Source organism: Pseudomonas extremorientalis, assembly GCF_001870465.1.
Taxonomy (GTDB): Bacteria; Pseudomonadota; Gammaproteobacteria; order Pseudomonadales; family Pseudomonadaceae; genus Aquipseudomonas; species Aquipseudomonas extremorientalis.
The window spans coordinates 339,120-450,939 of sequence record NZ_MDGK01000017.1; the positions used below are offsets into that span (position 1 = coordinate 339,120).

Below are 111,820 nucleotides of genomic sequence, written 5' to 3' on the forward strand. Positions count from 1 at the left end.
CCTTCGCCGTCGCTTTTGGTGTCGTAGATGTTGAAGTCCAGTGCGAAGGACTGATCGTTGCTCAGCGCGTGGGTCCAGTTAAGGTTGCTGTACCACTTGCGGAAGTAATCTTCGGTTTTTGCGTAGTACAGGCTGCCAGTGACCTCTGGGGTGAAAGAGTAGACGGCACCGGCAAAGTCGGTTTTCGTCAGGCCCAGGCTGTCACGGAAGGTCTGGTTCTGTGCGACGCTGGAGGTGAAGTGACCTCCTTCCAGTTTCAGGCCCTTGATCTCGTTGCTGGTGATCGAGATGCCCTGTGGCAGCTCAGGCAGCAAACGGCTGTCGTCGGAGGCGAATACTGGGGCTGTGGTGTACTGATCACCCACTTTCAGCACAGTATCGGAGATACGGAATTTAACCGCGCCGCCGCCTTTGGAGTAATCGTCTTGCGAGCGACCGTCTGCACCGGTGGGGAACAGACCGGTACCGGCGCGACCCTTTCCGCTGTCGAGCTTGACGCCCAGCAGGCCGATCACGTCAACACCAACACCGATGGTGCCTTGGGTGAAGCCCGATTGGTACAGGGCGTTGAAGCCCAGGCCAGTCTCTTCGGCACGACTTTTGTTCTTGCCGTTGACTTGCTCGTAGCCACGCAGTGGTTCGTTGCGGAAGTCGCGGCTGAAGTACAGAGCGCGAGTATTGATGCTGAAAGTGCTGTCTTCAACAAAGCCCTTGGAATCGTCCTGGGCGGACGCCATTGCGAACTGCGAGGTGCCTGCTGAAACAGCCAGGGCGATCATGCTCCACTTCATCACGCGCATCGTGATTTGCTCCTTTGGTTTTAGGAAGAGTACTGCCGTCCCACCTGTATTTTTATCTGGGCGGCTCTTTCTTTTATGTGTCGGCGCAAAGTTATATCACGCAGACCCTATTGACGATACTTACCCATCTATCCTTTCAGCTTCTTTACGAGGCTGTCGTAAATTGCTAGCTCCATGTCGCAAATCCACAGTCCTGTTGTAACCGGACTGACAACTTCAATACTGTTTCCAAACCCTTTTCAAAGTTTGAACGCTTCCTTGATACGCATTGAAACGCTGCTGTTCTTTATCGCGAAACACCTGCTTCCAATCGGGTGTCGTTGCCGACGATGCCGGTGTCAATGCAACAAGCGTGCACAAAGCGGTAACCGAATGTCATTTTTTCGTGAAAACCGTTCCGCTCCTGTAAAAACCGCATAAGTACGGGCTTTTTACACCGTTTGGTTTGGGCTTGACGCGGCTGTGTTACCCCTGTTCGGTGGTACATAAAACCTGTGCGCGGGAAAAACGTTACCGGTTCACCCTCATGAGTGGGTAATTGGCGGATCCCTTTGAGGCACAAGTGGGTCATTTTGGTGCGTCCCGGTGAGGCCCGGTTTAGCGTAGCTCAAATATTCGACCGCCTCGAAAGAGTGCATGTTTTTTCATCACTGGCGCCGGCGCTTTCCTGCATTCGCCGTGAAGCCGTGCGCATTCGAAGGTATGCTGGGCGCCTGAACCTGACTTGCCGAACGGAGTGCCCGCGGTGTTCGCCCTAGATCAACGCCTGCAACAAGACACACTGGTCATCGGGGACTTCCCGCTGTGCCGCCTGCTGCTGTCCAATGACTCAAACTACCCGTGGTTCATCCTGGTGCCACGCATCAACGCTATCAGCGAAGTGTTTCAACTGGATGTCGCCGACCAGCAGCGTTTGTGGCAAGAGACGACTGCCCTGGCCCAGTTGCTGAATGAAGGCTTGGCCGCCGACAAGATGAACATCGGCGCCCTGGGCAATGTGGTCAGCCAATTGCACGTGCATGTGATCGTGCGCAAGCGCGACGATGCTGCCTGGCCGGCGCCGGTATGGGGCAAGCATCCGGCGCAGCCTTACACCGATGAGCAAGTCGCTGCCATCCGCGCCCGTCTGCGCGAGCTGTTGCCTGCCGACTTCATTTTCAACCAGGGCTGAATCATGGACCTGCAAGACCGCGTCACCGACCTGGAAAGCCGCCTGGCCTTCCAGGACGACACCATCGAGACCCTCAATGACATCCTCGTCACGCAGCAGCGTGCTGTAGAGCGCCTGCAATTGCAGATGACTGCGCTGCTCAAGCGCCAGGAAGAAATGGGCGGCCAATTCGAAACCTCCGAAGAAGAAGCGCCGCCGCCTCACTATTGATAGCCACGCATAAAAAAACCGCGACCCAGCCAGGCTGGATCGCGGTTTTTTTGCTGCGAGCGCAGGTATCAGCGGCGCGGCAGTGCAGCGATCACGTCTTCGGCCTGCAGGCCTTTGTCGCGATTCATCACGGAGAACTCCACGCGCTGGCCTTCCACCAGGACGCGATGGCCTTCGCCGCGAATGGCCCGGAAGTGGACGAAGATATCGTCGCCCGAATCACGGGAAATAAAGCCGAAGCCTTTGGATGTGTTGAACCACTTGACGGTACCGGTATCCCGATTGGTCATGTCGTAGGTTTGCGACGAGGCCGCAGGGGACGAACGGTAGAAGCTGATGGCCAGGTGAAGAACGATGGCGACCACAGCGATCACCAGGCTGAGCAGGATGGCCGGGTGACCGCCGACTTCAGGCATGGGTGCCAGGAGGGTGAGGGTTTGTACGACAACGGTCAGTACCAGCAGCGCGCTGACCAGGTTTTGCAGTTGATGTCGCGGGCCTTTGTTCCAGTAAGGGATCACCGGTGCCAGCGTCAGGTTAAGAAGGCCGAACATGGCCAGGTACAGAGCGTCGTGTTGTTCCAGATACGGCAGGCTTTCAGGCTGCAGGCTCGGGATAAAGGACAGCAGCAAAGCTGCAACGCCCGTTAGCAGGTGGACGATTTTCAACATTTTGATTAACTCACGTTAAGACGGATCACAAGGAAGAGCTGACTGGCACGGTTCGCTTCTGAACAATGGGAGGCGTTGGGCACGTGCGCGGGGTATCAGCCTATGTCGCTGCCGCAGAAAGTAACGGCGACGACACGCTGTCTATTTAACAGCAAAGGCTGTGCCTACTCAAATCAAGCATTTCGAGGTATTGCAAGGGCGATGGCATTTCTGCAGCAAACGCTTGTCCTAGACACGTGCAGGTTTTTCAAACGGCCAGCAGAGAAATTTCCTACCTGCCTCAAAGGCTTGGGCTGCCCCGGTCGGCAGGGCGCACCGGGGCGAATTGCCGCGCCGGGCTGCGCATCACCGGCACTCTTGCTAGAGTGGTCCTGCACCTGATCAATGAATGCTTGTCAATTGAAGGGGATAAACATGGCAATCGATATCGGTATCAGTGAAGAAGATCGTAAATCCATCGTCGACGGGCTTTCGCGACTGCTTTCCGATACCTATGTTCTGTATCTGAAAACCCACAACTTCCATTGGAACGTCACGGGCCCCATGTTCCGCACGCTGCACTTGATGTTCGAAGAGCAGTACAACGAACTGGCCCTGGCCGTGGACTCCATTGCCGAGCGTATCCGTGCCCTGGGGTTTGCTGCGCCGGGCGCCTACTCCATCTATGCCCGTCTTTCTTCCATCAAGGAAGAAGAGGGCGTGCCCAGTGCCGAAGAGATGATCAAGCAGTTGGTGGCTGGCCAGGAAGCGGTCACCCGCACCGCGCGCGGTATCTTCCCGCTGCTCGACAAGGTCAGCGATGAGCCGACGGCCGACCTGCTGACCCAGCGTATGCAGGTGCATGAGAAAACCGCGTGGATGCTGCGTTCCCTGCTTGAAAATCAGTAAACGCTGACCTTGAGTGGCGCCGCCCTGGCGCCGCTCGCTTGTTTCCGCGCATTTCCTGGCGTTGTCCTACGCCGATCAACTCCGCGTCTTCTGGCTGCCTGCCTCTCCCTGCTGTTTTATAGGGTGATTGCCCAATGGGATCACCCATGGGCGGTTGTTTGGCAATGGAGTGTCAGGTGTATGTCACGCGGAGTGGGTAATGGAGTGATGGAAACCGGTGGTTTCCATAGGATAAAGATCGACCCTTTTGCAAAAGGGTTCGATATGGGGCTGGCCAAGCCGCTGTCCCGGTCGGTGAGGCTCAATGGGTTTTCCACTTGCCTGCGACTGGAGCAGATCTATTGGAATATCCTCACGGAAATCGCCAGGATCAATGCCTGTTCAGTCAGTGCGTTGCTGTCTTATGTCGATCGGGAAGTACACTTGCGTTATGGCGGTGTGAAGAACTTCAGTGGGTTGGTCAGGGTGGTGTGCGTGGTTCATGTCCTCAAAGGGCGTTTTGACCCTGCGTGCTCACCAGGATAGCCACCGGGCTTCGGGGCCGGCCCTCCATCATGGCGGGCAGGGCCCTGGGCAGAATGCCGGCTGCGCTGCCTCGATTTACCAGATATAATCCCGCGCTTTGCTACGCATGCTGCGGACCCGTAGGGCAGGCGTGGCGCAGTAACGAAATCGCCGAGACATCGCCATGCCCATGTACGACTACCAATGTGCTTCCTGCGGTCATCAGTTGGAAGCCATTCAGAAGATCAGCGCAGCGCCGTTGGTCGATTGCCCAGCCTGCCAGGCGCCGGAGCTCAAGAAGATGTTGTCCATGCCGGGCTTCCGCTTGAGCGGCAACGGCTGGTACGAGACCGACTTCAAGACCGGCTCGAAGAAGAACCTGGCCGGCGGCGACAAAGCAGACTGAGTTGAACTCTACGCGCAGGCTCCTGCATTATCCGTCCCCTGCTTTAATGTACGGTGACGAGGCAGGCCTCCACCGAATTTCGAATTACGAGAAGTGAAACCACTACCATGATGCGCAGCCACTATTGCGGCCAACTGAACGAGACCCTGGAAGGTCAGGAAATCACCCTTTGCGGATGGGTTCACCGTCGCCGCGACCACGGCGGGGTGATCTTCCTCGATATCCGTGATCGTGATGGTCTGGCCCAGGTGGTGTTCGACCCGGATCGCGCCGAAAGCTTCGCCGCCGCCGACCGCGTGCGCAGCGAATACGTCGTGAAGATCACCGGCAAGGTTCGCCTGCGTCCGGCGGGTGCCGTGAACAAGAACATGGCGTCCGGCGGCATCGAAGTGCTGGGCTATGAGCTGGAAGTACTGAACGAGTCGGAAACCCCGCCGTTCCCACTCAACGAATACTCTGACGTGGGCGAAGAAACCCGCCTGCGCTATCGCTTCCTCGACCTGCGTCGTCCGGAAATGGCCGAGAAGCTGCGCCTGCGTTCGCGCATGACCACCAGCATCCGTCGTTTCCTCGACGAAAACGGCTTCCTCGACGTCGAAACCCCGATCCTGACCCGGGCCACCCCGGAAGGCGCGCGCGACTACCTGGTGCCTAGCCGTACCCACGCCGGTTCGTTCTTCGCCCTGCCGCAATCGCCTCAGCTGTTCAAGCAACTGCTGATGGTCGCGGGCTTCGACCGCTACTACCAGATCGCCAAGTGCTTCCGCGACGAAGACCTGCGCGCTGACCGCCAGCCTGAATTCACCCAGATCGACATCGAGACCAGCTTCCTCGATGAAAAAGAGATCATGGGCCTGACCGAACAGATGATCCGCAACCTGTTCAAGGAAGTGCTGGGGCTGGAATTCGGCGACTTCCCGCACATGACCTTCGAAGAAGCCATGCGCCGCTACGGTTCCGACAAGCCAGACCTGCGTAACCCGCTGGAACTGGTGGACGTGGCCGACCAACTCAAAGAAGTCGACTTCAAGGTGTTCAGCGGTCCGGCCAACGACCCTAAATGCCGCATCGCCGCCCTGCGCGTGCCTGGCGGCGCGAGCATGCCGCGCAAGCAGATCGACGACTACACCAAGTTCGTTGGCATCTACGGTGCCAAGGGCCTGGCGTATATCAAGGTCAACGAGCGCGCCAATGGCGTTGACGGCCTGCAATCGCCGATCGTGAAGAACATTCCGCTGGACAACCTGAACGCGATCCTCGATCGCGTCGGCGCAGTCGACGGCGACATCGTGTTCTTCGGCGCCGACAAGGCCAAGATCGTCAGCGAAGCCCTGGGCGCGCTGCGCATCAAGCTGGGTCACGACTTGAACCTGCTGACCTGCGAATGGGCCCCGATGTGGGTCGTTGACTTCCCGATGTTCGAAGAAAACGACGACGGTAGCTTCAGCGCCTTGCACCACCCGTTCACCGCGCCGAAATGCTCGCCGGCCGAACTGGAAGCCAACCCGGCTGGCGCGCTGTCCCGCGCGTATGACATGGTATTGAACGGTACCGAGCTGGGTGGCGGTTCGATCCGTATCCACCGCAAGGAGATGCAGCAAGCGGTGTTCCGCCTGTTGGGCATCAACGAAGCGGAACAGGAAGAGAAGTTCGGCTTCCTGCTCGACGCCCTGAAATACGGTGCGCCGCCCCATGGTGGCCTGGCGTTCGGCCTGGACCGCCTGGTGATGCTGATGACCGGCGCCCAGTCGATCCGTGAAGTGATCGCCTTCCCGAAAACCCAGAGCGCTGCGGACGTCATGACCCAGGCGCCAGGTGTGGTGGATGCCAAGGCATTGCGCGAGCTGCACATCCGTCTGCGCGAGACGCCGAAGGCTGAGTAAGGCTGCTGCGTGAAAGCGCACTGAGGTTTACGCAGTCAAAAAAGGCGCATCTTCGGATGCGCCTTTGCGTTACAAGGGTTGCATTCCGCCTGGGGCGGAATTGATAAGGTTTCTAGAGAATTTTTGGAGTTGTGTTATGGCTGGCCATTCCAAGTGGGCGAACATCAAGCACCGCAAAGAGCGTCAGGATGCCAAGAAAGGCAAGATTTTCACTAAATGGATCCGCGAGCTGACCGTTGCGGCCCGCCAGGGTGGGGGTGATCCAGGCTCCAACCCGCGTCTGCGCTTGGCGCTGGACAAGGCCCTTGGCGCGAACATGAGTCGCGACATCATCGACCGCGCCGTGGCCCGCGGTGCCGGCGCTGCCGATACCGACGACATGGTCGAGCTGAGCTACGAAGGCTATGGCCCGGGTGGCGTGGCCGTGATGGTCGAGTGCATGACCGACAACCGCAACCGTACTGCCGCCGCTGTGCGTCATGCATTCAGCAAATGTGGTGGCAACCTCGGCACTGACGGTTCGGTGGCCTACCTGTTCGAGCGCAAGGGGCAGATTACCTTCGCGCCGGGCACCGATGAAGATGCGCTGATGGAAGCGGCGATGGAGGCGGATGCCGACGATGTGGTGACCAACGAAGACGGTTCCATCGACGTGTTCACTTCGTTCGCCAGCTTCTATGCGGTGCGCAATGCCCTGGAAGCGGCCGGTTTCAAAGGTACCGACGCGGAAATCGTGATGCTGCCGACCACCAGCGCCGAGCTGGACCTGGACGGTGCGCAGAAAGTGCTGAAGATGCTGGATATGCTCGAAGACCTGGATGATGTGCAGAACGTGTATTCCAACGCCGACATCCCTGAGTCTGTAGCCGAACAGCTAGGCTGAAGGACGATGTAGATCAAAAAGTGGGAGGGGGCTTGCCCCCGATGACAGTGTGTCAGTTACGTATAAATCGACTGATTCACCGCTATCGGGGGCAAGCCCCCTCCCACATAGGGTCTTCTCTGTGTCAAAAAATGTGTTTACCCAACCCGCAGGCGTTATGACTTTAATCCTAGGTATCGACCCCGGTTCGCGCATCACCGGTTTTGGCGTGGTGCAACAGACCCCGCGTGGCTGCGTGTACGTGGCTTCGGGCTGCATCCGCACCGGCGCGGGCGAGTTGGCCGAGCGCCTGCAGATCGTTTATCGCGGCGTGCGTGAGGTGATCCAGACCTACGGGCCGGTGACCATGGGTATCGAAAAGGTGTTCATGGCAAAGAATGCCGACTCCGCGTTGAAGCTTGGCCAGGCCCGTGGCGCCGCCATCGTTGCCGGCGCCGAGGAGGGCATGGAAATCGCCGAGTACACCGCCACCCAGGTCAAACAGGCCGTGGTCGGCACCGGCGCGGCGAACAAAGAGCAGGTGCAGATGATGGTCATGCACATGCTCAAGCTCACTTCAAAACCGCAGATCGACGCCTCGGACGCCCTGGCTATTGCCATTTGCCATGCGCACACTCGCTCAAGTTTACTGCCTCACGGCCTGGGCACGGCACGCAGTCGTGGCGGGCGCCTGCGTCTCTGATAGCATCAGCGCAATCGTTATTTCCGGTCGGGCCTTGCTCTGACCCTAGCTTTAAGGATCTGAACCGTGATTGGACGCTTGCGCGGCACTCTGGCTGAGAAACAGCCGCCGCACCTGATTCTGGATGTAAATGGGTTGGGGTATGAGCTGGAAGTGCCCATGACCACCTTGTATCGCCTCCCGTCGGTCGGTGAGCCGATTACGCTGCATACTCACTTGGTGGTGCGTGAAGATGCGCAATTGCTCTATGGTTTCATTGGCAAGCGTGACCGTGACTTCTTCCGTGAACTCATCCGCCTGAATGGCGTAGGGCCGAAACTGGCCCTTGCGTTGATGTCGAGCCTGGAAGTGGATGAGCTGGTGCGTGCCGTTTCGGCCCAGGACACCTCGGCGCTGACCAAGGTGCCAGGCGTCGGCAAGAAGACCGCCGAGCGCCTGCTGGTGGAACTCAAGGACCGCTTCAAGGCCTGGGAGGTCGTACCGAGCATGTTCGCCCTTGTACCGAACCAGCCGGACATGCCGGCCAGCCAGGTGGCGAGCGCCGAGAGCGATGCGGTCAGCGCGCTGATTTCCCTGGGTTACAAACCCCAGGAAGCCAGCAAGGCCGTATCGGCCATCAAGGACAAGAACCTGAGCAGTGAAGACATGATCCGCCGCGCCCTGAAGGGAATGATTTAAGTGATTGAAGCTGATCGTCTGATTGCAGCCACCGGCCCGCGCGACCGTGAAGAGGTCCAGGACCGCGCCATCCGCCCCCTGAGCCTGGCCGAATACATTGGCCAGCCCACCGTGCGCGAGCAGATGGAATTGTTCATCCAGGCTGCGCGTGGGCGCAGTGAGTCCCTGGACCACACGCTGATCTTCGGCCCACCGGGCCTGGGCAAGACCACCCTGGCCAACATCATTGCCCAGGAAATGGGCGTATCGATCAAGTCCACCTCCGGCCCGGTGCTGGAACGTCCGGGTGACCTGGCGGCGTTGCTGACCAACCTTGAACCGCACGATGTGCTGTTTATCGACGAGATCCATCGGTTATCCCCGATCGTCGAAGAAGTGTTGTACCCGGCCATGGAAGACTTCCAGCTCGACATCATGATTGGCGAAGGCCCGGCTGCCCGCTCGATCAAGCTCGACCTGCCGCCGTTCACGCTGGTCGGCGCTACAACCCGCGCAGGGATGCTGACCAACCCACTGCGAGACCGTTTCGGCATTGTTCAACGTCTAGAGTTCTATAGCACGGCTGATCTGGCGACCATTGTCAGCCGTTCGGCGAGCATTCTCGGCTTGCCGCTGGACCCGGAAGGCGCGTTTGAAATCGCCCGTCGGGCCCGCGGCACGCCGCGGATCGCCAACCGCCTGCTGCGACGCGTGCGAGACTTTGCCGAGGTGCGGGCCAAGGGGCACATCACCAAGGCCGTGGCCGACCTGGCCTTGAACCTGCTGGACGTGGATGAGCACGGCTTCGATCACCAGGATCGACGTCTGCTTCTGACCATGATCGAGAAGTTCGACGGTGGCCCGGTGGGCGTCGACAGCCTGGCGGCGGCCATCAGTGAAGAGCGTCACACCATTGAGGATGTGCTGGAACCGTACCTGATCCAGCAGGGCTACATCATGCGCACGCCAAGGGGCAGGGTGGTGACGCGTCACGCCTATCTGCACTTTGGGTTAAACATTCCGTCACGATTGGGCGAGATGCCCGTAGTAGACGAATTCCTCGATGCAGTGGACGATTAAAAACCTATAGCCAGTCGATTTATCCGAGGTTTGTGCTGTCCTAGTGGCTGGCGTCGTCATTCAGTCGTTAGAAATGTTTCAGACAATGAAAAAACAGTTGCCCAGCCGGATTGGCAACCTGAGGAGTAAGCACTAGAGTATGCGCGCGCAAAACGGGGATCAGTCGTTCGCACATCGCTGTCGCGTTTATTACGAGGACACCGATGCCGGCGGCATCGTGTATTACGTCAACTACCTCAAGTTCATGGAGCGGGCTCGAACCGAGCGGCTACGGGAGCTGGGCTTTGCCCAGTCCGAGCTGGCAGGGGAGGACCTGTTATTCGTCGTGCACTCCAGCGAGGCGCGGTATCACGCGCCGGCGCGGCTGGACGACGAATTGTTGGTCAGCGCTGAAGTAATCGAATTGAACCGTGTCAGCCTGCGTTTCAAGCAGCAGGTCAGGCGGGCAACGGATGCAACGCTGCTCTGTGAGGGGCAGTTCCTGGTGGCCTGTGTGCGCACCAATAGCTTGAAACCCCGGGCCATTCCCGAAGCTCTACGTGCGGCCTTTGCCGACGTAAGCGGCGCGGGTAAACAATCAAAGCAGGAGATTTAGCGTGGAACCTACCGTCGTCGACCATTCCTCCATGTGGAGCCTGGTCAGCAATGCCAGTGTTGTGGTTCAACTGGTCATGCTGACCCTGGTAGCCGCATCGGTTACCTCTTGGGTCATGATTTTTCAGCGCAGTAACCTGCTGCGTGCCGGTCGACGTGCCCTGGAGAGCTTTGAAGAGCGCTTCTGGTCGGGTATCGACCTGTCCAAGCTGTACCGCCAGGCCGGCAGCAACCCGGACCCGGACTCGGGCGTCGAGCAGATCTTCCGCGCCGGCTTCAAGGAATTCTCCCGTCTGCGCCAGCAGCCAGGCGTTGACCCGGAAGCGGTGATGGAAGGTGTGGCCCGTGCCATGCGCGTGGCCATTTCCCGCGAAGAAGAAAAGCTTGAGCAAAGCCTGCCGTTCCTCGCCACCGTCGGTTCCGTGAGCCCGTACATCGGTCTGTTCGGTACCGTGTGGGGGATCATGAACTCCTTCCGTGGCCTGGCCCAGGCTCAGCAAGCGACCCTGGCCACCGTGGCACCGGGTATCGCCGAGGCCCTGATCGCCACCGCGATCGGCCTGTTTGCCGCTATCCCCGCAGTAATCGCCTACAACCGCTTCGCTGCCACCAGCGAAACGTTGATCGGTCGTTACTACACCTTCGCCGACGAGTTCCAGGCGATCCTGCACCGTAAAGTGCACACCAGCGAAGAATAAGCAGGTAATTCCCAATGGCTTTAATCGCTCGAGCTCGCAAAAAGCGCAAGCCGGTCGCCGAGATGAACGTAGTGCCTTACATCGACGTGATGCTGGTGCTGCTGGTTATCTTCATGGTGACCGCGCCGATGCTCAACCAGGGCGTGAAGGTTGATTTGCCCAAGGTTTCCAGTGAAGCCTTGCCGCAAGACAACAACACTCAAGTCCTGACCATTTCGATCAAGGCTGACAAGACCTATTACTGGAATCTTGGCAGCGAAGTCGACACGCAGAAGCAGCAAGACAAGGCTCTCACTTTGCCTGCGATGACCGATGCGGTGACCAAGATCATTCGCTCCGGCAACGAAGGCGGCAAGCACACCCAGGTGTTCATCCGTGGCGACAAATCGGTCGACTACGGCTCTGTCATGGGCGCCATGGGCGGGCTGCAGAAGGCCGGCGTGGGTAACGTTGGCTTGATTACCGAGGCGCCCTGATGCAGCAACAGCGAGAGCCGTCCGCCTCGGAAAGCTACTTCTGGCCTAGCGTCTGGGCGATTGCGCTGCATGTCCTGGTGTTTGGCATGCTGTTCGTCAGCTTTGCCATGACCCCGGACCTGCCGCCAGCCAAGCCGATCGTGCAGGCGACCCTGTATCAGCTGAAATCGAAAAGTCAGGCCACCACCCAGACCAATCAGAAGATTGCGGGTGAGGCCCAGAAGTCGGCTGCGCGCCAGACTGAAGTCGAACAGATGGAACAGAAGAAGGTCGAGCAGGAAGCGGTGAAGGCGGCTGCGGAACAAAAGAAAGAAGAGGCGGCTCAAAAGGCCGAGGAATCGAAAAAGGCTGACGAAGCCAAGAAGGCTGACGAGGCGAAAAAGGCTGATGAAGCCAAGAAAGCCGAAAAAGCTGCCGAAGCGAAAAAGGCCGAAGAGAAACAATTGGCTGATATAGCCAAGAAGAAATCTGAAGAAGAAGCCAAGAGGGCTGCCGAAGAAGAGGCCAAGAAAAAGGCCGCTGAAGACGCCAAGAAGAAAATAGTCGAAGACGCGAAGAAAAAAGCCGCCGAAGACGCCAAGAAAAAAGCTGAAGCAGACGAGGCGAAGAAAAAAGTCGCCGACGACGCGAAGAAGAAAGCTGCCGCCGACGCCCAGAAGAAAAAGGCCCAGGAAGCAGCGCGCAAATCCGCCGAAGAGAAGAAGGCCCAGGCCTTGGCAGATTTGCTCTCCGACACGCCGCAGCGTCAGCAAGCCTTGGCCGATGAACGTGGTGATGAAGTCGCGGGCAGTTTCGACGATCTGATTCGGGCACGGGCAGCGGAAGGCTGGACACGTCCACCTTCGGCGCGCAAAGGCATGACAGTAGTGCTGCAGATCGGCATGTTGCCGGACGGTACGGTGACTTCGGTCAGCGTGGCCAAGTCCAGTGGTGACGGTTCGTTCGACAGTTCGGCGGTTGCCGCAGTCAAGAACATTGGCCGGTTGACCGAGATGCAGGGAATGAAACCAAGCGACTTCGCTCCCTATCGTTCATTCAAGATGACATTCACACCTGAGGATCTAGCCTTGTGAGAAACCTTCTTCGAGGAATGCTTGTCGTTATTTGCTGTATGGCAGGGATAGCGGCGGCGGATGAAAAGAACATCCTGGTTACCAGCGGTAGTGATCGGGCCACTCCGATCGCAGTAGTACCGTTCGGCTGGCAGGGCGGCAGCGTGCTGCCGGACGACATGGCCCAGATCGTCAGTGATGACCTGCGCAACTCCGGCTATTACGCACCGATTCCAAAAGGCAACATGATCAGCCAGCCTACCCAGGCCAGCGAAGTCATTTTCCGTGACTGGAAAGCAGTGGGCGCGCAGTACCTGATGGTCGGCAATATCACGCCGGCCGGTGGTCGTCTGCAAATCACCTACGCCTTGTTCAACGTGGCGACCGAGCAGCAGGTCTTGACCGGCAGCGTCTCGGGCACGGCCGAGCAGATCCGCGACATGGCCCACTACATCTCGGACCAGTCGTTCGAAAAACTCACCGGTATCAAGGGGGCTTTCTCGACGCGTCTGCTGTATGTAACGGCTGAGCGTTTCTCCGTAGACAACACTCGTTACACCTTGCAGCGTTCGGACTACGACGGTGCTCGCGCTGTGACCTTGCTGCAATCCCGTGAGCCAATCCTGTCGCCGCGCTTCGCGCCGGACGGCAAGCGTATTGCCTACGTGTCTTTCGAGCAGAAGCGTCCGCGTATCTTCGTCCAGCACATTGATACTGGCCGTCGTGAGCAGATCACCAACTTCGAAGGCCTCAACGGTGCGCCGGCTTGGTCACCGGATGGTTCGCGCCTGGCGTTCGTGCTGTCTAAAGACGGCAACCCGGACATCTACGTGATGAACATGGCTTCACGCCAGATCACTCGCGCAACCAGCGGCCCAGGTATCAATACCGAACCGTTCTGGGGCAAGGATGGTTCGACCATCTACTTCACCTCTGACCGTGGCGGCAAGCCACAGGTCTATAAGGCGAATGTGAATGGTGGTGGTGCAGAGCGCGTTACTTTTATCGGTAACTACAACGCCAACCCTAAGCTTTCGGCTGATGAAAAGACGTTGGTGATGATTCACCGTCAGGATGGTTTCACTAATTTCCGGGTTGCGGCCCAGGATTTGCAGCGCGGAACCGTAAAAATCCTTACAGATACCAACCTTGATGAGTCAGCCACTGTTGCGCCCAACGGCACCATGGTAATCTACGCCACCCGCCAGCAGGGCCGGGGAGTCTTGATGCTCGTGTCCATTAATGGACGCGTAAGGCTCCCGCTTCCTACCGCACAAGGCGAAGTCAGAGAACCATCCTGGTCCCCTTACCTGAACTGACGCGGCGCTACAAAAAGATTTGCTTAACACACTGGGGTTCATTAGGAGTTTCACGATGGAAATGCTGAAGTTTGGTAAGTTTGCTGCTCTGGCTCTGGCTCTGTCCGTAGCCGTTGGTTGCTCGTCTAAAGGCGGCGACAATGCCGGTGAAGGCGCAGCTGTTGATCCAAACGCTGGTTACGGCGCTAACACTGGTGCGGTTGACGGCTCCCTGAGCGAAGAAGCTGCTCTGCGCGCTATCACCACTTTCTACTTCGAATACGACAGTTCGGACCTGAAACCAGAAGCCATGCGCGCTCTGGACGTTCACGCGAAGGACCTGAAAGCTAACGGCGCTCGCGTTGTTCTGGAAGGTAACACTGACGAACGTGGTACTCGTGAGTACAACATGGCACTGGGCGAGCGTCGTGCGAAAGCCGTTCAGCGCTACCTGGTACTGCAAGGTGTTGCTCCAGGCCAACTGGAACTGGTTTCCTACGGTAAAGAGCGTCCAGTTGCTACTGGCCACGACGAGCAGTCCTGGGCTCAAAACCGTCGCGTCGAACTGCGTAAGTAATTCGTCATGCGAACGTGCCGTCGTGCTCTGACTGTATTGGCTCTCAGCCTCGCACCGCTTGCGGTGTGGGCTGCGGTTCCTGTGGAAGATAGCAACTCTGGCTATAACAATAGCGGGAGCAGTTATCCGCCAGCGGGTTATGGCACGAACGGCGCCTATGCGGGGGGAGCGGCTACGTCCGCTCCCTCGGCACAGGGCGAACTGTTCAACCAGCTGCAACGCATGCAGGATCAAATCGCGCAGCAGCAAGGCGCTATTGAGGTACTGCAAAACCAGGTGAACCAGCTCAAGCAAGAAGGCCTGGAGCGTTACAAGGATCTTGATCAACGTATTGGAGCCGGCGTTCAACCTGCCGCAACTCCTGATAATTCTCCTGCCGGTGGCGCGCCTAGCGCTGCTGCCGGTGCAGCAGCAGGGGCGGCTGCCAGCCAAGCCCCTGCCGCGAGCAGCGAACCGGGTGATCCGGCGAAGGAAAAGCTGTATTACGATGCAGCCTTCGACCTGATCAAAGCCAAGGATTTCGACAAGGCCAGCCAGGCCTTTACCGCTTTCCTGCGTAAATACCCGAACAGCCAATACGCGGGCAACGCCCAGTACTGGTTAGGTGAAGTCAACCTGGCAAAGGGTGATCTACAGGGCGCGGGCCAGGCATTTGCCAAGGTCAGCCAGCTGTACCCCAAGCACGCCAAGGTGCCGGACTCGCTGTACAAACTCGCTGACGTAGAACGCCGCCTGGGTCATACCGACAAGGTCAAAGGTATTCTGCAACAGGTGGTGGCCCAGTATCCGGGGACTTCCGCTGCCCAGTTGGCCCAACGGGACTTGCAGCGCTTGTAAGCGATGTTTTACCCGTTTAGAAGAAACCCGCGCCTTGCGCGGGTTTTTTCGTTAGAATCCACGCCCTTTTATGAAACACGCTTTTTGGGGTCTACGCGTTGGCGGGGTCCCTCAAAGTGCCTGACGGAGGCGGACAGCCTGTTTAGCTGTTACGCCCGTGGCGACTATGCAAGACACATTACGTATTACCGAAGTTTTTTACTCGTTGCAGGGTGAAACGCGGACGGCCGGCCTGCCCACAGTATTTGTGCGCCTGACCGGTTGCCCCTTGCGTTGCCAGTACTGCGACAGCGCCTACGCCTTCAGTGGTGGCACGGTGCGCACCCTCGATGACATCCTGGAGCAGGTTGCCGGCTACAAGCCGCGCTACGTTTGTGTGACCGGCGGTGAGCCGCTGGCCCAGCCAAATGCCATCCCATTGCTCAAGCAGCTGTGTGACGCCGGTTACGAGGTCTCCCTGGAAACCAGTGGCGCCTTGGATATCTCTGCAGTTGACCCCCGCGTAAGCCGGGTAGTCGACCTCAAGACCCCCGATTCCAAGGAATCGCATCGCAACCGCTACGAGAACATCGAGCTGTTGACGGCCAACGACCAGGTCAAGTTCGTCATCTGTTCGCGTGACGACTACGAATGGGCGAACTCCAAGCTGATTCAATACGGGCTGGACCGCCGTGCAGGCGAAGTGCTGTTCTCACCAAGCCACCATGACCTGAATGCACGTGACCTCGCCGATTGGGTGGTTGCGGACAATCTGCCGGTGCGCCTGCAATTGCAGTTGCATAAATACCTTTGGAACGACGAGCCAGGACGCTGATATGACTGAACACACCATGGATCAAAAACGCGCGGTAATCCTGCTGTCCGGCGGCCTTGACTCCGCCACGGTGGTTGCCATGGCGCAGGCGCAAGGCTACAGCTGCTACACCATGAGCTTCGACTATGGCCAGCGTCACCGTGCCGAGTTGAACGCTGCGGCCCGCGTCGCCCGCGACATGGGCGTGGTCGAACACAAGGTGATTGGCCTGAACCTCAACGGCATCGGTGGCTCAGCACTGACCGACAGCAGCATCGATGTGCCAGAAACCCCCGGTGAAGGCATCCCGGTGACCTACGTGCCGGCACGTAACACGGTGTTCCTGTCCCTGGCGCTTGGCTGGGCAGAGGTGCTTCACGCTCGCGACATTTTCATCGGCGTCAACGCGGTGGATTATTCAGGTTACCCTGACTGTCGTCCGGAGTTCGTCGAGTCGTTCGAACGCATGGCTAACCTGGCGACAAAGGCCGGCGTAGAAGGGCAGGGCTTCCGTATCCTGGCGCCGCTGCAAAACCTGAGCAAGGCTGACATCGTGAAGGCAGGCGTAGGACTTGGCGTCGATTATTCGCTGACTGTTTCCTGCTACCAGGCAGACGATGACGGCCGTGCTTGTGGGAAATGCGACAGCTGCAGACTGCGTGCAGAAGGCTTCCAAGCCGCCGGAATTACTGACCCAACGCGTTATTTCTGATTTATTTCAAATAAGGTGTTGAATAATCCTTAGAAATCAGTATTATACGCGCCACCACACAGCGGGTCGTTAGCTCAGTTGGTAGAGCAGTTGGCTTTTAACCAATTGGTCGTAGGTTCGAATCCCACACGACCCACCATTTTTGGCGGTTTAGAAAATCCGGAAGGCCCACGCAAGTGTGGATTTCCGGGTTTTTTTTTGCCTGCCTGAAAACCCGACAGCCTCAGGCCAACGAAAAGCCTGGGGCTTTTTTGCATCTGCGCGAGGTTGATGCTATCGCCGAAACCCACGGGTCACAATCGGGTTTCAAGGTCATTACTGGGAACGAAAAAACAGGCAAAGTCTTTGAAATGCATAGAATTGTCCGACAATCCTGCGCATGAAAAACTCTTCATAAACCGGTCGCTCGAACGTTGGTAGCTTCCTCATCGCTGCCCCACAATTCGAGTCCTAATAATGAATAACAAAACTCTTAAAGGCGCCTTGGCGCTCGCCGTTTCCCTTGCCTCAACCCCGTTGTTCGCCGGTGGTTTCGCGCTCAATGAACAAAGCATCAGTTCAATGGGCACGGGCTACGCCGGTCGTTCCTCCTCCGCTGAAGACGCCAGCACGGTGTTCGGCAACCCCGCCGGCATGTCGCGTCTGAAACAGAATGAAGTCAGCCTCGGCGCGACTTACCTCGATGCCAAATCCAACATCAGGGACGCCAGTTCCTCGCAGTTCGGTGCCAACAACCCAGGCACCAATAAGGGCGACATGGTGCCCGGCATTGCCGTGCCGATGGGCTACCTGGTCACGCCCATTGATGAGCACTGGGCGTTCGGCCTGGGTATCTACGCGCCGTTCGGCCTGGTGACCGACTATGAGCATAGCTTCCAGGGCAATGGCTTTGGCAACAAGAGCAAGGTCCAGGTCATCACCGTGCAGCCGACGGTCAGCTATGCCTTCAACGACAAAGTGTCGGTGGGCTTTGGCCCGACCTTCAATCGCATCAGTGGCGAGCTGGATTCCAATGTGCCGCTGGGTGGCGGAGCCGGCGAAAGCGTGAAGGTCAAAGGCGACGACAATGCCACCGGGTTCAATGCCGGTCTCCTGGTGCAGCCTCTTGAAAGCACGCGCATCGGTGTGACCTATCACTCGCAGGTGGTCTACCACCTCAGCGGCAAGACCCATGCGTCCGGTTTGATTTCCGATGCCTTCGACGGTGGGCCGCAAAAGTATGACGCCAGCCTGGATGTGACTACGCCCTCTTCGGTGGATTTCTCGGTAACCCATCAACTCAATGATGACTGGACCTTGTACCTCGGCAGCACCTACACCCGTTGGAGCCAGTTGAAGAAGATCACCATCAACAACGACGGGGTCTCCGACCTCACCGCTCAATTCGGTGGCCTGGGCTCGATCACCGAACAACAGCATTGGCATGACACTTGGTCCCATGCCATTGGTGCGGCCTATCGGGTCAACAAAGAACTCGTACTGCGGACCGGTTTCTCGGTGGACCAGACGCCTACCAACAACTCCGACCGCTCCGTTCGAATTCCTACGGGGGACCGCACTGTTTTCAGCTTGGGTGCTGGCTGGACGCCCGTCGATAACCTGACCTTCGATGTGGCGTATTCCTACCTCAAGGAAGAACCGATCAAGGTGCGGAAGAACCTTTCCCAGGTTGGCCTGACTTACGATGCCAAATATGAAAACAGTGCCAACGGGTTTGGTGGCTCGGTGACTTACCGTTTTTGATAAAAAAACCGGCGGTAAATACGGGAAGCCCCATGTGGGGCTTCCCGTTTTTTTGCCCGACGCAGGCGCACGCGAACACCAGATTAGGCTTTTGAAACCATTCGATATTCTGTAGCCTTGCCGAGCTTCACCTTAACCCGTGCTTGATGAACACAATCACTTCGTCCGGCGGCGCCCGAAGGGCTCCAGAGCCGGTGGTACACTCGACTTTCGCGCAACTGCGCCTGCAGGTCTTGCGAACATGACGCAAATTTCCGAACGCCTTCTGGTTCAAGCCCACCTCGACGCCAAGCAGCCCAAGGCCCTCAGCGCCGATGAAGAGGCGAGCCTGCGCACTGCCATCGCCGCCGAGCTCAAGGCTCAGGATGCGGTGCTGGTTGCCCACTTCTACTGTGACCCGGTGATCCAGGCCCTGGCCGAAGAAACCGGTGGCTGTGTCTCCGACTCCCTGGAAATGGCGCGCTTCGGCGCCGCTCACCCGGCCAAGACCGTGTTGGTCGCCGGTGTGCGTTTCATGGGCGAGACCGCCAAGATCCTCACCCCTGAAAAACGTATCCTCATGCCCACCCTGGAAGCCACCTGCTCCCTGGACCTAGGCTGCCCCGTCGATGAGTTCTCGGCGTTCTGCGACCAGCATCCCGAACGCACCGTGGTGGTGTATGCCAACACCTCGGCGGCGGTCAAAGCCCGGGCGGATTGGGTGGTGACGTCAAGCTGCGCGCTGGAGATCGTCGAAAGCCTGATGGACAACGGCGAGACGATCATCTGGGGGCCGGACAAACACCTGGGCACTTACATCCAGCGCCAGACCGGTGCCGATATGCTGCTGTGGGACGGCGCCTGCATCGTCCACGAAGAATTCAAATCCAAGCAGTTGGAAGACATGAAGGCGCTGTACCCGGATGCGGCCATCCTGGTGCATCCGGAATCGCCGACATCGGTGATCGAGCTGGCGGATGCCGTAGGCTCGACCAGCCAGCTGATTGCCGCGGCCCAACGCCTGCCGAATAAAACCTTTATCGTCGCCACCGACCGCGGCATCTTCTACAAGATGCAGCAACTGTGTCCGGACAAGGTCTTCGTCGAGGCGCCTACCGCCGGCAATGGTGCGGCGTGCCGCAGTTGCGCGCATTGTCCATGGATGGCAATGAACACGCTGGAGCGCACGTTGCAGTGCCTGCGTGAAGGCAGTAACGAGATATTCGTCGAGCCTTCGGTGATCCCGCAGGCTGTGCGTCCGCTCAAGCGCATGTTGGACTTTACCCAGGCCGCGCGCTTGAAGCTGGCGGGTAACGCCTGAGTCGCTACTTTTTCTGTTTGGGGATACGAACCAGCTGGCTGTCGGAATAGATGTCATGCCAGCTGCGTTTGCGTTTATCAAACAGCGACCAGATAAACCCCAGCCCTACGCACAACCACGACGCAATCGACACCACGAAGCGCAGCAACGCCTGCCACAGGCTGATCCGCGAGCCGTCAGCGTTCTGCACGCGTACGCCCCACACCTGCATGCCCAGGGTCTGGCCGGAATGAGTCCAGAACTTGGCGAAGAAGCCGAACAGCACAAATAAAAGGATCGTCGACAGCAACGGGTCGCCATCCAGCGCGCCGGATTCGGTGAGGGTGCGCATCCTGGCTTCACCAACAAACGCGATCCAGATCAGCTTGTAGATAAACGCGGTGACGATCAGCAGTGCGGTGCATAGCAGGAAATCATAGAACATCGCTGCCAGGCGACGGCCCAGGCCAACGGCGGGGAATTCGCCTTGCGGGCTCAGCAGGGGTTTCGACATGGCAGGGCTCTCTTATGAAAAAAAGCCATTTTACGAGCAAATGCACATAAAAAAGCCCCTGATGTCACCATCAGGGGCTTTTTGTCGCAGAAGAACTCAGTGGCTTTCTGCTTGTACTTCGTCAGCCTGCATGCCTTTCTGGCCTTGCACAGCAACGAATGTCACTTTCTGGCCTTCTTTCAGGCTCTTGAAGCCGTTGCCCTGAATAGCGCGGAAATGCACGAACAGATCCGGACCGCTTTCTGGAGTGATAAAACCAAACCCTTTCTCGTCGTTAAACCACTTGACGGTACCGCTCTGACGTTCAGCCATTTTCTTATTTCCTTGACGCTAAAAATTAATGACAGCCCCTTTCGCATGAAAGAGTACTGGGCTGGGTTGCAGGAAAGTAAGAGACGTCGAACGGGTTGTAGCGGACTTCTTCAGCTACTGCCCAGGTCCAGGTTCCAAGCGACCCATGCAAACACAGTGGGCAAACTCTACGCCAACTAATAGAGAAAAAACAAGCCCTGCCAAAAGCCCAGGTTTTGCTGGGGCTCATGACAATTTGTTGAACAGTGTGGAACTGACTTATTCGATAGAGTTGGTCACTTGTTATAGGTTGATCCCTCTATAAAAGACTATCGGAAGTGCACTGTTTTATGGCGGTTGCGTTACAGATTAGTGCACGTTAACGCAACCTCGTTACTTATAGAAACAGTCAATCAGCCACGATAGTAACGTTGTGGCACAAATGGCATTTTACTTACACGAAGTGGCACCTTTTTCCCACGCACCAGCGCGGAGACTTCGGTATCCAGTGCAATAAAAGCGCTGTCCAGGTAACCCATGGCGAGCGGGCCGCCGAGGGTCGGGCCGAAACCGCCGCTGCACACGCTGCCGATCACGGTGCCGTCTGCGTCGACAATTTCCGCGCCTTCACGCACGGGTGTGCGCTCCTGTGGCAGCAGGCCTACACGTTTGCGGCTCACGCCGGTTTGCTGCTGGGTGAAGATCTGGTCGGCGCCAGGGAAGCCACCGGCACGTGCACCGTCGGCACGGCGGGCCTTCGAGATAGCCCACAACAGGCTGGCCTCGATGGGGGTGGTGTCGGTGTTCATGTCGTGGCCGTAGAGGCACAAGCCGGCTTCCAGGCGCAACGAATCGCGGGCACCCAGGCCGATGGCCTGTACTTCGGTCTCGGCCAGCAGGCTGCGCGCCAGGCTTTCGGCATTGGCGGCAGGCACGGAGATTTCGAAGCCGTCTTCACCGGTGTAGCCCGAACGGCTGACATAGCAGTCCACGCCCAGCAGGCGCAGGGCGGCGAATTGCATGAAGGTCATCTTGGTGACTTCCGGTGCCAGGCGCGCCAGCACCTTGACCGCGGCCGGGCCCTGCAGCGCCAGCAACGCACGCTCTTCGAACAGCGGCTCGATGGTGCACCGGTCGCCGATGTGTTGGCGCAGGTGCGCGAGGTCCTGATCCTTGCAGGCGGCATTGACCACCAGGAACAGTTCGTCGTTACCCAGGTTCGCCACCATCAGGTCATCGAGAATGCCGCCCTGCTCATTGGTGAACATCGCGTAGCGCTGCATGCCTACCGGCAGGTCGATGATGTCGACCGGCACCAGGGTTTCCAGGGCCTTGGCAGCGTTGGCGCCGGTGAGGCGGATCTGGCCCATGTGGGACACGTCGAACAAACCGGCTTGATCACGGGTGTGCAGGTGTTCCTTCATCACGCCCAGCGGGTATTGCACCGGCATGTCGTAGCCGGCGAAGGGCACCATGCGTGCGCCCAGTTCGAGGTGCAGGGCGTGCAGAGGGGTTTTCAACAGGGTTTCGGTGGACATATTCAGCTCCTGAAAAACGTGCTGGCGCGCTGTTAGGCGTCAGCACTCGATAATGTTGACCGCCAAACCGCCACGGGCGGTTTCCTTGTATTTGCTTTTCATGTCGGCGCCGGTCTGGCGCATGGTGCGGATCACTTTATCGAGGGACACAAAGTGCTGCCCATCGCCGCGCAAGGCCATGCGCACTGCGTTGATCGCCTTGACCGAGCCCATGGCGTTACGCTCGATGCAGGGCACCTGCACCAGTCCGCCAATCGGGTCGCAGGTCAGGCCGAGGTTGTGTTCCATGCCGATTTCGGCGGCGTTTTCCACCTGGGACACGCTGCCGCCCAACACTTCACACAACGCACCGGCGGCCATGGAACAGGCCACGCCGACCTCGCCCTGGCAGCCGACCTCGGCGCCGGAGATCGAGGCGTTTTCCTTGTACAGAATGCCGATGGCGGCCGCCGTGAGCAGGAAGCGCACTACGCCATCCTCATTCGCGCCGGGAATGAAGCGCATGTAGTAATGCAGCACCGCCGGCACAATCCCGGCCGCACCATTGGTGGGCGCCGTGACCACGCGCCCGCCGTTGGCGTTTTCTTCGTTGACCGCCAGGGCGTAGAGGTTGACCCAATCGAGCACCGACAACGGATCGCGCAACGCCGACTCCGGGTTCTTGCACAACTGGCGATGCAGGGCCGCCGCGCGACGCTTGACCTTCAATCCACCGGGCAGAATCCCTTCGTTGCGGAAACCGGCGTCCACGCAGTCCTGCATCACCTGCCAGATCTTCAGCAGGCCGGCGCGGGTTTCCGCTTCCGGGCGCCAGGCGCTTTCATTGGTCAGCATCACCTGGCTGATGGACAGCCCATAGGTGGTGCAATGGCTCAGCAGGTCCTTGGCGTGCTTGAACGGGAAGGTCAGGGGGGTGGCGTCTTCGACAATCCGGTCGGCACCGGCGGCGTCTTCGTCCACCACAAAACCGCCGCCGACCGAGTAGTACTCGCGGCTGCGGATCTGGATATGGGCGGCGTCGAAGGCACGGAAAATCATGCCGTTGGGATGGTAGGCGAGGGGTTTGCGAATCATCGCCAGGTGTTCTTTCTCGTTGAACGCAATGCGGTGTTCACCGAGCAGGCTCAGGTGGCCGTCCTTGCGCATCTGCGCCAGGCGTGTTGCCACGGTTTCGGTATTCACGGTGTCCGGGTGTTCGCCTTCCAGGCCCAGCACTACGGCTTTGTCGCTGCCGTGGCCTTTGCCGGTGGCGCCCAGCGACCCATAGAGTTCCACCTTGACGCAGGTGGTGGCGCTCAGCAGGTTGTCACGCTTGAGACCCTCGACGAATCGAGCGGCCGCACGCATCGGGCCGACGGTGTGGGAGCTGGAGGGGCCAATGCCAATCTTGAACAGGTCGAACACGCTAAGGGACATGGTTGTTCTCCGGTTTCTTATTATTTTCTGAAAGTTGACTCGATCTAGTGTGGGAGGGGGCTTGCCCCCGATGACAGTGTGTCAGTCAGCTTATCTGTGGCTGATGCACCGCAATCGGGGGCAAGCCCCCTCCCACATTTGTACCCAATGCATCCTTTGGTTATGCGTAGCTCTCGATCGACGGGCACGCACACACCAGATTACGGTCACCAAACACGTTGTCGACACGCCCCACCGGCGGCCAGTACTTGCCTTCGATCAACGATGGCACTGGATACACCGCCTGTTCGCGGGTGTAGGGGTGGGTCCACTCACTTACCAGTTCAGCTGCGGTGTGGGGTGCGTTTTTCAGCGGGTTGTCGTCCTTGTCCAGCGTGCCGTTCTCCACTGCGCGGATTTCTTCGCGGATGGCGATCATGGCGTTGCAGAAACGGTCCAGTTCCTCCTTGGATTCGCTTTCGGTCGGCTCGATCATCAAGGTGCCGGCCACTGGGAACGACATGGTCGGCGCATGGAAGCCGAAGTCGATCAGGCGCTTGGCCACGTCATCCACGCTGATGCCGCTGCTGTCCTTCAGCGGGCGCAGATCCAGGATGCATTCGTGCGCCACCAGGCCGTTGCTGCCGGTGTACAGCACCGGGTAGTGCTCTTCCAGGCGACGGGAAATGTAGTTGGCATTCAGGATTGCCAATTGCGAAGCGCGCTTGAGGCCTGCGCCGCCCATCATGCTGATGTACATCCAGGTGATCGGCAGGATGCTCGCGCTGCCGAACGGCGCGGCGCACACCGCGCCTTCCTTGCGTTCCATGGCCGCGTGGCCGGGCAGGAACGGCGTGAGGTGCGACTTGACGCCAATCGGGCCGACGCCCGGGCCGCCACCGCCGTGGGGGATGCAGAAGGTCTTGTGCAGGTTCAGGTGGGACACGTCGCCGCCGAACTTGCCCGGGGCGCACAGGCCGACCATGGCGTTCATGTTGGCACCATCGATGTACACCTGGCCGCCGTTGTCGTGAATGATGCCGCAGATTTCGCGGATGCCTTCTTCGAACACGCCGTGGGTGGACGGGTAGGTGATCATCAAGGCCGCAAGGTGCTCGCGGTGCTCGATGGCCTTGGCGCGCAGGTCTTCGATGTCGACGTTGCCACGTGCGTCGCACGCGGTGACGACCACGCGCATGCCGGCCATGTTGGCGGTCGCCGGGTTGGTGCCGTGGGCCGATGACGGGATCAGGCAGATGTCGCGACGTTCCTCGCCACGGCTCTGGTGGTAGGCGCGAATGGCCAGGAGGCCGGCGTACTCACCCTGGGAACCGGCGTTCGGTTGCAGCGAGATCGCGTCGTAGCCGGTGGCCGCGCACAGCATGGCTTCCAGCTCGGACGTCAATTGCAGGTAGCCGGCGCTTTGTTCGGCTGGGGCGAATGGGTGCAGGGCACCGAATTCGGCCCAGGTCACCGGGATCATTTCGCTGGCGGCGTTGAGTTTCATGGTGCACGAGCCCAGCGGGATCATGGTGCGGTCCAGCGCCAGGTCCTTGTCGGCCAGTTTGCGCAGGTATCGCATCAGCTCGGTTTCCGAGTGATAGCGGTTGAACACCGGGTGGCTGAGCACAGGCGATTGGCGCAGCAGGGCGGCAGGTAGGGTGCTGTCTACGCTGGCGTTGAAGGCCGGCAGGGACTTGCCGTCGGCGAAGATCGACCACAGGGCTTCGATATCGGCCTGGGTGGTGGTTTCGTCAACCGAAATACCCAGGCGCTCGGCGTCCACCACGCGCAGGTTGATGCTTTGTGCGCGGGCCGTGTCGTGCAGGGCGGCGGTCTTGGCGCCAGTGTTCAGGGTAATGGTATCGAAGAAGTTGGCTTGTTCGACGGTCAGGCCCAGGGCGGTCAAGCCCTTGGCCAGGATCGCCGTCAGCTGGTGCACACGCCGGGCAATCTGGGTCAGGCCCTTGGGGCCGTGGTACACGGCGTACATGCTGGCGATGTTGGCCAGCAGCACCTGGGCGGTGCAGATGTTCGACGTGGCTTTCTCGCGACGGATATGTTGCTCGCGGGTCTGCATGGCCAGGCGCAGGGCCGGCTTGCCGAAACGGTCGACGGACACGCCGACCAGACGGCCCGGCATGTCGCGCTTGAACGCATCCTTGGTGGAGAAGTACGCCGCGTGCGGGCCACCAAAGCCCAGCGGCACGCCGAAGCGTTGCGCGCTGCCGATGGCCACGTCGGCGCCGAACTCACCCGGTGGGGTCAGCAGGGTCAGGGCCAGCAGGTCGGCGGCCACGGCCACCAGGGCATTGGCGGCGTGGAAGCGCTCGGTCAGTTCGCGGTAGTCGAACACGTCGCCGTTGCTGGCCGGGTATTGCAGCAGGGCGCCGAAGAATGGGCTGACGTCGGTCAGTTCACGCTCATCGCCGACGACCACGTCGATGCCCAGCGGTTCGGCGCGGGTGCGCAGCACGTCGAGGGTTTGCGGGTGGCTGTGGATCGAGGCGAAGAAGGCGTTGCTGCTCTTGTTCTTGCTCAGGCGCTTGCAGAAGGTCATGGCTTCGGCGGCGGCGGTGGCTTCGTCGAGCAGGGAGGCGTTGGCGATCGGCAGGCCGGTGAGGTCGCTGATCAGGGTCTGAAAGTTCAGCAGCGCTTCCAGGCGGCCTTGGGAAATTTCGGGCTGGTACGGGGTGTAGGCGGTGTACCAGGCCGGGTTTTCCAGGAGGTTGCGCAGGATCGGCGACGGCGTGTGGCAGTTGTAGTAGCCCTGGCCGATGTAGGTCTTGAACAGTTGGTTCTTGCTGGCGATGGCCTTGATCTTGGCCAGGGCCTCGGCTTCGCTGAGGCCGTCTTCCAGGCCGAGCACGCTGGTGCCCTTGATGCTTTCCGGGATCACGCTGGCGCTCAGGGCTTCCAGGGAGTCAAAGCCCAGGCTGGCGAGCATCTGCTGCTCGTCTTCGTGGCGCGGGCCGATATGGCGGGCGATGAATTCGTTGGCGGTGGTGAGATTAACGGTCATGGCGCGCTCCTCAAGCTTCAGCGTTGGCTTTGATCAGGCGATCGTACGCGTCCTGATCCAACAGTTTAGCGACTGCCCCGGCATCGGCCGGTTTAAAGCGGAAGAACCAACCTTCGCCCATCGGGTCTTCGTTGACCAGTTCCGGGCTGCCGTCAAGCTTGTCGTTCACTTCGAGGACTTCCCCGTCCAGCGGCATGTACACGCCGCTGGCGGCCTTGACCGATTCCACGGTGGACGCTTCGGCGCCCTTGTCGTAGGCCTGCAACTCCGGCAGTTGCACGAAAACCACATCACCCAGCGCGTTCTGCGCAAAAGCGGTGATACCCACGGTGACGCTGCCGTCGGCTTCGGCGCGCAGCCATTCGTGATCTTCAGTGAAACGCAACTCGCTCATGGAAACTCCTCAGGGCCAGATTCGTCTGGTGGACGGGATTGGAATAATGGGGAGTTGCTTAGCAATATCGCGGCCAACGTGATTAAACCGTTGTAAATCAATAGCTTGATAAAATCGGTTATGAGGATATGCATGTTGGCTGTAGCGATTTCGCTACAGTTGGGCCTGTGAAAAAAAGCCTATGTGGATCAAAGCCTTGCATGGCGCGTAAAAAACAGGGTTGTAGCGATATCGTTACGCTGTAGCGCTTTCAGTACAGCGGATGTCGTTCTCAGACCAAAATCTGTAATGCGGTCGACGTTTGGAATGCTGCCAATGTGGGAGGGGGCAAGCCCCCTCCCGCATTTAACCTCTAACGACCCAGCCAGTCAGGGCTTGCCGGTGGGAATGCCGTACTTGCGCAGACGATGGGCAATCGCCGTATGGGAAGTCTGCAAGCGGCTGGCCAGTTGGCGAGTCGAGGGGTAGCTGGTGTAGAGGGTTTCCAGCAGGTTGCGCTCGAAGTCTTCCACTGCCTGTTCCAGGCTGTCGATTTCGCCGTCGCTCTGGCGCGCCACCGAGGTGCCAGCGATGTCGAGGTCGCCGATGTCCACCAGGCTACTTTCGCAGATCGCTGCGGCGCGGAAGATCACGTTCTGCAACTGGCGTACGTTGCCCGGCCAGCGGTTGCCCAGCAGCGCCGGGTAAGTGCCGGGCGCCAGGCGGCAGACCGGGCGCTGGATCTGCGCACAGGCCTGCTGCATGAAATAGCGGGCCAGCAACAGGATGTCCTGGCCGCGTGCGCGCAGGGGCGGTACTTCGACGTTGAGCACGTTGAGGCGGTAGAACAGGTCTTCGCGGAAGGTGCCTTCGCTGACCATCTTCTCCAGGTCGCGGTGGGTGGCGCTGAGGATGCGCACATTGACCTTCACTTCACGGTCGCCACCGACACGCCGGAAGCTGCCGTCATTGAGAAAACGCAGCAGCTTGGCCTGCAAGTACGGCGACATCTCGCCGATCTCATCGAGGAACACCGTGCCCTGGTTGGCCAGTTCCATCAGCCCCGGCTTGCCACCGCGTTGCGCGCCGGTAAAGGCACCGGGCGCATAGCCGAACAGCTCACTCTCGGCGAGGTTTTCCGGCAGCGCCGCGCAGTTCAAGGCCAGGAACGGCGCACTGTGACGTGCACTGATGGCGTGACAGGCACGCGCCACCAATTCCTTACCGGTGCCGGTCTCACCCTGGATCAACAGCGGCGCATCCAACGCCGCTACGCGCTGCGCGCGCGCCTTTAGGGTGCGGATCACCGGCGACTCGCCAAGCAGCGCGTCAAAGCCCTCCGCATGATCATGGTGCAGCGCCGACAGTTGTTCACCGATGCGGTTGGGTTGGTAGAGGGTGAGCAGGGCGCCCGCGTCAGTGATCGGCGTGGCGTCCAGCAACAGGGTCTGACCGTTGACGCTGATCTCGCGCAGCGGCAAGCGAAAGCCCTGTTCCAGCAAGGTGTCCAGCAGCGTAGGGTCGTTGAACAGTTCGCTGATGCTTTCGCCGGCCGGTTCGCGGCCATACAGGGCGATCAGCGCCGGGTTCGCGAGCAGGATCTTGCCCGCGCTGTCCAGCGCCAGCACCGGGTCGGTCATGGCGGCCAGCAGGGCGTCGAGTTGCAGGTGACGGCGTTGGCCGGGGAGGATGTCCACCACGGTCACCGCCTGCACGCCGTGCACGCTGAACAGCGCGTCGCGCAGTTCTTCGAGCACATCGGCGCTGAGGGTCGGCGCGTCGATGTAGACGTTGGGCGGCACCATCTCCACCGCATCCAGGTTGAGATTGCGCCCACCGAGCAGGGCCAGGACTTCCTGGGTAATGCCGACGCGGTCGATGAAGCTGACGTGGATACGCATGGGGCGCTAACGATTCTGGGGAGCTGGAGGCGGCAAGTATGCCTTGCAGATGTTGGAGATCAAAATGTGGGAGGGGGCAAGCCGCCTCCCACCGTTGAAGCTGAGTGACCTTTATTCCAGGTGTTCGGGTTTGATCGGGTCCCCGGCCTTCACATCCAATTGATGCCGCACATCCTCGAACATCAGGTCGTACTGCTTGTGCATCGAGCCGTTCAATACCGCGACCTTCGGCATCCCATACTTCTGCGCGATGTTCATCGCATGCCGCGCAAAGTCGAACGCCTGGTCCTTGGGCAGGAAGAACTCTTCCTTGAGGTCCTTGCCCTGCACCGAGCCATGCAGCTTGAACAGCATGCCCTTGCCCTCCTTTGGGTCCTGGCTGACTTCGTAGTCGATGCACAGGTTGTAGCTGTAGTCCTGGGCATTCAGTGCGTGACGTTCAACGTGCAAGTGACCGGGTTCAAAGGTGGCCATAGGCGTCTCTCCTCTACTTCACAGATAGGTGATGCCAGGTGTTGCCGTGCTGATGCGGGTGCCGGCGCTGCCCTGGACGATGGCTTCGATGTCCGAGAGTGAACCGATGACGGCGGTTTTGCCAGTCTTGCGGGCGAACTCGCAGGCCGCTTGCACCTTGGGGCCCATGGAACCGGCGGCGAAGCCGAGCTTTTCCATTTCGTCGGGATGGGCCTGGCCGATGGCTTTCTGGGTCGGCTTGCCGTAGTCGATGAAGGCCGCGTTGACGTCGGTGGCGATCACCAGCAAATCGGCGTCCAGTTGCGAGGCCAGCAGCGAAGAACACAGGTCCTTGTCGATCACGGCCTCAATCCCGCGCAGCTTGCCGTCTTCGCCATACATCGTCGGGATGCCGCCGCCGCCAGCGCAGATCACGATAGCGCTTTTTTCCAGCAGCCACTTGATCGGGCGGATTTCAAAAATGCGTTTGGGCCGTGGGCTGGCAACAACGCGACGGTACTTGTCACCATCCGGCGCAATGGCCCAGCCTTTTTCGGCGGCGAGTTTCTCCGCTTCGGCCTTGGAATACACCGGGCCGATGGGCTTGGTCGGGTTCTTGAAGGCAGGGTCCTTGGCGTCCACTTCCACTTGGGTGAGCAGGGTGGCGAAGGGCACCTCGAAGTCCAGCAGGTTGCCCAGTTCCTGTTCGATGATGTAGCCGATCATGCCTTCGGTCTCGGCGCCGAGCACGTCCAGCGGGTACGGTGACACCTGGGTGTAGGCCGCCGCTTGCAACGACAGCAGACCGACCTGCGGGCCATTGCCGTGGGCGATCACCAGCTCGTTGCCGGCATGGATCTTGGCGATCTGTTCGGTGGCGATGCGGATATTGGAGCGCTGGTTGTCCGCGGTCATGGGTTCACCACGGCGCAGGAGGGCGTTGCCGCCCAGGGCTACGACGATGCGCATACAAAATGTCCTTCTGAAAGTTCTGATGAAGGAACGCGGTCAATGTGGGAGCTGGCTTGCCTGCGATAGCATCACTGCAGCCTTCTTGAAAGACCGAGGTGCCTGCATCGCGGGCAAGCCCGGCTCCCACGTTTGTCCTCATTGCCAACTAGAGGTTTAGATATCTGCGAGTGCCGACACCAGAATCGCCTTGATGGTATGCATGCGGTTTTCCGCCTGCTCGAACGCGATGTTGGCCGGCGACTCGAACACCTCTTCAGTCACCTCCACGCCATTGGCCAGGTTCGGGTACCGCGCGGCGATGTCCTTGCCCACCTTGGTTTCGCTGTTGTGAAACGCCGGCAGACAGTGCATGAATTTCACCCGTGGGTTGCCCGAGGCTTTCATCATCTTGGCGTTGACCTGGTACGGCAGCAGTTGCTCGATGCGCTCGTCCCACGCTTCCACCGGCTCGCCCATGGAGACCCAGATATCGGTGTGGATGAAGTCCACGCCTTTCACTGCTTCCTTCGGGTCTTCAGTGATGGTGATGCGTGCGCCGCTTTCTTCGGCAAACGCCTGGCATTGCTTGATGAAGTCCGCGTGCGGCCACAGCGCTTTCGGTGCGCCGATGCGCACGTCCATGCCCAGCTTGGCGCCGATCATCAACAGCGAATTGCCCATGTTGTAGCGCGCGTCACCGAGGTAGGCGTAGCTGATGTCATGCAGCGGCTTGTCGCTGTGTTCGCGCATGGTCAGGGTGTCGGCGATCATTTGGGTCGGGTGGAATTCGGCGGTGAGGCCGTTGAACACCGGCACGCCGGCGAACTTGGCCAGCTCTTCGACGATTTCCTGCTCGAAGCCACGGTACTCGATCGCATCAAACATGCGGCCGAGCACGCGGGCGGTGTCTTTCATGCTTTCCTTGTGGCCGATCTGCGACGACACCGGGTCGATGTAGGTGACGTGGGCGCCCTGGTCATGGGCCGCGACTTCGAACGCGCAGCGGGTGCGGGTCGAGGTTTTTTCGAAGATCAGCGCGATGTTCTTGCCCTGCAGGTGCGGACGCTCGGTGCCGGTGTATTTGGCGCGCTTGAGGTCGCGTGAAAGGTCCAGCAGGTAGTGCAGTTCGCGGGTGGTGTGGTGCATCAGCGACAGCAGGCTGCGGTTGCGCATATTGAAAGCCATGATGGAATCTCCTTAATAGTCGATAGGGTCGCGGATGATCGGGCAGGTCATGCAGTGGCCGCCGCCACGCCCGCGGCCGAGTTCACCGGCGCTGATGGTGATGACTTCCACGCCGGCCTTGCGCAGCAGGGTGTTGGTGTAGGTATTGCGGTCGTAACCGATCACCACGCCAGGCTCCACGGCCACCACGTTGTTACCGTCATCCCACTGTTCGCGCTCGGCGGCGAAGCTGTTGCCGCCGGTCTCGACCACGCGCAGTGCCTTGAGGTTGAGGGCTGCGGCCACGGTTTCGAGGAAGTTGGTTTTCTCGCGTTGGATGTCGATGCCGTGCGGCTTGCTCTCATCCGGGCGCAGGGTGAACGGCACGATCTGGTTGACCACTTCGGGGAAGACGGTCACCAGGTCGCGGTCGCAGAAGCTGAACACGGTGTCCAGGTGCATCGCCGCGCGGGATTTCGGCAGGCCGGCGACGATCACGCGCTCCACCGCCTTGTTCTTGAACAGGTTGCGCGCCAGTTGGCCGATGGCCTGGTGGGATGAGCGCTCGCCCATGCCGATCAGTACCACGCCGTTGCCGATCGGCATCACGTCGCCGCCTTCCAGGGTGGAGGCGCCGTGCTCCTGGTCGGGGTCGCCGTACCAGATCTGGAAGTCCGCGTTGGTGAACTCGGGGTGGAATTTATAGATGGCCGAGGCCAGCAGGGTTTCCTGGCGTCGCGCCGGCCAGTACATCGGGTTCAGCGTCACGCCGCCGTAGATCCAGCAGGTGGTATCGCGGGTGAACTGGGTGTTGGGCAGCGGCGGCAGGATGAAGCTCGAATGCCCGAGGAAGTCGCGGAACATCTCGATGGTCTTGCCGCCGAAGCTGCTCGGCAGGTCGTCGGCCGACACGCCGCCAATCAGGTACTCGCTGATTTTGCGCGGCTCCAGGCTGCGCAGCCAGGAGCCGACTTCATCGACCAGGCCGAGGCCAACCGTGTTGGCGGTGATCTTGCGCTCCAGAATCCAGTCCAATGCTTCGGGGATGGCGACGATGTCGGTGAGCAGGTTGTGCATTTCCAGCACATCAATATCCCGCTCGCGCATCTTGGTGACGAAGTCGAAGTGATCGCGCTTGGCCTGGGCCACCCACAGCACGTCATCGAACAGCAGTTCATCGCAGTTGTTGGGGGTCAGCCGCTGGTGGGCCAAACCTGGGGAGCACACCATGACTTTGCGCAGTTTGCCGGCTTCGGAATGTACGCCGTACTTCACTTTTTCCGTGGTCATTACAGATCCTCCAGTCAGAATTACAGAGTCAGGAAGCCGTCGTAGAGGCCATAGGCAGCCACCAAGGCGCCAATGACTACTGCGGCGAAAATCAGCTTCTCGACGTTGGTGAAAATCGGTTTGCCCAGTTCATGCTTGGCCTTGGCGAACAGGATCACGCCGGGGGCATACAGCAGGGCGGAAAGCAGCAGGTATTTGACGCCGCCGGCGTAGAGCAGCCAGACCGCATAGACCAGCGCGATAGCGCCGATGAACAGGTCTTTCTTGCGCTCGGCAATGGCGTTTTCGTAAGTCTCGCCGCGTACCGCCAGCAGCAACGCGTAGGCCGCCGACCACAGGTAGGGCACCAGGATCATCGAGGTGGCGAGGTAGATCAGCGACAGGTAGGTGCTGGCGGAAAACAGCGTGATCACCAGGAATATCTGCACCATGGCGTTGGTCAGCCACAGGGCGTTGGCCGGTACGTGGTTGGCGTTCTCCTTGCGCAGGAACTCCGGCATGGTGTGGTCCTTGGCGGCGGCGAACATGATCTCCGCACACAGCAGCACCCACGACAGCAGTGCCCCCAGCAGCGAGATGATCAAACCGACGCTGATCAGCACCGCGCCCCAGTGGCCTACCACATGCTCCAGCACGGCGGCCATCGACGGGTTCTGCAGCTTGGCCAGTTCCGGCTGGGTCATGATCCCCAGGGACAGCACGTTCACCAGCATCAGGAACAGCAGCACGGTGATAAAGCCGATCACGGTGGCCTTGCCCACGTCGGAGCGTTTTTCCGCACGGGACGAGAAGATGCTCGCGCCTTCGATGCCGATGAACACCCACACGGTGACCAGCATCATGTTGCGCACCTGGTTCATCACACTGCCCAGGTCGGGGTTTTTCACGCCCCAGATGTCGGCGGTGAAGATGTCCAGCTTGAATGCGAACAGCGCGATCAGCACGAACAGCACCAGCGGCACGACCTTGGCGACGGTGGTCACCAGGTTGATGAACGCCGCTTCCTTGATCCCGCGCAGCACCAGGAAATGCACGGCCCACAGCAGCACCGAGGCACCGATCACCGCAGCCGGCGTGTTGCCTTCGCCGAAAATGGGGAAGAAGTAACCCAGGGTGCTGAACAGCAACACGAAGTAACCCACGTTGCCCAGCCACGCACTGATCCAGTAACCCCAGGCGGACGAGAAACCCATGTAATCGCCGAAACCCGCCTTGGCGTAGGCGTACACGCCACCGTCGAGGTCGGGCTTGCGGTTGGCGAGGGTCTGGAACACAAAAGCGAGGGTCAACATGCCGATGGCGGTAATTACCCAACCAATCAATACCGCGCCGACATCGGCACTGGCAGCCATGTTTTGCGGCAGTGAAAAGATCCCGCCGCCAATCATCGAGCCCACGACAAGTGCAACCAGTGCGCCGAGTCGTAGTTTTCCGGGAGATTCAGACATCGCATAACTCCAATGCAGGAGAAGAGAGACCACAGAATAAATCCGTGCGCTAATCAAACAGCTGACTCAGATCACTTCATTGGCACATTCCATTGTGAATTAATGACTTAGGGTAGAAGTTCGTGGGCGATGCAAATCCTCGGGAAAGCTTGGCGCAGAGCCATCTATCCCTTTTTGATTAATCATTTGGCCAAGTCTATGGACGTTTGAAGCTAGTCCGTATTCCTGAATGTGCAAACTTTTTGAACGATGTTTTACGAAGTCTCAGCCCCGGGCGTATTTAAATTCTAAATACGCCTGAACGGGACGACCTGACATGCCATTGTGTTATGAGCTCGTCTGTTTTATCGCCTTCACTAATAACCGCTACACTCGCTGAGTTAATTAGCCGAGTGCACGGTTGTCAGCTCAAGTTGCTGTTCTTTCAGGAGTGTTCATGTCTCAACCGGCCCAGAAACTGCGTCTTGGTGCCCTGATTGCCTTGGTGGTGGGGTCGATGATCGGCGGCGGGATTTTTTCCTTGCCGCAAAACATGGCCGCACGCGCCGAGGTGGGGGCCGTGTTGATCGGCTGGGCGATCACCGCGGTCGGCATGCTGACCCTGGCCTTTGTGTTCCAGACCCTGGCCAATCGCAAGCCCGAACTGGATTCGGGCGTGTATGCCTACGCCAAGGCCGGGTTTGGTGACTACATGGGGTTCTCCTCGGCCTGGGGCTACTGGATCAGCGCGTGGATGGGCAACGTCGGTTACTTCGTGTTGCTATTCAGTACCCTCGGCTACTTTTTCCCGGTGTTCGGCCAGGGCAACACGCCGGTGGCCATCGGCTGCGCATCATTGTTGCTGTGGGCCGTGCATTTCCTGGTGCTGCGCGGGATCAAGGAGGCAGCGTTCATCAACCAGATCACCACGGTGGCGAAGATCGTGCCGTTGCTGATGTTTATCGTGATCGCCGCCGTAGCGTTCAAGGCGGATATCTTCACTCGCGATATCTGGGGCCTGGGCAACCCGAATATGGGCAACGTGGTGGACCAGGTGCGCAACATGATGCTGGTCACCGTGTTTGTGTTTATCGGCATCGAGGGCGCCAGTGTGTACTCGGCGCGGGCCGAGAAACGCTCGGACGTGGGCCGCGCCACGGTGATCGGTTTTCTGGGCGTGCTGGCCCTGCTGGTGCTGGTGAATGTGTTGTCCCTGGGCATCATGAGCCAGCCGGAACTCGCGCAATTGCAAAACCCGTCCCTGGCCGGTGTGCTGGAGCATATCGTCGGCCCCTGGGGTGCGATGGCGATCAGCATCGGCCTGGCGGTGTCACTGCTCGGCGCCTTGTTGTCCTGGGCGCTGCTCTGTGCGGAAATCCTCTACGCCACGGCCCATGACAAGACCATGCCGGCGTTCCTGAAAAAGGAAAACGCCAACCAGGTGCCAGTCAACGCGCTGTGGCTGACCAATGTGATGATCCAGGTGTTCCTGGTGATCACGCTGTTTTCCCACAGCACCTACACCACCCTGATTTACCTGGCCTCGTCGATGATCCTGGTGCCCTACCTGTGGTCGGCGGCGTATGCCGTGTTATTGAGCGGGCGCGGCGAAACCTACGAAGATGCCCACGGCCAGCGCTTGAAGGACTTGCTGGTGGGCCTGATTGCACTCGGCTACGCCGTGTGGCTGCTCTACGCCGGGGGCTTGAAGTACCTGCTGCTGTCGGCGCTGTTGTATGCGCCGGGGGTGATCCTGTTTGCCCTCGCCAAGCGTGAGCAGCGCCAGCCCTTGTTTACCCACATGGAAAAAGGCATTTTCAGCTGTGTGATCACCGGCGCAGGGCTGGCGGCGTATGGGCTGTACAGTGGGGTATTGTCGTTGTGAGGCTGACGTATCAGCCGCCTTATGATTGGGCGGCGATGGTGGGTTTTCTGGCGGCGCGGGCGATTACGGGTATGGAGACCGTAGAGGCCGGCGTTTACCGGCGCAGCATCAGCGTGGGTGGCCGGCATGGCTGGCTCAGCGTCGCGCCGGGCGCGGGTGACTGGTTGGACGTTGCGGTGGATTTTCCGGAGGCGGCGGCGCTGCCCGAGATCGAGCGGCGCGTGCGCAACATGTTTGATCTGGATGCCGAGCCCCAACGGATCAACCCGCAATTGGCCACGGACCCCTTGATGGCGCAGTTGGTCGCGGCCCGTCCCGGCCTGCGTGTGCCGGGCACCTGGGACGGTCTGGAGTTGGCGATTCGTGCAGTGCTGGGCCAGCAGATTACGGTGGTGGCGGCGATTCGCTTGGCGGGCAAGTTGGTGGCGCAGTATGGCCAACTGCTTGAGACGCCGTACGCCGGTATCACCCATGTGTTCCCCGCGCCCGAGGTGCTGGCGGCGGCGGACCTGGCCACCTTGGGCATGCCGAAGGCGCGTGGGCGGACCTTGTCCGGTGTCGCGCAGGCGCTCCTGGATGACCCTGAGGTGTTCGAACCCAAGGCCAGCCTCAAGGAAGGTGTGGCGCGCTTGGTGGCGTTGCCGGGGATTGGCGACTGGACCGCGCAGTACATCACCATGCGCCAGATGCGTGAGGCGGATGCATTTGCGTCGGGGGATATCGGGTTGGTCAATGCGCTGGCGGCGCTGGAAGGAGGGCCGGTGTCGGCGCGACAGTTGCTGGCGCGGGCCGAGGCGTGGCGGCCGTTGCGGGCGTATGCAGCGCAGCATCTCTGGACGTTGTTGCAGCGCTCAGATTGATGGTGCCTGTACTGGCCTCATCGCAGGCAAGCCAGCTCCCACACCTGACCGAGTACATCCTTTGGAATGTGGTCAAAATGTGGGAGGGGGCTTGCCCCCGATGGCGATAGTCGAGTCACCACTGCGCTCGGTGTGAACCCAGTTCCCCAGCCGGCAGATCCCACTGCAACGGCGTGCCGCTGATAGTCACCGGCGGCAACAATCGATGCGCCTGGCCCCAGGCCGTCTGTTCCACTACCAGGCCTTGATCGCTCGGTTGCTCGGCCCGCAACGCCGGCTGCTCCGGCACTTGTCCGGCGTCCACCAGCAACTTCGCCGTACGCGCCAGCGACAACAGCGCCGACCCACCACGGCCGGATTTCAATCGCTCACTGAGTGCCTGAATCGCACTGGCCGCCATCAAATACCCGGTGGCGTGATCCAGCGCCTGCAATGGCAGCGGCACCGGTTTGTCCGCTTGTTTCCAGGCCATGCCCGCGGCGGCAATCCCGCTGCTCATCTGCACCAGGCTGTCGAAACCCCGGCGATTGCGCCACGGGCCGCTCCAGCCGTAGGCGTTGAGGCTCACGTCGATCAGGCCGGGGGCGAGGGTTTGCAAGTCACTGGCGCTGTAGCCCAGTTGTTCCAGGGCGTCGGCACGGTAACCGTGGAACACAATGTCGGCGTCTGTGAGCAGGCGTTCGAAAACCTCGCGGTCTTGGGCGCTTTTCAAGTCCAGGCGGGCGCAGCGTTTGCCCAGGGTCATTTCGGGCACCACGCCGGGTTCGTTCCAGGTCGGCGAGTCGATACGCAATACATCCGCACCCAACCCTGCGAGGAAGCGGCTGGCCACCGGGCCGGCCAGCACGCGGGTCAGGTCCAGCACCTTGAGGCCCGCCAGCGGCCGCGCCACCGAGCCGAGCCAGGGCTTTTTGACGGAGGTTGCAAAGGTCTGGCGCTGCACCAGGGCTTCGGCATTGACGGCCAGGCCCTGAGGGTGGGTTTGCCAGGCTTGCCAGGTACGCATCTGCGCGGCACAACCGCCTTCATCGACAATCGCCTGTTCCAGTTCGGCGGTATTCCAAGTGGCAACTTTGTTGGCCATCGCGATGCGATCAGCCACCTTGCCCAGTACCCGTTCGGCGGCGGCGCGGTGGTGGGGGGCGTTGGTGTGCAGGCGAATCCAGCCATCGGCGCTGGCGTAGTCACCGGCCACCGGGTCCCACAGCGGCGGGGTCTCCCAGCCTACCGGACGAATCGAAGACGAGAACCAGAAGGACGCGAGTCGCCGGTCTACGCTGACGCCGGGAAGGCGCCCGGTCTGTTGCTGGATCAACTGGGCCACGGCCTGGCCGGCCGCACCGATACTGGCAACGGCCAGGTCCGTGACGGCAAAGGCCGAGGGCAGGGCGCCGGCTTCGGTGCTGGTCAGCGGCGTGCGTGGTAGATCGAGTGCGGCTTGGATGGGAGTCAACAGGTCAGTCATCAATGGCCCTCCTTGAGAGAAGGGCCACTATAGAAGATCATCAGGCCGGTGTGGCAATCCCGGGTTCCAGCGGCAGGTCGATACTGGCGATAAAACCGCCTTGGGCGTGATTGGCCAGGAACAGGCTGCCACCATGGCGCTCGGCGGCGCGACGGGCAATCGCCAGGCCCAGGCCGTGACCTTGTGCGGTCTGGCCTGGGGCGCGGTAGAACGGTTCGCCCAATTGGCTCAGGTGTTCGGCGTCAACGCCGGGGCCGTGGTCGCGCACGCTGATCACAATATGCTCGCCGTGAAGGTGGGCGTGCAGCTCGATCGGCTGGCCCGGCGGGTTGAAGCGCTGGGCGTTGCGCAGCAGGTTGTCCACTGCCCGTTCGATCATGGTCGGCCACCCCTTGAGGTGCAGTTCGGGATCGGTGGTGAGCTGCACCACCTGGTCGGGCGCGCTGAGTTGGGCGTCCTTTTGCAGGGTCTTGAGCAACGGGTTGAGGTCGATCTCTTCGGCGCTGGCGTTATCGGCATCGACGCGGGCCAGCACCAGGATCTCGCTGATCAGTGCCTCCAGGCGATCACATTCGCGGGTCAGGCGAGGCCAGAGTTTTTCCCGTTCTTCGGGGCTGGCGCGTTCGGCCAGGGCCAGGGCGATGCGCAGGCGGGCCAGCGGCGAACGCAGTTCATGGGACACGTCGCGCAGCAACTGGCGCTGGCTGCCGATCAGGCTTTGCAGGCGCGCGCCCATGCGGTTGAAGTCGGTGGCCAGCACGCCGAATTCATCGCGTCGGTTGGCCAGCTGCGCCAGGCTGTTTTGCTGGTAGGTGGCTTGCCCCAGGTCATGCACGGCGCCGCGCAGTCGGCTCAAGGGGCGCGTGATGGACAGCGTCACGAACAGGCTGAACAGGGTCAGCACCACCAAGGCGATGACCAATGCGCTCAACGGCCATGTCAGGCTGCTGCGATGCCATTCGTCCAGTTCCGGGTGCGGGATGCGGTAGATCAACAGGTAAGTGTCGCCGGTCTTCTCACTGGTGTATTCAGCGGTCAGGCGGCGCCAGGGCAGGTGGCTGTCCTTGCTATCGTTCTGGCGGGCTTCAAAGGCGGCGGCGCGGCGGGGAAAGGTGCCGCGCACCACCGGCTCGCCGCTTTCGTTGAGCACCTGCACGTCGATGTGGTACTGGCGTTTGCGCTGTTGCAGCAAATCCTGAGCAGCGTCCTCACCCTGGGTTTCGTAGAGTTGGGTCCACTCTTCGGCCAGGTTGTTGAGGCCTGGGTGACGGCTGAGAATCCAGGCATCTTGATTGAGCATATGCCCAAGCAGGATCGACAACCCGGCAACCAAGGCGATGGCCAGCCAGAAACTGGCCAGGATGCGCCAGAACAATGAACGCACAGGAAACCCTCAAGCAGGAAAAGCCCAGTGGCGGGGGCCACTGGGCTGGGAGCGTTAACGCGGGGGCATTATTGCGCTTTTTGCGGCTGTTGCGCTTTCCAGGCCTGGAATTCCTTCCATTCGGCGCGGCGCTGTTCCTGCTGCTTGATGATCTCGTCGAATTTCTTCTGCTGGTCAGGCTTGAGTACGGCGCGGATATCCGCCTGGGTTTTCTGCTTGCCGGCGGCGATTTCGTCCTGCATGGCCTTCTGGTCAGCAGCCGGGAGCTTGTCCAGGTACTTCCTGGTCAGGTCCTTGCGAGCGTGCCACTGGTCGCCCATCAATTTGCGGATCTGCTCGCGCTGTTCCTTGCTCAGGTCCAGTTGGCTGAAGGGCCCGCCTTTGCCACGCGGACCGTGTTCGCCGCCGTGACCCGGGCCACCCATCATATGGCCTTCAGGGCCGCCCATCGGGCCTGGGCCTTCGGGCATTGCCGCCATGGCAACGGTCGGCAGGGCGGCGGCGAACATCAAAGCGATAAGGGTCTTGCGCATGGTGATTCTCCTGTCTCTATTCCGGTGAGTCCGGATGTGAGTAGATTAAGGCGATCAAGGTCAGCGGCGGTCAGGTGTGGGTAAAGCTTGGGTAAAGAGGGTTTTGGGCTGAGTTGACAAAACTGCCGATAGCTATAGGAAAAGAGGGGCTCACTCAATTGCTACAGCATGCCTTAAGGGAGTTGGCGTGTGGTCGCGATGACTGTATAAATGAACAGTTTTTTCGATGGGGTCCTGAATGCTAAATATTTTTAACCTGTCAACTACAATTTGACGGGGTCTATCGACTTGTTCAGACTTCGATCTCATTTCTGACCCCGTCAAACTACCGTTCCAGCCATCTTTAAGGAGGCCGCATGGAGTACCGAACTGCAGACGACGTCCTGCGTGCCCATTGGAATGGTCGGTTGCCGGTGAACCCGATAGCCATTGCCGAGGCAATGGCTATCGAGGTGAAGGCGCTTGCACCTTTTGAACCGGATACCTGGCGACCGAATGAAAGCGGCCATTACTCCTTCCGGGACGGCGCTCCGCTGATTACTTACAACTTCATGGATGCGCCGGTAAGGCAGCGTTTCACCATTGCGCACGAGATTGGTCACCATGTGCACGGAGACCTGGACGCACCTCGAGATACTTCCGAGCAGTTCAGTGCCAAGTCCAGGGACCCGAAAGAGATCGCAGCCAATCGATTTGCCGCTGCTCTGTTGATGCCTGCCGCGCTGGTGAAACATATGGTGCTTGAGCAGCGCGTCACAGACATCGTAAAGCTGGCCAATGCTTTTGGTGTGTCGACGGCAGCAATGGAATTCAGGCTGAAGGCGATTGGGCTTTTATGATGGACACCAGCGACGACCTGGCGGGAGGGGAGGCTGATAATCCTGGCCTGATCAGCGACTATCTGCGCAGAGAGTCCTGGCGCTTCAGGTGGGAGAAGCGACTGACGACCGTCACCGTGGTATTGATCTTGTTGTTTTACGTAGCGCTGTTGGGCTTTGTCTTTTTGGGGAACATTCGCGTCTCGGTAGGCGCCTGGTATTTTTTCAGCGCCGTGCGTCCGCACAGTACGGGTGATATTCCGATCATCGTGGCCCTCTCAACCGTCCCGACCCTGCTGTTGATCGCGCTGCTACGGTATTTCCACCACCGGCCCAAATCTGATCCAGATGATTTGCAGGCACCACTGCCCATCAGTGTCGAAGCGGCGAAAGCGATCATCAAGGCGACGACCGACGCGATGAAAACCCCTTGAACAACAAGCCCAGCCTGCCAGCTGGGCTTTTTGCATCAGCACGGAACCCGCGTGTTTTTACAGGCTGTAGTAGTAACCCCGACTGCGCAACGCCACGATGCGTGGCCGTCCGTCCGGGTGCGGGCCGATTTTTTTGCGCAGGTTGCTCACGTGCATGTCCAGGCTGCGATCGTAAAGGGTCAACTTGCGACCCAGGGCGATCTGCGCCAGTTCCTGTTTGTCCAGCGGCTCGCCGGGCTGGCGCAGCAAGGCTTCCAGCAGGCGGCTTTCGGAGACGGTGAGGGAAAATTCCTGTTCATCGATGCTGACCACGCCGCGCACCGGGCTGAAACACAGGTCGCCCAATTCGAGCTGGGTGGACACGGCGGCCGGGTGGCTGCGGCGCAGCACGGCGCGCAGCCGGGCGGTAAGCTCGCGTGGGTCGCAGGGCTTGGCCAGGTAATCGTCGGCGCCCAGTTCCAGGCCGAGGATGCGGTCCAGCGGTTCGCCGCGTGCCGAGAGCATCAGCACCGGCAGCTCCGGGTGGTCGTTGCGCAATTGCTTGAGCAGTTCCAGGCCGCTGCCGTCGGGCAGCATCACGTCGAGTACCACCGCGGCCGGGGCGCTGTCAGCCAAGGCTTTGCGGGCGCTCAAGCCGTCATGGCAGGCACGCACCTGGAAGCCTTCCTGGCTCAACCAACTGGTCAGCAGCTCGCAGAGCTCCTGGTCATCATCTATCAGTAACAGCTCGCTCATGACTCACTCAATTTAGCCATTGTCGACGGCGACGGTGCCCACCGCTGGCGAAGATCCCGCACAGCAAGGCGATCAGCGCGACGGCCCCACCGGTGACGAACCATTGTTGCTGCTCGGTCAGCCATCGGGTCAAGGCGCCGCCCTGTGTTTCTTTGAGTTGCTGGGCCAGGCGTTGGTTCTCTTGGCGAAGGCGACTCAGTTGGGCGCTTTCGCGGGTAGCCTCTACGTTTTGCAGTTGCTTGCTCAATTCTTCACGCTGGTGTTCGCTTTCTTTCAACCGCTGCTGCAACTCGGTGATCTGGGCGCCGGCACTCAAGGACAGAGGCGTGGAACTGCCGGTGTTCGAGGTTTCTTCAGCGTGGGCCGTAGCCCCGATCATTACCACTGCCAACAGACACAACTGACGTAAGCGCATCGGAACTCCTGATTCCACACGAATATTCAGAATGTTGTCGGCAGGTTACCGAGAATAATGAGCAATTAGGAGCGCGCCGAACCGATTAGGTTCGGCGTGGCCGTTATCAAGGCAGGACTTGCTTGAACGGCTTGATCACGACGTCGGCGTAAACGCCGGCAGCTACATAAGGATCAGCCTTGGCCCAGGCCTGGGCATCGGCCAGGGAGGCAAACTCGGCGACGATCAGGCTACCGGTGAAACCGGCGTCGCCTGGGTCGTTGCTGTCTACAGCAGGGTGTGGACCCGCCAGCACGATACGGCCTTCGGCCTGCAGCTGCTTGAGGCGTTCGACATGGGCCGGGCGCACGCTCAGGCGTTTTTCCAGCGAGTCGGCAACGTCGGTGGCAATGATGGCGTAGAGCATGTCAATCCTCGGTTTTCGGGGTGGTAGGGGCGACGTCATGCAGGTGGCGCGACAGGTAGATACCCTGGCCGACCAGGAACAGCACGGTCATGGCCAGGCTGCCGAAGACCTTGAAGTCGACCCAGTAGTCCTGGAAGGTAAAGGCCACGAACAGGTTGGCGGCGCCGCAGAACAGGAAAAACACGATCCACGCAACGTTCAAGCGTGTCCACACCGGATCCGGCAGGGTCAGCGCGTGTCCCATGATCCGCTTGATCAACAGGCGGTCACCGATGAAGTGGCTGCCGATAAAGACCAGGGCGAACAGCCAGTTCACCACCGGTGCTTTCCATTTGAGGAAGGTTTCGCTGTGGAACGCCAGGGTCAGGCCGCCGAATACCAGGCATGCGACCAGGGTGAGCCATTGGCTTTTTTCCAGCTTGCGCTGGGAGATGAAAATGGCGCCGTAGACGACGATAGAGCTGATGATCAGTACGGCGGTGGCGCTGTAGATGCCCCCGAACGAGAACGCATGACCGGCGATTTCGATGACCCTGGGGTCGAGCTTGGTAACGATGAAAAACAGCAACAGCGGGATGAAGTCGATGAATTGTTTCACAGTAAGAGCCAGAAGCTGGATGTGGCGGCATAATAACAAACATCCTTGGTAGCGAAAGCGCCAGCTGACTTGAGGTTACAGATCCCCGTGAATGTTGATTTGCACTGCCACAGCACGGCCTCCGACGGTGCCCTGGCGCCCGCGGTACTGGTTGCGCGTGCGTTTGAAAAAGGCGTGCGAGTCCTGGCGTTGACCGACCACGACACCCTCGAAGGCCTCGACGAAGCCCGGGAAGCCGCGCATGCCTTGGGCATGCAGTTGGTCAACGGTGTGGAATTGTCCTGCACCTGGGGCGGCGCCACCATTCATGTGCTCGGCTACGGTTTTGATCAAAAAGCCCCGCCTTTGGTTGAAGCCATCGCCCAACTGCACGATGGTCGCTGGCTGCGGTCCGAAGAAATAAGCCGCAAACTCGGCCTCAAAGGTATGTCCGGTGCCCTGGACGGCGCCCGCGCCATCCAGCAGGAACTGGGTGACAGCGGTAACGCACCGGCCCGGCCGCACTTTGCCGACTGGATGGTACGTGAAGGTTTTGTAAAGGACCGCGCCGAAGCGTTCCGCAAATGGCTGGGCGCCGGCAAGTTGGGGGATGTGAAGCAACACTGGCCGACCCTGGAAGACACCGTCGAGACCCTGCGGGCCTCCGGGGCCTGGGTCAGCCTGGCCCATCCCTGGCACTACGATTTCACCCGCAGCAAGCGCCGCAAGCTGATTGCCGACTATATTGGAGCGGGCGGCCACGCAATCGAAGTGGTCAACGGGCATCAACCCGCCGAACAGGTCGGCAGCCTGGCGATTCTTGCCCGCGAATTTGGTCTGCTGGTCAGCGCCGGCAGTGATTTTCATGGCCCAGGCGGCTGGTCCGAGATCGGCGAGTATCGCCCCGTCCCGGAAGATTTGCCGCTCTTGTGGGGGCGATTCAAGCATGACCCCATTATTGCCACCGTCTGAACAGGTAGAACACGTGAGTCAATTCTTCCAGATTCATCCGGAAAACCCCCAGGCGCGCCTGATCAAACAGGCCGTCGAGATCATCCGCGCCGGCGGCGTGGTGATCTACCCCACCGACTCGTCCTACGCCATCGGTTGCCAGATCGGCGACAAGGGTGCGGTCGAGCGGGTAAGACGCCTGCGTCAGTTGGACGACAAGCACAACTTCGCGCTGATCTGCAGCGACCTGTCCCAGTTGGGGCTGTTTGCCAAGGTCGACACCGGCACCTTTCGCCTGCTCAAGGCGCACACGCCGGGGCCCTACACCTTTATTCTCAACGCTACCCGCGAAGTGCCGCGCCTGCTGCTGCACCCCAAGAAACGCACCATCGGCCTGCGGGTGCCAGAGCACCCCATTGCCCTGGCGCTCCTCGAAGAGCTGGGTGAGCCGTTGATGAGCGTGTCGTTGATCATGCCGGGTGAAGACGAGCCGCTGTACGATCCTTACGAAATGCGCCGGCTGTTGGAAAAGCACGTCGACCTGATCATCGACGGCGGCTACGGCGGCAACAAGGCCTCCACCGTGATCAACCTGGCCGACGGCGAACCCGAAGTGATCCGCGTGGGTTGCGGCGATCCGGCTCCGTTCATGGTCGAGGCCTGAATGTCGGCCGTGGAAACCGTCGACAGCCAGGCGGGGGCCCAGCAGGAACTGCCGTTTGCCATGGTGTATGGCCAGGCGGTCATGGAAATGCCCCTGGACCTGTACATTCCGCCGGACGCGCTGGAAGTCTTCCTTGAGGCGTTCGAAGGCCCGCTGGACTTGCTGCTGTACCTGATCCGCAAGCAGAACATCAACATCCTCGACATCCCGGTGGCAGAGATCACCCGCCAGTACATGGGCTATGTGGAGTTGATGCAGTCGGTGCGCCTGGAGCTGGCCGCCGAGTACCTGGTGATGGCTGCCATGCTCGCCGAGATCAAGTCACGCATGCTGTTGCCGCGTTCGGAGACGGTGGAAGCCGAAGAAGACGACCCACGCGCGGAACTGATCCGCCGCCTGCAGGAGTACGAACGCTTCAAGGCCGCCGCCGAAGGCATCGATGGCTTGAGCCGGGTGGGCCGCGACGTGGTGGTGCCCAAGCTGGATGCCCCCGAGGCCCGTGCGCGCAAACTGTTGCCGGACGTGACCCTGGAAGAATTGCTGATGTCCATGGCCGAGGTGCTGCGCCGTGGCGATATGTTTGAAAGTCACCAGGTCAGCCGCGAGGCGCTGTCCACCCGCGAGCGCATGAGCGACGTACTGGAGCGCCTCAAGGGCGGCGGTTTTGTGCCGTTTGTCGAGCTGTTCACCGCCGAAGAAGGGCGCCTGGGAGTGGTGGTGACGTTTATGGCGATCCTCGAACTGGTCAAGGAGTCCTTGGTCGAGCTGGTCCAGAATGAGCCTTTTGCGGCTATCCACGTGCGGGCGCGAGCCGAATAACGAGCTGAATCGATGAATCTGACTGAACCCCGCGAACTGGCACCGCTGCTGGAAGCTTTCCTACTGGCGTCGGGCAAACCGCAATCCCTGGAACGCTTGTTCGAACTCTTTGAAGAAGCCGAACGCCCCGAACCGCCGGTGTTCAAGAAGGCGCTGGAGATTCTGCGCAAGTCCTGCGACGGTCGTGCGTTCGAACTGCGCGAGGTGGCGTCGGGTTATCGCCTGCAGATTCGTGAGAAATTTTCCCCTTGGGTGGGCCGCCTGTGGGAAGAGCGCCCCCAGCGCTACTCGCGGGCGATGCTGGAGACCATGGCGCTGATCGCCTATCGCCAGCCCATCACCCGGGGCGAGATCGAGGACGTGCGGGGCGTGGCGGTCAACAGCCACATCGTCAAGACGCTGCTGGAGCGCGAGTGGATCCGCATCGTCGGTTACCGTGACGTGCCCGGCAAACCGGCGATGTTTGCCACCACCAAGGTGTTCCTCGACCATTTCAACCTGAAAAACCTCGACGACCTGCCGCCGCTGGCCGAATTGCGCGAGATGGAAGCCGAGCCGGTGCTCGACTTCGACGACGCCCCCGTCCCGGCCGGCCTGCAGGAACTGGCCGACGCCACCGCCGAGCCGGAAGAGCCGAAGGACGAAACCAGTTTCCATACCTTGCTGCTGGAACTGGACGACATGGAGCAGGGCATCAAGACCGACTTTGATGACTTGTTGCGTGACGGTGCGACTGAGGCAGAACCCCAGGAAACCGATCCCGAGCCAGAACCCGACCCTGAAGAAGACATCCTCGGCGTCGCTGAAGCCCGCGAAAAACTCCTGGCCGCCGTCGCCGCTCTCGAACAGCCGCCGTTGAGCGAGGAAGAAGACGAAGCCCGGGCCCTGGCCGAAGCCATCGAGGCCGAGCGTCGCCAGTTCGAAGATTGACACGGATCCCACATGGCTCACCGGTCGGCGGAAAAACCGACTGCCGGCCACTAATCGACTAGTCTCTGATGCGCAACGCGCGCCATGCGCGTATGATTCGCGACCCTTTGCCGAGCTATTCGGCCAAAGCCCCGCTTTCAACACTCTTCAGGCCATGCCTGAATCGACCCACCGGGAGGTGCTTAAGATGAACGACAAAGACCAGAACGACAGCCAGGAAATCGGCCCAGCAGGCGAAAAACTGCAAAAGGTGCTGGCGCGTATCGGCGTGGGCTCGCGCCGCGACGTCGAAGCCTGGATCACCCAGAAGCGCATCAAGGTCAACGGCGTCGAGGCTACCCTCGGCCAGCGCGTCGACCTGCACGACGCAATCACCATCGATGGCAAGGTCATCAAGCGTGAAGAGGCCGCCGAATCGGTGCGCCGCGTGATCATGTACAACAAACCCGATGGCGAGATCTGCACCCGTGACGACCCGGAAGGCCGTCCGACCGTGTTCGACAAGATGCCCAAGCCCAAAGAAGGCCGCTGGATCAACATCGGTCGTCTGGACATCAACACCACCGGCTTGCTGATGTTCACCACTGACGGTGAGCTGGCCAACCGCCTGATGCACCCGTCCTACGAGATGGACCGCGAGTACGCCGTGCGTGTACGCGGTGAAGTCGATGACGAGATGATCGAGCGCCTCAAGGCGGGCGTGGTGCTGGAAGACGGCCCGGCCAAGTTCACCGACATCAAGCAGGCACCGGGTGGCGAAGGTTTCAACCACTGGTACCACTGCGTGGTGATGGAAGGCCGTAACCGTGAAGTGCGTCGCCTGTGGGAATCCCAGGGCCTGGTGGTCAGCCGCCTGAAGCGCGTGCGTTTCGGTCCGGTGTTCCTCAACTCCGACCTGCCGATGGGCCGCTGGCGCGAAATGAGCCAGTACGAAGTCGACATCCTCAGCGCCGAAGTCGGCCTGACGCCGGTGGCGATGCCGCAGATGAACGCCAAGAGCAAAGACAAGCTTGAGCGGATGCAGCGTAAATCGTCGCGCCCGGTGGCGCGCACCGAGCGTGTTGCCCGCACCCTGCGACCTGCGTTGAATGCACCGGCGACTGGCGGTCGTATCTCCCGAGAGCCGCAGATCGAAGGTGAGCGCCGCCCAACCGCGCCGTCGCGTCAGGAAGGCGAGCGTGCGCCGCGTGCACCGCGTCCGGCCCCGGCCGGTGGTCGCAGCAACCGAGGTGAAGCGGATCGCCCAGCCGACAACGCCAGCACCAAGCGTCCAGCCAAGCCGGCGGCGAACAAGCGCCCTGGCCCGAAACTGGTCGCGGACGAGCCGTCTGGCAAGCGCCGTGGCGCACCGGCCGGTTCCGGCCAGCGTCCTGGTTTTGGTCGCAAGAAGCCGCAGTGATTTGATCGCCGCATAAAAAACGCCAACCCTCGGGTTGGCGTTTTTTTTTATCTGAATTTGAAATGCATTCAACTGTGGGAGGGGGCTTGCCCCCGATAGCGGTATGGCAGCCACCACATACATCAACTGACCGACTGCCATCGGGGGCAAGCCCCCTCCCACATTCAGATTTTCAGCGTTGGTTAACGCTTTGCTCAGAACGCAAAGGACCCGTCAAACACCGGCTTGTCATCCAGCGCCAACACCCCACTGGCAAAGATCAGATCCAGATGATGGCTGCCTTTCTGCCCACCTCCCAGTCCCAGGTGCAACCCGCAATGGCGCTCCTCGAACCCGGCGTTGCGCGCATACAGGTCCTTCACCCCTTCATTGGTACCAATCCCCAACTCTTCCACACGCCGGTTCGACGGATTGGCATTCAGGTACTTGTTGAAATCATCGGCCAACCCCGGCACTTCACTGGCCACGCTGCAGATGGTCGAGTTCTCGATCCACAGCTCCAGCGGTGACTCCAGCACGCCGTATTTGCGTGCGAACGGGATGGTGCTGAGAAAGGTGCCGACAAACCGCACCTGGCCATTGATCGCTTCGCTGTGGGTGGCGATCTCACCCGGCGCCAGGTCGTGGTTGCCGACGCCGTTGATATTGGTCCACTTCTTGATGCTGCTCATTGGCGCTTCCAGCCGCGAGCCATGTTTGTCGGTAAAGCTCAGCACGTTGGCCTGGGACATGCGCCGAATCAGCGTGGCGTTGAGGTCGGCGATGCGCTGCGGCTCGACGCTGAAGGTGTCGTAGAAATAGTCGCCGTAATCCTTGAACAGCAGGGATTTTTTCCAGTGTTCGGCCATCACGCCCTGCAGGGCACGGATGAAGTCCGGGCCTTCGGCGCGTGGGTTGGGCAGGGTAGAGGAGTCGTAGAGAAACAGGTACAGGTCGCAGGCTTCGATGGCTGTGGCCAGGGTGTCGCTGGCGGCCAGGTCCAGGCGCTGCACCTGGAAGTTGAAACGCGCGGCGCTGCCCTGGGTGATCGCCTGGGCGATGGCGTCGTAGCGCTCGGTATGGCCCAGCAGCACGGTGGGGCGGCTCAGGCCACTGAGGGCCGGATGGTGCGCGAGGTAGTAGAGAAAGTGTTCGACGGCGCGGGCCTTGTCCATGACGTACATCCTTCTGTGCCTTGGGTAAGGGAGCAGGTGCCGTGCACGGCACCTGCCGGGAGCGTGCCGGCTTTTAGAAAGGCCACATCGCGGTGCCAAATGGCACAACGGCGTCAGCTTGCATCATTTCAACGGCCGCCTCATGGGTCGGCGCTTCAAACCAGTCGTCGAGTTGCAGTTCGGTTTCCAGGTCGTTTTCCAGTGCTTGCATGGTGTATCTCCTAGAGGACGGTGTTTGAGAACGGCTTGCCAACGGGCTTCGTGGGCAAGTGGAAAGAACCTAGGAGAGAGTGTTTCAAAATGCAAAATTTTTATTGACACGGTTTCATTTGGATTTTTTGTTCTGTTTTCCCGGTTTGATTTTTTCTTCAGGAAAAACAGACAGCTGGCGCTGCTGAATTACGGGAAATTTCTGACCGCCATTTTTTATTCAGATCACAGCTGTAACGTGAATTTTCCATGCTGTAACGATTAATTTACGCGCAAATCACCACATTGTTGGCCGATTCTTTCCTGTAAGGATTACCTGACAGATCGTCGCACTCGCCTTGAGCAGGCGGCCCCAAGCTGTCGAGCGGTGTACAATGCGCCGCGTTTTACTGTGACCCCCTTGCGTATCCACGCAAAAGGCCAAGACCTCAGGGTTTACCCACCCTGATCACTCCGCCTGGCCACGAGCCGGACGGGTTCGATTTCGTCACAGATAAAAACAAACAGGTGACGCATGACCGTAAGAAAGACGCTGTACTCCTGGTGCCTGCGCTGGGGTTTGAGCGGCGCTGCTTGAGTCGTTGATTCAACGCAGCAACCTGCAGTCAAAATTCTCAAACCTTGCGTGAGACCCTTTTCATGAGTGGACCCCATTCCTCTTCAGGCGAGCTGAAACGCGGCCTGAAAAACCGGCATATCCAGCTGATCGCCCTCGGTGGCGCCATCGGTACCGGCCTGTTCCTCGGCTCGGCCGGGGTGCTCAAATCCGCCGGGCCGTCGATGATCCTGGGTTATGCCATCTGCGGCTTCATTGCCTTCATGATCATGCGCCAGCTTGGCGAAATGATCGTCGAAGAGCCGGTCGCCGGTTCCTTCAGCCACTTTGCCCACAAGTACTGGGGTGGTTTCGCCGGCTTCCTGTCGGGGTGGAACTGCTGGATTTTGTACATCCTGGTGGGCATGTCGGAACTGACCGCCGTCGGCAAATACGTGCACTACTGGTGGCCGGAGATCCCGACCTGGGTCTCGGCCGCGGCGTTCTTCGTGCTGATCAACCTGATCAACCTGGCCAACGTCAAAGTGTTCGGTGAGGCCGAGTTCTGGTTCGCCATCATCAAGGTGGTGGCCATCGTCGGCATGATCGCCCTGGGCAGCTACCTGCTGGTCAGCGGCAGCGGCGGGCCGCAGGCGTCGGTGAGCAACCTGTGGGACCACGGTGGTTTCTTCCCCCACGGCGTCGGCGGATTGGTGATGGCCATGGCGATCATCATGTTCTCCTTTGGCGGCCTGGAAATGCTCGGTTTCACCGCTGCCGAGGCGGATAAGCCACGTACCGTGATCCCGAAGGCGATCAACCAGGTGATCTATCGCATCCTGATCTTCTACATCGGCGCCCTGGTGGTGCTGTTGTCGCTGACGCCGTGGGACAGCCTGCTGGAAACCCTCAACGCTTCCGGTGATGCCTACAGCGGCAGCCCGTTCGTGCAGGTGTTCTCGATGCTGGGCAGCAACACCGCCGCGCATATCCTTAACTTTGTGGTGCTGACGGCGGCGCTGTCGGTATACAACAGCGGCACCTACTGCAACAGCCGCATGTTGCTGGGCATGGCCGAGCAGGGCGATGCGCCCAAGGCATTGGCCAAGATCGACAAGCGCGGCGTGCCGGTGCGTTCCATCCTCGCCTCGGCGGCGATCACCCTGGTGGCGGTGTTGATGAACTACCTGATTCCGCAGCACGCGCTGGAACTGCTGATGTCCCTGGTGGTGGCCACGCTGGTGATCAACTGGGCGATGATCAGCTTCTCCCACTTCAAATTCCGCCAGCACATGAACCGCACCGGCCAGGTGCCGCTGTTCAAGGCGTTGTGGTACCCCTACGGCAACTTCGTTTGCCTGGCGTTCGTGGTGTTCATCCTGGTGATCATGCTGATGATCCCGGGGATCCAGGTGTCGGTGTACGCGATTCCGGTGTGGGTGGCGTTTATGGCGGTGTGTTATGGGATCAAGAACAAACGCAAGGCACGTGCGGCCGTGAGCACAACGGGGGCAGTTCTGGAGTAGGACCTTTCCTCAAACAGCAGACCCGGCGCCGTGCCGGGTTTTTTGTTTGGGTGAGCGGGTTAGAATCGCCCCTGGTTTTTTCGAGCGTGCCCGGAGGTCCCATGCAACACATCGATATCGACGGCGGCGCCTTTCAGCGTGATGAGTTGGAAGACCTGATTGACCAGCACTCCGGCCCCTTGCGCCTCACTGGCGTGGACTTGAGCGGCGCCGATTTGTCGCGCATGACCCTGGATCATTGGGTGTTCGAACGCTGCATCCTGGTCCAGACTTCTTTCTTGGGGGCTCGCCTGGAAGGCACGCTGTGGAAAAGCTGCCGTGCCAGCCTTGCCATTTTCGAAGCGGCCAACCTGCTGGAAGCGCAATTCCACAACTGCGACCTGAACAACACCCGCTGGCAGCGCAGCAAGCTTTCCCAGGCCAGTTTTGAACACTGCAAGTTGACCGGCGCCAACTTCACCCATTGCGCCTCGCTGGGCCTGAGTTTCAGCGAAACGCGGCTGAACAGCGCTTTTCTGTCTGGATTGTCGTTCGCACGCACCGTGCTGAATAACCTGGATTTTTCCGACAGCGATTTGTCTGATGCCGACTTTCGCAAGGCTGAGCTGATCGATTGCAGCCTCGCCCATGCTCGCATCAATGGCGCCAACTTTGCCGACGCCGACCTACGCGGTGCGGATTTGAGCGGGTTTCGCCTCAATGATGCCAAACTGTTCAAAGGCGCCGTGATTTCCAAAGCCCAGGCGTCGATGCTCTTGTCTGAGTTGGGCTTGTCCGTTGCCTAAGGTTTTTGATTGATGCTGGTAATTTCCAACAACGTGCACCTGCCGGATGCCGAGGTCGAGCTGACCGCTATCCGCGCCCAGGGCGCTGGTGGGCAGAACGTCAACAAGGTGTCGAGCGCCGTGCACCTGCGCTTTGATATTCCCGCATCGTCGCTGCCGGACTTCTACAAGGAACGGTTGCTGGCGCTGCGTGACAGTCGCATTACCAGCGAAGGCGTGCTGGTGCTCAAGGCGCAACAATACCGGACCCAGGAGCAGAACCGCGCGGATGCGCTGGAGCGCCTGGTGGAGTTGATCCTCAGCGCTACCAAGGTGGAGAAAAAGCGCCGCCCGACCAAGCCGACCCTGGGCTCGAAAAAGCGTCGCCTCGAATCCAAGACCAAGCGCGGCAGCATCAAGGCTGGGCGTGGCAAGGTCGATTTTTAGTCGCCGCGTGCCTCACGGGCTTTCGGCGCTTGTCGGTACAGGTAAACACTGAGCAGCAAGCCACCCAAGGCGGCGAGGGCGGCGAACAGGAAGATCGACGCAAAGCCAAACCCCGCCGCCACGGCACCGGCGAGCGGGCCGGTGATGCCCAACGACAGGTCGATAAACAGCGAGTAAGCCCCCACCGCCGAGCCTCGGCTGGACGCCGGTACCAAGTTGACGGCTTCGACGCCCAAGGCGGGAAACACCAGGGAGAAGCCAAACCCGCTCAACGCCGCGCCGGCCAGGGCCAGGCTGGCATCCGGGGCGAGCCATAGCAACAGCAGGCCGAGGATCTCCACCGACAGGCAGGCAATCGCCACGCGAAACCCGCCGATCCGGTTGATCAGGTTGCCGAACAGCAGCCGTGCACCGATAAAGCTGGCGCCGAACAGGCTCAATGCCCACACCGCGTTATCCCAGTGCTGGGTGGTGTAGTACAGGGTGATGAAGGTCGCGATGGTGCCAAATCCAATCGAGCCCAGCGCCAGCGCGCAGCCGTGGGGCAATACCCGGCCCAGCACATTCATGAAGGGCAGGCGCACGCCGGCCACGATCGGTGCGGCGACCTTGTTCCAGGCCAACAGCAGGCCGACGATGGCCAGCAGGATGATGCTGACCCCCATGCTCCACAACCCGAAACTCTTCACCAGCACGACGCCCAACGGTGCACCGACCGCCAGTGCGCCGTAGCTGGCGATGCCGTTCCAGGAAATGACCTTGGCGGTGTTCTGCGCGCCGACCCGGCCGATGCCCCAGCCGATGGCGCCCGAGCCCACCAGGCTTTCCGCGCTGCCCAGCACCAGGCGGCCGATCAACAGGCTGCCCAGGCTCAAGGCCGGCAGGCTGGAGAACCACGCAGCGAGCAGCATGAACACGCCGCTCAGGCCGCAGCCGGCCAGGCCGATCAGCACGGCGCGCTTGCTCCCCAGGTTGTCGATGATCTTGCCCGCGTACGGGCGGCTCAGCAGGGTAGCCAGGTATTGCACACTGATCACCAGGCCGGCAATCACCGCGCCGTAGCCCAGTTCACTGTGGACATAGCCCGGCAACACGGCCAGGGGGATGCCGATATTCAGGTAGCCGATGAAGGTGAACAGGACGATGGAAACAACTTGCAGCGTGACCGCCATGGGGCGCTGGGTATCGAGCATGGGAGGGGTCCACTGTCGCAGCAGGTAAAGATAGGTTGCTAATGATACCGGTGGTTTGCTTCGCGCAGGGCGCTAAAACACAAAAACCTCGGATCAAAAAGACCTCAGGCGCGCGCAGGGGCCAGCAGTTGGGTGGTGACCAGGGCGGCCAGCGCGTTTTCCTGGGTGCCGAAACGCTTGAGCAGTACGGCCTGTTTCTCCGCGCTGAGGCGGTTCCACACCTCGACCATCTGCAGGGCTGCGTCGAGTACAGCGGTGTCCGGGTTGTCGGGGAGGGTATCGGTCATGGCGGGGCCTCGATTCATTCAGGCAGTGTGGAAAGCGCTTAACGTTGCGCTTTCCACACGGTCTGGTACGGCGTCAGTCCTGGCTTTTGCTGTCGACTGGTTTGGCTTCTTTTTTGGCCTCAGGCTGTTTATCGCTGGCCTGCTGCGGTGTTGGCTGCTCTGTAGGGTGCAGGCTTGGGAAGGGGAGATTAGGTATCTCGTGCATCGTCGTCGCTCCTCGCAAGGTCTGTTTTTTCAATCGCAGGTGATTCCGCGCTCTCAAAAAGCCTTGGCAGGATACAGCACCGCAAATGACAAAAAGATTTTTATGTCGCCGGATGCAGGAACTTTCATCGTTTAAACGGTCGTTCGCCTAGAACGGCACCTTGCCCAGAATCATGTCGCGGTACATCACAAAGTCCCCCAACAAGCTGTAAAACGGGTGCTGAAAGGTCGCCGGGCGGTTCTTTTCGAAGAAGAAGTGGCCGACCCAGGCAAAGCTGTAGCCGGCAATCGGCAACGCGACCAGCAAGCCCAACGAACCCCGGCCGATGGCATACGCCAGAATGCCGATTACCAGCGTGGTACCGATGAAATGCAGGCGCCGGCAGGTACTGTTGGCGTGCTCGGCCAGGTAGTAGGGGTAGAACTCAGCAAAGCTATTGAATCGCTTGATGTTTTCCACAGTGGCTGGCCCTTTGATTGTTATGCCGCCCAACAGATGTTCGGCGGGGAGCTTATTTGAGTCTAGAGTGATCAGTAGTAACAGCCAGTGACAATAGATGCCACTTTAGTATCCTTGGCTTCCTGGCTGTCGTTTGAGCCTGCTTTATTAAGAAGACGCCATGAGCGAACGAACAACTTCTGCAAGCTGGGCGATGGGGATAGTCAAGGCACTGGAAATGGACGGCCTGGATTGCCGCGCCTTGTTCAGGCAACTGGGCCTGGACTACGCCGCCCTGAATGACCCCGATGCGCGGTTTCCACAGGATTGCATGACCCGCCTGTGGCAGCGCGCGGTGGAGCTGTCGGGCAATCCGGCGATCGGTCTGAACATGGGCAAAGTGGTGCGGCCGGCGTCGTTTCATGTGGCCGGCTATGCGCTGATGTCCAGCAACACCCTCGCCGAGGGTTTTATGCGCCTGGTGCGTTACCAGCGCATCATCGCTGAAAGTGCCGACCTGAGTTTCCGACTGATCCCCGAAGGGTATGCGCTGATTCTGACGGTGCATGGCGATCACCTGCCGCCGACGCGGCAAAGCGCCGAAGCCTCGCTGGCCAGTGCCCTGGCGTTGTGTGGCTGGCTCACCGGCCGCACCCTGCAGCCGCGCAAGGTGGTGCTGCAAGGTGATCAGCCGGCGGACCTTGGCCCGTACAAACAAGCCTTCCACGCACCCCTGGAGTTCAACGCGCCCTACGACGCGTTGATTTTCGAGCGGGCCGACATGGAAGCGCCGCTGCCCACGGCCAACGAGGCCATGGCGCTGTTGCATGATCGATTTGCCGGTGAATACCTGGCGCGTTTCTCGGAAAGCCGCGTGACCCACAAGGCGCGGCAAGTGCTGTGCCGGCTGTTGCCCCAGGGCGAGCCCAAGCGTGAAGTGGTGGCGCAGACGTTGCACCTGTCCCAGCGCACCTTGCAGCGGCGGCTACAAGAGGAGGGCACCAGCTTCCAGACCCTGCTCGACGACACCCGACGCGAACTCGCCGAGCAATACCTGGCACAGCCGAGCATGACCTTGCTGGAAATCGCCTACCTGTTGGGTTTTGCCGACCCGAGCAACTTCTTCCGTGCGTTTCGTCGCTGGTTCGATGCCACGCCCGGCGAATACCGGACGCGGTTGTTGGAAACCTCGGTTGTCAGTGACGCCAAAAAGCCGGAATACACAGAACAAAGACCGTAATGATCTCGAGTCGACCGAGCAGCATGCCCAATGACAGGATCCATTTGGCCGCATCCGGCAGGCTGGCGAAGTTGCCCGCCGGGCCGATGGTTTCCCCCAGGCCCGGGCCGACACCGGACACCGTGCTGGCGGCGCCGGTCAAGGCGGTCATCCAGTCCAGGCCCAGCAGCGACAACGCGAGGGCGATGGCGCAGATGGTGATGGCAAAGAAAAACGAAAACGTCAGGATCGAACGCACGATCTCTTCATCCAGGCGGTGGCCGTTGTACTTTTGCTTGATCACCGCGCGCGGGTGAATCAGCTGGTTCAAGTTGGCCTTGAGCAGGATGTAGGCGACCTGGAAACGGAAGATCTTGATCCCGCCGGCTGTCGAGCCCGAGCAACCACCGATAAACCCCAGGTAGAAGAACAGCATCAGTGAGAAGTTGCCCCACAGGCTGTAGTCCCCCAACGCGAAACCGGTGGTGGTGACCACCGAGGTCACGTTCAACGCCACATGGCGCAGGGCATCGAGCCAATGCAGGTTGGTGGTCCACCAGTACCAGGTACCGAGCACCAACCAGGTCACGATCAGCAAACCGAGCAAGCCTTGTACCTGCTGATCCTTGATCAGTGCCTTGCGGTTGCCGCGCAACGTGGCCACATACAGGGTGAACGGCAGGCTGCCGAGAATCATCACCACCACCGCCACCCAGTGCACCGCCGGTTGTTTCCAATGGGCCAGGGACTCATCCGAGGTGGAGAAGCCGCCGGTGGAAATCGCCGACATTGCGTGGTTGATTGCATCGAACAGGCCCATGCCCGCCCACCAGAACGCCAGGCTGCCAAGGATGGTGATACCCACGTAGGCCGCCACGATCAGCCGCGCCACCATGTGCGAGCGGGGCATGACTTTTTCCGAGCGGTCCGAGGACTCGGTCTGGAACAGGCGCATGCCACCGATGCGCAGCAGCGGCAGGATCGCTACCGCCATGCCGATAAAACCGATACCACCGAGCCAGTGCAGCAGCGAGCGCCACATCAGGATGCCAGGCGACAGGGTGTCCAGGCCGCTCAACACCGTGGAGCCGGTGGCGGTGATGCCGGACATGCTTTCGAAGAACGAGTCGGTGTAGCTGATGTGCTGGGTCAACAGAAAGGGCAGCGCGGCGAAGACACACACCACCACCCAGCTGCTGACGGTCAGCAGGTACATGTCCCGCGGGCGCAGGTGCACATGCTCGGGGCGACCGGGAATCACCAGGGCCAGGCCGGCGAGAAAGGTGATCATGCTGGCCCACAGGAACGAAGGCAGGTCGCTGGTGCGTTCGAAAATCACCAGGGTGGCCATGGGCACGACCATGGCGATCGCGAGGGTGATCAGGAAGATGCCGATGATGAAACCGATGATACGCAGGGTCGGCAACGCCATGAAATTCGCTCGAGGTAGGGCAGAGGCGCCATTCTACCTGGGGTGCAAGGCATGTAAACCGGGGTTTGAGGCAATGCAGTCAAATGTGGGAGGGGGCTTGCCCCGATGGCGGTGTGTCAGTAAACATGTGCTTCACTGACACACCGCTATCGGGAGCAGGCCCCCTCCCACCTGGATCAGAACTCGTGATCAGCGTTATCCGGGTTCAGGTCGCTGATACCCAGCTTGCCCGCTGCCGCTTCGATCGAGCCAGTCTGCTTGACCAGTGCGGCGATGGCGTCGCGCACGATCTGGTTGCCTGCGTCATTGCCGGCTGCGATCAACTGGTCGTAGTGCTCACCCTTGTTGGCGTGGTCCACCATGACCTGGATCTTCGCTTCGGTTGCCGCCAGGTCCGCTTTCAAGGCGGTGTCGGCAGCCGGGTCGGCCTTGGCCACCAGGGACGACAGGCTGGCGCCGGTCATTTTGGTGCCGTCGACGCGGGTGTACTCGCCCAGGTAGACGTTGCGGATGCCCTTGGCGTCGTAGAAGTGCGAGTTGTGCGTGTTGTCGCTGAAGCAGTCCTGTTCGTCTTCCGGCGAGTTGGCTTCCAGGGACACCTTCATGCGCTCACCGGCCAGCTCGCCCAGGGACAGGCTGCCCATGCCGAACAACATTTTGCGCAGGCCGTCGGTGGCAGGTTCCGCCTCCAGGGTGGCGCGGTAGTTGTCTTCGACGTTGGGTTTCCAGTTGCCGACCATTTCTTCCAGGTCGCTGACCAGCAGTTGGGTCACGGCACGCAGGTAAGTGCGGCGGCGCTCGTTGTGGCCACCGGTGGCACCGTCGCCCGTCAGGTAGTCCGACGCCGGACGGTTGCCGGCGCCTGGGCCGGTGCCGTTCAGGTCCTGGCCCCACAGCAGGAATTCGATGGCGTGGTAGCCGGTGGCGACGTTGGCTTCGGAACCGCCCAGCTCATTGAGGCTGGCGAGTTTTTCCGGCGTGATGTCCTTCACGTCGACCTTGTCTTCGCCGACCTGGATCTGGGTGTTGGCAATGATATTGGCGGTGGCGCCCGGGTTGCCCAGGGCGTGTTCGTAGGACTTGTCGACGTAGTCGATCAGGCCTTCGTCCAGCGGCCATGCGTTCACCTGGCCTTCCCAGTCGTCGATGATGGTGTTGCCGAAGCGGAACACTTCGCTCTGCAGGTACGGGACGCGGGCGGCGATCCAGGCGGTACGTGCGGCTTTCAGGGTTTCGTCGTTCGGCTTGGCGAGGAACGCGTCGATCGCGGTTTGCAGGGTTTTCGCGGTGGACTCGGCATCGCTGTAGACCGCAAATACCATGTCTGCGTAATGCGCGACCACGGCCTTGGCGGCCGCTTCGTCGACCTGGCCGGCAGGGGTGGCAGCCGCTGGAGCGGTAGTGCTGGCAGCCGGGGTCGGCGCCTGTGGCGCTGCGGCCTTGTCTTTACCTTCGCCACAGCCGGCGAGAGAAATGGCAATGGCCAGCAGACTGGCGGTGGCCAGGGGCATACGAATCATGGCGAACATCCTGCTTCGGTTGTTGATGGGGCGCGCGGGGGGAGCGCAAAAACTGCGACATAATGCGAAAGATTTGCATTTTGTGTAAAGGGTTATACGCGGGAAATATTCAGTATCGTTTTGGCCGGTCAAAGAATGACGGCGTTGTTACGCTCCGACTGCTTGAGAAATGCCGCCAGCTCCCTGGCCTGCAAGGGTTTGCTGTAGTGGTAACCCTGACCCTCATGGCAGCCCTCGGAGATGATGTAGGCCTCCTGCTCAGCGGTTTCCACGCCTTCGGCGATCACCTGCATGCCCAGGCTTTTGCCCAGTTGGATGATCGCGCGCACGATGGTGGCATCGTCGTCATCGTCCAGCAGGTCCTGGACGAAGCTCTTGTCGATCTTGATCTTGTCCAGGGGCAGGCTTTTCAAGTAGCTGAGGGATGAGTAACCGGTGCCAAAGTCATCAATGGCAATCAACGCCCCGGAACGACGCAGGCTCAGCAGATGCTGGGCCGCGGTGCTGATGTCTTCCATCAGGCCGGTTTCGGTGACTTCCAGTTCCAGGCTGCGCGGCGGCAGGCGGTAGATCTGCATCAGGTTATTGACCACCCGTGGCAGTTCGGTGTGGTGCAGTTGCACGGTGGACAAATTGACCGCCATGCGCAGGTCGGTGAAGCCCAGGTCGTGCCATTCGCGCAATTGCCGGCAGGCCTGGTCCAGTACCCATTCGCCAATCGGAATAATGGTGCCGTTCTGCTCGGCCAGCGGGATAAACAGGTCCGGCGGTACCAGGCCATGCTCTGGATGCTGCCAGCGGATCAGCGCCTCCACACCGACCACGCGGTGATCGCGGTAGCTGATCTGCGGTTGGTACACCAAATGGAATTGGTTGCGACTGAGCGCTTCGCGCAGGTCTTTTTCCAGCTCGCGGCGGCGGCGCATTTCGCTGTCGACGCTGGCGATATAGAACTGATAACGGTTGCGCGAACGGGTCTTGGCCAGGGTCATGGTCTGTTCGGCTTTTTGCAGCAGCTTTTCGGTGCTGTCGCCGTCTTCCGGGAACAGGGTGATGCCGATGGTGGCGCGCAGGCGGATGCCTTCGTGGTCGAGAGCGAACTCCGCCTCCAGGTCGTCCAGAATGCTTTGTGCCAGCTCGGCGGCCTCGTAAGGCTGGTCGATATCGGCCTGCACCAGGGCGAACTGGTCGCCGCCCAGTCGGGCGAGTGCGCCGAGGCGGCCGCTGTGGGCACGCAATCGGTCGGCCAAGGCCAGCAACAATTTGTCACCGGCCTGGTAGGTGAACTGTTCGTTGACGCTCTTGAAGTCATCCAGCCCCACGCACAATACCGCTACGCGCCGTTGTCGACGGCCGGCGTCGATGAGAATCTTGTCCAGTTGCTCCTGCAGTTTCTGGCGGTTCGGCAGGCCGGTGAGGAAGTCGTACTGGGCCATGCGCAACAGGCTGCTTTCGGCCTCATGACGCAAATGGGTGTTACGTTCGATGGATTCGAGTAATTGGTTGGCGGTGTTGATCCACAGCCCCAACTCGTTGCGCTCGTGGCCCTTGAGCTGCGGGATCTTGTGTTCGCTGGGCCGGTCCGGGTTGATCGACGTCAGGTGCTCGATGATCCGTGACAGCGGCTTGGTCAGCAGCCAGTGATAGACCAGGTACAGCACCAGGCCCATGGCCAGGGCACGTAACACCCCGGAAATGAAGATGATCACCGAGTTGACGATAAAGCCCTGGCCATAAGTCGCGGTGTCGAGGGTGATGCTCAGGTCGCCGTAATACTCGCTGTAGGGGCCTTTGCCCACCAGCGCCGTGGTGAAGGTGCGTTCCCGGCCAAGAATCAGGTCGGTCAACCAGCGGCTGGGCGCTCGCTGCAAGGCACGGCTTTTTTCTGCCAGCATGGTTTCGTTGGGGTGGCCGATGGACGCCATGCGCACGGCGTCATCCTGGAACAGGCCCTCAATCACTTGCATGCCCATCTCGCGGTCCAGGCTGTAGACGGCCTGGGTCGAGGGGTCGCGAAACATGTCGAGGATGCGCTGGGCATCGCCGGCTACGGCCTGGCGTGTCTTGTAGGCATCAAAGACGATCTGCGCCACGCTCAGCACGACGCCCACGATCAATGCCGACAGCAGCACAACCCGTAGCAACTTCACCGACAAGCTGTTCTTGAGTTCCAGCTTCAAAGGGTCATTCCTTGTTCCATGCGGGTAGCCTCAATATGCCATGAGTATTGGCAATCTGGTGAGGGCAGTCAAAGGAACATTGGGGTTAACCGGGTTTGAAGGAGGGGAGCGAGGCGGATTGCTGTCCGCCCGCCCGTTACGAGCCGCGGCGGCGGGTCGTTTAAAACTTCAGCGTGCGGTTTCCTAATTCCAGTGTGTTCGAATAATCAACCGATTTTTTGGTGGGTTCGAAAGCCTGGTCAAGCATTTTCCCCAAAGTCTTGGCTGCCACGTCAGCAAAGGGTTGGGCAAGCGGTAAGAGGGACTTGGTGATGTCGCCAGCGGTTTTAACAACGTCGCCAACGATAGGCAGAGCTGCGAGTGCGCCAATGGTCATTGTGATTTCTCCGACAGATAAGAGAGGCTGATTCCTCCAGAGACTGCGTGGCAAAGGCCTGTCACTCAGTTCCATCACGCACAAAAAAGCCCGGCATTCGCCGGGCTCTTTTTTTACTGCAAGCAGTGCTTAGGCAGTGAAGGTCTTGCCTTCGAACTGCTCAGCCACGAACTTCCAGTTGACCAGGTTCCAGAACGCTTCCACATACTTTGGACGCACGTTGCGGTAGTCGATGTAGTAGGCGTGTTCCCACACGTCGCAGGTCAGCAGCGGGGTGTCGCCGCTGGTCAGCGGGTTGCCGGCGCCGATGGTGCTGGCCAGGGCCAGGGAACCGTCAGCCTTTTTCACCAGCCAGCCCCAACCGGAGCCGAAGGTGCCGACGGAGGTCTTGGTGAACTCTTCCTTGAACTTGTCGAACGAACCGAACGCCGCGTTGATGGCTTCAGCCAGCGCGCCGGTAGGTTGGCCGCCGGCGTTTGGCGCCAGGCAGTTCCAGTAGAAGGTGTGGTTCCAGACCTGGGCAGCGTTGTTGAAGATACCGCCCGAAGAGGATTTGACGATCTCTTCCAGGGTCTTGCCTTCGAACTCGGTGCCTGGCACCAGGTTGTTCAGGTTCACGACATAGGTGTTGTGGTGCTTGTCGTGGTGGTATTCCAAGGTTTCCTTGGAGATGTGCGGCTGCAGGGCATCGTGTGCGTAGGGCAGCGGCGGCAATTCGAAAGCCATGATAAATCTCCTAATCAGGTCAGTTGCGGTGAGCGCAAGGCCGATCACGGGCGGCCAAACAAGCGCCGGGGAGTTTGTACTCTTTGCGGCGCAGGGTCAGGATCATAGCACCGGGGTTGTGGCAAAACCACGCAACAACTGTGTGGGATAGAGGTTCCAGAGCGTTTTGGAATATTCCTCAGGCACTGATCAATTGATAGGCCACGCTGAACATCATCACCGCCACCAACAGGTCCAGCAGGCGCCAGGTGGCCGGGCGTGCCAGCCAGGGTGCCAGCCACGCCGCGCCGAGCGCGAGGGTTGCGAACCACAGCAGCGACGCACTGGCCGCGCCGGCGACGTAGGCGCCGGGTTCGGTTTGTTGGGCGCCGAGTGAGCCGATCAGCAACACGGTGTCCAGGTACACGTGAGGGTTGAGCAGGGTGACGGCCAGCGCGCTGAGCAGCACCGCGCGCAGCGGGCGCACCTGTAGGTTGCCGCCCTGGTCCAGGCTCTGTTTCGAACAGGCCCGGCGGAGTGCGCAGGCCCCGTACCAGATCAGGAAAGCTGCGCCGCCCCAGCGTGCGATCGCCAGCAGTATCGGGCTCTGCGCCAGCACTGTGGCCAGGCCGAATACCCCGGCGGCCACCAGCAGCGCATCGCACACCACACACAGCGCTGCCACGGGTAAATGATGTTCACGGCGCAGGCTTTGCGCCAAGACAAAGGCATTCTGGGTGCCGATGGCCATGATCAGGCCGAGGGCGACCAGCAAACCATTCAGGTAGCTTTGCCACATAGGGTCTACTCCGCGTTTGCCGCCAGTTGCTGCAACACGTGCATGGCACGCTGGGCATCGGCACGGCCGACGAACAGGTGGTCGTGGTAATAGCCGGCAATCACGTTGCAACTGATGCCGGCCTTGCCCAAGGCACTGGCGAAGGCGGCGGTCAGGCCCACGGCCTCCAGGGCCGAGTGCACATTCAAGGTGATCCACGCGGCGACGTAGTCGAAGGCCAGCCCAGCCTGTTCCGCTTGTTGGCGTTCGACGATCAGGGTCAGGCCTTCTTGTTCGCGGAAGCTGCCGATCACCTCGCAACCGGCAGGGATACGCTGATCAGGCAGGGTGCAGAATACGTAGTCGCCGTCATTCAGATGAGGGCTCATGCTGCGCAGCAGGGTAGCCAGGGCGGTTTCGCCAGCCATGGGAGGTTCCTTATAAAGAGAGAAGCGATGCTGGCTATTCTCATCGCGCAGGCTGTATAAGAAAAACCAATATTGCTGATCGCTCATTAGAGAAACTGATGTTCGACTATAAATTGCTTTCCGCTCTGGCGGCGGTGGTGGAGCAGGCGGGCTTCGAGCGCGCCGCCCAGGTGCTGGGGTTGTCGCAGTCGGCGATCTCCCAGCGCATCAAGTTGCTGGAGGCGCGTATCGGCCAGCCGGTACTGGTGCGGGCCACGCCGCCGACACCCACCGATATCGGCCGTCGCCTGCTCAACCATGTGCAACAGGTGCGCCTGCTGGAGCGCGACCTGCAAAGCCAGGTGCCGTCCCTGGATGAGGAAGGCATGCCCGAGCGCCTGCGTATCGCGTTGAACGCCGACAGCCTCGCCACCTGGTGGGCCGAGGCCGTCAGTGGTTTTTGCGCCGAGCAGCATCTGCTGTTGGATCTGGTGGTGGAGGACCAGACCGTAGGCCTCAAGCGCATGCGCGCCGGTGAAGTGGCGGCCTGTATCTGCGCCAGCGAGCGCCCGGTGGCCGGGGCACGTAGCCTGCTGCTGGGGGCCATGCGTTATCGCGCGTTGGCCAGCCCGGCCTTTATTGCCCGGCACTTTCCCGACGGCGTGCGCGCCGACCAACTGGCACGCACCCCGGCATTGGTTTTTGGCCCGGATGATTTCCTGCAACACCGCTACCTGGCATCCCTCGGCGTGGATGGCGGCTTCGAGCACCATTTATGCCCATCGTCCGAAGGCTTTATTCGCCTGACCGAAGCGGGCCTGGGTTGGGGGCTGGTGCCGGAATTGCAGGTGCGCGACCAACTGCAAAAAGGCCTCTTGGTCGAGTTATTGCCAGATAAGCCCATCGATGTGCCGTTGTACTGGCATCATTGGCGCAGTGGCGGGCAACTGCTGGGCTTGTTGACCGACCATCTGGCCCAGGCATGCGGGCAGTGGTTGGTGCCGTTGGAGTGATGGCGTGCGTCAAGGCAACAGCGATGAAAAACGAAAGCACACGGGGTAATACATGAAGATTCTGGTCACCGGCGCAAGCGGCTTCATCGGCGGGCGCTTTGCGCGTTTCGCCCTGGAGCAGGGCCTGGACGTGCGGGTCAACGGGCGACGTGCCGAAGGTGTGGAACATCTGGTCAGGCGCGGCGCCGAGTTTATCCAGGGTGATTTGAATGACGCCGACCTGGTACGCGATCTCTGCCGCGATGTCGAAGCCGTGGTGCATTGCGCCGGCGCCGTCGGGCTGTGGGGCAAGTATCAGGACTTTCATCAGGGCAATGTGCTGGTCACCGAAAATGTCGTCGAGGCCTGCCTCAAGGAGCGCGTGGGCCGTCTGGTGCACCTGTCGTCGCCGTCGATCTATTTCGATGGGCGCGATCACCTGGGGCTGACTGAAGAGCAAGTGCCCAAGCGCTTCAAGCACCCCTATGCCGCCACCAAGTACCTGGCCGAACAGAAGGTGTTCGGTGCCCAGGAGTTCGGCCTCGAAGTAGTGGCCCTGCGTCCGCGCTTCGTCACGGGCGCCGGTGACATGAGTATCTTCCCGCGCCTGCTGAAAATGCAGCGCAAGAATCGCCTGGCCATCGTCGGCGATGGTCTGAACAAGGTCGACTTCACCAGCGTGCACAACCTCAACGAAGCGCTGCTCAGCAGTTTGCTCGCCACGGGCTCGGCGCTGGGCAGGGCCTACAACATCAGCAACGGTACGCCAGTGCCGGTGTGGGATGTGGTGAACTACGTGATGCGCCAAATGGAGTTGCCGCAGGTGACGCGGTATCGGTCCTACGGTTTGTCCTACAGCGTGGCGGCACTCAACGAAGCGTTTTGCGCGATGTGGCCCGGTCGTCCCGAGCCGGCGTTGTCGCGCCTGGGCATGCAAGTGATGAACAAAGATTTCACCCTCGACATCAGCCGCGCCAGGCATTATCTGGACTACGAGCCCAAGGTCAGCCTGTGGACCGCCCTCGACGAGTTTTGCAGTTGGTGGAAGGCCCAGGACCCTGGGTTGAAGTAAGCACACAACAGGCAACACTTCGGGAACCGAATTCGGCGTTCCGGGTCGATCAGGGCGTCGGGAACGCGGTTTATACTCCCGTCGCTCGCCACCTCACCGATTCAGGGTTGATACATGCGCAACGATGCTAAAGACGATTTCGACAACGTTCCCAGCCTGCGGGCGGATGTCGGGGATGATGATGACTTCGAACCTACCCCGGCCACCTCAGTGCGTTCGCGTAACACCAAGGTGGTCAAGGTCAAGAGCGCCAGCACCGGCCCGTTGTGGGCCTTGATCGGCGCGCTGCTGATCGCCTTTGCGGGCCTGGCCTGGTGGAGCTTCCAGCAGATCTCCCTGATGGGCCAGCAGTTGGTGGCCACCCAGGAGAGCTTTGCGCGCATCAGCGAAGAAGCGGCGGGGCGCCTGCAGGATATTTCCGGCAAGGTGGTGGCCAGCGAGGCCAGCGTCAACAACGGCAGCGAAGCGCTGAAACTGCAGATCAAGCAGCTTGAAAGCCAGTTGCTTGAGCAGGGTAAACAGCAGATCGGCGTGGCCGGCCAGGCCACCGAGCTGGACAAGCGCCTGGCGCAAATGACCGCCAGCACCACCGACCTGTCCAATGCCAACAGCAAGCTGCAAGGCCAGGTCCAGGCGTTGACCGACGCCGTGGCGACCCTAAAGGCGGCGCAGGTTGACGCCGGCAAGCGCGATACCGAGATCAAGGAGCTGGCCGCTGATGTGGCCGCCTTGAAGAAACAGGGCAACCCCAGCGCCGCCATCGCCCGGATCGAACAGGACCTCGTGGTGCTCAAGAGCGCCCAGGACAACGCGTCGGCCAACAGTGATGCGCCTACCAACAAGGAGTTCGACGTGTTCCGCATCCAGACCACGCGTAATATCACCACCTTGCAGAGCCAGGTGCAGAACCTCAACCAACAACTTAACGCGCCGGCGAGAGTTACCCCGCTCGGGCAATGAGGCCTTTTGTAGAAATGTCACCACTCGGTGACATTTCCCATCCCCTTCGTTACTTGCCCCCAGTGCGCCCTTGTTTAGACTCCGGTCATCCCACAAACAATAATAAGGGCCACCCATGACCACCCAACCACTGCCTGCCAGCAGTTGGCTGAACGCGCCTGCCCATCACGCCTGGCTCGCTGCCGAAGGCCAGCGCCTGCTGGCGTTTGCCAAGGCGTCTCGACTGCCCGATGGCTTTGGCAACCTGGACGACAAAGGCCGGCTGCCGGCCGATGCCTGCGCTGAAACCATGAACACCGCCCGCATGACTCACAGTTTCGCCATGGCCCACGCCATGGGGTTGCCTGGCTATGCCGAACTGATTGAACACGGGGTTGCCTCCCTCAACGGCCCGTTGCGCGACAGTGAGCATGGCGGCTGGTTCGCCGCACCCCACGCCGTCGACGGCAACCGTGGCAAGGCCGCGTACCTGCACGCCTTCGTGGCCCTGGCCGCCAGCTCTGCAGTAGTGGCGGGCGCTCCCGGCGCGCAACACTTGCTGAATGACGCCATCCATATCATCGACCAGTTCTTCTGGAGCGAAGAGGAGGGCGTGATGCTCGAGTCCTTTGCCCAGGACTGGAGCGGCGTCGAAGCCTATCGCGGCGCCAACAGCAACATGCACGCCACCGAAGCCTTCCTCGCCCTGGCCGATGTGACCGGCGATACACGTTGGTTGGACCGTGCGCTGCGGATCGTCGAGCGCGTGATCCATACCCATGCCGCCGGCAACCAGTTCATGGTGATCGAGCATTTCGATACAGGCTGGCAACCCTTGCTCGGTTACAACGAAGACAATCCCGCCGATGGCTTCCGCCCCTACGGCATTACCCCCGGCCATGGCTTCGAGTGGGCGCGGCTGGTGCTGCACCTTGAGGCCGCGCGCCTGCAAGCCGGGCTCGCCACCCCCGAGTGGCTGGTGACCGACGCCAAAGGCCTGTTCGCCAGTGCCTGCGAGTACGCCTGGGCGGTGGATGGTGCCCCCGGCATCGTCTACACCCTCGACTGGAACCACCGCCCGGTGGTACGCGAGCGCCTGCACTGGACCCACGCCGAAGCCAGCGCCGCTGCCCAGGCCTTGCTCAAACGCACCGGCGAATCGCATTACGAAACCTGGTACCGGCGCTTCTGGGAATTCTGCGAAACCCACTTCATTGACCGCATCAACGGCAGCTGGCACCACGAACTCAGCCCGCATAACCAACCCAGCAGCAAAATATGGGGTGGCAAGCCGGACCTGTACCATGCCTGGCAAGCGGTAGTGCTGCCTGCACTGCCCTTGGCACCCAGCATGGCCAGTGCCATCGGGGCTGGGCGCTATGTCACCAACTGGTGACATTTGTGCATCCCTTTGTTACCTGCGCCTCAAAAAACCCTGTTTAAACTCCGTGCAGCGCAAGCCTAAGACTTGCATGCATAACAACAAGAAAAGGTACTCAGATGAACGCGATTAATCGCCTCGCCGTCGCTATTTCCATTGCCTCGTTGTTTCCCCTCAGTGCATTTGCCGCCGACTCGAAAGGGACGGTTGAAGTTGTGCATTGGTGGACCTCGGGTGGTGAGAAGGCGGCTGTAGATGTCCTGAAGGCCCAAGTTGAGAAAGACGGCTTCACCTGGAAAGACGGTGCCGTCGCAGGTGGCGGTGGCGCCACGGCCATGACCGTGCTGAAAAGCCGCGCAGTCGCCGGCAACCCGCCAGGCGTTGCCCAGATCAAAGGCCCCGACATCCAGGAATGGGCGTCCACCGGCCTGCTCGACACCGACGTGCTCAAGGACGTCGCCAAAGAAGAAAAGTGGGACTCCCTGCTCGACAAGAAAGTCTCCGATACCGTGAAGTACGACGGTGACTACGTTGCCGTACCGGTCAACATCCACCGCGTGAACTGGCTGTGGATCAACCCGGAAGTCTTCAAGAAAGCCGGTATCACCAAGAACCCGACCACCCTGGAAGAATTCTACGCCGCTGGCGATAAGCTGAAGAAAGCCGGCTTCATTCCGCTCGCCCATGGTGGCCAGCCTTGGCAGGACAGCACCGTGTTCGAGGCGGTGGTGCTTTCTGTGATGGGCGCCGATGGCTACAAGAAAGCCCTGGTCGACCTGGATAACGCTGCACTGACCGGCCCGGAAATGGTCAAGGCCCTGACCGAGCTGAAAAAAGTCGCGACCTACATGGACGCCGACGGCAAAGGCCAGGACTGGAACCTCGAAGCAGGCAAGGTCATCAACGGCAAGGCCGGCATGCAGATCATGGGTGACTGGGCCAAGTCCGAATGGACCGCCGCCAAGAAGGTCGCCGGCAAAGACTATGAGTGCGTAGCCTTCCCGGGTACCGACAAAGCCTTCACCTACAACATCGACTCCCTGGCGGTGTTCAAGCAGAAAGACAAAGGCACTGCGGCGGGTCAGCAGGACATTGCCAGAGTCGTGCTGGGTGAAAACTTCCAGAAAGTGTTCAGCATCAACAAGGGTTCGATCCCTGTGCGTAACGACATGCTGAACAAAATGGACTCGTACGGCTTCGACTCCTGCGCCCAGACCGCTGCCAAGGACTTCCTGGCAGACGCCAAGACCGGCGGCCTGCAGCCAAGCATGGCGCACAACATGGCCACGACCCTGGCGGTGCAAGGTGCATTCTTTGACGTCGTGACCAACTACATCAACGACCCGAAAGCCGATCCGGCCGACACCGCCAAGAAACTCGGCGCTGCGATCAAGTCCGCCAAGTAACGGTTGACCTTATGGGGGGGACTCCCTTGCCCCCCATAAGGCGTGTTCCTGTAGTCCTTTTTCCCTGTACTGGATTTTCCCATGAGTTCTGTTGCTGTGTTCAGCAAAGCCTCGCCGTTCGATGCACTGCAGCGCTGGCTACCCAAACTGGTGCTGGCGCCCAGCATGTTCATCGTGTTGGTGGGCTTCTACGGCTACATCCTGTGGACGTTTGTACTCTCGTTCACCAATTCCACGTTCCTGCCAAGCTACAAATGGGCGGGCCTTGCGCAATACGCGCGGTTGTTCGACAACGACCGCTGGTGGGTGGCGAGCAAGAACCTGGCGGTGTTTGGCGGGATGTTCATCGGCATCACCCTGGTGATCGGGGTGACCCTGGCGATCTTCCTCGACCAGAAAATCCGTCGTGAAGGCTTTATCCGCACCATTTACCTGTACCCGATGGCGCTCTCGATGATCGTCACCGGTACGGCCTGGAAATGGCTGCTCAACCCGGGCATGGGCCTGGACAAACTCCTGCGTGACTGGGGCTGGGAAGGCTTCCGTCTCGACTGGCTGATCGACCCGGACCGCGTGGTCTACTGCCTGGTGATCGCCGCTGTATGGCAAGCCTCGGGCTTTATCATGGCGATGTTCCTCGCCGGCCTGCGTGGCGTGGATCAGTCGATTATCCGTGCCGCCCAGATCGACGGCGCGAGCCTGCCACGCATCTACTGGAGCGTGGTGCTGCCCAGCCTGCGTCCGGTGTTCTTCAGTGCGGTGATGATCCTAGCGCACATTGCGATCAAGAGCTTCGACCTGGTGGCGGCAATGACCGCCGGCGGCCCAGGCTACTCGTCCGACCTGCCTGCCATGTTCATGTACTCGTTCACCTTCAGCCGTGGCCAGATGGGCATGGGTTCGGCCAGTGCGATCCTGATGCTCGGTGCGATCCTGGCGATCATCGTGCCTTACCTCTACTCCGAGCTGAGGACCAAACGTCATGACTAGTCTCGCCTCCAAATCACCTGTCAGCCTGAGTCGCATCGCGATCTACGCGGTGCTGATCCTTGCCGTGCTGCTGTACCTGGTGCCGCTGGTGGTGATGCTGCTGACCAGCTTCAAAACCCCGGAAGACATCAGCACCGGCAACCTGCTGAGCTGGCCGACCGTGGTCTCCGGCATCGGCTGGGTCAAGGCCTGGGCCACTGTGGACGGTTACTTCTGGAACTCGATCAAGATCACCGTTCCGGCCGTACTGATCTCCACCGCCATCGGTGCGTTGAACGGCTATGTGCTGTCGTTCTGGCGCTTCAAAGGCTCGCAGTTGTTCTTCGGCTTGCTGCTGTTCGGTTGCTTCCTGCCGTTCCAGACCGTGCTGCTGCCGGCGTCGTTCACCCTCGGCAAGATGGGCCTGGCCAGCACCACCACCGGCCTGGTGTTTGTGCACGTGGTCTATGGCCTGGCGTTCACCACACTGTTCTTCCGTAACTACTACGTGAGCATCCCGGACGCGCTGATCAAGGCGGCACGCCTGGACGGTGCGGGTTTCTTTACCATCTTCCGTCAGATCATCCTGCCGATGTCGACGCCGATCATCATGGTCTGCCTGATCTGGCAGTTCACCCAGATCTGGAACGACTTCCTGTTCGGCGTGGTGTTCTCCAGTGGCGACTCCCAGCCCATCACGGTGGCGCTGAACAACCTGGTCAACACCAGCACCGGGGCCAAGGAATATAACGTGGATATGGCGGCGGCGATGATCGCCGGGCTGCCGACCCTGCTGGTCTATGTGATCGCAGGCAAGTATTTCGTGCGCGGCCTCACGGCCGGCGCGGTCAAGGGGTAATCATGGCTACGCTTGAACTTCGCAATGTAAACAAGACCTATGGCGCCGGCCTGCCCGACACCTTGAAGAACATCGAACTGTCGATCAAGGAAGGCGAGTTCCTGATCCTGGTCGGCCCTTCAGGGTGCGGCAAATCCACGCTGATGAACTGCATCGCCGGCCTTGAGACCATCACCGGCGGCGCGATCATGATCGGCGACCAGGACGTGAGCGGCATGAGCCCCAAGGACCGGGACATCGCCATGGTGTTCCAGTCCTACGCGCTGTACCCGACCATGAGCGTGCGCGAGAACATCGAGTTCGGCCTCAAGATCCGCAAGATGGCCCAGGCGGATATCGACGCCGAAGTGGCGCGGGTTGCAAAACTGCTTCAGATCGAACACCTGCTCAACCGCAAGCCGGGCCAGCTCTCCGGCGGCCAGCAACAGCGCGTGGCCATGGGCCGTGCCCTGGCGCGTCGGCCGAAGATCTACCTGTTTGACGAGCCGCTGTCCAACCTCGACGCCAAGCTGCGCGTCGAGATGCGTACCGAAATGAAGCTGATGCACCAGCGCCTCAAGACCACCACGGTCTACGTGACCCACGACCAGATCGAAGCGATGACCCTGGGCGACAAAGTGGCGGTGATGAAGGACGGCATCATCCAACAATTTGGTACGCCGAAAGAAATTTACAACGACCCGGCCAACCTGTTTGTGGCAAGCTTTATCGGTTCACCTCCCATGAACTTCGTTCCTATGCGCCTAAAACGCAAGGAAGGTCGTTTGGTCGCGCTGCTCGACAGCGGCCAGGCCCGTTGCGAATTGCCATTAGGCATGAACGACGCAGGTCTGGAGGACCGTGATGTGATTCTGGGCCTGCGCCCGGAGCAGATCGTGTTGGCGGCGGGTGAGGGCAACGGCTCGTCGAGCATTCGTGCTGAAGTCCAGGTCACCGAACCGACCGGTCCGGACACCCTGGTGTTCGTGCAGCTCAATGACACCAAGGTCTGCTGCCGTTTGGCGCCGGATGTGGCGCCCCAGGTCGGCGAGACCCTGACCCTGCAATTTGATCCGGCCAAGGTATTGCTGTTCGACGCCAACACTGGCGAACGCCTAGGCACTGCTTCTTCATTGCCCGCACAGGGGCATGCCGACAACGTGGCCCAATTCAAAGGCCGCTGAAGCAGCTAAGTTGTTGTTTCAAATAAAAAAGTAACCCGCGTTAGATAAAAACAGTTTAATAACAATAAAGACGAGGATGTAGGGATGAAAAAGCAACACAACAACACTCGGCTGATCTGCCAAATGTCAGCTGCAGCAGCCCTGGTTTTGTCCGCCAATGCGATGGCGGCCGATGCATTCAGTGCTGATTCGAAGTGGATGACCGGCGATTGGGGTGGTGAGCGTACCAAGCTGATCGAGCAAGGTATCGACATCAAGGCTGACTACGTTGGGGAGATGGGCTACAACGCCAAGGGCGGTTACAACCACGACAAGACCGGCCGCTACTCTGACCAGTTCGGACTCGGCGTGGCACTCGACCTGCAAAAACTGTGGGGCTGGGATAACACCCAGGCCAAGATCCAGTTGACCAACCGTAATGGCCAGAACATTTCCAACGACCGCATCGGCGATCCGCGTGCCGGTACCTTGAGCTCGTCTCAAGAAGTGTACGGCCGTGGCCATATGGTGCGTCTGACCCAATTCTGGATCCAGCACCAGATGTTCGACAACAAGTTGGACGTGAAGCTTGGTTACTTCGGCGAAGGCGAAGACTTCAACACCTTCCCGTGCGACTTCCAGAACCTGTCGTTCTGCGGTTCGCAAGTGGGTAACTACGTCAACACCTGGTACAACTGGCCGGTCAGTCAGGCCGCGATCCGTGTGAAGTACAACATCACGCCTGAGCTGTATGCGCAGATCGGTGCGTACAACCAGAACCCCTCGCAGCTCGAGCACGGTAATGGCTTCAAGCTCAGCGGCAGCGGTACCAAGGGCACCGTGATCCCGGTTGAATTGGTCTGGTCGCCGAAGGTCAACAACCTGCCGGGCGAATACCGTGTGGGTTACTACAAGAGCGCGGCTGATGCCTCTGACGTCCGTGAAGACATCAACGGCAATGATGCTGCGACCACCCGCGCCGCCTACCGTACCCGCAGCAGCAAGAAAGGCTACTGGTTCGTTGCTCAACAGCAACTCACCACCCATAACGGCGATGCCTCCCGCGGCCTGAACATCGCGGCCAACGCGACCTTCCACGATAAGGAAACCAACCTGGTCGACAACTATCAGTCGCTCATGCTGGTGTACAAGGGCCCATTCGACGCGCGTCCGAAAGATGACGTCGGCATTGGTGTCGCGCGCCTGCACGTCAACGATGACGTGAAGAAAAACTCTGAACTGCTCAACGCCGCCAATGGTGTGAGCGACTATGACAATCCTCTCTACACGCCGATCCGTGAGACCGAGTACAACGTTGAACTCAACTACGGTTTCCACGTCACCAACTGGCTGACCGTGCGTCCTAACCTGCAATACGTTGTCCAGCCTGGCGGCGTGGACAAAGTCGACAACGCGTTGGTGGCGGGCCTGAAAATTCAGTCTACGTTCTAACGCTGTTGCGATAAGCTCCTTCTCTCTGTGCGCATTTTGCGGGTAGCCATGGCTACCCGCTTTTTTTGGGTCGCACTGTGAAGACAATCAGGACCGTGGCACATGCATGAGCAACCGCTGCAACGCTTTTTCAAATCCCTGCGCGAGCGTCCGGTGTTCGCCTGGGAGCGTTTTCAGATGCGTGATGTGTTGGTGATCGATCATCCGCTGTGCCAGGCGGTGTTCAGTCGCCAGGGCGCGCAATTGCTGCACTTTCAGCCTACCGGCCAGAAACCGTGGTTGTGGTGTGCCGCCAAGTGGCCGCAAGTCGGCGCCATCCGTGGAGGCGTGCCGGTGTGCTGGCCGTGGTATGGCCGCCACCCGAGTGAAAATGCCTGGCCATCCCATGGCTGGGCGCGCTTGATCGACTGGAAATTGCTCGACAGCAGCACTGACGACGACGGTGTGCGCCTGCACTGGCAATTGCAGCTGTGTGACTGGCAGGTCGACCTGCACGCGCACCTGGGCGAAACCTTGGAGCTGCGCCTGAGCACCGAGCATCAGGATGAGTTGCCGTGCCAACTGAGCCATGCATTGCACGCTTACTGGCGTATTGGTCATGTTGATGAGATAGCGCTGTCTGGGCTCGACGGTGCGCAAGGTTACGACCAGCTCAACCGGCAGGTCTGCCAGCAGGAGGGTGAGTTGCGGGTAGAAGGCGGTTGCCAGCGGGTGTTCCAGCACGAAGGCGAATTGCAACTCAAGGACCACGCCTGGCAGCGCGAACTGTGCATCGACACCGGCGACAGCGCCGACACGGTGGTGTGGCATCCGGGCAGCCGCCCGCTGTTGGGCGTGAGCTTCAACGAGGCGTCGGGGTTTGTGTGCGTGGAGTCGGCGATGGCCGGGGCGAGCCTGGCGCCGGGGGAGAGGGCGCATTTGAGTTTGCAGGCCAGGGCTGGGGTTTAGCGGGGTGGTTGATGGCCTCATCGGGGGCAAGCCCCCTCCCACATTTTGAATGTATTCACAGGTCGAAGTGTGGGAGGGGGCTTGCCCCCGATGAGGCCAGTACAGCCAACACAAAGGCCGGCTCAGTTGAATTCATCCCCCACCGGATACCGGCTGTCATTCAAGCTCTCTTTGATCTTGCGCAAATGCGGCTGGAAATCCACCCCGCGACGCAAGGTCATGCCGGTGGCCAATACGTCCAGCACCGTCAACTGGATGATCCGCGAGGTCATCGGCATGTAGATGTCGGTGTCTTCGGGCAGTGGAATGTTCAGGCTCACCGTGCTGGCCTTGGCCAGCGGCGAGTTTTCGGCGGTCACGCCCAACACTGAAGCGCCGTTTCCACGGGCGATGCGCGCCACTTCCACCAGCTCACGGGTACGCCCGGTGTAGGAAATGATCACGAACAACTCGCCGGTGTGTGCCACCGAGGCGATCATGCGCTGCATCAGCACGTCGGCATGGGCGGTGACCGCCAGGTTGAAGCGGAAGAACTTGTGCAGCGCATCCATCGCCACCGGGGCCGAAGCGCCCAGGCCGAAGAAGTGGATCTGCCGCGCCTGGATCAACAGGTCCACGGCCTTGCTGATCAGGGCCGGGTCCAGGGCCTGGCAGGCGCTGTCGAGCGACGCGATGGCGCTGCCAAAGATCTTCTGGGTGTAGGCCTCGGGGTTATCATCGGCTTCCACTGCGCGGCTGACATATGCCGCGCCGCTGGCCAGGCTTTGCGCCAGCTGCAATTTCAGTTCAGGGTAACCGCTCACGCCGAACGAACGGCAGAAACGGTTGACCGTCGGTTCACTGACCGAGGCGGCCTGGGCAAGGGCGGCGATGGAGAAGCGGGTCGCCTGCTGCGGGTTGAGCAGGATGACCTCGGCAACTTTTTTCTCGGCCTTGTTCAATTCTTCGAGGCGGTTCTGGATCTGTTCCAGAAGATTTCGCACGCGGTCCATTCAGTCTTTCCTTCGGGCGACGATGCAAATTAGGGTGGCAACCAATCGACGAGTGGCCTTTTGCGGTGGCCTATCCTACTGAGGGTAGCTGAACACCACCACTCGGAATGCGTATTTCGGGAAAATGTTGTGGTTATTACTACATTTTTCCTTGAGTGATGCCTTGAAAAAAGGTATTTGTAGCTTAACTTGATAAAAGAACAAACATCATGCCTTCGATAACCGTAGAACCCTGCACCTTTGCCCTGTTTGGCGCCTTGGGTGATCTGGCGCTGCGCAAGTTATTTCCTGCCCTCTATCAACTCGATGGCGCCGCGCTCCTGCACGACGACACGCGCATCCTGGCCCTGGCCCGCGAAGCCGGTTCCGAGCAACAGCACCTGGCGCACATTGAAAAAGAACTGCGTAAATACGTCGGCAAGGAACTGGACGAAACTATCGCCCAGCGTTTCCTGGCGCGCCTGACCTATGTTCACGTCGACTTCATGAAAGCCGATGACTACGTGGCCCTGGCGGAAATCGCCGGCACCGAACAACGCTTGATCGCCTACTTCGCCACACCGGCGGCGGTGTACGGCGCTATCTGCGAGAACCTGTCCAAGGTCGGCCTGGCGGACAACACCCGCGTGGTGCTGGAGAAACCGATTGGTTCGGACCTGGAGTCCTCGCGCAAGGTCAACGACGCCGTGGCCCAGTTCTTCCCGGAGAACCGCACCTACCGCATCGACCACTACCTGGGCAAAGAGACCGTCCAGAACCTGATCGCCCTGCGTTTTGCCAACAGCCTGTTCGAAACCCAGTGGAACCAGAATTACATCTCCCACGTGGAAATCACCGTGGCCGAGCAGGTCGGTATCGAAGGCCGTTGGGGCTACTTCGACAAGGCCGGCCAGTTGCGCGACATGATCCAGAACCACTTGCTGCAGCTGCTGTGCCTGATCGCCATGGACCCGCCGGCGGACCTGTCCGCCGACAGCATCCGTGACGAGAAGGTCAAGGTGCTCAAGGCCCTGGCGCCGATCAGCCCGGACGGCCTGACTACCCAGGTGGTGCGCGGTCAGTACATCGCTGGCTACAGCGCCGGCAAGCCGGTGCCGGGGTACCTGGAAGAAGAGAACTCCAACACCCAGAGCGACACCGAGACCTTCGTTGCCCTGCGTGCCGATATCCGCAACTGGCGTTGGGCCGGGGTGCCGTTCTACTTGCGCACCGGCAAGCGCATGCCGCAGAAGCTGTCGCAGATCGTCATCCACTTCAAGGAACCGTCCCACTACATCTTTGCCCCCGAGCAGCGCCTGCAGATCAGCAACAAACTGATCATCCGCCTGCAACCGGACGAGGGCATTTCCTTGCGCGTGATGACCAAGGAGCAGGGCCTGGACAAGGGCATGCAACTGCGCAGCGGCCCGTTGCAATTGAATTTTTCCGACACCTACCGCAGCGCCCGTATCCCGGATGCCTACGAGCGGTTGTTGCTGGAAGTGATGCGCGGCAATCAGAACCTGTTTGTTCGCAAAGATGAAATCGAAGCCGCGTGGAAGTGGTGTGACCAGCTGATCGCTGGGTGGAAAAAATCCGGTGATGCGCCCAAGCCGTACGCGGCCGGGTCCTGGGGGCCGATGAGCTCGATTGCACTGATCACGCGGGATGGGAGGTCGTGGTATGGCGATATCTGATTTGAAACTGCCCCAGGGCGTAACCCCTCACGAGTACCGCACCCCGGTGCTGTTGGCGGAAGGCCTGGCCAATGACGTCGCCGAGCAACTGCGCACGGCCATCAGTGCCCGTGGCGAAGCGACCCTGGTGGTGTCCGGTGGCCGCAGCCCCGTGGCGTTTTTCCAGCACTTGGCCAAGCAGGGCCTGGACTGGTCCAAGGTCACCATCACCCTGGCCGACGAGCGCTGGGTGCCGGTGGAACATGCTGACAGCAATGCCGGCCTGTTGAAGCAGCACCTGCTGCAAGGCCCGGCGGCCAAGGCCAGGTTCTTGAGCCTGTACAGCGCCGCGGCCAATCTTGAAGATGCAGCCGAGCAGGCCGATCGCCTGCTGGCCGAATTGCCAGCCATTGACGTGCTGGTGCTGGGCATGGGCGATGACGGCCACACCGCATCGCTGTTCCCCGACAGTCCCAACCTGGGCGAAGCGTTGAAGGCCGACGGTACCCGCCGTTGCTGGCCGATGCTGGCGCCGACCGTGCCGCACCAGCGCCTGACCATGAGTCGCGCGCTGCTGGCCACGGCGAACTACACCGTACTGTCGATTTCCGGCAGTTCGAAATTGACCACCTTGAGCGCCGCGCTGGCCAGCGATGACGTCGCTGCCATGCCGATTCGCGCGTTTCTGCAACCTACATTAGAGATTTACTGGTGCCCATGAGCCAAGGATCAGCCGCTATGAAAAGCCCTCAACCGACCGTGTCCATGGCGGATAAAGTTGCCCTGATCGACAGCCTCTGCGCCAAGGCGCGGATCCTGCCGGTGATCACCATCGCCCGCGAACAGGACATCCTGCCGCTGGCCGATGCCCTGGCAGCCGGCGGTTTGACCGCACTGGAAGTGACCCTGCGTTCGGAGTTCGGCCTCAAGGCCATTCAGGTACTGCGCGAACAACGCCCTGAACTGTGCACCGGTGCCGGCACCGTGCTGGACCGTCACATGCTCGAAGCAGCCGAAGTGGCCGGCTCGCAATTCATCGTCACCCCCGGCATTACCCGCGACTTGCTGGAAGCTTCGGTACACAGCCCGATCCCGCTGCTGCCGGGCATCAGCAATGCCTCCGGCATCATGGAAGGCTATGGCCTGGGTTATCGCCGCTTCAAGCTGTTCCCGGCGGAAGTCAGCGGCGGCGTGGCGGCGATCAAGGCCTTGGGCGGCCCGTTCGGCGAAGTCAAATTCTGCCCGACCGGCGGCGTGGGCCCGGCCAACATCAAAAACTACATGGCGTTGAAAAACGTGATGTGCGTGGGCGGTAGCTGGATGCTCGACCCGGAATGGGTCAAGAACGGCGACTGGGCCCGTATCCAGGAAGTTACCGCGCAGGCGCTGGCCCTGCTGGATTGATCTGCTTTTACTGAATCGTTGTTGCTGTGCTTGACGGCATTTTTGCGGTGCACTTGGTCGGTGTACCGCTTTTTTTTGTCTGTAGAAAAGGCGCTTAACCGACGCTCAACTCGGTGATGGCTTTGATCAGCACGGCGATCTCGGTTGCCGACGTCACCAGCCCCGGTGTCACCCGGATACAGGTGCCGAACGACGCACCGGTTCGGGTAGTGACAAACAGGTTGTAGTCCTTGAGCAGTCTATCGACCATCGCCTGCTGATCCCGCCCGCTGAACTTGAACGCCGTAATCCCGCAATACACCCTCGGATCATCCGGCGTCAGCACCTCGATCCCCGGCAATGCCCGCACTTGGCTGACCCACAGGTCCCGCAGGTAATTCACCCGTGCGCCTTTTGCCGCCGAGCCACCTAATTGGCGATGCTCTTCAAACACCAGCGGCAAGGTCATCAGCGCCGGAAAGTTCGGCGTGCTGTAGGACGTACGCGCACGCACATCGGTGGCGGGGTAGTGAAACTCACCCATGTCCGGGTCGATATCGGCCAGGCGCTCCGGGGCGATGTACAGGAAGCCCAGGGTCAGTGGCGCGCCGATCCATTTGTGCAGGTTGAAGCCGGCAAACTGAATGCCCAGCTCGGCCAGATTGAACTCGATCTGGCCCAGGGCATGGGCACCGTCGAGGATCACGTCCACGCCATGCTCACGCGCCGCCCTGGCGACCGCTTCGACGGGCATCACCAGGCCGGTGCGGTGGGTGACGTGGGTCAGCGCCATCAGCTTCACACGTGGGTACTGGACGAACGCATCAAGATACGTCTGCACCAGGCTGTCGAAACTGGCCGGGTGTACGTGGGACAGTTCGATCACCTCCACCCCGCGAACGCCGGCCAGCCAACGCATGGCACCCTTGACCGTGTCGTACTCCAGGTCACTGATCAGCACCTGGTCGCCCGGTTGCAGGCGGTTGTAGTTGCGGATCAGTGATTGCAAGGCTTCGGTGGCGTTGCGGGTAAAGGCCACCGACTCCGGGGCCACATCAATCAGCTCGGCCAGTTGCCGACGAATCTCGACGTTCTCGCCTCGCTCGAAGCGCTGGCGCACATGCAGCGAATTACTCTGGTTGATAAACGCAACCTGATCCAGGTAATGGGATTGCACCGTTCGGCTCATACGCCCGAAGTAACCGTTTTCCAGGTTGATCGGGCCGGGTTCCAGGGCGTAGCGCTCGGAAACAGCCTGCCAGTGTTGTTCGTTGTCAGCATTGCGTGGCATTGGGGGCTCTCAATGGCGCGGGGCGGGTTTGCCGTGTTTGGCGCGTAGCGGTTCGAGCAATTCAGACAACCCGTTGCTGTCGATTTCCTGCATCAACGCCAGCAGACCACCCAGTTCGCCGTGGGGGAAACCTTCACGGGCGAACCAGTTGAGGTAGGGGCCGGGCAGGTCGGCGATGATCCGTCCCTTGTATTTGCCGAAGGGCATTTCGCGGGTGATCAGCAGTTCGAGTTTTTCGGGATTCATGAAGGCTCGGAGGGTTGAGTCGAGACCTTGGAAAATACAGGCATTCTGCATGAAGGCCAAATGACAGATCATGCAAATAACATACATACAGATGGTTCAATTAATCTTAAGTTATTGAAATATATATTGATTTTGTTTTTTGAAAACCTGGCACGGGCGCTGCAATCACTAAGACAACCTTCTAACCCGTACAAGGAATTGAAAAATGACTGACATCAATAAAGAATCGATCTCCGTACTGAACGACCTGATCGAAACCAGCATCGACGGCCAAAAGGGTTTCAAGGAGTGCGCTGAAGACATCAAGCACCCAGAGCTCAAAGCCCTGTTCGCCAAGCGTTCCGCTGACTGCGCCACCGCTGCCGCCGAGCTGAAAACCGCCGTGCGTGCCCTGGGTGGCGATCCGGAAGATTCCGGCAGCGTTGCCGGCGCTTTGCACCGTGGTTGGGTCGACGTTAAGTCGATGCTCACCGGTAAAGATGAAGAAGCTGTGCTGAACGAAGCCGAGCGCGGTGAAGACCACGCACTGAAGGCTTACAAGGAAGCGATCGAGAAGATCAACAAGCACAACCTGCTGGGCATTCGTGACTTGGTTGAGCGTCAGTACCACGGCGTGCAACGCAACCACGACCAGGTGAAAGCCCTGCGTAACCAGGCTCGCGCTCAGTCGTAAGCCCTGCGCCGTAAAAGAATGTGGGAGGGGCTTGCCCCTCCCACATTTTTTTTGCGCAGACTTTAGCCAATGCTGATCGGGGGCAACTCGGTCAGCGTCACCACCTGCTGCTTGCGCGGCGCCAGGATTTCCGCCTCGCCATCCACTACCAACTCATCGCGCTGGTTGAACACGCGTGTGGCGATGCGCACGCGGAACTTCGGCAGCTTCTCGAGGATTTCCAGGCGCACGGTCAGGGTGTCGCCGATTTTCACTGGCTTCTGGAAGCTCATCTGCTGGCCGATGTAGATCGTGCCCGGCCCAGGCAGCTCGCAGGCAACGGCCGCGCTGATCAGGGCACCGCTGAACATGCCGTGGGCGATACGCTCCTTGAACATGGTCGCCTTGGCGTACTCGGCATCCAGGTGCACCGGGTTGTGGTCGCCGGACATGGCGGCGAACAGCTGGATATCACGCTCTTCCACCAACTTGCTGTAACTGGCGGTCTGGCCGACTTCGAGGGCTTCGTACGGGGTGTTGGTTACCTGGGTCATCTAAACGTGCATCCTGTGGCTAATCGGTAATTTAACTGACTGATTTTAATCGAAAATTTATTCGCATCGCGTCGGTCTGCGCAAGGTCAGGGCCTGGTCGAGCCAGCTCAGTACATCCGCCGTGACTTCATCACGGTTGGTTTCGTTGAACACTTCATGGCGCGCCTGCGGGTAGATATTCAGTTGCAGGTGCTGGCAGCCCGCTTCACGCAGGGCGTCGGCCAGGCTGTTGAGACGCTTGCCTTCGCTCACCGGATCACATTCGCCGCCCATCACCAGGATCGGCAGGCCCGGGTCGATCTGCGCGAGATTGGACGCTTTGCTGATTTGCTGCAAGCCGCCGAGCAGGTCGATCCACAGCTGGTTGGTGCAGCGGAACCCGCACAATGGGTCGTTGATGTACTTGTCCACCTCGGCCGGGTCGCGACTGAGCCAATCGAAAGCGGTGCGATTGGGTTTGAACGCCTTGTTGAACGATCCAAACGACAGGAAATCGATCAGCGCACTGCGCCCGCGCAATCCCTGGCGCAGTCGTTCGATCCGTGCGATCAATCGCGCCGCGCGGTACAGCGCCACCGGCTGGAAATTCGAACCGCTGAGAATCGCCCCATCCAGGCTGGCACTGTGGTGCAGCAGATAGGCCTGGGCGATATAGCTGCCCATGCTGTGCCCTAGCAGGATGATCGGCAACCCCGGCTGCTGCTGGCCGATGTGCTGGTTGAGGCTGGCGAGGTCGCCCACCACCTTGTTCCAGCCGTCGTGCTCGGCGTACAGGCCCAGGGTGCCTTCGTCGGCGGTGCGGCCGTGACCCCGTTGGTCCGGCGCATATAAACCGTAGCCAGCACCGCACAGCGCCTGCGCCAGGCGCGCATAGCGCCCGCTGTGCTCGGCCATGCCATGGGACAGCATCACCAGCGCCCTGGGCGGACCGTCGGGCATCCATTGATTGACGTACAGGCGGCTGCGGTCATTCGCGGTCAGCCAGAAGGTGGTGTGGTTCATGGCGGTTCCTTTGCTCAAGGTCTGCTCAAGGTCTGCTCAGCGTCGTTGCAGTGTATAGCTCATCCGCACGGCTGCGTCTGATCAGTGCGAAGCCTTGTAGGAAGATTCACGCAATTAATGACGCTCTTTCCTGTATTTGCCTGGTTGGCCATAGCTGCTAACGTCCCCAAAGCTCCGCTTTTCATAGCAGTCAGAAAGCGGCCGGACACACTCAGGTAAGAGGACAAGAATAATGCAACCTGATTTCTGGAATGACAAACGCGCAGCGGGCGTTCCCAACGACATTGACCTCTCTGCCTACAAGTCGGTGATCGAAGTCTTCGAGCGCTCCTGCAAGGCCTTCGCCGACCGTCCGGCATTCAGCAACATGGGCATCACCCTGACCTACGCCGAACTGGAACGCCAGAGCGCCGCGTTCGCCGGCTACCTGCAGCAGCACACCGACCTCAAGCCGGGCGAGCGCATCGCGGTGCAGATGCCCAACGTGCTGCATTACCCGATTGCGGTGTTCGGCGCCTTGCGCGCCGGGCTGATCGTGGTCAACACCAACCCGCTTTACACCCCGCGCGAGATGCGTCACCAGTTCAAGGACGCCGGCGTGCGTGCGCTGGTCTACCTCAACCTGTTCGGTTCGCGGGTGCAGGAGGTGTGCAGCGACACCGAGATCGACTACCTGATCGAAGCCAAGATGGGCGATTTCATGCCCGCTGCCAAAGGCTGGCTGATCAACACGGTGGTCGACAAGGTCAAGAAGATGGTGCCGGCCTACGACCTGCCGCGCGCGGTGTCATTCAAGCGCGCCCTGCACATGGGCGCGGGCCTGGGCGTGACCCGCCACCCCGTCACACTGGACGACATCGCGGTGCTGCAATACACCGGCGGCACCACCGGCCTGGCCAAGGGCGCGATGCTCACCCATGGCAACCTGGTGGCGAACATGCAACAGGTGCGCGCCTGTATGTCCCAGACCGGCGATGACGGTCATCCGCTGATCAAGGAAGGGCAGGAGGTGATGATCGCGCCGCTGCCGCTTTACCATATCTATGCCTTCACGGCGAATTGCATGTGCATGATGGTCTCGGGCAATCACAACGTGCTGATCACCAATCCGCGAGACATCGGCGGCTTCATCAAGGAACTGAAAAAGTGGCGGTTCACCGGGCTGCTGGGGCTCAACACGCTATTTGTGGCGTTGATGGACCACCCGGACTTCAAGACCCTGGACTTCTCCCACCTCAAGCTCACCAATTCCGGCGGCACTGCGCTGATCAAGGCCACGGCTGAACGCTGGCAGCAGATTACCGGTTGCGCGATTGGCGAGGGTTATGGCCTGACAGAAACCTCACCGGTGGCCAGCACCAACCCCTACGGCAGCAAATCCCGCCTGGGGACGGTGGGCATTCCGGTGCCGGGCACGGCGATGAAAGTGATCGATGATCAGGGTGTCGAGCTGCCATTGGGCGAGCGCGGTGAACTGTGTATCAAGGGCCCGCAGGTGATGAAGGGCTACTGGCAGCAGCCGGCCGCCACCTCCGAGGCGCTGGACGCCGAAGGCTGGCTCAAGACCGGTGATATCGCGGTGATCGATGACGATGGCTTTGTGCGCATCGTTGACCGTAAGAAAGACTTGATCATCGTCTCGGGCTTCAACGTGTATCCCAACGAAATCGAGGATGTCGTGATGGCCCACCCGGCGGTGGCCAACTGCGCGGTGATCGGCGTGCCGGATGAACGCACGGGGGAGGCGGTGAAGCTGTTCGTGGTGGCGCGTGCCCAAGGGGTGAGCCTTGAAGAGTTGAAGGCATACTGCAAGACCAACTTCACGGGGTACAAGGTGCCCAAGCACATCGTGTTGCGCGACTCGTTACCGATGACGCCGGTGGGCAAGATCTTGCGGCGTGAGTTGCGCGATATCGCTTGACCTGAAATATGCTGAAAAAAAAGTGGGAGGGGGCTTGCCCCCGATGGCGGTGGGGCAGTCACCAGATGCGTAGACTGAACCACTGCCATCGGGGGCAAGCCCCTTCCCACATTTGTACTGTGTTGTTCTGAAAGCCCCGTTCCAGAGCCATCTATGCCGCTATTTCAGCTTGGTTTAAAGTGTGACCAAATATTGTAGGACAGTCGTGTTTATGACCGTGACCCCCTCTTTTGGCTCTAGGCGGCCTTTGGCAAAGCTGCTACTCTCGGCGCGCTTTGTGACGTCTCGGCCTGCTTGAAAGCGCCAGATTCACCTAAAAAACATACACCAATAATAATCGCATCAAATGCGATGATGAATTCGCGTCGCTGACGTCGCTGAGGAGTGGGCTTCCATGAACGAAGACTTTTGGAAGGATAAGTACCCCGCCGGGATTGCCGCAGAAATCAATCCAGACGAGTATCCGAATATTCAGGCGGTACTGAAGCAGTCCTGCCAGCGCTTCGCCAACAAACCGGCTTTCAGCAACCTGGGCAAGACCATCACCTACGGTGAATTGTACGAACTGTCCGGCGCCTTCGCCGCGTACCTGCAACAGCACACCGACTTGAAGCCCGGCGACCGAATCGCCGTGCAACTGCCCAACGTCCTGCAATACCCGGTCGCCGTGTTCGGCGCCATCCGCGCCGGCCTGATCGTGGTCAACACCAACCCGCTGTACACCGCGCGGGAAATGGAACACCAATTCAACGACTCTGGCGCCAAGGCCCTGGTGTGCCTTGCCAACATGGCGCACCTGGCGGAAAAGGTCGTGCCCAAGACCGCCGTCAAGCATGTGATCGTCACCGAAGTCGCCGACCTGTTGCCGCCGCTCAAGCGCCTGCTGATCAACAGCGTTATCAAGTACGTGAAGAAAATGGTCCCGGCCTATCACCTGCCCAAGGCGATCAAGTTCAACGACGTGCTGGCCAAGGGGCACGGCCAACCGGTCAGCGATGCCAGCCCGGCCAGCAGCGATGTGGCCGTGCTGCAATACACCGGCGGCACCACCGGCGTCGCCAAGGGCGCGATGCTCACCCATCGCAACCTGGTCGCCAACATGTTGCAGTGCAAGGCGCTGATGGGCTCCAACCTAAATGAAGGCTGCGAGATCCTGATCACGCCGCTGCCGCTTTACCACATTTACGCGTTCACCTTTCATTGCATGGCGATGATGCTGATCGGCAACCACAACATCCTGATCAGCAACCCGCGCGACCTGCCGGCGATGGTCAAGGAACTGTCGAAGTGGAAGTTCAGCGGCTTTGTCGGCCTGAACACGCTGTTTGTGGCGCTGTGCAACAACGAGGCGTTCCGCAAGCTGGATTTCTCTGCGCTGAAAGTCACCCTGTCCGGCGGCATGGCCCTGCAACTGGCGGCGGCCGAGCGTTGGAAGGCCGTGACCGGCTGTGGCATCTGCGAAGGCTACGGCATGACCGAGACCAGCCCGGTGGCCACGGTCAATCCGATCCAGCATATCCAGATCGGCACCATCGGCATCCCGGTGCCGTCCACCGTCTGCAAAGTCATCGCCGACGACGGCACCGAACTCGCACTGGGTGAAACCGGCGAGCTGTGCGTCAAAGGTCCGCAAGTGATGAAGGGCTACTGGCAGCGCCAGGACGCCACCGACGAGATGCTCGACAGCGAAGGCTGGCTCAAGACCGGTGATATCGCGATCATCCAGCCGGACGGCTACATGCGCATCGTCGATCGCAAGAAAGACATGATCCTGGTCTCGGGCTTCAACGTGTATCCCAACGAGCTGGAAGACGTACTGGCGGGCCTGCCGGGCGTGCTGCAGTGCGCGGCCATTGGTGTGCCGGACGAGAAGTCCGGGGAGCACATCAAGCTTTTTATCGTGGTCAAGCCGGGTGCCACCCTGACCAAGGACCAAGTGATGGAGCATATGCGCGCCAATGTCACGGCCTATAAAGTGCCCAAGGCTGTCGAGTTCCGCGATGCCCTGCCGACCACCAACGTAGGCAAGATCCTGCGGCGTGAGCTGCGTGATGAAGAATTGAAAAAGCTGGGCGTTAAAAAGTAAAAAGCCATTCGTTTCATGCAAACCCGTACTTCGGCGAAGTACGGGTTTTTTATTGGCTGCTGTTTGTTCGAGTGCTTGTGTTGATTAGTTGCATAGGGCCACTACTGCGGCGAATAGATATACAAATCGGCCTTTTTTGCCCCTCGGTACATAAATGCAAAAGTTGCCGGTGTACCGAATTTCCGCCAGCCCTGTTGGACGTGCGCGCCTGTTGAACCGATTTACACCCGTGGACCTACCAAATCTTGTAGTTGAGCGTAATCGCCATGTGCTCTAAAACTCTCAGGGCTGTTTTAGGGGCGACACAATGTCGCATTTGTTTATTGAATGCGTCAGCCCCCGAAAAGTGATAGCCGATAACGGCATTCAATTATTCGAGGAAATCACTATGAATAACGCAACTAACGAAACATTCGCACTTGATGCTTCTGCTGTAGATGCGTTTGCCGACATCCTGAACGATGAAGGTCAAATGCGTGCTGGCTTCGTTATTCACGAATCCAACAACAATATCTCCGCTGATATTGAAGACGCCGGTAAGTAACACACTGCGTGCTATTCGATTGTTCGGATAGCACGCAACTAGCGATCAGTATTTCAACGGGCTTCTTTATGTATCGCATGACCTCAAGTTTGCGTAAGGCCTCATTGTTCGACACGTTGACCCACGCCAGGAAACTTGCCGTGGAGTTTGGTATCACGCGTGTCACCAATACCACGTGGCTGGACAAGATTGGTATTCCCGTATTTGCCAGTATTCGACCCGATGCGGTTGAGGGCTCGCTCTGTGTCAGTGCCGGGAAAGGCATGCGCATGGAAGAGGCACGCGTGGGTGCCTACATGGAGGCCATCGAGTTTGCCATCGCCGAATACCGCAATAGAAACATCGACGTATTTGTCTCCACGCCTCGCAAGGTCGCGGCACAAGCCGGCTTTGTCCACGATTTCGTTGATTTCTGCCCGATCCTCGGGGCGCCGATCGATCCCGACGGGCCCTTGGCGTGCGTCCATGCGCAGGACATCGCCACCGGACAGACCTTCGCCGTACCGGCCGAGCTGATTTTTTCACCGTTCAGCGAAAACCAGGGGCAGCGTATTTTCGGCACCAGCACCAACGGTCTGAGCTCTGGCAATACCGTGGACGAGGCCAGCGTGCATGGCATCGCCGAAATCGTCGAGCGCGACGTGCAAGCGTTCAATTTCATGAAAGACACCTCGCGCCTGATCTTGCGCGATTGTGCGGTGCAAACCCTGGACCCGTTGTTTACCAGGGTCGAGGCCGCCGGATTGAGCGCCGTCGTACGCTACACCCCCAGCGTGATCGGGCTGCCCTATGTCCAGGGGTTCATCATGGAACCGTCCGACGATGCGCCCATTGCCATCTCTTGCGGTTCGGGCTTGCACCTGTGTCGCGACATTGCTGCCGTTCGGGGACTCGCCGAGGCCGCGCAGTCTCGGCTTTCCTACATACACGGTGGCCGGGACGATCTGATCGAGCGTTTCAAGTATTTCAGCGCGAGCGATCGCCAGGCCGAGCTTGACGCCGTTGCGCGCTTGCGCGGTCACGTCAACGACGCGCACCAGGCCATTGCCTACTCCGACATCGAGGATGCCAACGCGCAGATCCATAGCATTGATTCAGCGTTGGAATGCCTGCTCGATCGCCTGCGCAGCGCAGGGTTTGGCCAGGTGCTGCGGGTGGTGCTGAGTAAAAATGATTCACCGTTGGCGGTGGTCAAGATCGTTATCCCTGGCATGGAGTCGTTCCAGCCGGCACTCAAGCGCGCAGGTCCTCGCCTGTCCCGCTATATCGCACGCTAGGGTAGGAGCACGCATGAAGCTGCATTTATTCGTAGGGCCTACGGCATCCGGGATGGAGCAGGTCTTGGCCGGGCACGCTGACGTAGTGGTGCATGCGCCGGCCAGGCGCGGTGACATCCAGGCCCTGGTCGCACAGAACCCGCAGCCGGGCTGTATCGCCATCGTGGATGGTACGTTCCACAGCTTCCCTTCCGTAGGGCATATCGAAATTCGCCGTGCGATCCAGAATGGCTGGCAGGTATGGGGCCTGGCGTCCATGGGGGCGATCAGGGCCGGCGAAATGCGCTTTCTCGGCATGCAAGGCTATGGAGTTGTTTATGGTCATTACCGTGACGACCCGGAGTTCGACGACGATGAGGTCACGCTGGTGCATGAAATTGACGCACCCTATCGCGCGATGTCCGAGCCACTGATTCATCTGAGGGGGTTCGTCAGCGCCCTGCAGGACCAGCAGAAGATTTCCACGCATCATGCACAGGCCATCATTCAGGATCTCAAGGAACGCTGGTACGCCGAGCGAACCTTGTCGCGTTTGAAGAAACTGTTGTTGGCGACCGGTCAGATGACGCGCCAGGACGTGGATGAGGCCCTGGGTGGCTTCAACGGATACCGCGTCAAAAGCCAGGACTTGCAAGGCTTCCTGGCGTCTCGCTGCTGGCGCGCCGAAAAAGCGGTGGGTTGAGCGGCCTATGACCCCGGACACGTTTTTCCACACGATTGGCGGCCTGCCTTTTATCAATGAAGGTGTGCGGCCGGCGACCTTGCTGACCGCTGTTGCCTGTAGCCGTCGTAACGCGGCGCCGCAGGCCCATGACGCGTTGACCGATTACCTGGAGCCGGTCAATGCCCGTGCGCTGTTCAAGCGCTTGGCCGCCAGCCAGGTCGAGGAATTCGACTCGACAGCCTGTTCGGCCGTGGAGCAACAGAGCATCCAGTCCGCCACGGCCAACATCTGCCGGGTGAGCCCCGCCTGGCGCAGCTTTTTCAACATTCCCATTCGCTACTGCAAGTTGTTGCAACCCATGAGCAGCTCCACCAGTGCGTTGATCCCCCAGACCATTTACCTGGGCGAACAAGCCTTCGACTCGGCCATTCCCCTGGAAGAAACCCTGGTGCATGAGCACGCGCATATCTGGCTGAACTTCGTGATGGAGGTTTATGACCTGCAAACGTCGCAGGCGCCCAGGGACTATGTGCTGCCATCGGGCACCCGTGGCAAGACGTTGCGTGGCGTGATGGCGGCCGCGCACTTTGCCGCCGCGGCCTTGAGGTATTACCGCGATGTGTCCGGCGCGGCGGCAGGCACCCCGCGCCAGGTGTACCTGCAACGCTATCTGGCCGGTTGCCTGGAGATTGCCGCCGAACGCCCGTATTTCACGCCGATGGGCCGCTTGGTGTTCAACGCACTGAGTGACTGCCATCACGACCTGATTGTGTCCTCGCAAGGAAACCCGACATGCCCCAAATCGTTATTGCCAGCCAGTTCGCCGACCTGACCAATGGTCGGAAAACCTGGACGCTGTCCTGTGCAAACGCTCTGCAACTGATGGAAGGCCTGCGCGCTGACGAGCCCCTGCTGTATAGCGCCATCGTCGAAGGCGAATACCGCCTCAAGCCTTTTATCAGCCTGGTGATCGATGACATCCCTTACGCCGATGAAGAACAGTGGAGTGAAATCCCCCTGAGCGCGCATTCCACTGCCCTGATCATCAGCGCTGTGGCGGGAGGCTGATATGAGCGACGAACGCTTCAGCGGCGACGAACAGGCCCACTACGCGCGGCATTTTCTGGTCAAGGGCTTTGGCCCCGAAGGCCAGGCCCGTCTCAAGGCTGGCAAGGTGCTGGTGGTGGGCGCTGGAGGGCTTGGCTGCCCCGCGCTGATGTACCTGGCGGCGGCCGGTGTCGGTCACATCGGCATTGTCGAGGATGACACCGTCGACGTCAGCAACCTGCATCGGCAGTTATTGTTCGGCGTTGGGGACATCGGCGCGCCCAAGGGAGCCGTGGCTCGGCAGAAGCTGCTCGATAACAACCCGCACATAGACATCCGGCATTTCGCCGAACGGCTCAGCCAAAGCAACGTACTGGCCTATGTGCAAGGCTATGACGTGATTGTCGATGCCACGGACAACTTCACCACCAAGTATCTGCTCAACGATGCGTGCTACCTCGGTGGCAAACCCCTGGTGTATGCCTCGATCAGCCAGTTCGAGGGGCAGGTGGGTGTTTTCAACCTGACGGATGCCGAGGGGCGGCGCTCGACCAACCTGCGCGATATCTTCCCTGAACCACCCCCGGCCGGCCTGGCGCAAAATTGCGGCGAGGCCGGTGTGCTGGGTGTGTTGCCGGGGATTGTCGGCTCGATCCAGGCGCTGGAGGCGATCAAGATCCTGGCCGGAGTGGGCGAGCCGGCGGCCAACCGCTTGATGTTGTTCGATGCCTTGAGCCTGCACCTGCGCCAGGTGTCTGTGCGTCACCGGGCGAGCAACCCCTTGAGCGGCGAGCGGCCTTCGATCCTCCAGCCCCGTGAAATTGAAGCGAGCTGTGCGGTGGCCGTCGGCGAGCGGTATGCCATTTCCCCTCTGGCGCTGGAGCGACGGTTGCGCAGTGATGTTCCCGTGCAATTGATCGATGTACGGGATGAGCACGAGCATCTGGCGATTTCCCTGGGCGGGATCAACATGCCCTTGAACCAGTTGCCACAGCGCCTGGCCCAGGCGGCGCCCGCCGTCGACACGGTGATCTACTGCAAAAGTGGTGTGCGCAGCTTGAAAGCCCTGAGCGCGATCAACGCCATAGTCGGTGACGGGCAATGCCGCAGCCTGACCGGAGGGCTGGATGCCTACCTGGCCGCCGGTTGCCTGGCGCGGTTGAGCCGTGATGGGGTGCCGCAATGAGTGGCTCGTCCCTCAATGGCCTGGGGCGCGATTTCTACCTCATCCAATGGGCGGCCTTCCTCAACGCCGTGGGCACGCGCTGTGGGCAGTTTGCGATCGCCTGGTGGGTGCTGGGCAAGACCGCGAATCCGCTGACCTTTGCGGGCTTTGTTGCGGTTGCGACCCTGGCGGATGTGCTGTCGCGTGCCCTGTTTGGCTGGTTGGGCGACCACTATGATCGCCATCGCCTGCTGGTGGGCTGTTACGTCCTCAGCGCAGCGACCACGCTGGTCCTGGCGGGCCTTGGCACACTGGACCTGTACCTGCCCTGGCTGATCGCCGGTTGCCTGGCCGTGTCGGGCGTTGCCATCGGCATCCGCGATCCGCTCCAGATGAGCCTGACGCCGGCCCTGGTCGCTACCCACAGGGTCAGCGATGCGGTGCGGCTGAGGAGCATCGTCGGTTCTTCGTCGGCGTTGATGGGACCATTGGCCGCCGGCATTCTACTGGGGCCGCTGGGGGTCTTGGGCACGCTTTGGCTCAACGCAGCGGCAGTGCTGGTGGCGTTGGTGCTGATCGGCATGGTCAGGACGCCTGCCGCCAACCCTGTGGGGGGCGCGCGACAGCTTTCCTATCTGACGGCCTGGTACACACGCACCCGTGAAGGCTTCACCGCTCTCTACCGGGTCAAGCCTGAATGGAACCTGAGCCTGCTGGCGTTCATTGTCAACTTTTCGTTGTACCCGCTGTTCGCCGTGCTGTTTCCGGTGTTGATCAACCGCTATTTTCCGCAGGACCTGTGGTTGATCGCCGTGACGGAAGGCGCTTTTGCAGTGGGGTTGCTGCTCGGCAGCCTGTTTCTGGTCAAGCGGGCCAACGGGCGCTGGGGCAGGCCCGGCGTCGTATTTGCCGGTTTCCTGCTGGTCGGGTTGGCGATGCTGGGCTGTGGACTTTTCAGTCAGTTTTTCCACGCCCGGCCCGGTTGGTTCGCCAGCGTCACCGTACCCCTGTTGTTCATCGGCGGGGTTGGCCTGGTCATGGTCACGGTCAACACATCGACGGTGCGCATGCTGGCCACGCCCGACAATTACCGCAACCGGATCGGTTCGGCGACCTCGTTTGTTTCCGGCATGGTTATTCCGTTTGGCGCGCTGGTAGGAGGGGCATTTTCCGGCGCGCTGGGCGTGAGCTACGCCATGGCCGCGTTGGGTTTGCTCATTGTCCTGGCCGTTGTCCCGTGCATGTTCAGTGCTGCCCTGGTGCGTGTCTTGGGCATGAGCGATGACCAGATCAAAAACGTCTACAAGGATTTTTACCCAGATGCTTTCCCGGACTGAAGGTGACGAACGATGACTGCCACGATCCGCGCACGTGTGTGCAACGCTAACAATACGCCGACGGTGCCGGCGGTTTTCTGGGAGCGTTTCGTCAGTCTCTCCCAGGACAAGTCCCTACCGGTGGTGATGGGGCAGGACGTACTGAGCGAGCCGCTCATGAACCTTGAGGACGTTTTTGAACTGGCGCGCAACGTGGTCGAGTCAGGCGACATGACCGTCAATGCGGACGGCCAGATGCTCAAGCAACCGGCAGTGCCCGGGTTTCCCCAGGCATTTGACGGGTTCGAGCAGTTTGTCCGGGACTTTGCCGCCCTCAATAACGCTGAGGGCATCACGTTCACCCGCGACTACTGCCTGAAGCATTCCAGTACCGTGGCCACCCGGTTGCGCGCATTCACTCACGGTTACATTGAGCGCTACGGTATGCCTTATCCGGGGGCCAACGCGGTCTTTATCGGTGGGCGCTACCGTTCCACATGGATCGGCCTGCATAACGATTCGTGCGATACCTTTTTGTTTCCGTTGTATGGCCGCAAACGCATGATGATCTGGCCGCCGGCGTATTTCGATGAAATGGCCCTGGAGAAAAAGTCTGCGTTGAATGGTGTGTGCTTCGGCCATATCGACGTCAGCCCCTATGTCGGCGATGCCACGATTTATGAGGTCGAGGCCGGTGAGATTTTCTTCATTCCCGCCGGTTGGTGGCACTACAACAAATTGGAGGCGTTGGAAACGACTCTCACCGTGTCGGTGGGCATGTTCAGTCACGGTACGGCGCAGGGCTTCTGTGAAAACCCGATCAAGGCAGCCATTGCCTCGAGCGCCGGTAGTGCCCAGACCGGCGCTATCACCCCTGTGCCCGGTGGCGTGTTCGACTCGTTGGCCGATGTAGAACTGCCGGTGCAGGTTGCCAGGTTTGTCGACACAATCCGGGATAACAGCAAAATCCAGATGCTGCTCAAGTTGTCTGCCAACGGGATTATTCGTGATCGCGCCGTGGGGCGCTCGGCCGTGGTGGATTGGTCGCAGGCCAGGTTCCAGGCAAGGGCCGATAGCCCGTTGTACCTGCTGGCACTGAATGAACAGGCAGGATTGCTGTTTGCGGCCGGGGCGATGTTGCGAGTGCAGGAGTTGAGTGCCGTGCGTGACTTGATCGGCGTATTGCAGGGGGCGGGGCCGGTGCGGGTGCAGGCCGATGGGGATGAGGTGCAAAACGTGGTGCGCTGGCTGTATGAGCAGGCTGCCATTGATACGTTTGCGTGACAGGCGGCTGGCGTAGCTGCTGACTTCAGCTACGCCGCTATAGCCTATATGTGGCCTTGGGCTACTGCATAGGTGACCGCCTGAACTCGATTGCAGGCCCCCATTTTCTTTTGAATGTTGCGCAAGTGGAAGTTCACCGCATCGGCGGTCACATTTAATATGCGGCCTATTTCTTCCGATGTTTTTCCATCAGCGGTCCAGCGCAGCACTTCTTTCTCTTTTTGTCCAAGTTCGATATCCAACGTATTGGCCAGCGCATCTTCCAGTTCGAAGATGCGGTAGCCAACGGTTTCGGAGAAAGCTTTGATTAACGGTTTGAGCGCTTCCCACTCGGGGTCTTGAATAGAGGTGTTTTTTCTGGCCAGGGAAAGTAACGCGATATAGCCACGGGCATTGAAAGAGGGTTGGGTGATGCCAACGTTTAGTTCGAAGGCTTTGGCATCTGTCCACAGTTGCGGACACGTCTCAAACAAGGCACTGCACCAGCGCACAGGCTCAGACGAGACTTTGCAATGGCGTATGGTCGGGTCAATGACCGTATAGTTCTGTTCTTTATATCGATGCAGCCATTGACCGGGGTAGTTGCCAAATACATGGATCTTCGGACGCGTGAAGGGCGTGGTTTCACACACGAAGTAGGAGAAGAATTCGAAGCCTAGTGTGTGGCTGAATAACGAGGCTGATTCAATAAATTCCTCAAGGGTTTGAGGTGTTTCAGCGCGCTGATTGAGTTGTCGTATCCATGACAAATACCGCTCCATATACCGAACTCTCCATTTTCGAAAAATGCAGGCCAGTATAGTTACATTTTGAAATATATGTAAGCAAGAAGGTCTCGCGACGGCGTCAATACAGTCGCGAGATCACTTCAGGCATTCATTAGTTGGGCAGGGTTTGCGGCACAGGCAATTAAAGGGCGAACTGCGCGAAGCTCACGCCAGCCCCGGCAGGGCGCACATCTTTCAAGAACGAGTCCTTGTCCGCGCTCAGCTCCAGGGTGATCTCAGGCTTGCGCTTGCCCGCATTGCGCACCACCAGCCCTTCGAGCTTTTCACGCAGGAACACTGTCGGCACCTTCAGGTGCAGCAACTGATCGGTCTCGGCGTTGTGCATCAACAGGTGGATCCACTCGTACTGGCCCACGGCAATCCGGCCCACCGGCAGGTCGAACCACCAGATGTTGCGCTTGCGGTCCAGGTCGGTGAAGTGGCAGTTGTTGACGCCGAGTACGGCACCGCCCAGTTCGGTGTTTCTGCGGGCGATGGCCTGTGCTTTATTGAGTTTCATAACCTTCCTACGGGATCTGTGCTTCAGCGTTACAGCCTGAATGTGCCGGGCATTCTCGTGGGTTGGCCGCAAAACATAAAGCCAAACCTGCGGTCGGCGATGAAATGCCTGACGAAAATAATTGAAACTCTGCCGAACGGCCCCGGGTCAATCTTAGGTAATGACCAAAACCCTTTGATTGTTCTTTCGGAGAAATACCATGGGCAGCACAGCGGATAAGGCAAAAGGCTTGAAAGACCAGGCCGTCGGCAATATCAAGCAAGGCGTCGGCAAAGTCACCGGTAATGACAAACTGCGCGCTGAAGGCGTGGTGCAGGAAAAGAAAGGCCAGGTGGAAAAAGCCGTCGGCGATACCAAGGATGCGGTAAAAAAAGCGACCAAATAGGCCTGCTTTTGCGCAACCTGACGGCCATCCACGGATGGCCGTTTTTATGTCACATGGCGTGATTAAAGTTTCGAAATTGTTTCAAGGTCGCCAAATAGGCTACCTTGATGTAGAAAACGGCCCCTGAGTCGCCCACAAACTCAACCTTTATGCGGCGAAAGGAGACGCTATGATTTTTCCGGTTCTCGATGGTCTGAAGCTGCATAAAGTGCTGTTGCGTACCGTCAAGGAATTCGTCGATGACGAAATGCCCACCTACGCTTCGGCACTGGCCTACCAGATGCTGTTCTCGCTGTTCCCCTTCCTGCTGTTCCTGATTGCCCTGATCGGTTTCCTGCACCTGCCGGATTTCTTCACCTGGCTGCGCCTGCAATCGGAGCTGGTGTTGCCGCCCCAGGCCCTCGAGCAGGTCAACCCGGTGATCGACCAGTTGCAGCAATCCAAGGGTGGCCTGCTGTCGGTGGGTATCGTGATTGCGCTGTGGACCGCCTCGGCCGGTGTGCGCCTGATGATGAGCGCGATGAACGCCGCCTACGACGTGGTGGAAGGTCGGCCGATCTGGAAGCGCTTCCCGCTGTCGATTTTCTACACCGTCGGCATCGCCGGTATGTTGCTGGCCGCGGCCGCGCTGATGGTCCTGGGCCCGCAAGTGATGGAGTGGCTGGCCGGGCAGATCGGCATGCAGGAATTCGTTGTGACCCTGTGGACCATCCTGCGTTGGCCGTTGATCGTGATTTTGCTGATGTTCGCCGTGGCCCTCATGTACTACGTGATGCCGGACGTCGAGCAGAAATTCCGCTTCATCACCCCAGGCTCCGTGCTGGCGGTGGTGGTGTGGATCGTCGCGTCCCTGGGCTTTGGCTACTACGTCAAAACCTTCGCCGACTACAACGCCATGTATGGCAGTATCGGTGCGATCATCGTGCTGCTCCTGTATTTCTATATTTCCGCCGCCGTGTTGCTGCTGGGGGCGGAAATGAACGCGGTGATCGAACACATGTCCGCCGAAGGCAAGGACCCGGGTGAGAAGGAATTCGATCAGTCCGCGCCGCCTGTCGGCGAAAAACAGCACGTCTCCGGCCTCGGCCGGGACCACTCCAAGCCCACCCCTGACGAAGTCTGATCGATGATCCGTGAAATCCTGAAAATGGGCGACGAGCGCTTGCTGCGTATCGCGCCTCCGGTTCCGCCGGAAATGTTCGACAGCCCCGAGCTGTGGCAATTGATCGATGACATGTTCCAGACCATGGAACACGTGGGCGGCGTAGGCCTGGCCGCACCGCAGATCGGCGTGGACCTGCAATTGGTGATCTTCGGCTTCGAGGCCAGCGAACGTTACCCGGACGCGCCACCGGTGCCGCAGACGATCCTGATCAACCCGTTGATTACCCCCCTCAGCCCGGTGTTGGAAGAGGGGTACGAAGGTTGCCTGTCCGTACCCGGTATGCGTGGTGCGGTGGACCGCTATCAGCAGATTCGCTATGAAGGGTTTGATCCCAAAGGCGAGCCGATTGTGCGGTTTGCCGACGGTTTTCATGCGCGGGTGGTGCAGCATGAGTGCGATCACCTGATCGGCCGGTTGTACCCGTCGCGGATCACCGACTTCAGCAAGTTCGGGTTTATCGAGGTGATGTTCCCGGACATGGACCCCACCGCCGACGACTAACTCTCAGACATACTGAGATCACCCTGTGGGAGGAGGCAAGCCCCACAGGGTGACTGTATTTCAAGGCGGGTTATTGGGTCGGTTTGACGAACCGCAACGTCATCCGATCCGACTCGCCAATCGCCACATACTTCGCCTTGTCCTGCTCCCCCAATTTCAACGTCGGCGGCAACGTCCACACGCCTGCCGGGTAATCCTTGGTGTCCTTCGGGTTGGCATTCACCTCGCTCTGTCCCGCCAGCTTGAACCCGGCATCGGTCGCCAGCTTGACCACCTGGGCGGTGGTCAGGTAGCCGCTGTCCTTGATTGCCTGCAGATCCGCCCCGTCCTTGGCCCGGTGATCTTCCACACCCAGCACACCGCCCGGTTTCAGTACCCGGTAGAACGCACTGAACGTCGCCGGCGCGGTGCCTGCCGCTACCCAGTTATGCACATTGCGAAACGTCAGCACCGCATCCGCCGAAGCGGGTTTGCCGAATACCGGCGCCTTGGGATCGAACGCCACCACCGAGGCCTTGCCGTAGCGCGTAGGGTCGGCCGCGAATTTCTTCTTCAGGTTCTCTTCCGACGTGCGCGCGTAAGCGCTGCTGCTCGCGGCCTGCACGGCGGCGATGTACTGCCCGTGATCCTTTAGCAGCGGCGCCAGTACTTCGCTGTACCAGCCGCCGCCCGGGGTGATCTCGATCACGGTTTGCCTGGCGCCCAGGCCAAAAAACTCCAGGGTCTGTTGCGGGTGGCGATACCCGTCGCGGGCACTGTTGGCCGGGTCGCGCCAACTGCCGGCCAGCACGCTTTGGTACTGCCGGGCGCTGATCGGTGCGTCGGCGGCCTGGCTCAAGGCCGGGGTGAGCAGGGCGGTGAGGGAGAGAGCTGCGAGCGTCGTTTTCATGATCATCCTGTAAAGGGCCATTGTGCCGCCGAGGCTAGCATGGGCCCTGTACATGCTGATCACACATTATCGGTGGTCGACCTCACCAAACGATCTAAGCCCATCGCGATCATCGGTTTGTTGCGCTTGTAGCGCACCAGCCGTTCGTTGAGCGACTGCGGCAGCAGCGTGTCCTGGGTGAAGCCCATGCGCCGGTACATCCCTTCCAGTTCCGGATGGCACAGCAACCACAACGTACCGTTCACATCGGCCGCAGCCGCCGTGATCAGCCGCGCCGCCAAGCCTTGGCCGCGATAGGCCGGGTCAACGAACACCCCGGTCAACCACTGCCCGCCAACCACGGGCGTGAGGCACAGGCCGGCGACAATCTCGCTGTCGCGCGCCACCCACAAGCGCCCGCCCTTGAGCGCTTTCATCGACGAATTGTGGCTGCGGTAAAACTTGTTCAGCAGGGGCCACAAGGGCTCGGCCAGCGGTTCGATGTGCAATGGGGGCATGGTCTTCAGGCAGCGTGATCAAGGGCCGGGGATTATAAACGCCTTGTGCGAGGCAATAGGTGGTATACCCATGACTGCATCCCCTTAAAGTGGAGTACGCATCATGGCCAAAGGTATGGATTCAAAGAAAGCCGCGAAGAAAAAACCGGCGAAGACCGCGGATGAAAAACGCGCCGACAAGAAAGCCAAGAAAACCGAGACAGGCCTGTTCGGTCACTGAGTTACAAGCTTATAGCCAAACGATCTGCAAGATTTTCCCGCGCCATTGCACAGAGCAGGAAACACCTGCTCTGAGCTGCCGATGGCCCACTACCTTGATCCTGCCCAACGCCGGGAAATCGAAACCCTGGCCGAATGCTTTACCGCCAGAACCGAATGGCCGACCTGGCTGCTGTTGATCGGCGTATACGCCGGCTGGTTTGCCGTGATCCTTGGCAGTCACTGGCTGGGCCCGTGGTTGAGCACACTGCTGTTGATCCCGCTCGTGACGCTGTGGTTGTCGGTCCAACACGAACTGCTCCACGGCCATCCCACCCGTTCGCTGCTGCTCAATAAACTTCTCGGCTATGCACCCTTTGCCGTGTGGTACCCCTACACGTTGTACCGCGACAGCCACCTGCTGCACCACAACGACGAAGACTTGACCCTGCCGGGCATCGATCCGGAAAGCCGCTACCTCACCCAGCAGCAATGGGACCACAGCTCGCTGTTCGAACGCGGCGTGCATGGGGTGACCAAGACCGTGCTCGGTCGCTTCCTGCTTTCTGCCCCTTTGGCGATTGGCCGCCTGATCCGCCACGAATGCCAGCGCCTACCCCAGGTATGGCCGATGTGGCTGGCCCACGGTGCCGTCACCGTGCTGATGTTGATATTCATCGCCCACTGCAGCGCGCTGTCGGTGGGGCATTACCTGCTGCTGGTCAGCGTGCCGGCCTTGTCCCTGGCCTCGATCCGTTCCTACTATGAACACCGCCCGCACCCCCGGCCCGAGCAACGCAGCGTGCTCAACGAAGCGTCCTGGCCGTGGACCTGGCTGTTCCTCAATAACAACCTGCACCTGGTGCACCACGATTTGCCGAAACTGCCCTGGTACTTGCTGCCCACGGTCTACCGTGCCCGGCGTGAACAATGGATCGCGCGCAGCGGCGGCTTCCTGGTGCAAGGCTACGGCCAGTTGATCGGCCGCCACGGGCTCAAGGCCATCGACAGCCCCCGGCACCCCTTTGCGTGAGAGAAGAGCATGAGTGAGCACTACGCCGAACTGCTGATGTATGTCGCGCCCGAGCCGATCCGGCAGGCCAACCAACAGTGGCTGGAGCGCATCCTTGAACACCTCGGACTGCGCCGTCTCAATGCCGATCATCTGGACTTGCCGGGCCTGTGGCTCGCCCCCGAATTGCTGGTGACCCAAACCTGCGGTTATCCACTGATGACCCAATTGCGCGGCCAGGTCCGCGTGATCGGTCGACCGCGCTATGAGCTGCCCCACAGCAGCCGGGGCGAACATTGCAGCCTGTTGCTGACCCGCGACGACAACCCGCGCCACCCTCTGGCGGACTTCTACAACAGCCGTGGCGTGATCAACGGCCACGACTCCAACAGCGGCATGAACCTATTGCGCGAACGCCTGGCGCCGCTGCAGCGCGACGGGCGTTTCTTCGCCAGTGTCGGCATCAGCGGCGCCCATCGCGAAAGCCTGCGCTGGCTGCGCGAAGACCGTGCCGACCTCGCCGCTATCGACAGCGTGACCTACGACTACCTCGCCCGCTTCGCGCCGCAAGAGGTGGCGGGGCTGCGCATCGTCACCCACAGTGCGCCGAGCCCGACCTTGCCCTACATCGGCCCGCCGGGCTTGAGTGATGAACAGGTGGTTCAGATCCGCCGGGCGATGAACCAGGCGTTGCAGGACTTACCCGAGGTGGCCGAGACACTGGGCTTGCATGAAGTATTCCCCGCCAGCGAAGACGACTACGCGGTGCTCTTGACCTACCAGGATCAGGCCGTCAACGTCGGCTATCCTGTACTTCAATAGAGTTATATAAAAATACCTTTTAAATATTATTAAAGAATAAGCAGCCTTGCTAGGATCGCTCCACCGGAACACCGGACATAACGTGCAACCCTCTCAAATGGAGCCACTATGTCCGGCGCCGACACTTCTCACAGCGATTACGTGGGCGGATTGTTCCGCAGTCATTACGACTGGCTGTGCAGCCGTTTGCACCGCCATCTCGATTCCCGCGCCCACGCCGAAGACATTGCCGCCGACACCTTCGTCCAGCTCCTGAGTGCGCCGGGTGTGGTGCCTATCCGCCAGCCCCGCGCCTTGCTCACCACCATCGCCCAGCGCCTGATGTACCAGTTGTGGCGTCGCCGTGATTTGGAGCGCGCCTACCTCGAAGCGCTCGACCATGACGAGACGTGCACCGCACCGTCTGCGGAGGCGCTGGCACAAATGCTCGAAGCCCTGCACGCCATCGACCAGTTGCTCGACGGCTTGCCGGCCAAGGTCAAGGCGACCTTTTTGCTTTCGCAACTCAATGGCCTGACCTACCCGGAAATCGCCGCCGAGCTGGGGATTTCCCAGCGTTCGGTCAGCGACTACATGACCCGCGCCTTCAACCGTTGCCTGCGGCTGTGCCTGGAATGAACGACGACCTGATCAACGACGCCACGCGCTGGTACGTGCTGCTGCGTTCCGGCCAGGCCACGGCGGGCGACTGGCAGCGCTACCAACTCTGGCGTGCCGCCGACCCACGCCATGACGCGTTGTGCCGGCAGTTGGAAACGCGCCTCGGCGTGTTCCAGATTCCCCAGGCACAAGGGGTCAGCGGCCAGCTGTTGCAGCAGGCATTGGACGCACCGTCCAGCCGTCGCCAGGTGTTACAGGTCGCGCTGGTCGGTGCTGGTGTGGCTGCCGGCGCGACTTGGTTGGCCAAGCCGCTGGGTGTGCCGTTGGCGGACCTCACGGCGGATATCCGCACCGGCACCGGCGAGCGCCGCACCGTCACGTTGGACGACGGCAGCGAGCTGTCGCTCAACGCGCAAAGCGCGGCGGATATTCAGTTCGACCCACAACGGCGCCTGGTGCGCCTGCGCGAAGGCGAGTTGCTGGCCAGGGTGGCTGGCGATCGCATTCGGCCTTTTATGATCCAGACCTACCAGGCGCGTTTGCGTGCCTATGGCAACCGCCTCCTGGTGCGCGAGCGGGCAGGGCAGGGCCAGGTCGTGGCGCTGAACGGCGCGGTGGAAATCGACAGCCAGAACGGCGAGCGCCTGCAACTTGCCGCCGGCCATGAGGTGCACTACGACCGTGCCGGTTTCGGCCCGGTGCAGGCCAGCTCCTCCGGAGCCACGGCCTGGGTCGACGGCTTCCTGCAAGTGCGCGACCGCCCGCTGTCTGAAGTCATCGAGGCGCTGCGGCCTTACCACAATGGCGTGTTGCGCCTGGACCCCTCCGTGGCGGGCCTGCGTGTCAGCGGCCTGTACCGCTTGGACAACCCTCAGCAAATCCTCGATACCCTGGCGCGCACCCTGCCGATCCACATCACTCGCCGCACCGGTTTGTGGGTGAACGTCAATGCCGCGTGACCTTGGTTCTATCGACATAACCAAACGATCTGCAAGTTTCACCCCGGCCGTGCCACATCACTCCCGTAAGCGCTGCGGGGAGCAGCGTTCTCGAGTTTCCTTGGGGGGAGCCAAAGTGAGTCAGTTCAACCGTGTGCCGCGTCGAACCTTTGCCCTGGTGCCGTTGGCCAGTCTGTTTTTCACGTTCGCCGCCAGTGCCGAAGAGGCGCGCCAGGTCTACCACATTGCCCCTGGCCCGTTGGATGAAGTACTGCTCGATATCAGCCGGCAAAGCGGCCAAGTGATCTCGTTCACGCCACAGTTGGCAAACTATTCTTCGTCCAGCGTAGACGGTTCGCTGTCGGCGCAACAGGCCGTCGACGCCGCACTGAAGGGCACCGGCCTGCACGTCCAGGTCAGCCCGGACGGCGCGTTCATCATCAAGGAAAGCGCGAGCAACAACGCCATCCGCAACGTCAAGGCCCAGACCAGCGCCGCCCAGGCCCCGACCCTGGACCGCGTGGTCGCCATCGGCACCCGGCGCAGTGACGCCACGGCCCTCACCAGCGCCGCGCCGGTGGATGTGATCAACGCCGAAGAACTCAAGCAGACCGGCGCCACCAGCCTCAACCAGGCTTTGTTCCAATTGCTGCCGTCGTTCAACTTTCCGCAGAACCAGAGCGCCACCCGTGGCCAGAACCCCAAGGGCGCATCCCTGCGCGGGCTGGCCCCGGACCAGACGCTGGTGCTGATCAACGGCAAGCGCCGCCATGCTTCGGCGGTGGTGAACATCTCCGGTGGCGTGCCGTTCATTGGCGCGCAGCCGGTGGACCTGGACATGATCCCCATCAGCAGCATCGACCACGTCGAAGTGCTGCGCGATGGCGCCTCGGCGCAATACGGTTCGGATGCGGTGGCGGGCGTGGTCAACATCGTGCTCAAGGAGCGTGACAGCGGCGGCCAGGTCAACACCCAGCTGGGCAAATACGCCCAGGGCGACGGCTTCAGCAAGACCACCGATGGCTGGTACGGCCTGGGCTTGCCGGGGGATGGTTTCCTCACGCTGAGCTTCAACACCCTCAACAACAAACCCACCGACATTGGCGACAAATATGTCGCCGACGGCCAACTGCAAGACCCCCGCTGGGGCGGTGCCGGGCGCGATAAATTCAACCTGGCGGCGAATGCCGAAATCGGCCTGAACGACCAGTGGCGGCTCTACAGTTTCGCCACCTTCGGCCAGGACAAGTCGGTGAACAACACGCCGCCGCTGCTGGCCAACAACCCGAACAACGTGCCGGGCATCTACCCCAACGGCACCATTCCCAAGTACCGCTACCGCTATGAGGACGGTGCGCTGACCGTCGGCACCCGCTACGAAGACGAGGCCCTCGGCCGCTTCGACCTCAGTGCCACCTACGGACGCGACCAGCACGATGAACTGGCCTTCAACACGGTCAACCCCAGCTACGGCTTGAACAGCCCGACCAAGTTCGACGTGGCCACCCTGGTCAACGAGCAGACCAACCTCGGCCTGGATTACGCCAAGGATCTGGACGTCAACTGGTCGAGCCATCCGCTGACCGTCTCGGCGGGCATTGCCTACCGCCATGAGCAATATCGGCTGGAAGAGGGCGACTACGAGTCTTACTCCTTTGGCGGCATCAACGGCGTGCAGGTCGGAGCGGTGCAAGCCTCCGGGCTCACGCCGGATGACGCCGGCACCTACAAGCGTGATGTCGGCGGTGTGTACTTCGGCCTCGAACATCAGCTCACCGATAAATTCCAGATCGGCCTGGCCGGGCGTACCGAGCACTACTCGGACTTCGGTTCGGCCACCACCGGCAAGCTCTCGGCGCGTTATGACTTCACCCCGCAGGTGGGCCTGCGCGCCACGGTGAACAACTCCTTCCGCGCACCGACCCTGGGCCAGATCGGCACGTCGTGGACCACCACCACCAACGTCGACATCAACGGCAACCCGGTGTTGACGCGCATGCTGCCCGCCGACAACCCGGCCGCCCGTGCCCTGGGCGCCGAGCCGCTCAAGCCCGAGAAGTCCACCAACTACTCCCTGGGCCTGGTGCTGCGGCCGGTCGAAAACGCGTCCCTTACCATTGACGCTTACCAGATTTCGATCCGTGACCGCCTGCTCTACAGCGGCGGCATTTCCGGGCCGCGCGCCGAACAGATCCTGCAGCAGGCCGGGTTTGGCCAGTACACCTGGGCGCAGTTCATGACCAATGCGGCCAATACGCGCACGCGGGGTGTCGACATCGTCGGCAAGTACAACCTGGACCTGGCGCAGTACGGCGCATTGAGCCTGTCGGCCGGTTACACCAGGGCGCGCACCACGATTGAGAAGGTCCACGAGAACCCCAACGGGTTCGACATCCTCACCCGCGAAGCCCGTGGTTTCCTCGAGCACGGTTACCCCGAAGACAAGCTGGTGCTCGGCGCCACCCACCGCATCGGCGCCTGGACCATCGCCCTCAGCGAAACCCGCTACGGCGAGTACCGCAAATACGCCGCCAGCGCAGCCAATGCCCAGTACGACCAGACCTTCGCCGCGCAATGGAACACCGACCTGGACGTGAACTACGCGTTCACCCAGCAACTGCGCCTGTCGATCGGCGCCAACAACCTGTTCGACAGCAAACCCGACGACTTCAACACCCGCCTGCGCCAGACCCCGGGCCAGCAGTACAGCTACCTGTCGCCGTCGGCGCCGGAAGGGGCGTTCTACTACACGCGGCTCAGTTATGACTTTTAACGAACATCACCGCACAACTATGAGGTTGCCGATGAAGCATCTGAAGAAACTCCTGGGCGGCGGCCTGCTGGCTCTGAGCCTGCTGTCCCCAACCGTCCACGCCGCCGAAGCCGTCAAACCCATCCACTTCGGTGACATCACCTGGGAAAGCGGCAGCCTGATCACCGAGGTGCTGCGCCTGATCGTCGAGAAGGGCTACGGCTTGCCCACCGACACCCTGCCCGGCAGCACCGTGAGCCTGGAAGCCGCCCTGGCCAAGGACGATATCCAGGTGATCGGCGAAGAGTGGGCCGGGCGCAGTCCGGCGTGGGTCAAGGCGGAAAACGAGGGCAAGGTGTTCGGCCTGGGCGACACGGTCAAAGGCGCTACCGAAGGCTGGTGGGTGCCGGAGTTCGTGATCAAGGGCGATACGGCACGCGGTATCAAGCCCCTGGCGCCGGACCTGAAGTCGGTGGCCGACCTGCCGCGCTACAAGGATGTGTTCCGCGACCCCGAAGATCCGAGCCGTGGGCGCTTCCTCAACAGCCCCACCGGCTGGACCTCGGAGATCGTCAACAGCCAGAAACTCAAGGCCTACAAACTCACTGACAGCTTCGTCAACTTCCGCACCGGCTCCGGCGCGGCGCTGGATGCCGAAGTGGCGTCGTCGATCCGCCGTGGCAAGCCGGTGTTGTTCTACTACTGGTCGCCGACGCCGCTGCTGGGCCGGTTCAAGCTGGTCAAGCTGGAAGAGCCGCCGTTCAACGCTGATGCCTGGAAGACCCTGTCCGACGCGAAAAACCCCAACCCCATCGGCACCCGCTCGATGCCGGCACGCCTGGCGATTGGTGTGTCGGCGCCGTTCAAGGCGCAGTACCCGCAACTGGTGAGTGTGTTTGAAAAGGTCGACCTGCCGATTGATCTGCTCAACGGCATTCTCGGCGACATGAGCGAGAAACGCACGCCGCCCCGCCAGGTGGCTGAAGCGTTCCTCAAGGACCATCCAGACGTCTGGCAACAATGGGTGCCGGCGGATGTCGCGGCCAAGGTCAAGGGAGCGCTCTGATGCTTAAAGTCTTCGCTGCAGCTGTACTTTCGTTGATCGCCGGTCACGTGCTGGCGGCCGAGCCCTCCACCTTGCGCATCGGTTACCAGAAAAGCTCGGTGAGCATGATGTTGGCCCGTGAGCACAAACTCTTCGAAGCGGCGCTGCCCGGCACCCAGGTGCAGTGGATCGAATTCCTCGGTGGCCCGCCGCTGATCGAAGCGCTGAATGGCGGCAGCCTGGACATCGGCAATATCGGCGACATCCCGCCGATCTTTGCCCAGGCCGCCGGCATCGACTTGCAATACTTTGCCGTCGAGCCCAACGAGGGCAAGACCGAAGCGGTGCTGGTGCCCAAGGCCAGTCCGGTGCGGAGCGTGGCTGAACTGAAGGGCAAGCGCGTGGCGCTGCTCAAGGGCTCCAGCGCGCACAACCTGTTCCTCAAAAGCCTGCTGCGCGCCGGCCTGCAATGGAAGGACGTGAACGTGGTGTACCTGTCGCCGTCCGATGGTCGTGCTGCGTTCGAGCAAGGCAAAGTCGATGCCTGGGTGGTGTGGGACCCGTACTACTCCGCCGCCGTGGTCGACGGCTCCGCCCGTGTGCTGGGTGACGGCCAGGGCCTCAACCCGGCCGGCAGTTTCTTTGTGGTCAGCAGCCCGTTTGCCAAGCAGTACCCGCAGTCCATCGGCACGATCATCCAGACCCTGGGCAAGGCGCAGCGCCTGTCCCTCGACAAGCCCGAAGAAAGCATCGCACTGATGGCCAAGACCCTGGGCCTGCAACCGGCGGTGGTGAAAAGCTACTTCGAACACCGCTCGCCCGCGCCGATCCGGCCGCTGCAAACCTCGGACGTCGCGACCCAGCAACGCACGGCGGACCTGTTCTTCGCCAACGGCCTGATCCCGAAAAAGGTCGACGTGCAGCAAGCCGTCTTCAAAGCGCCATGAATGTTTGGTGAGCGGGCTTGCCACAACCACAAAAGCCCTTAATCAGTGAGCAGACCATGCAACCGATCTACATCGATTTTCTCAACGGCCTCGACATCGACGAACTGGGTCTCTCCAACGATGAAATCCTTAGCGCCATCGAAGCCAGCCTGGCGATCCAGGGCCGTGGCGAGGCGGTGATCGAGCCGCGTACCCACCTGATTCCCGGTGGCGAGATCAACGGCCACTTCAACGTGCTGCGCGGTGTGCTTGGCGGCGCTATCGGTTATGCCGGGGTCAAGGTGGTAGGGGATTTTGTCGACAACTATCGCAAGGGCCTGCCCTCGGAACTGGCGATTCTCAACCTGCTGGACCCGGCCACCGGCATTCCCAGGGCCATCCTGGATGCCTCGGCGATCACCGATATGCGCACCGGCGCGGTCACGGCCATCGGCGCCAAATACCTGGCCCGGCCCGACAGTAAAGTGCTGGCGCATATCGGCGCGCGCGGCACGGCCTACTGGAACGTGCGCCTGCTGGATCACCTGTTCGACTTCGACGAAATCCGCGTGCACTCGCGCCGCAGTGAAAGCCGCGAGGCCTTTGCCGAAGGCCTGCGCCGGGACCTGGGTAAACCGGTGATCGTCACCGACGATTGGGAGTCCGCCGTGCGTGGCGCCGACATCGTCGTCGAGGCCTCGCGCCTGGACCAGCCCGAACCGCTGCTGCGCACCGAGTGGATCAAACTCGGCGCCTTCGTGGTGCCCTACGGCACCATGAGCGCGGTGGAACTGTCGCTCACCGACATCATGAGCAAGTTGGTGGTGGATGATTGGGGCCAGTGCAAGGGCGGTCTTTTCGGTTCGTTGCGTGCCCATGTCGATGCAGGAAAACTCAGCGCCGAGACCCTGCATGCCGAGTTGGGCCAGATCGTCGCCGGCTTGAAGAATGGCCGGGAAACCCCCGAGGAAACCATCCTGTTCTGGCATCGCGGGCTGAGCCTCAGTGATATCGCATTGGGCCATGCGCTGCTGGAGAAATCCAGGCGCCTGGGCATCGGCCAGCGGTTGCGCTGGGCATGATTCACTTCGACCCCCAAGGCTTGGTACTGGCGGATTTGCTGGCGATTGCGCGGCAGGATATACCGGCGGATTTCAGTCAATCGGCACGTCAACGTATCGACGAAGGCCATCGGCTGCTGGTGAAACTGGCGGCTGACGGCACGCCGATCTATGGCGTCAACACCGGCCTTGGCGCGGCGGTGGATACGCCGGTGGCGCCGGTGCAGGCGAGCATTCCGTTGGGGCGTGCGGTGGGGGTGGGGCGCCTTGCCAATCGCCAGGAGTTGCGCGCCATCACCGCCACGCGCCTGGCCGGGTTGGCCCAGGGTCGCTCGGGGATTTCACCGGCAGCGGCGCAGGCATTGCTGGACCTGCTCAACTCAGGCGTCGAGCCCGAGGTGCCGTTGCTGGGTTCCCTGGGCGAAAGCGACCTGGCGCCGTTGTCGCACCTGAGTCTGGCGCTGACGGTGCCTTTGACCGGTAAGGATGGCTTGGCGCTGGTCTCGGCGAATGCCGCCAGCGTTGGGCTCGGTGCGTTGCTGGTGGCTGAGGCGCAGCAGGCGTTGGAGGCTGTGCTCGCGGCGCTGGCGTTGTCGTGTGAAGGCTACCGCGCCAATCTCAGTGCGTTCCAGCCATGGGCCTCACGCCTGCGCCCGGCCCCGGGGCAAACCGAGCAATCGGCGGCGCTGTTGCGCTTGCTGGCGGGGGGCGAGTTGGCGGACAGCCCACGTCGCCTGCAAGACCCACTGAGCTTTCGCTGCGCCACGGTGGTCCAGGGCGCGGCGCAGCAGGCGTTGCACCAGTTGCATGAGCTGATCGAACTGGAACTGCGCAGCGGCGCGGACAATCCGGCATTGATCAGCGAGGAAGCGCTGGTGTTGGCCACGGCGAATTTCGACAGCACGCATCTGGCGCTCGCCGCAGAAGGGCTGGGCCTGGCGCTGAATCGAGTGGCGGCGTGCGGTGCAGAACGCATCGCCAAGTTGCTCTCGCCTGGGGCCAGTGACTTGCCGCGCTTCCTGATCACTCAACCGGGTCATGTCGGCATGGCCGCGTTGCAGCGCACCAGTTCGGCGCTGGTCGCGGAAATCGGACACTTGGCCAATCCGCTGCCGGCGGTGAGCGTGCCGGTGGCGGATCGTGTCGAAGACTATGCGGGGCAGGCCTTGGCGGTGGTCGACAAGACCCGGCGGTTGGTCGAGCGGGTCGTGTGGCTGGTCAGCATCGAGCTGATCGTCGCGGCGCAGGCGGTGGACCTGCGGGGTGCGTTGCGATTGGGGCAGGGCTCCGGGCAGATCCATGCCGCGGTGCGCAGCCAGGTGGCGCACCTGGATCAGGATCGCTCGGGCTCGGTGGATGTGTTGGCGCTGAGCCGCTTCATCTCAACTCATGGGTTTTCAGCGGCCAATGCGGCAACCACCGCAGGTCGCTCACCCACCCGTTGCTGAAACGCCGCCAGCGCCGGCCACCGGCCCAGGTCAATTGCGTGAAACGCGGCCCAGCGCAGCACCACGAACAGGTAGGCATCCGCCACCGAGTAGTGCGACCCCAGCAGGTAATCCTGGCGCTCCAGCGTTTGCACCAGCACCGCGAAACGCTTGAAGAGTGTGGCCTCGAACAGCGCGCGCACGTCGCCCTGGATCGCGTCGTTGAAGAACACCGCCAGGCCGCCATGAATCTCGGTGGCGATAAAATTCAGCCATTCCTGCAAACGCACCCGCTCCCAGCTGCCATTGGCAGGGGCCAGGCCAGCGGCGGGTTTCAGGTCGGCGAGGTATTGCAGGATCGCGCTGGCTTCGGTCAGTACCTGGCCGTTGTCCAGTTTCAGGGCGGCGACGTAGCCCTTGGGGTTGATCTGCAGGAAGTCCTCGCCCTCGGCGGTGATCTTGGCCTGGTTATCGACCAGCACCAGGTCGAACGGCAACGCCAATTCGCGCAACACGATATGCGGGGCGAGGGAACAGGCGTAAGGGAAGAAATACAGTTTCATCTGGGGCAGCTCCGTTGAATTTGCGCCAGTCTCGCGGGCGTGGCACCGTGCGTAAAATTAAACCTTCAGACCCCTGCCATAAGGACAGCTACTGCCATGATGAACCTGATGCACTGGCGCCTGCTGGTGGCCGTGGCCGATCACGGCAGCATCACCGCCGCCGCCGAGCGGGTAGGCATGACCCAGTCCGCTGCCAGCCAGGCCATGGCCGGCATGGAGGCGACGTTGGGCGCGCAACTGTTCACCCGTGAACCGCGCAAGACCTTGCCTACGGCGTTGGGCTTGAGTGTGATCGAACAGGCGCGGGTGATGCTCGGTGCCTTGCAGGCGATCCGCAGCACTGTGGACGAAGCCAGGCCCATGCTGCGGGGGACGATTCGCATCGCCAGTTTCCCGAGGGTGCTGGCGACGTTTCTGACACCTGCGTTGCAGCGTTTTGCGCAGCTCTATCCCGGCATCGAGGTCACCACCCTGGATGTCACCGACAACGAAGTACTCACCCTGCTCGACACCGGCCTCATCGACCTGGGCGTGGTGCTCAACCCCGCGCCCGAGCGCAATGCCACCGTGTTGGGCCGTGACTTATGGATGGCCGTGCTGCCAGCGAACCATGCCCTGGCGCAACGCCCGGCTGATGCGTGTGTGTCGCTTGAGGAGTTACTGGAGCAGCCTTTCGTGCTGGCCACCGGTGGCTGTACCGCCAATGCGCGCAGCCTGGGGGCCGCAGCGGGGCTGACCCTGCGGGATATCCGCGTGGAAGTGCGCGAATGGAACAGTGCCTTCAGCCTGGTGCGCGAGGGGGTTGGTGTCACGCTGGTGCCGGAAATGGCCCTGCCTATCCAGCGTAAGGGGCTGCGGGTGATGGCACTGAAGATGCCGCTGCACCGTGAATTTGCCTTGGTCGGTACGCCAAATCGTCCACCTTCAGCCGCCGCCCGTGCATTGTTAGAAATGCTGGCTGACTAGTGGCTTGCAGAGTGCCAAGCCCTGTCTATGCTCATCCATAACCGTTGATGACGCTTGGTATATAAAGCGATTTGGATGGTTTGCGACTGTATTCGATCCGTGAATGGAATGCGCCCCGCCAGGCGCTGGTAATTGAAGGGTGATCCGAACATGTTCAACCTCCACCACAAATCCGACCTGCAGCAAATCGAACGTTTCTCCTGCGCCCTGTCCGAATCCAACGCCAAGCTCGCCGCCATCAGCCGTTCCATGGCCATGATCGAATTCGACCCTGGCGGCGTGATCCTCGACGCCAATGACAACTTCTGCAAAACCATGGGCTACAGCGTTGAAGACATCCGCGGCAAACACCACCGCATCTTTTGCGACGAGGCTTACACCCACACCGACGCCTACGCCAAGCTATGGCACGACCTGGCGCGGGGCGAGGCGCTCAGTGGCACCTTCATGCGCCTGAACAAGCACGGTCAGGAAGTGTGGCTCGAAGCCAGCTACATGCCGGTGCTGGACAAGGACAATCACGTGCAGAGCGTGATCAAGGTCGCTTCGGATATTTCCGCGCGGGTTCACCATGAACATGAAAACCAGAGCCTGATCGATGCCATTAGCCGTTCCATGGCGGTGATCGAGTTCACTCCCCAGGGCCAGATCCTCAACGCCAACGAAAACTTCCTGAAAACCGT

General features: G+C 60.5%; 114 protein-coding genes, 1 tRNA gene and 1 pseudogene (2 of these 116 only partly in view). 73 read left to right on the forward strand and 43 right to left on the reverse strand.

The genetic code is table 11. The annotated features are described in order from the left end of the window. On the reverse strand, positions 1-800 hold the 5' portion of the coding sequence (locus BFN10_RS09030) for an OprD family porin (RefSeq protein WP_071489387.1). The gene continues 499 nt to the left of window position 1, outside the view; the window shows 800 of its 1,299 coding nt (coding positions 1-800); the start codon lies at positions 798-800; its stop codon lies off the left edge, out of view. A gap of 745 nt (positions 801-1,545) precedes the next feature. Between BFN10_RS09030 and BFN10_RS09035 the strand changes: the two genes are divergently transcribed. Both BFN10_RS09035 and BFN10_RS09040 read left to right on the forward strand, forming a co-directional pair. Then, entirely contained in the window at positions 1,546-1,971 is a 426-nt protein-coding gene (locus tag BFN10_RS09035; RefSeq protein WP_071489388.1) for an HIT domain-containing protein, read from the forward strand. A gap of 3 nt (positions 1,972-1,974) precedes the next feature. After that, positions 1,975-2,181, forward strand: a complete 207-nt coding sequence (locus BFN10_RS09040) for a SlyX family protein (RefSeq protein ID WP_015885618.1) — start codon at positions 1,975-1,977, stop codon at positions 2,179-2,181. A gap of 68 nt (positions 2,182-2,249) precedes the next feature. Here the strand turns inward: BFN10_RS09040 and BFN10_RS29885 are convergent, their stop codons facing one another. Beyond that, positions 2,250-2,852 (reverse strand): cold-shock protein, encoded by a 603-nt coding sequence (locus tag BFN10_RS29885; RefSeq protein ID WP_058423272.1) that lies wholly within the window; start codon positions 2,850-2,852, stop codon positions 2,250-2,252. Between the two features lie 414 nt (positions 2,853-3,266). On the opposite strand from BFN10_RS29885, the gene BFN10_RS09050 reads away from it, so the two are divergent. The 20 genes from BFN10_RS09050 to nadA all read left to right on the forward strand — a co-directional run bounded on the left by BFN10_RS09050 (position 3,267) and on the right by nadA (position 19,915). Further along, positions 3,267-3,740: a Dps family protein gene (locus BFN10_RS09050; RefSeq protein ID WP_071489389.1), complete on the forward strand. Its 474-nt coding sequence runs from the start codon at positions 3,267-3,269 to the stop codon at positions 3,738-3,740. A gap of 180 nt (positions 3,741-3,920) precedes the next feature. Further along, the gene (locus BFN10_RS09055; RefSeq protein WP_071489390.1) at positions 3,921-4,265 is read left to right on the forward strand and encodes a ribbon-helix-helix domain-containing protein; all 345 of its coding nucleotides are present in this window, start codon (positions 3,921-3,923) and stop codon (positions 4,263-4,265) included. A 163-nt stretch (positions 4,266-4,428) separates the two neighbouring features. After that, positions 4,429-4,650, forward strand: a complete 222-nt coding sequence (locus BFN10_RS09060) for an FmdB family zinc ribbon protein (protein WP_003209804.1) — start codon at positions 4,429-4,431, stop codon at positions 4,648-4,650. A 107-nt stretch (positions 4,651-4,757) separates the two neighbouring features. Next, positions 4,758-6,533, forward strand: coding sequence for an aspartate--tRNA ligase (gene aspS / locus BFN10_RS09065; RefSeq protein WP_071489391.1), 1,776 nt, complete (start codon positions 4,758-4,760; stop codon positions 6,531-6,533). A 136-nt stretch (positions 6,534-6,669) separates the two neighbouring features. Next, complete coding sequence (locus BFN10_RS09070) at positions 6,670-7,416, forward strand: YebC/PmpR family DNA-binding transcriptional regulator (RefSeq protein WP_071489392.1); 747 nt, start codon at positions 6,670-6,672, stop codon at positions 7,414-7,416. Positions 7,417-7,573: 157 nt separating this feature from the next. Continuing rightward, positions 7,574-8,098: a crossover junction endodeoxyribonuclease RuvC gene (ruvC, locus tag BFN10_RS09075; RefSeq protein WP_016975450.1), complete on the forward strand. Its 525-nt coding sequence runs from the start codon at positions 7,574-7,576 to the stop codon at positions 8,096-8,098. Positions 8,099-8,164: 66 nt separating this feature from the next. Continuing rightward, a complete protein-coding gene (gene ruvA, locus BFN10_RS09080; protein ID WP_071489393.1) occupies positions 8,165-8,776 on the forward strand; it encodes a Holliday junction branch migration protein RuvA in 612 nt (203 codons plus the stop codon). Next, a complete protein-coding gene (ruvB, locus tag BFN10_RS09085) occupies positions 8,777-9,835 on the forward strand; it encodes a Holliday junction branch migration DNA helicase RuvB (protein WP_003193867.1) in 1,059 nt (352 codons plus the stop codon). 139 nt (positions 9,836-9,974) lie between these two features. After that, positions 9,975-10,430: a tol-pal system-associated acyl-CoA thioesterase gene (ybgC, locus tag BFN10_RS09090; RefSeq protein ID WP_025854760.1), complete on the forward strand. Its 456-nt coding sequence runs from the start codon at positions 9,975-9,977 to the stop codon at positions 10,428-10,430. A gap of 1 nt (position 10,431) precedes the next feature. Next, positions 10,432-11,127, forward strand: coding sequence for a protein TolQ (gene tolQ / locus BFN10_RS09095; protein WP_015885609.1), 696 nt, complete (start codon positions 10,432-10,434; stop codon positions 11,125-11,127). Positions 11,128-11,150: 23 nt separating this feature from the next. Beyond that, positions 11,151-11,603, forward strand: coding sequence for a protein TolR (tolR, locus tag BFN10_RS09100; RefSeq protein ID WP_161793227.1), 453 nt, complete (start codon positions 11,151-11,153; stop codon positions 11,601-11,603). Further along, positions 11,603-12,676 carry a cell envelope integrity protein TolA gene (tolA, locus tag BFN10_RS09105; RefSeq protein ID WP_071489394.1) on the forward strand — a complete coding sequence of 358 codons (1,074 nt, stop codon included), beginning with the start codon at positions 11,603-11,605 and terminating at the stop codon, positions 12,674-12,676. Before tolR ends, tolA begins: the two co-directional genes overlap by 1 nt. A gap of 17 nt (positions 12,677-12,693) precedes the next feature. After that, complete coding sequence (tolB, locus tag BFN10_RS09110; RefSeq protein WP_071489395.1) at positions 12,694-13,974, forward strand: Tol-Pal system beta propeller repeat protein TolB; 1,281 nt, start codon at positions 12,694-12,696, stop codon at positions 13,972-13,974. A gap of 55 nt (positions 13,975-14,029) precedes the next feature. Beyond that, positions 14,030-14,530, forward strand: coding sequence for a peptidoglycan-associated lipoprotein Pal (gene pal / locus BFN10_RS09115; protein WP_003209827.1), 501 nt, complete (start codon positions 14,030-14,032; stop codon positions 14,528-14,530). A 6-nt stretch (positions 14,531-14,536) separates the two neighbouring features. Continuing rightward, a complete protein-coding gene (gene ybgF / locus BFN10_RS09120; RefSeq protein WP_071489396.1) occupies positions 14,537-15,367 on the forward strand; it encodes a tol-pal system protein YbgF in 831 nt (276 codons plus the stop codon). A gap of 166 nt (positions 15,368-15,533) precedes the next feature. Next, a complete protein-coding gene (queE, locus tag BFN10_RS09125) occupies positions 15,534-16,181 on the forward strand; it encodes a 7-carboxy-7-deazaguanine synthase QueE (RefSeq protein ID WP_071489397.1) in 648 nt (215 codons plus the stop codon). A gap of 16 nt (positions 16,182-16,197) precedes the next feature. Beyond that, positions 16,198-16,872, forward strand: a complete 675-nt coding sequence (queC, locus tag BFN10_RS09130) for a 7-cyano-7-deazaguanine synthase QueC (RefSeq protein ID WP_071489524.1) — start codon at positions 16,198-16,200, stop codon at positions 16,870-16,872. 63 nt (positions 16,873-16,935) lie between these two features. Further along, positions 16,936-17,011: transfer RNA gene (locus tag BFN10_RS09135), tRNA-Lys, on the forward strand. Between the two features lie 317 nt (positions 17,012-17,328). Then, positions 17,329-18,615: an OmpP1/FadL family transporter gene (locus BFN10_RS09140; RefSeq protein WP_071489398.1), complete on the forward strand. Its 1,287-nt coding sequence runs from the start codon at positions 17,329-17,331 to the stop codon at positions 18,613-18,615. 241 nt (positions 18,616-18,856) lie between these two features. Next, positions 18,857-19,915 carry a quinolinate synthase NadA gene (nadA, locus tag BFN10_RS09145; protein WP_060754176.1) on the forward strand — a complete coding sequence of 353 codons (1,059 nt, stop codon included), beginning with the start codon at positions 18,857-18,859 and terminating at the stop codon, positions 19,913-19,915. Positions 19,916-19,919: 4 nt separating this feature from the next. Here the strand turns inward: nadA and BFN10_RS09150 are convergent, their stop codons facing one another. The 12 genes from BFN10_RS09150 to arcD (BFN10_RS09205) all read right to left on the reverse strand — a co-directional run bounded on the left by BFN10_RS09150 (position 19,920) and on the right by arcD (BFN10_RS09205) (position 34,234). Continuing rightward, positions 19,920-20,408: an RDD family protein gene (locus tag BFN10_RS09150; RefSeq protein ID WP_071489399.1), complete on the reverse strand. Its 489-nt coding sequence runs from the start codon at positions 20,406-20,408 to the stop codon at positions 19,920-19,922. A gap of 96 nt (positions 20,409-20,504) precedes the next feature. Continuing rightward, complete coding sequence (locus BFN10_RS09155; RefSeq protein WP_071489400.1) at positions 20,505-20,720, reverse strand: cold-shock protein; 216 nt, start codon at positions 20,718-20,720, stop codon at positions 20,505-20,507. A 392-nt stretch (positions 20,721-21,112) separates the two neighbouring features. Further along, positions 21,113-22,237, reverse strand: coding sequence for a glycine cleavage system aminomethyltransferase GcvT (gene gcvT / locus BFN10_RS09160; protein WP_071489401.1), 1,125 nt, complete (start codon positions 22,235-22,237; stop codon positions 21,113-21,115). A 39-nt stretch (positions 22,238-22,276) separates the two neighbouring features. Next, positions 22,277-23,653, reverse strand: a complete 1,377-nt coding sequence (locus BFN10_RS09165) for an L-serine ammonia-lyase (RefSeq protein WP_071489402.1) — start codon at positions 23,651-23,653, stop codon at positions 22,277-22,279. Positions 23,654-23,813: 160 nt separating this feature from the next. Continuing rightward, positions 23,814-26,654, reverse strand: coding sequence for an aminomethyl-transferring glycine dehydrogenase (gene gcvP, locus BFN10_RS09170; RefSeq protein ID WP_071489403.1), 2,841 nt, complete (start codon positions 26,652-26,654; stop codon positions 23,814-23,816). Between the two features lie 10 nt (positions 26,655-26,664). Further along, on the reverse strand, positions 26,665-27,048 hold the full coding sequence (gene gcvH / locus BFN10_RS09175) for a glycine cleavage system protein GcvH (RefSeq protein ID WP_010208126.1): 384 nt from the start codon (positions 27,046-27,048) through the stop codon (positions 26,665-26,667). Between the two features lie 368 nt (positions 27,049-27,416). Then, positions 27,417-28,928, reverse strand: coding sequence for a sigma-54-dependent transcriptional regulator (locus tag BFN10_RS09180; protein WP_071489404.1), 1,512 nt, complete (start codon positions 28,926-28,928; stop codon positions 27,417-27,419). A 111-nt stretch (positions 28,929-29,039) separates the two neighbouring features. After that, on the reverse strand, positions 29,040-29,402 hold the full coding sequence (locus tag BFN10_RS09185) for a DUF5064 family protein (RefSeq protein ID WP_058423256.1): 363 nt from the start codon (positions 29,400-29,402) through the stop codon (positions 29,040-29,042). A gap of 18 nt (positions 29,403-29,420) precedes the next feature. Then, positions 29,421-30,350 carry a carbamate kinase gene (arcC, locus tag BFN10_RS09190; protein WP_071489405.1) on the reverse strand — a complete coding sequence of 310 codons (930 nt, stop codon included), beginning with the start codon at positions 30,348-30,350 and terminating at the stop codon, positions 29,421-29,423. A gap of 156 nt (positions 30,351-30,506) precedes the next feature. Beyond that, positions 30,507-31,517, reverse strand: a complete 1,011-nt coding sequence (locus BFN10_RS09195; protein ID WP_058423254.1) for an ornithine carbamoyltransferase — start codon at positions 31,515-31,517, stop codon at positions 30,507-30,509. 12 nt (positions 31,518-31,529) lie between these two features. Then, on the reverse strand, positions 31,530-32,786 hold the full coding sequence (gene arcA / locus BFN10_RS09200; protein ID WP_071489406.1) for an arginine deiminase: 1,257 nt from the start codon (positions 32,784-32,786) through the stop codon (positions 31,530-31,532). A gap of 20 nt (positions 32,787-32,806) precedes the next feature. Next, positions 32,807-34,234, reverse strand: coding sequence for an arginine-ornithine antiporter (arcD, locus tag BFN10_RS09205; RefSeq protein WP_071489407.1), 1,428 nt, complete (start codon positions 34,232-34,234; stop codon positions 32,807-32,809). Positions 34,235-34,670: 436 nt separating this feature from the next. Between arcD (BFN10_RS09205) and arcD (BFN10_RS09210) the strand changes: the two genes are divergently transcribed. Together arcD (BFN10_RS09210) and BFN10_RS09215 are read left to right on the forward strand one after the other, a co-directional pair. Then, positions 34,671-36,098 (forward strand): arginine-ornithine antiporter, encoded by a 1,428-nt coding sequence (gene arcD / locus BFN10_RS09210; RefSeq protein WP_071489408.1) that lies wholly within the window; start codon positions 34,671-34,673, stop codon positions 36,096-36,098. Beyond that, positions 36,095-36,958 carry a DNA-3-methyladenine glycosylase family protein gene (locus BFN10_RS09215; RefSeq protein ID WP_071489409.1) on the forward strand — a complete coding sequence of 288 codons (864 nt, stop codon included), beginning with the start codon at positions 36,095-36,097 and terminating at the stop codon, positions 36,956-36,958. The genes arcD (BFN10_RS09210) and BFN10_RS09215 overlap by 4 nt, the downstream gene beginning before the upstream one ends. 115 nt (positions 36,959-37,073) lie before the next feature. Here the strand turns inward: BFN10_RS09215 and BFN10_RS09220 are convergent, their stop codons facing one another. The 3 genes from BFN10_RS09220 to BFN10_RS09230 form a co-directional block, all read right to left on the reverse strand. Further along, positions 37,074-38,423, reverse strand: a complete 1,350-nt coding sequence (locus BFN10_RS09220; RefSeq protein ID WP_071489410.1) for a CoA transferase — start codon at positions 38,421-38,423, stop codon at positions 37,074-37,076. A 40-nt stretch (positions 38,424-38,463) separates the two neighbouring features. Beyond that, entirely contained in the window at positions 38,464-39,807 is a 1,344-nt protein-coding gene (locus tag BFN10_RS09225) for a sensor histidine kinase (protein ID WP_071489411.1), read from the reverse strand. A 68-nt stretch (positions 39,808-39,875) separates the two neighbouring features. Continuing rightward, positions 39,876-40,340, reverse strand: a complete 465-nt coding sequence (locus BFN10_RS09230) for an LTXXQ domain protein (RefSeq protein ID WP_071489412.1) — start codon at positions 40,338-40,340, stop codon at positions 39,876-39,878. A gap of 356 nt (positions 40,341-40,696) precedes the next feature. Between BFN10_RS09230 and BFN10_RS09235 the strand changes: the two genes are divergently transcribed. Next, on the forward strand, positions 40,697-41,179 hold the full coding sequence (locus BFN10_RS09235) for an ImmA/IrrE family metallo-endopeptidase (protein WP_071489413.1): 483 nt from the start codon (positions 40,697-40,699) through the stop codon (positions 41,177-41,179). Continuing rightward, positions 41,176-41,592, forward strand: a complete 417-nt coding sequence (locus BFN10_RS09240) for a hypothetical protein (RefSeq protein ID WP_071489414.1) — start codon at positions 41,176-41,178, stop codon at positions 41,590-41,592. Before BFN10_RS09235 ends, BFN10_RS09240 begins: the two co-directional genes overlap by 4 nt. A gap of 57 nt (positions 41,593-41,649) precedes the next feature. Here the strand turns inward: BFN10_RS09240 and BFN10_RS09245 are convergent, their stop codons facing one another. From BFN10_RS09245 to BFN10_RS09260, 4 genes are all read right to left on the reverse strand, one after another. Beyond that, positions 41,650-42,327, reverse strand: a complete 678-nt coding sequence (locus BFN10_RS09245; RefSeq protein WP_071489415.1) for a response regulator transcription factor — start codon at positions 42,325-42,327, stop codon at positions 41,650-41,652. A 7-nt stretch (positions 42,328-42,334) separates the two neighbouring features. Next, positions 42,335-42,742, reverse strand: coding sequence for an SH3 domain-containing protein (locus BFN10_RS09250; RefSeq protein WP_071489416.1), 408 nt, complete (start codon positions 42,740-42,742; stop codon positions 42,335-42,337). A 106-nt stretch (positions 42,743-42,848) separates the two neighbouring features. Continuing rightward, positions 42,849-43,148 carry a YciI family protein gene (locus BFN10_RS09255; RefSeq protein WP_071489417.1) on the reverse strand — a complete coding sequence of 100 codons (300 nt, stop codon included), beginning with the start codon at positions 43,146-43,148 and terminating at the stop codon, positions 42,849-42,851. Position 43,149: 1 nt separating this feature from the next. Then, complete coding sequence (locus BFN10_RS09260) at positions 43,150-43,746, reverse strand: septation protein A (protein WP_071489418.1); 597 nt, start codon at positions 43,744-43,746, stop codon at positions 43,150-43,152. Between the two features lie 87 nt (positions 43,747-43,833). Here BFN10_RS09260 and BFN10_RS09265 point away from each other — a divergent pair, with 87 nt between their 5' ends. The 5 genes from BFN10_RS09265 to rluB all read left to right on the forward strand — a co-directional run bounded on the left by BFN10_RS09265 (position 43,834) and on the right by rluB (position 48,488). Continuing rightward, positions 43,834-44,697, forward strand: a complete 864-nt coding sequence (locus BFN10_RS09265) for a PHP domain-containing protein (RefSeq protein ID WP_071489419.1) — start codon at positions 43,834-43,836, stop codon at positions 44,695-44,697. A 13-nt stretch (positions 44,698-44,710) separates the two neighbouring features. Then, entirely contained in the window at positions 44,711-45,340 is a 630-nt protein-coding gene (locus BFN10_RS09270) for an L-threonylcarbamoyladenylate synthase (protein WP_016975422.1), read from the forward strand. A 120-nt stretch (positions 45,341-45,460) separates the two neighbouring features. Beyond that, positions 45,461-46,159: a segregation and condensation protein A gene (locus tag BFN10_RS09275; protein WP_173668612.1), complete on the forward strand. Its 699-nt coding sequence runs from the start codon at positions 45,461-45,463 to the stop codon at positions 46,157-46,159. A gap of 12 nt (positions 46,160-46,171) precedes the next feature. Then, on the forward strand, positions 46,172-47,089 hold the full coding sequence (gene scpB, locus BFN10_RS09280) for an SMC-Scp complex subunit ScpB (protein ID WP_071489421.1): 918 nt from the start codon (positions 46,172-46,174) through the stop codon (positions 47,087-47,089). A 187-nt stretch (positions 47,090-47,276) separates the two neighbouring features. After that, positions 47,277-48,488: a 23S rRNA pseudouridine(2605) synthase RluB gene (rluB, locus tag BFN10_RS09285; protein WP_010208149.1), complete on the forward strand. Its 1,212-nt coding sequence runs from the start codon at positions 47,277-47,279 to the stop codon at positions 48,486-48,488. A 194-nt stretch (positions 48,489-48,682) separates the two neighbouring features. Here rluB and BFN10_RS09290 read toward each other — a convergent pair whose 3' ends face one another. Both BFN10_RS09290 and BFN10_RS29435 read right to left on the reverse strand, forming a co-directional pair. After that, positions 48,683-49,642, reverse strand: coding sequence for a CgnE/CgnB domain-containing protein (locus BFN10_RS09290; protein ID WP_071489422.1), 960 nt, complete (start codon positions 49,640-49,642; stop codon positions 48,683-48,685). A 73-nt stretch (positions 49,643-49,715) separates the two neighbouring features. Then, positions 49,716-49,853: a hypothetical protein gene (locus BFN10_RS29435; protein ID WP_003175756.1), complete on the reverse strand. Its 138-nt coding sequence runs from the start codon at positions 49,851-49,853 to the stop codon at positions 49,716-49,718. A 638-nt stretch (positions 49,854-50,491) separates the two neighbouring features. Between BFN10_RS29435 and BFN10_RS09295 the strand changes: the two genes are divergently transcribed. The 3 genes from BFN10_RS09295 to arfB all read left to right on the forward strand — a co-directional run bounded on the left by BFN10_RS09295 (position 50,492) and on the right by arfB (position 53,124). After that, positions 50,492-51,913 (forward strand): amino acid permease, encoded by a 1,422-nt coding sequence (locus tag BFN10_RS09295; protein WP_071489423.1) that lies wholly within the window; start codon positions 50,492-50,494, stop codon positions 51,911-51,913. A gap of 101 nt (positions 51,914-52,014) precedes the next feature. Beyond that, a complete protein-coding gene (locus tag BFN10_RS09300) occupies positions 52,015-52,698 on the forward strand; it encodes a pentapeptide repeat-containing protein (protein ID WP_071489424.1) in 684 nt (227 codons plus the stop codon). Between the two features lie 12 nt (positions 52,699-52,710). Further along, positions 52,711-53,124, forward strand: a complete 414-nt coding sequence (arfB, locus tag BFN10_RS09305) for an alternative ribosome rescue aminoacyl-tRNA hydrolase ArfB (RefSeq protein WP_071489425.1) — start codon at positions 52,711-52,713, stop codon at positions 53,122-53,124. Here arfB and BFN10_RS09310 read toward each other — a convergent pair. From BFN10_RS09310 to BFN10_RS09325, 3 genes are all read right to left on the reverse strand, one after another. After that, on the reverse strand, positions 53,121-54,317 hold the full coding sequence (locus BFN10_RS09310) for an MFS transporter (RefSeq protein WP_071489426.1): 1,197 nt from the start codon (positions 54,315-54,317) through the stop codon (positions 53,121-53,123). The genes arfB and BFN10_RS09310 overlap by 4 nt on opposite strands. 104 nt (positions 54,318-54,421) lie before the next feature. Beyond that, positions 54,422-54,604, reverse strand: coding sequence for a hypothetical protein (locus BFN10_RS09315; protein WP_071489427.1), 183 nt, complete (start codon positions 54,602-54,604; stop codon positions 54,422-54,424). Between the two features lie 352 nt (positions 54,605-54,956). After that, a complete protein-coding gene (locus BFN10_RS09325) occupies positions 54,957-55,268 on the reverse strand; it encodes an Mpo1-like protein (RefSeq protein WP_071489429.1) in 312 nt (103 codons plus the stop codon). A gap of 160 nt (positions 55,269-55,428) precedes the next feature. Between BFN10_RS09325 and BFN10_RS09330 the strand changes: the two genes are divergently transcribed. Next, positions 55,429-56,487 carry an AraC family transcriptional regulator gene (locus BFN10_RS09330; RefSeq protein WP_071489430.1) on the forward strand — a complete coding sequence of 353 codons (1,059 nt, stop codon included), beginning with the start codon at positions 55,429-55,431 and terminating at the stop codon, positions 56,485-56,487. Here BFN10_RS09330 and BFN10_RS09335 read toward each other — a convergent pair. The 7 genes from BFN10_RS09335 to BFN10_RS09365 all read right to left on the reverse strand — a co-directional run bounded on the left by BFN10_RS09335 (position 56,444) and on the right by BFN10_RS09365 (position 63,885). Next, a complete protein-coding gene (locus BFN10_RS09335) occupies positions 56,444-57,898 on the reverse strand; it encodes a TrkH family potassium uptake protein (protein WP_071489431.1) in 1,455 nt (484 codons plus the stop codon). The genes BFN10_RS09330 and BFN10_RS09335 overlap by 44 nt on opposite strands. Positions 57,899-58,074: 176 nt before the next feature. Then, the gene (locus tag BFN10_RS09340; protein WP_071489432.1) at positions 58,075-59,418 is read right to left on the reverse strand and encodes an imelysin family protein; all 1,344 of its coding nucleotides are present in this window, start codon (positions 59,416-59,418) and stop codon (positions 58,075-58,077) included. 128 nt (positions 59,419-59,546) lie between these two features. After that, positions 59,547-61,598 (reverse strand): putative bifunctional diguanylate cyclase/phosphodiesterase, encoded by a 2,052-nt coding sequence (locus tag BFN10_RS09345; protein ID WP_071489433.1) that lies wholly within the window; start codon positions 61,596-61,598, stop codon positions 59,547-59,549. A gap of 160 nt (positions 61,599-61,758) precedes the next feature. After that, positions 61,759-61,974, reverse strand: coding sequence for a hypothetical protein (locus BFN10_RS09350; protein WP_071489434.1), 216 nt, complete (start codon positions 61,972-61,974; stop codon positions 61,759-61,761). A gap of 129 nt (positions 61,975-62,103) precedes the next feature. Continuing rightward, a complete protein-coding gene (locus BFN10_RS09355; RefSeq protein ID WP_003212997.1) occupies positions 62,104-62,700 on the reverse strand; it encodes a superoxide dismutase in 597 nt (198 codons plus the stop codon). A 178-nt stretch (positions 62,701-62,878) separates the two neighbouring features. Next, positions 62,879-63,478, reverse strand: coding sequence for a LysE/ArgO family amino acid transporter (locus BFN10_RS09360; protein WP_071489435.1), 600 nt, complete (start codon positions 63,476-63,478; stop codon positions 62,879-62,881). Between the two features lie 5 nt (positions 63,479-63,483). Next, positions 63,484-63,885, reverse strand: a complete 402-nt coding sequence (locus BFN10_RS09365) for an ACT domain-containing protein (protein WP_071489436.1) — start codon at positions 63,883-63,885, stop codon at positions 63,484-63,486. A gap of 98 nt (positions 63,886-63,983) precedes the next feature. Between BFN10_RS09365 and BFN10_RS09370 the strand changes: the two genes are divergently transcribed. The 10 genes from BFN10_RS09370 (at position 63,984) to BFN10_RS09415 (ending at position 75,024) form a co-directional block, all read left to right on the forward strand. Beyond that, on the forward strand, positions 63,984-64,877 hold the full coding sequence (locus tag BFN10_RS09370; RefSeq protein ID WP_071489437.1) for a LysR family transcriptional regulator ArgP: 894 nt from the start codon (positions 63,984-63,986) through the stop codon (positions 64,875-64,877). A 52-nt stretch (positions 64,878-64,929) separates the two neighbouring features. Next, positions 64,930-65,928, forward strand: coding sequence for an NAD-dependent epimerase/dehydratase family protein (locus BFN10_RS09375; protein ID WP_071489438.1), 999 nt, complete (start codon positions 64,930-64,932; stop codon positions 65,926-65,928). Positions 65,929-66,042: 114 nt separating this feature from the next. Beyond that, complete coding sequence (locus tag BFN10_RS09380) at positions 66,043-66,888, forward strand: ATPase (protein WP_071489439.1); 846 nt, start codon at positions 66,043-66,045, stop codon at positions 66,886-66,888. Between the two features lie 115 nt (positions 66,889-67,003). Further along, on the forward strand, positions 67,004-68,263 hold the full coding sequence (locus BFN10_RS09385) for a D-mannose isomerase (RefSeq protein WP_071489440.1): 1,260 nt from the start codon (positions 67,004-67,006) through the stop codon (positions 68,261-68,263). A 104-nt stretch (positions 68,264-68,367) separates the two neighbouring features. Further along, positions 68,368-69,654 carry an ABC transporter substrate-binding protein gene (locus BFN10_RS09390; protein ID WP_071489441.1) on the forward strand — a complete coding sequence of 429 codons (1,287 nt, stop codon included), beginning with the start codon at positions 68,368-68,370 and terminating at the stop codon, positions 69,652-69,654. An 81-nt stretch (positions 69,655-69,735) separates the two neighbouring features. Further along, positions 69,736-70,644: a carbohydrate ABC transporter permease gene (locus tag BFN10_RS09395; protein WP_071489442.1), complete on the forward strand. Its 909-nt coding sequence runs from the start codon at positions 69,736-69,738 to the stop codon at positions 70,642-70,644. Next, positions 70,637-71,482 carry a carbohydrate ABC transporter permease gene (locus tag BFN10_RS09400; RefSeq protein ID WP_071489443.1) on the forward strand — a complete coding sequence of 282 codons (846 nt, stop codon included), beginning with the start codon at positions 70,637-70,639 and terminating at the stop codon, positions 71,480-71,482. Before BFN10_RS09395 ends, BFN10_RS09400 begins: the two co-directional genes overlap by 8 nt. 2 nt (positions 71,483-71,484) lie before the next feature. Next, on the forward strand, positions 71,485-72,645 hold the full coding sequence (locus tag BFN10_RS09405) for an ABC transporter ATP-binding protein (RefSeq protein WP_071489444.1): 1,161 nt from the start codon (positions 71,485-71,487) through the stop codon (positions 72,643-72,645). An 84-nt stretch (positions 72,646-72,729) separates the two neighbouring features. After that, the gene (locus BFN10_RS09410) at positions 72,730-74,076 is read left to right on the forward strand and encodes a carbohydrate porin (RefSeq protein ID WP_071489445.1); all 1,347 of its coding nucleotides are present in this window, start codon (positions 72,730-72,732) and stop codon (positions 74,074-74,076) included. A gap of 102 nt (positions 74,077-74,178) precedes the next feature. Beyond that, a complete protein-coding gene (locus BFN10_RS09415) occupies positions 74,179-75,024 on the forward strand; it encodes a D-hexose-6-phosphate mutarotase (protein ID WP_071489446.1) in 846 nt (281 codons plus the stop codon). 122 nt (positions 75,025-75,146) lie between these two features. Here BFN10_RS09415 and BFN10_RS09420 read toward each other — a convergent pair whose 3' ends face one another. Beyond that, a complete protein-coding gene (locus tag BFN10_RS09420) occupies positions 75,147-76,007 on the reverse strand; it encodes a MurR/RpiR family transcriptional regulator (RefSeq protein ID WP_170856097.1) in 861 nt (286 codons plus the stop codon). 218 nt (positions 76,008-76,225) lie between these two features. Between BFN10_RS09420 and zwf the strand changes: the two genes are divergently transcribed. From zwf to BFN10_RS09435, 3 genes are read left to right on the forward strand one after another with little or no spacing between them, the layout of a single operon-like run. Then, the gene (gene zwf, locus BFN10_RS09425) at positions 76,226-77,692 is read left to right on the forward strand and encodes a glucose-6-phosphate dehydrogenase (RefSeq protein ID WP_071489447.1); all 1,467 of its coding nucleotides are present in this window, start codon (positions 76,226-76,228) and stop codon (positions 77,690-77,692) included. Next, complete coding sequence (gene pgl, locus BFN10_RS09430; RefSeq protein ID WP_071489448.1) at positions 77,679-78,392, forward strand: 6-phosphogluconolactonase; 714 nt, start codon at positions 77,679-77,681, stop codon at positions 78,390-78,392. The genes zwf and pgl overlap by 14 nt, the downstream gene beginning before the upstream one ends. 17 nt (positions 78,393-78,409) lie before the next feature. Further along, positions 78,410-79,075: a bifunctional 4-hydroxy-2-oxoglutarate aldolase/2-dehydro-3-deoxy-phosphogluconate aldolase gene (locus BFN10_RS09435; RefSeq protein ID WP_026013852.1), complete on the forward strand. Its 666-nt coding sequence runs from the start codon at positions 78,410-78,412 to the stop codon at positions 79,073-79,075. A 94-nt stretch (positions 79,076-79,169) separates the two neighbouring features. Here the strand turns inward: BFN10_RS09435 and BFN10_RS09440 are convergent, their stop codons facing one another. Both BFN10_RS09440 and BFN10_RS09445 read right to left on the reverse strand, forming a co-directional pair. Then, complete coding sequence (locus BFN10_RS09440; RefSeq protein ID WP_071489449.1) at positions 79,170-80,345, reverse strand: aminotransferase class V-fold PLP-dependent enzyme; 1,176 nt, start codon at positions 80,343-80,345, stop codon at positions 79,170-79,172. A gap of 9 nt (positions 80,346-80,354) precedes the next feature. Then, a complete protein-coding gene (locus BFN10_RS09445) occupies positions 80,355-80,591 on the reverse strand; it encodes a DUF3820 family protein (protein WP_010208204.1) in 237 nt (78 codons plus the stop codon). Positions 80,592-80,796: 205 nt separating this feature from the next. On the opposite strand from BFN10_RS09445, the gene BFN10_RS09450 reads away from it, so the two are divergent. After that, positions 80,797-81,264 carry a ferritin-like domain-containing protein gene (locus tag BFN10_RS09450; RefSeq protein ID WP_010208206.1) on the forward strand — a complete coding sequence of 156 codons (468 nt, stop codon included), beginning with the start codon at positions 80,797-80,799 and terminating at the stop codon, positions 81,262-81,264. A gap of 62 nt (positions 81,265-81,326) precedes the next feature. Here the strand turns inward: BFN10_RS09450 and BFN10_RS09455 are convergent, their stop codons facing one another. Then, entirely contained in the window at positions 81,327-81,797 is a 471-nt protein-coding gene (locus tag BFN10_RS09455; RefSeq protein WP_010208208.1) for a MaoC family dehydratase, read from the reverse strand. A 57-nt stretch (positions 81,798-81,854) separates the two neighbouring features. Continuing rightward, on the reverse strand, positions 81,855-82,799 hold the full coding sequence (locus tag BFN10_RS09460) for an alpha/beta hydrolase (protein WP_071489450.1): 945 nt from the start codon (positions 82,797-82,799) through the stop codon (positions 81,855-81,857). 232 nt (positions 82,800-83,031) lie between these two features. On the opposite strand from BFN10_RS09460, the gene fadD2 reads away from it, so the two are divergent. From fadD2 to BFN10_RS09510, 10 genes are all read left to right on the forward strand, one after another. Next, entirely contained in the window at positions 83,032-84,720 is a 1,689-nt protein-coding gene (gene fadD2, locus BFN10_RS09465; protein ID WP_071489451.1) for a long-chain-fatty-acid--CoA ligase FadD2, read from the forward strand. A gap of 394 nt (positions 84,721-85,114) precedes the next feature. Then, on the forward strand, positions 85,115-86,806 hold the full coding sequence (gene fadD1, locus BFN10_RS09470; RefSeq protein WP_071489452.1) for a long-chain-fatty-acid--CoA ligase FadD1: 1,692 nt from the start codon (positions 85,115-85,117) through the stop codon (positions 86,804-86,806). A 388-nt stretch (positions 86,807-87,194) separates the two neighbouring features. Continuing rightward, positions 87,195-87,350 carry a hypothetical protein gene (locus BFN10_RS29440; protein WP_156792150.1) on the forward strand — a complete coding sequence of 52 codons (156 nt, stop codon included), beginning with the start codon at positions 87,195-87,197 and terminating at the stop codon, positions 87,348-87,350. Positions 87,351-87,427: 77 nt separating this feature from the next. Further along, entirely contained in the window at positions 87,428-88,627 is a 1,200-nt protein-coding gene (locus BFN10_RS09480) for a YcaO-like family protein (RefSeq protein WP_269458759.1), read from the forward strand. Between the two features lie 13 nt (positions 88,628-88,640). Next, positions 88,641-89,309: a TfuA-like protein gene (locus BFN10_RS09485; protein ID WP_162276389.1), complete on the forward strand. Its 669-nt coding sequence runs from the start codon at positions 88,641-88,643 to the stop codon at positions 89,307-89,309. Positions 89,310-89,316: 7 nt separating this feature from the next. Further along, on the forward strand, positions 89,317-90,123 hold the full coding sequence (locus tag BFN10_RS09490; RefSeq protein WP_071489456.1) for an aKG-HExxH-type peptide beta-hydroxylase: 807 nt from the start codon (positions 89,317-89,319) through the stop codon (positions 90,121-90,123). Continuing rightward, the gene (locus BFN10_RS09495) at positions 90,084-90,359 is read left to right on the forward strand and encodes a MoaD/ThiS family protein (RefSeq protein WP_071489457.1); all 276 of its coding nucleotides are present in this window, start codon (positions 90,084-90,086) and stop codon (positions 90,357-90,359) included. Before BFN10_RS09490 ends, BFN10_RS09495 begins: the two co-directional genes overlap by 40 nt. A 1-nt stretch (position 90,360) precedes the next feature. Then, the gene (locus BFN10_RS09500; RefSeq protein WP_071489458.1) at positions 90,361-91,524 is read left to right on the forward strand and encodes a ThiF family adenylyltransferase; all 1,164 of its coding nucleotides are present in this window, start codon (positions 90,361-90,363) and stop codon (positions 91,522-91,524) included. Continuing rightward, positions 91,521-92,840 carry an MFS transporter gene (locus BFN10_RS09505; protein ID WP_071489459.1) on the forward strand — a complete coding sequence of 440 codons (1,320 nt, stop codon included), beginning with the start codon at positions 91,521-91,523 and terminating at the stop codon, positions 92,838-92,840. Before BFN10_RS09500 ends, BFN10_RS09505 begins: the two co-directional genes overlap by 4 nt. Before the next feature lie 12 nt (positions 92,841-92,852). Next, the gene (locus tag BFN10_RS09510; RefSeq protein ID WP_071489460.1) at positions 92,853-94,103 is read left to right on the forward strand and encodes a cupin-like domain-containing protein; all 1,251 of its coding nucleotides are present in this window, start codon (positions 92,853-92,855) and stop codon (positions 94,101-94,103) included. A 44-nt stretch (positions 94,104-94,147) separates the two neighbouring features. On the opposite strand, the gene BFN10_RS09515 is transcribed toward BFN10_RS09510, so the two are convergent. Together BFN10_RS09515 and BFN10_RS09520 are read right to left on the reverse strand one after the other, a co-directional pair. Continuing rightward, positions 94,148-94,864 carry an autoinducer binding domain-containing protein gene (locus tag BFN10_RS09515; RefSeq protein ID WP_083351498.1) on the reverse strand — a complete coding sequence of 239 codons (717 nt, stop codon included), beginning with the start codon at positions 94,862-94,864 and terminating at the stop codon, positions 94,148-94,150. 148 nt (positions 94,865-95,012) lie between these two features. Next, positions 95,013-95,390: a hypothetical protein gene (locus BFN10_RS09520; protein WP_016973105.1), complete on the reverse strand. Its 378-nt coding sequence runs from the start codon at positions 95,388-95,390 to the stop codon at positions 95,013-95,015. Positions 95,391-95,589: 199 nt separating this feature from the next. Here BFN10_RS09520 and BFN10_RS09525 point away from each other — a divergent pair, with 199 nt between their 5' ends. The 3 genes from BFN10_RS09525 (at position 95,590) to def (ending at position 97,441) form a co-directional block, all read left to right on the forward strand. Beyond that, complete coding sequence (locus BFN10_RS09525; protein ID WP_071489461.1) at positions 95,590-95,775, forward strand: CsbD family protein; 186 nt, start codon at positions 95,590-95,592, stop codon at positions 95,773-95,775. A gap of 169 nt (positions 95,776-95,944) precedes the next feature. Beyond that, positions 95,945-96,898 carry a YihY/virulence factor BrkB family protein gene (locus BFN10_RS09530; RefSeq protein WP_058423207.1) on the forward strand — a complete coding sequence of 318 codons (954 nt, stop codon included), beginning with the start codon at positions 95,945-95,947 and terminating at the stop codon, positions 96,896-96,898. Between the two features lie 3 nt (positions 96,899-96,901). Further along, positions 96,902-97,441: a peptide deformylase gene (gene def / locus BFN10_RS09535; RefSeq protein WP_071489462.1), complete on the forward strand. Its 540-nt coding sequence runs from the start codon at positions 96,902-96,904 to the stop codon at positions 97,439-97,441. Between the two features lie 70 nt (positions 97,442-97,511). On the opposite strand, the gene BFN10_RS09540 is transcribed toward def, so the two are convergent. Both BFN10_RS09540 and BFN10_RS09545 read right to left on the reverse strand, forming a co-directional pair. Continuing rightward, positions 97,512-98,330, reverse strand: coding sequence for a class I SAM-dependent methyltransferase (locus tag BFN10_RS09540; RefSeq protein ID WP_071489463.1), 819 nt, complete (start codon positions 98,328-98,330; stop codon positions 97,512-97,514). Positions 98,331-98,389: 59 nt separating this feature from the next. Continuing rightward, positions 98,390-98,827, reverse strand: coding sequence for a GNAT family N-acetyltransferase (locus BFN10_RS09545; RefSeq protein WP_071489464.1), 438 nt, complete (start codon positions 98,825-98,827; stop codon positions 98,390-98,392). A gap of 301 nt (positions 98,828-99,128) precedes the next feature. Here BFN10_RS09545 and BFN10_RS09550 point away from each other — a divergent pair, with 301 nt between their 5' ends. The 9 genes from BFN10_RS09550 (at position 99,129) to BFN10_RS09590 (ending at position 109,629) form a co-directional block, all read left to right on the forward strand. Next, the gene (locus BFN10_RS09550; RefSeq protein ID WP_071489465.1) at positions 99,129-100,058 is read left to right on the forward strand and encodes a fatty acid desaturase; all 930 of its coding nucleotides are present in this window, start codon (positions 99,129-99,131) and stop codon (positions 100,056-100,058) included. Between the two features lie 9 nt (positions 100,059-100,067). Next, the gene (locus tag BFN10_RS09555; protein ID WP_071489466.1) at positions 100,068-100,859 is read left to right on the forward strand and encodes a phosphate/phosphite/phosphonate ABC transporter substrate-binding protein; all 792 of its coding nucleotides are present in this window, start codon (positions 100,068-100,070) and stop codon (positions 100,857-100,859) included. Between the two features lie 108 nt (positions 100,860-100,967). Continuing rightward, entirely contained in the window at positions 100,968-101,477 is a 510-nt protein-coding gene (locus BFN10_RS09560) for a sigma-70 family RNA polymerase sigma factor (protein WP_071489467.1), read from the forward strand. Continuing rightward, positions 101,474-102,418 (forward strand): FecR domain-containing protein, encoded by a 945-nt coding sequence (locus tag BFN10_RS09565; protein WP_071489468.1) that lies wholly within the window; start codon positions 101,474-101,476, stop codon positions 102,416-102,418. The genes BFN10_RS09560 and BFN10_RS09565 overlap by 4 nt, the downstream gene beginning before the upstream one ends. Positions 102,419-102,533: 115 nt before the next feature. Beyond that, positions 102,534-105,170, forward strand: coding sequence for a TonB-dependent receptor plug domain-containing protein (locus tag BFN10_RS09570; protein ID WP_071489469.1), 2,637 nt, complete (start codon positions 102,534-102,536; stop codon positions 105,168-105,170). Between the two features lie 31 nt (positions 105,171-105,201). Then, positions 105,202-106,215, forward strand: a complete 1,014-nt coding sequence (locus BFN10_RS09575; protein ID WP_071489470.1) for an ABC transporter substrate-binding protein — start codon at positions 105,202-105,204, stop codon at positions 106,213-106,215. After that, a complete protein-coding gene (locus tag BFN10_RS09580) occupies positions 106,215-107,141 on the forward strand; it encodes an aliphatic sulfonate ABC transporter substrate-binding protein (protein WP_071489471.1) in 927 nt (308 codons plus the stop codon). The genes BFN10_RS09575 and BFN10_RS09580 overlap by 1 nt, the downstream gene beginning before the upstream one ends. 56 nt (positions 107,142-107,197) lie before the next feature. After that, positions 107,198-108,202, forward strand: a complete 1,005-nt coding sequence (locus BFN10_RS09585) for an ornithine cyclodeaminase family protein (protein ID WP_071489472.1) — start codon at positions 107,198-107,200, stop codon at positions 108,200-108,202. Then, positions 108,199-109,629 (forward strand): aromatic amino acid lyase, encoded by a 1,431-nt coding sequence (locus BFN10_RS09590; protein WP_071489473.1) that lies wholly within the window; start codon positions 108,199-108,201, stop codon positions 109,627-109,629. Before BFN10_RS09585 ends, BFN10_RS09590 begins: the two co-directional genes overlap by 4 nt. On the opposite strand, the gene gstA is transcribed toward BFN10_RS09590, so the two are convergent. Beyond that, complete coding sequence (gene gstA / locus BFN10_RS09595) at positions 109,569-110,171, reverse strand: glutathione transferase GstA (protein ID WP_071489474.1); 603 nt, start codon at positions 110,169-110,171, stop codon at positions 109,569-109,571. The two genes, BFN10_RS09590 and gstA, sit on opposite strands and share 61 nt — an antisense overlap. Before the next feature lie 96 nt (positions 110,172-110,267). On the opposite strand from gstA, the gene BFN10_RS09600 reads away from it, so the two are divergent. Both BFN10_RS09600 and BFN10_RS30070 read left to right on the forward strand, forming a co-directional pair. Next, entirely contained in the window at positions 110,268-111,137 is an 870-nt protein-coding gene (locus tag BFN10_RS09600) for a LysR family transcriptional regulator (RefSeq protein ID WP_071489475.1), read from the forward strand. Between the two features lie 150 nt (positions 111,138-111,287). Beyond that, positions 111,288-111,820: pseudogene (locus tag BFN10_RS30070) on the forward strand (PAS domain-containing protein) (its annotated part continues 244 nt past the right edge of the window); the annotation flags it as partial.

What these genes read in the sequence shown, in the direction of transcription:
- BFN10_RS09330 (WP_071489430.1), top strand. Translation starts at nt 55,429, where the DNA reads ATGAGCGAACGAACAACTTCTGCAAGCTGGGCGATGGGGATAGTCAAG.
- BFN10_RS09505 (WP_071489459.1), top strand. Translation starts at nt 91,521, where the DNA reads ATGAGTGGCTCGTCCCTCAATGGCCTGGGGCGCGATTTCTACCTCATC.
- BFN10_RS09390 (WP_071489441.1), top strand. Translation starts at nt 68,368, where the DNA reads ATGAACGCGATTAATCGCCTCGCCGTCGCTATTTCCATTGCCTCGTTG.
- ybgF (WP_071489396.1), top strand. Translation starts at nt 14,537, where the DNA reads ATGCGAACGTGCCGTCGTGCTCTGACTGTATTGGCTCTCAGCCTCGCA.
- gcvH (WP_010208126.1), bottom strand. Translation starts at nt 27,048, where the DNA reads ATGAGCGAGTTGCGTTTCACTGAAGATCACGAATGGCTGCGCGCCGAA.
- BFN10_RS09555 (WP_071489466.1), top strand. Translation starts at nt 100,068, where the DNA reads ATGAGTGAGCACTACGCCGAACTGCTGATGTATGTCGCGCCCGAGCCG.
- pal (WP_003209827.1), top strand. Translation starts at nt 14,030, where the DNA reads ATGGAAATGCTGAAGTTTGGTAAGTTTGCTGCTCTGGCTCTGGCTCTG.
- arfB (WP_071489425.1), top strand. Translation starts at nt 52,711, where the DNA reads ATGCTGGTAATTTCCAACAACGTGCACCTGCCGGATGCCGAGGTCGAG.
- BFN10_RS09575 (WP_071489470.1), top strand. Translation starts at nt 105,202, where the DNA reads ATGAAGCATCTGAAGAAACTCCTGGGCGGCGGCCTGCTGGCTCTGAGC.
- BFN10_RS09220 (WP_071489410.1), bottom strand. Translation starts at nt 38,423, where the DNA reads ATGACTGACCTGTTGACTCCCATCCAAGCCGCACTCGATCTACCACGC.
- arcA (WP_071489406.1), bottom strand. Translation starts at nt 32,786, where the DNA reads ATGACCACGGAAAAAGTGAAGTACGGCGTACATTCCGAAGCCGGCAAA.
- BFN10_RS09460 (WP_071489450.1), bottom strand. Translation starts at nt 82,799, where the DNA reads ATGAACCACACCACCTTCTGGCTGACCGCGAATGACCGCAGCCGCCTG.
- BFN10_RS09310 (WP_071489426.1), bottom strand. Translation starts at nt 54,317, where the DNA reads ATGCTCGATACCCAGCGCCCCATGGCGGTCACGCTGCAAGTTGTTTCC.
- BFN10_RS09495 (WP_071489457.1), top strand. Translation starts at nt 90,084, where the DNA reads ATGCCCCAAATCGTTATTGCCAGCCAGTTCGCCGACCTGACCAATGGT.
- BFN10_RS09155 (WP_071489400.1), bottom strand. Translation starts at nt 20,720, where the DNA reads ATGGCTGAACGTCAGAGCGGTACCGTCAAGTGGTTTAACGACGAGAAA.
- BFN10_RS09185 (WP_058423256.1), bottom strand. Translation starts at nt 29,402, where the DNA reads ATGGCCACCTTTGAACCCGGTCACTTGCACGTTGAACGTCACGCACTG.
- BFN10_RS09515 (WP_083351498.1), bottom strand. Translation starts at nt 94,864, where the DNA reads ATGGAGCGGTATTTGTCATGGATACGACAACTCAATCAGCGCGCTGAA.
- BFN10_RS09050 (WP_071489389.1), top strand. Translation starts at nt 3,267, where the DNA reads ATGGCAATCGATATCGGTATCAGTGAAGAAGATCGTAAATCCATCGTC.
- BFN10_RS09520 (WP_016973105.1), bottom strand. Translation starts at nt 95,390, where the DNA reads ATGAAACTCAATAAAGCACAGGCCATCGCCCGCAGAAACACCGAACTG.
- BFN10_RS09335 (WP_071489431.1), bottom strand. Translation starts at nt 57,898, where the DNA reads ATGGCGTTGCCGACCCTGCGTATCATCGGTTTCATCATCGGCATCTTC.
- BFN10_RS09385 (WP_071489440.1), top strand. Translation starts at nt 67,004, where the DNA reads ATGACCACCCAACCACTGCCTGCCAGCAGTTGGCTGAACGCGCCTGCC.
- BFN10_RS09380 (WP_071489439.1), top strand. Translation starts at nt 66,043, where the DNA reads ATGCGCAACGATGCTAAAGACGATTTCGACAACGTTCCCAGCCTGCGG.
- BFN10_RS09530 (WP_058423207.1), top strand. Translation starts at nt 95,945, where the DNA reads ATGATTTTTCCGGTTCTCGATGGTCTGAAGCTGCATAAAGTGCTGTTG.
- BFN10_RS09350 (WP_071489434.1), bottom strand. Translation starts at nt 61,974, where the DNA reads ATGACCATTGGCGCACTCGCAGCTCTGCCTATCGTTGGCGACGTTGTT.
- BFN10_RS09540 (WP_071489463.1), bottom strand. Translation starts at nt 98,330, where the DNA reads ATGAAAACGACGCTCGCAGCTCTCTCCCTCACCGCCCTGCTCACCCCG.
- BFN10_RS09405 (WP_071489444.1), top strand. Translation starts at nt 71,485, where the DNA reads ATGGCTACGCTTGAACTTCGCAATGTAAACAAGACCTATGGCGCCGGC.
- gstA (WP_071489474.1), bottom strand. Translation starts at nt 110,171, where the DNA reads ATGAAACTGTATTTCTTCCCTTACGCCTGTTCCCTCGCCCCGCATATC.
- BFN10_RS09440 (WP_071489449.1), bottom strand. Translation starts at nt 80,345, where the DNA reads ATGCCACGCAATGCTGACAACGAACAACACTGGCAGGCTGTTTCCGAG.
- BFN10_RS29440 (WP_156792150.1), top strand. Translation starts at nt 87,195, where the DNA reads ATGAATAACGCAACTAACGAAACATTCGCACTTGATGCTTCTGCTGTA.
- BFN10_RS09375 (WP_071489438.1), top strand. Translation starts at nt 64,930, where the DNA reads ATGAAGATTCTGGTCACCGGCGCAAGCGGCTTCATCGGCGGGCGCTTT.
- nadA (WP_060754176.1), top strand. Translation starts at nt 18,857, where the DNA reads ATGACGCAAATTTCCGAACGCCTTCTGGTTCAAGCCCACCTCGACGCC.
- queC (WP_071489524.1), top strand. Translation starts at nt 16,198, where the DNA reads ATGGATCAAAAACGCGCGGTAATCCTGCTGTCCGGCGGCCTTGACTCC.
- BFN10_RS09055 (WP_071489390.1), top strand. Translation starts at nt 3,921, where the DNA reads ATGTCACGCGGAGTGGGTAATGGAGTGATGGAAACCGGTGGTTTCCAT.
- BFN10_RS09230 (WP_071489412.1), bottom strand. Translation starts at nt 40,340, where the DNA reads ATGCGCAAGACCCTTATCGCTTTGATGTTCGCCGCCGCCCTGCCGACC.
- BFN10_RS09255 (WP_071489417.1), bottom strand. Translation starts at nt 43,148, where the DNA reads ATGCTCTACGCCATCATTGCCACCGACGTTGCCGACTCGCTGGAAAAA.
- BFN10_RS09150 (WP_071489399.1), bottom strand. Translation starts at nt 20,408, where the DNA reads ATGTCGAAACCCCTGCTGAGCCCGCAAGGCGAATTCCCCGCCGTTGGC.
- def (WP_071489462.1), top strand. Translation starts at nt 96,902, where the DNA reads ATGATCCGTGAAATCCTGAAAATGGGCGACGAGCGCTTGCTGCGTATC.
- BFN10_RS09340 (WP_071489432.1), bottom strand. Translation starts at nt 59,418, where the DNA reads ATGATTCGTATGCCCCTGGCCACCGCCAGTCTGCTGGCCATTGCCATT.
- fadD1 (WP_071489452.1), top strand. Translation starts at nt 85,115, where the DNA reads ATGAACGAAGACTTTTGGAAGGATAAGTACCCCGCCGGGATTGCCGCA.
- BFN10_RS09510 (WP_071489460.1), top strand. Translation starts at nt 92,853, where the DNA reads ATGACTGCCACGATCCGCGCACGTGTGTGCAACGCTAACAATACGCCG.
- BFN10_RS09525 (WP_071489461.1), top strand. Translation starts at nt 95,590, where the DNA reads ATGGGCAGCACAGCGGATAAGGCAAAAGGCTTGAAAGACCAGGCCGTC.
- tolA (WP_071489394.1), top strand. Translation starts at nt 11,603, where the DNA reads ATGCAGCAACAGCGAGAGCCGTCCGCCTCGGAAAGCTACTTCTGGCCT.
- BFN10_RS09445 (WP_010208204.1), bottom strand. Translation starts at nt 80,591, where the DNA reads ATGAATCCCGAAAAACTCGAACTGCTGATCACCCGCGAAATGCCCTTC.
- arcD (WP_071489407.1), bottom strand. Translation starts at nt 34,234, where the DNA reads ATGTCTGAATCTCCCGGAAAACTACGACTCGGCGCACTGGTTGCACTT.
- BFN10_RS09400 (WP_071489443.1), top strand. Translation starts at nt 70,637, where the DNA reads ATGACTAGTCTCGCCTCCAAATCACCTGTCAGCCTGAGTCGCATCGCG.
- arcD (WP_071489408.1), top strand. Translation starts at nt 34,671, where the DNA reads ATGTCTCAACCGGCCCAGAAACTGCGTCTTGGTGCCCTGATTGCCTTG.
- BFN10_RS09235 (WP_071489413.1), top strand. Translation starts at nt 40,697, where the DNA reads ATGGAGTACCGAACTGCAGACGACGTCCTGCGTGCCCATTGGAATGGT.
- ybgC (WP_025854760.1), top strand. Translation starts at nt 9,975, where the DNA reads ATGCGCGCGCAAAACGGGGATCAGTCGTTCGCACATCGCTGTCGCGTT.
- BFN10_RS09195 (WP_058423254.1), bottom strand. Translation starts at nt 31,517, where the DNA reads ATGGCTTTCAATATGCGCAACCGCAGCCTGCTGTCGCTGATGCACCAC.
- rluB (WP_010208149.1), top strand. Translation starts at nt 47,277, where the DNA reads ATGAACGACAAAGACCAGAACGACAGCCAGGAAATCGGCCCAGCAGGC.
- BFN10_RS09580 (WP_071489471.1), top strand. Translation starts at nt 106,215, where the DNA reads ATGCTTAAAGTCTTCGCTGCAGCTGTACTTTCGTTGATCGCCGGTCAC.
- BFN10_RS09040 (WP_015885618.1), top strand. Translation starts at nt 1,975, where the DNA reads ATGGACCTGCAAGACCGCGTCACCGACCTGGAAAGCCGCCTGGCCTTC.
- BFN10_RS09545 (WP_071489464.1), bottom strand. Translation starts at nt 98,827, where the DNA reads ATGCCCCCATTGCACATCGAACCGCTGGCCGAGCCCTTGTGGCCCCTG.
- BFN10_RS09140 (WP_071489398.1), top strand. Translation starts at nt 17,329, where the DNA reads ATGAATAACAAAACTCTTAAAGGCGCCTTGGCGCTCGCCGTTTCCCTT.
- BFN10_RS09560 (WP_071489467.1), top strand. Translation starts at nt 100,968, where the DNA reads ATGTCCGGCGCCGACACTTCTCACAGCGATTACGTGGGCGGATTGTTC.
- BFN10_RS09395 (WP_071489442.1), top strand. Translation starts at nt 69,736, where the DNA reads ATGAGTTCTGTTGCTGTGTTCAGCAAAGCCTCGCCGTTCGATGCACTG.
- BFN10_RS09165 (WP_071489402.1), bottom strand. Translation starts at nt 23,653, where the DNA reads ATGTCCCTTAGCGTGTTCGACCTGTTCAAGATTGGCATTGGCCCCTCC.
- fadD2 (WP_071489451.1), top strand. Translation starts at nt 83,032, where the DNA reads ATGCAACCTGATTTCTGGAATGACAAACGCGCAGCGGGCGTTCCCAAC.
- arcC (WP_071489405.1), bottom strand. Translation starts at nt 30,350, where the DNA reads ATGCGCATCGTCGTAGCCCTGGGCGGCAACGCCCTCCTGCGCCGTGGT.
- BFN10_RS09450 (WP_010208206.1), top strand. Translation starts at nt 80,797, where the DNA reads ATGACTGACATCAATAAAGAATCGATCTCCGTACTGAACGACCTGATC.
- BFN10_RS09315 (WP_071489427.1), bottom strand. Translation starts at nt 54,604, where the DNA reads ATGACCGATACCCTCCCCGACAACCCGGACACCGCTGTACTCGACGCA.
- BFN10_RS29435 (WP_003175756.1), bottom strand. Translation starts at nt 49,853, where the DNA reads ATGCAAGCACTGGAAAACGACCTGGAAACCGAACTGCAACTCGACGAC.
- BFN10_RS09415 (WP_071489446.1), top strand. Translation starts at nt 74,179, where the DNA reads ATGCATGAGCAACCGCTGCAACGCTTTTTCAAATCCCTGCGCGAGCGT.
- BFN10_RS09485 (WP_162276389.1), top strand. Translation starts at nt 88,641, where the DNA reads ATGAAGCTGCATTTATTCGTAGGGCCTACGGCATCCGGGATGGAGCAG.
- BFN10_RS09585 (WP_071489472.1), top strand. Translation starts at nt 107,198, where the DNA reads ATGCAACCGATCTACATCGATTTTCTCAACGGCCTCGACATCGACGAA.
- queE (WP_071489397.1), top strand. Translation starts at nt 15,534, where the DNA reads ATGCAAGACACATTACGTATTACCGAAGTTTTTTACTCGTTGCAGGGT.
- BFN10_RS09500 (WP_071489458.1), top strand. Translation starts at nt 90,361, where the DNA reads ATGAGCGACGAACGCTTCAGCGGCGACGAACAGGCCCACTACGCGCGG.
- BFN10_RS09360 (WP_071489435.1), bottom strand. Translation starts at nt 63,478, where the DNA reads ATGTGGCAAAGCTACCTGAATGGTTTGCTGGTCGCCCTCGGCCTGATC.
- BFN10_RS09455 (WP_010208208.1), bottom strand. Translation starts at nt 81,797, where the DNA reads ATGACCCAGGTAACCAACACCCCGTACGAAGCCCTCGAAGTCGGCCAG.
- BFN10_RS09240 (WP_071489414.1), top strand. Translation starts at nt 41,176, where the DNA reads ATGATGGACACCAGCGACGACCTGGCGGGAGGGGAGGCTGATAATCCT.
- scpB (WP_071489421.1), top strand. Translation starts at nt 46,172, where the DNA reads ATGAATCTGACTGAACCCCGCGAACTGGCACCGCTGCTGGAAGCTTTC.
- pgl (WP_071489448.1), top strand. Translation starts at nt 77,679, where the DNA reads ATGGCGATATCTGATTTGAAACTGCCCCAGGGCGTAACCCCTCACGAG.
- BFN10_RS09565 (WP_071489468.1), top strand. Translation starts at nt 101,474, where the DNA reads ATGAACGACGACCTGATCAACGACGCCACGCGCTGGTACGTGCTGCTG.
- BFN10_RS09435 (WP_026013852.1), top strand. Translation starts at nt 78,410, where the DNA reads ATGAAAAGCCCTCAACCGACCGTGTCCATGGCGGATAAAGTTGCCCTG.
- BFN10_RS09600 (WP_071489475.1), top strand. Translation starts at nt 110,268, where the DNA reads ATGATGAACCTGATGCACTGGCGCCTGCTGGTGGCCGTGGCCGATCAC.
- BFN10_RS09365 (WP_071489436.1), bottom strand. Translation starts at nt 63,885, where the DNA reads ATGGCTGGCGAAACCGCCCTGGCTACCCTGCTGCGCAGCATGAGCCCT.
- BFN10_RS09355 (WP_003212997.1), bottom strand. Translation starts at nt 62,700, where the DNA reads ATGGCTTTCGAATTGCCGCCGCTGCCCTACGCACACGATGCCCTGCAG.
- BFN10_RS09480 (WP_269458759.1), top strand. Translation starts at nt 87,428, where the DNA reads ATGACCTCAAGTTTGCGTAAGGCCTCATTGTTCGACACGTTGACCCAC.
- zwf (WP_071489447.1), top strand. Translation starts at nt 76,226, where the DNA reads ATGCCTTCGATAACCGTAGAACCCTGCACCTTTGCCCTGTTTGGCGCC.
- tolB (WP_071489395.1), top strand. Translation starts at nt 12,694, where the DNA reads ATGCTTGTCGTTATTTGCTGTATGGCAGGGATAGCGGCGGCGGATGAA.
- BFN10_RS09590 (WP_071489473.1), top strand. Translation starts at nt 108,199, where the DNA reads ATGATTCACTTCGACCCCCAAGGCTTGGTACTGGCGGATTTGCTGGCG.
- BFN10_RS09290 (WP_071489422.1), bottom strand. Translation starts at nt 49,642, where the DNA reads ATGGACAAGGCCCGCGCCGTCGAACACTTTCTCTACTACCTCGCGCAC.
- BFN10_RS29885 (WP_058423272.1), bottom strand. Translation starts at nt 2,852, where the DNA reads ATGTTGAAAATCGTCCACCTGCTAACGGGCGTTGCAGCTTTGCTGCTG.
- gcvP (WP_071489403.1), bottom strand. Translation starts at nt 26,654, where the DNA reads ATGACCGTTAATCTCACCACCGCCAACGAATTCATCGCCCGCCATATC.
- ruvC (WP_016975450.1), top strand. Translation starts at nt 7,574, where the DNA reads ATGACTTTAATCCTAGGTATCGACCCCGGTTCGCGCATCACCGGTTTT.
- BFN10_RS09490 (WP_071489456.1), top strand. Translation starts at nt 89,317, where the DNA reads ATGACCCCGGACACGTTTTTCCACACGATTGGCGGCCTGCCTTTTATC.
- BFN10_RS09070 (WP_071489392.1), top strand. Translation starts at nt 6,670, where the DNA reads ATGGCTGGCCATTCCAAGTGGGCGAACATCAAGCACCGCAAAGAGCGT.
- BFN10_RS09410 (WP_071489445.1), top strand. Translation starts at nt 72,730, where the DNA reads ATGAAAAAGCAACACAACAACACTCGGCTGATCTGCCAAATGTCAGCT.
- gcvT (WP_071489401.1), bottom strand. Translation starts at nt 22,237, where the DNA reads ATGTCCACCGAAACCCTGTTGAAAACCCCTCTGCACGCCCTGCACCTC.
- BFN10_RS09550 (WP_071489465.1), top strand. Translation starts at nt 99,129, where the DNA reads ATGGCCCACTACCTTGATCCTGCCCAACGCCGGGAAATCGAAACCCTG.
- aspS (WP_071489391.1), top strand. Translation starts at nt 4,758, where the DNA reads ATGATGCGCAGCCACTATTGCGGCCAACTGAACGAGACCCTGGAAGGT.
- BFN10_RS09295 (WP_071489423.1), top strand. Translation starts at nt 50,492, where the DNA reads ATGAGTGGACCCCATTCCTCTTCAGGCGAGCTGAAACGCGGCCTGAAA.
- BFN10_RS09060 (WP_003209804.1), top strand. Translation starts at nt 4,429, where the DNA reads ATGCCCATGTACGACTACCAATGTGCTTCCTGCGGTCATCAGTTGGAA.
- BFN10_RS09180 (WP_071489404.1), bottom strand. Translation starts at nt 28,928, where the DNA reads ATGCGTATCCACGTCAGCTTCATCGACCGCGTCGGCATTACCCAGGAA.
- BFN10_RS09300 (WP_071489424.1), top strand. Translation starts at nt 52,015, where the DNA reads ATGCAACACATCGATATCGACGGCGGCGCCTTTCAGCGTGATGAGTTG.
- BFN10_RS09250 (WP_071489416.1), bottom strand. Translation starts at nt 42,742, where the DNA reads ATGCGCTTACGTCAGTTGTGTCTGTTGGCAGTGGTAATGATCGGGGCT.
- BFN10_RS09245 (WP_071489415.1), bottom strand. Translation starts at nt 42,327, where the DNA reads ATGAGCGAGCTGTTACTGATAGATGATGACCAGGAGCTCTGCGAGCTG.
- BFN10_RS09370 (WP_071489437.1), top strand. Translation starts at nt 63,984, where the DNA reads ATGTTCGACTATAAATTGCTTTCCGCTCTGGCGGCGGTGGTGGAGCAG.